General features: G+C 70.4%; 68 protein-coding genes and 1 other annotated feature (1 of these 69 running past the window's edge). Of the genes, 50 read left to right on the top strand and 18 right to left on the bottom strand.

Going from position 1 to position 115343, the window contains the following annotated elements; all coding sequences use genetic code 11:
- The 14 genes from BN948_RS07645 to BN948_RS07580 all read left to right on the top strand — a co-directional run.
- Nucleotides 1–2312 carry the final stretch of a type I polyketide synthase gene (locus BN948_RS07645; RefSeq protein WP_009517179.1) on the top strand. It extends 4114 nt beyond the left edge of the window, so only the last 2312 of its 6426 coding nucleotides appear in the window; its start codon lies off the left edge, out of view; its stop codon occupies nt 2310–2312.
- Nucleotides 2309–6736, top strand: a complete 4428-nt coding sequence (locus BN948_RS25545) for a type I polyketide synthase (protein ID WP_009517178.1) — start codon at nt 2309–2311, stop codon at nt 6734–6736. Before BN948_RS07645 ends, BN948_RS25545 begins: the two co-directional genes overlap by 4 nt.
- Before the next feature lie 3 nt (nt 6737–6739).
- Complete coding sequence (locus BN948_RS07635; protein ID WP_009517177.1) at nt 6740–14464, top strand: type I polyketide synthase; 7725 nt, start codon at nt 6740–6742, stop codon at nt 14462–14464.
- A gap of 625 nt (nt 14465–15089) precedes the next feature.
- Nucleotides 15090–21755 carry a type I polyketide synthase gene (locus BN948_RS25540; protein WP_009517176.1) on the top strand — a complete coding sequence of 2222 codons (6666 nt, stop codon included), beginning with the start codon at nt 15090–15092 and terminating at the stop codon, nt 21753–21755.
- Entirely contained in the window at nt 21752–22657 is a 906-nt protein-coding gene (locus BN948_RS07625) for a DMT family transporter (protein ID WP_009517175.1), read from the top strand. The genes BN948_RS25540 and BN948_RS07625 overlap by 4 nt, the downstream gene beginning before the upstream one ends.
- 10 nt (nt 22658–22667) lie before the next feature.
- Nucleotides 22668–23564, top strand: coding sequence for a DMT family transporter (locus tag BN948_RS07620; RefSeq protein ID WP_009517174.1), 897 nt, complete (start codon nt 22668–22670; stop codon nt 23562–23564).
- A gap of 20 nt (nt 23565–23584) precedes the next feature.
- Nucleotides 23585–30079, top strand: a complete 6495-nt coding sequence (locus BN948_RS07615; RefSeq protein WP_009517173.1) for a type I polyketide synthase — start codon at nt 23585–23587, stop codon at nt 30077–30079.
- Entirely contained in the window at nt 30076–33492 is a 3417-nt protein-coding gene (locus BN948_RS07610; protein ID WP_009517172.1) for a non-ribosomal peptide synthetase, read from the top strand. Before BN948_RS07615 ends, BN948_RS07610 begins: the two co-directional genes overlap by 4 nt.
- Nucleotides 33493–33495: 3 nt before the next feature.
- Nucleotides 33496–38061 carry a type I polyketide synthase gene (locus BN948_RS07605; RefSeq protein WP_009517171.1) on the top strand — a complete coding sequence of 1522 codons (4566 nt, stop codon included), beginning with the start codon at nt 33496–33498 and terminating at the stop codon, nt 38059–38061.
- The gene (locus tag BN948_RS07600; protein ID WP_009517170.1) at nt 38058–41411 is read left to right on the top strand and encodes a non-ribosomal peptide synthetase; all 3354 of its coding nucleotides are present in this window, start codon (nt 38058–38060) and stop codon (nt 41409–41411) included. The genes BN948_RS07605 and BN948_RS07600 overlap by 4 nt, the downstream gene beginning before the upstream one ends.
- Nucleotides 41408–42175: a serine aminopeptidase domain-containing protein gene (locus BN948_RS25535; RefSeq protein ID WP_009517169.1), complete on the top strand. Its 768-nt coding sequence runs from the start codon at nt 41408–41410 to the stop codon at nt 42173–42175. Before BN948_RS07600 ends, BN948_RS25535 begins: the two co-directional genes overlap by 4 nt.
- The gene (locus BN948_RS25530) at nt 42172–43071 is read left to right on the top strand and encodes an alpha/beta fold hydrolase (protein WP_009517168.1); all 900 of its coding nucleotides are present in this window, start codon (nt 42172–42174) and stop codon (nt 43069–43071) included. Before BN948_RS25535 ends, BN948_RS25530 begins: the two co-directional genes overlap by 4 nt.
- 131 nt (nt 43072–43202) lie before the next feature.
- On the top strand, nt 43203–43445 hold the full coding sequence (locus tag BN948_RS07585; protein WP_009517167.1) for a type II toxin-antitoxin system Phd/YefM family antitoxin: 243 nt from the start codon (nt 43203–43205) through the stop codon (nt 43443–43445).
- Nucleotides 43439–43705, top strand: coding sequence for a Txe/YoeB family addiction module toxin (locus BN948_RS07580; RefSeq protein ID WP_009517166.1), 267 nt, complete (start codon nt 43439–43441; stop codon nt 43703–43705). The genes BN948_RS07585 and BN948_RS07580 overlap by 7 nt, the downstream gene beginning before the upstream one ends.
- On the opposite strand, the gene BN948_RS07575 is transcribed toward BN948_RS07580, so the two are convergent.
- The 3 genes from BN948_RS07575 to BN948_RS25520 are packed head-to-tail and all read right to left on the bottom strand — an operon-like array spanning nt 43696 to nt 58014.
- Nucleotides 43696–44556 (bottom strand): serine aminopeptidase domain-containing protein, encoded by an 861-nt coding sequence (locus tag BN948_RS07575; protein ID WP_009517164.1) that lies wholly within the window; start codon nt 44554–44556, stop codon nt 43696–43698. The genes BN948_RS07580 and BN948_RS07575 overlap by 10 nt on opposite strands.
- Nucleotides 44557–44561: 5 nt before the next feature.
- Nucleotides 44562–45368: a serine aminopeptidase domain-containing protein gene (locus BN948_RS25525; protein ID WP_009517163.1), complete on the bottom strand. Its 807-nt coding sequence runs from the start codon at nt 45366–45368 to the stop codon at nt 44562–44564.
- Nucleotides 45369–45405: 37 nt separating this feature from the next.
- Nucleotides 45406–58014 (bottom strand): non-ribosomal peptide synthetase/type I polyketide synthase, encoded by a 12609-nt coding sequence (locus tag BN948_RS25520; RefSeq protein WP_162182741.1) that lies wholly within the window; start codon nt 58012–58014, stop codon nt 45406–45408.
- A gap of 405 nt (nt 58015–58419) precedes the next feature.
- Here BN948_RS25520 and BN948_RS07560 point away from each other — a divergent pair, with 405 nt between their 5' ends.
- Both BN948_RS07560 and BN948_RS07555 read left to right on the top strand, forming a co-directional pair.
- Nucleotides 58420–59199, top strand: a complete 780-nt coding sequence (locus BN948_RS07560; protein ID WP_009517159.1) for a class I SAM-dependent methyltransferase — start codon at nt 58420–58422, stop codon at nt 59197–59199.
- A 26-nt stretch (nt 59200–59225) separates the two neighbouring features.
- Nucleotides 59226–60314: a polysaccharide deacetylase family protein gene (locus tag BN948_RS07555; protein ID WP_009517158.1), complete on the top strand. Its 1089-nt coding sequence runs from the start codon at nt 59226–59228 to the stop codon at nt 60312–60314.
- Here the strand turns inward: BN948_RS07555 and BN948_RS07550 are convergent.
- Nucleotides 60293–62392, bottom strand: coding sequence for an RIFT barrel domain-containing protein (locus BN948_RS07550; RefSeq protein WP_009517156.1), 2100 nt, complete (start codon nt 62390–62392; stop codon nt 60293–60295). The two genes, BN948_RS07555 and BN948_RS07550, sit on opposite strands and share 22 nt — an antisense overlap.
- 291 nt (nt 62393–62683) lie before the next feature.
- On the opposite strand from BN948_RS07550, the gene BN948_RS07545 reads away from it, so the two are divergent.
- The 8 genes from BN948_RS07545 to BN948_RS07510 all read left to right on the top strand — a co-directional run bounded on the left by BN948_RS07545 (nt 62684) and on the right by BN948_RS07510 (nt 71062).
- The gene (locus BN948_RS07545; protein WP_009517155.1) at nt 62684–64627 is read left to right on the top strand and encodes a hypothetical protein; all 1944 of its coding nucleotides are present in this window, start codon (nt 62684–62686) and stop codon (nt 64625–64627) included.
- Nucleotides 64628–64731: 104 nt separating this feature from the next.
- Complete coding sequence (locus tag BN948_RS07540; RefSeq protein ID WP_009517153.1) at nt 64732–66126, top strand: TIGR03013 family XrtA/PEP-CTERM system glycosyltransferase; 1395 nt, start codon at nt 64732–64734, stop codon at nt 66124–66126.
- A gap of 132 nt (nt 66127–66258) precedes the next feature.
- Nucleotides 66259–66861, top strand: coding sequence for a hypothetical protein (locus BN948_RS07535; RefSeq protein ID WP_035620994.1), 603 nt, complete (start codon nt 66259–66261; stop codon nt 66859–66861).
- A gap of 116 nt (nt 66862–66977) precedes the next feature.
- The gene (locus BN948_RS27010; RefSeq protein WP_202901757.1) at nt 66978–67154 is read left to right on the top strand and encodes a hypothetical protein; all 177 of its coding nucleotides are present in this window, start codon (nt 66978–66980) and stop codon (nt 67152–67154) included.
- Nucleotides 67151–68071 carry an HprK-related kinase A gene (locus BN948_RS07525; protein WP_009517147.1) on the top strand — a complete coding sequence of 307 codons (921 nt, stop codon included), beginning with the start codon at nt 67151–67153 and terminating at the stop codon, nt 68069–68071. Before BN948_RS27010 ends, BN948_RS07525 begins: the two co-directional genes overlap by 4 nt.
- Nucleotides 68068–69174, top strand: coding sequence for a nucleotidyltransferase domain-containing protein (locus tag BN948_RS07520; protein WP_009517146.1), 1107 nt, complete (start codon nt 68068–68070; stop codon nt 69172–69174). Before BN948_RS07525 ends, BN948_RS07520 begins: the two co-directional genes overlap by 4 nt.
- A 2-nt stretch (nt 69175–69176) precedes the next feature.
- Nucleotides 69177–69947: a S1C family serine protease gene (locus BN948_RS07515; RefSeq protein ID WP_009517145.1), complete on the top strand. Its 771-nt coding sequence runs from the start codon at nt 69177–69179 to the stop codon at nt 69945–69947.
- Nucleotides 69947–71062 carry an NAD(P)/FAD-dependent oxidoreductase gene (locus BN948_RS07510; protein WP_009517143.1) on the top strand — a complete coding sequence of 372 codons (1116 nt, stop codon included), beginning with the start codon at nt 69947–69949 and terminating at the stop codon, nt 71060–71062. The genes BN948_RS07515 and BN948_RS07510 overlap by 1 nt, the downstream gene beginning before the upstream one ends.
- On the opposite strand, the gene BN948_RS07505 is transcribed toward BN948_RS07510, so the two are convergent.
- Nucleotides 71052–72134, bottom strand: coding sequence for a quinone-dependent dihydroorotate dehydrogenase (locus tag BN948_RS07505; RefSeq protein WP_009517142.1), 1083 nt, complete (start codon nt 72132–72134; stop codon nt 71052–71054). The genes BN948_RS07510 and BN948_RS07505 overlap by 11 nt on opposite strands.
- Nucleotides 72135–72176: 42 nt before the next feature.
- Between BN948_RS07505 and rpiA the strand changes: the two genes are divergently transcribed.
- Nucleotides 72177–72848, top strand: coding sequence for a ribose-5-phosphate isomerase RpiA (gene rpiA, locus BN948_RS07500; RefSeq protein WP_009517141.1), 672 nt, complete (start codon nt 72177–72179; stop codon nt 72846–72848).
- A 20-nt stretch (nt 72849–72868) separates the two neighbouring features.
- Here the strand turns inward: rpiA and BN948_RS07495 are convergent, their stop codons facing one another.
- From BN948_RS07495 to BN948_RS07485, 3 genes are all read right to left on the bottom strand, one after another.
- Entirely contained in the window at nt 72869–73516 is a 648-nt protein-coding gene (locus BN948_RS07495; protein WP_009517139.1) for a DUF4124 domain-containing protein, read from the bottom strand.
- A 44-nt stretch (nt 73517–73560) separates the two neighbouring features.
- Nucleotides 73561–75630: a M3 family metallopeptidase gene (locus BN948_RS07490; RefSeq protein ID WP_009517137.1), complete on the bottom strand. Its 2070-nt coding sequence runs from the start codon at nt 75628–75630 to the stop codon at nt 73561–73563.
- 68 nt (nt 75631–75698) lie between these two features.
- Complete coding sequence (locus tag BN948_RS07485) at nt 75699–76169, bottom strand: YhbY family RNA-binding protein (RefSeq protein ID WP_009517135.1); 471 nt, start codon at nt 76167–76169, stop codon at nt 75699–75701.
- A gap of 40 nt (nt 76170–76209) precedes the next feature.
- On the opposite strand from BN948_RS07485, the gene BN948_RS07480 reads away from it, so the two are divergent.
- The 5 genes from BN948_RS07480 (at nt 76210) to BN948_RS07460 (ending at nt 81762) form a co-directional block, all read left to right on the top strand.
- Nucleotides 76210–76875 (top strand): RlmE family RNA methyltransferase, encoded by a 666-nt coding sequence (locus tag BN948_RS07480; protein ID WP_035621026.1) that lies wholly within the window; start codon nt 76210–76212, stop codon nt 76873–76875.
- 160 nt (nt 76876–77035) lie between these two features.
- The gene (ftsH, locus tag BN948_RS07475) at nt 77036–78952 is read left to right on the top strand and encodes an ATP-dependent zinc metalloprotease FtsH (RefSeq protein WP_035621024.1); all 1917 of its coding nucleotides are present in this window, start codon (nt 77036–77038) and stop codon (nt 78950–78952) included.
- Nucleotides 78953–79034: 82 nt separating this feature from the next.
- Nucleotides 79035–79859, top strand: coding sequence for a dihydropteroate synthase (folP, locus tag BN948_RS07470; RefSeq protein ID WP_009517132.1), 825 nt, complete (start codon nt 79035–79037; stop codon nt 79857–79859).
- A gap of 77 nt (nt 79860–79936) precedes the next feature.
- Nucleotides 79937–81271: a phosphoglucosamine mutase gene (gene glmM / locus BN948_RS07465; protein ID WP_009517130.1), complete on the top strand. Its 1335-nt coding sequence runs from the start codon at nt 79937–79939 to the stop codon at nt 81269–81271.
- Complete coding sequence (locus BN948_RS07460; RefSeq protein ID WP_009517129.1) at nt 81271–81762, top strand: GNAT family N-acetyltransferase; 492 nt, start codon at nt 81271–81273, stop codon at nt 81760–81762. Before glmM ends, BN948_RS07460 begins: the two co-directional genes overlap by 1 nt.
- A 4-nt stretch (nt 81763–81766) precedes the next feature.
- Here BN948_RS07460 and BN948_RS07455 read toward each other — a convergent pair whose 3' ends face one another.
- Together BN948_RS07455 and BN948_RS07450 are read right to left on the bottom strand one after the other, a co-directional pair.
- Nucleotides 81767–82972, bottom strand: a complete 1206-nt coding sequence (locus BN948_RS07455) for an exo-beta-N-acetylmuramidase NamZ family protein (RefSeq protein ID WP_009517127.1) — start codon at nt 82970–82972, stop codon at nt 81767–81769.
- Between the two features lie 20 nt (nt 82973–82992).
- The gene (locus BN948_RS07450) at nt 82993–83526 is read right to left on the bottom strand and encodes a DOMON-like domain-containing protein (protein ID WP_138820182.1); all 534 of its coding nucleotides are present in this window, start codon (nt 83524–83526) and stop codon (nt 82993–82995) included.
- 135 nt (nt 83527–83661) lie between these two features.
- Between BN948_RS07450 and BN948_RS07445 the strand changes: the two genes are divergently transcribed.
- The 4 genes from BN948_RS07445 to BN948_RS07430 are packed head-to-tail and all read left to right on the top strand — an operon-like array spanning nt 83662 to nt 87896.
- Entirely contained in the window at nt 83662–84408 is a 747-nt protein-coding gene (locus tag BN948_RS07445) for a GNAT family N-acetyltransferase (RefSeq protein ID WP_035621022.1), read from the top strand.
- Nucleotides 84408–85328, top strand: a complete 921-nt coding sequence (locus BN948_RS07440) for a UDP-2,3-diacylglucosamine diphosphatase (RefSeq protein ID WP_009517123.1) — start codon at nt 84408–84410, stop codon at nt 85326–85328. The genes BN948_RS07445 and BN948_RS07440 overlap by 1 nt, the downstream gene beginning before the upstream one ends.
- Entirely contained in the window at nt 85325–87394 is a 2070-nt protein-coding gene (gene ppk1, locus BN948_RS07435; RefSeq protein ID WP_009517122.1) for a polyphosphate kinase 1, read from the top strand. The genes BN948_RS07440 and ppk1 overlap by 4 nt, the downstream gene beginning before the upstream one ends.
- Before the next feature lie 19 nt (nt 87395–87413).
- A complete protein-coding gene (locus tag BN948_RS07430) occupies nt 87414–87896 on the top strand; it encodes a SixA phosphatase family protein (RefSeq protein WP_035621021.1) in 483 nt (160 codons plus the stop codon).
- A 7-nt stretch (nt 87897–87903) separates the two neighbouring features.
- On the opposite strand, the gene BN948_RS27005 is transcribed toward BN948_RS07430, so the two are convergent.
- Both BN948_RS27005 and BN948_RS07420 read right to left on the bottom strand, forming a co-directional pair.
- The gene (locus BN948_RS27005; protein WP_009517120.1) at nt 87904–88347 is read right to left on the bottom strand and encodes a hypothetical protein; all 444 of its coding nucleotides are present in this window, start codon (nt 88345–88347) and stop codon (nt 87904–87906) included.
- 74 nt (nt 88348–88421) lie between these two features.
- The gene (locus BN948_RS07420; protein WP_009517118.1) at nt 88422–89909 is read right to left on the bottom strand and encodes a Ppx/GppA phosphatase family protein; all 1488 of its coding nucleotides are present in this window, start codon (nt 89907–89909) and stop codon (nt 88422–88424) included.
- A 193-nt stretch (nt 89910–90102) separates the two neighbouring features.
- Here BN948_RS07420 and pstS point away from each other — a divergent pair, with 193 nt between their 5' ends.
- From pstS to phoR, 7 genes are all read left to right on the top strand, one after another.
- Entirely contained in the window at nt 90103–91134 is a 1032-nt protein-coding gene (gene pstS / locus BN948_RS07415) for a phosphate ABC transporter substrate-binding protein PstS (protein WP_009517117.1), read from the top strand.
- A 109-nt stretch (nt 91135–91243) separates the two neighbouring features.
- Complete coding sequence (gene pstC / locus BN948_RS07410) at nt 91244–92272, top strand: phosphate ABC transporter permease subunit PstC (protein WP_009517116.1); 1029 nt, start codon at nt 91244–91246, stop codon at nt 92270–92272.
- 19 nt (nt 92273–92291) lie between these two features.
- Nucleotides 92292–93146: a phosphate ABC transporter permease PstA gene (gene pstA, locus BN948_RS07405; RefSeq protein ID WP_009517115.1), complete on the top strand. Its 855-nt coding sequence runs from the start codon at nt 92292–92294 to the stop codon at nt 93144–93146.
- 150 nt (nt 93147–93296) lie between these two features.
- On the top strand, nt 93297–94088 hold the full coding sequence (gene pstB, locus BN948_RS07400; protein ID WP_050980622.1) for a phosphate ABC transporter ATP-binding protein PstB: 792 nt from the start codon (nt 93297–93299) through the stop codon (nt 94086–94088).
- Between the two features lie 28 nt (nt 94089–94116).
- Nucleotides 94117–94818, top strand: a complete 702-nt coding sequence (phoU, locus tag BN948_RS07395; RefSeq protein ID WP_009517112.1) for a phosphate signaling complex protein PhoU — start codon at nt 94117–94119, stop codon at nt 94816–94818.
- Nucleotides 94815–95546 (top strand): phosphate regulon transcriptional regulator PhoB, encoded by a 732-nt coding sequence (gene phoB / locus BN948_RS07390; protein ID WP_009517111.1) that lies wholly within the window; start codon nt 94815–94817, stop codon nt 95544–95546. Before phoU ends, phoB begins: the two co-directional genes overlap by 4 nt.
- 58 nt (nt 95547–95604) lie before the next feature.
- Nucleotides 95605–96927: a phosphate regulon sensor histidine kinase PhoR gene (phoR, locus tag BN948_RS07385; protein WP_009517109.1), complete on the top strand. Its 1323-nt coding sequence runs from the start codon at nt 95605–95607 to the stop codon at nt 96925–96927.
- Between the two features lie 10 nt (nt 96928–96937).
- On the opposite strand, the gene BN948_RS07380 is transcribed toward phoR, so the two are convergent.
- From BN948_RS07380 to trxA, 4 genes are all read right to left on the bottom strand, one after another.
- Nucleotides 96938–98644, bottom strand: a complete 1707-nt coding sequence (locus tag BN948_RS07380) for a hypothetical protein (protein WP_009517108.1) — start codon at nt 98642–98644, stop codon at nt 96938–96940.
- A gap of 108 nt (nt 98645–98752) precedes the next feature.
- Complete coding sequence (locus BN948_RS07375) at nt 98753–99007, bottom strand: type B 50S ribosomal protein L31 (protein ID WP_009517107.1); 255 nt, start codon at nt 99005–99007, stop codon at nt 98753–98755.
- A 94-nt stretch (nt 99008–99101) separates the two neighbouring features.
- On the bottom strand, nt 99102–100364 hold the full coding sequence (rho, locus tag BN948_RS07370; protein WP_009517105.1) for a transcription termination factor Rho: 1263 nt from the start codon (nt 100362–100364) through the stop codon (nt 99102–99104).
- A 197-nt stretch (nt 100365–100561) separates the two neighbouring features.
- Nucleotides 100562–100894, bottom strand: a complete 333-nt coding sequence (trxA, locus tag BN948_RS07365) for a thioredoxin TrxA (protein ID WP_009517103.1) — start codon at nt 100892–100894, stop codon at nt 100562–100564.
- 123 nt (nt 100895–101017) lie between these two features.
- Between trxA and BN948_RS07360 the strand changes: the two genes are divergently transcribed.
- Genes BN948_RS07360 through BN948_RS07350 form a run of 3 tightly spaced genes read left to right on the top strand, consistent with a single transcriptional unit; the run spans nt 101018 to nt 108311 of the window.
- Nucleotides 101018–103666: a PD-(D/E)XK nuclease family protein gene (locus BN948_RS07360; RefSeq protein ID WP_081921895.1), complete on the top strand. Its 2649-nt coding sequence runs from the start codon at nt 101018–101020 to the stop codon at nt 103664–103666.
- Nucleotides 103663–106950 (top strand): UvrD-helicase domain-containing protein, encoded by a 3288-nt coding sequence (locus BN948_RS07355; RefSeq protein ID WP_009517100.1) that lies wholly within the window; start codon nt 103663–103665, stop codon nt 106948–106950. Before BN948_RS07360 ends, BN948_RS07355 begins: the two co-directional genes overlap by 4 nt.
- On the top strand, nt 106938–108311 hold the full coding sequence (locus tag BN948_RS07350; protein WP_009517099.1) for a BaiN/RdsA family NAD(P)/FAD-dependent oxidoreductase: 1374 nt from the start codon (nt 106938–106940) through the stop codon (nt 108309–108311). The genes BN948_RS07355 and BN948_RS07350 overlap by 13 nt, the downstream gene beginning before the upstream one ends.
- On the opposite strand, the gene BN948_RS07345 is transcribed toward BN948_RS07350, so the two are convergent.
- Nucleotides 108308–108661, bottom strand: a complete 354-nt coding sequence (locus BN948_RS07345) for a DOPA 4,5-dioxygenase family protein (protein WP_009517098.1) — start codon at nt 108659–108661, stop codon at nt 108308–108310. The two genes, BN948_RS07350 and BN948_RS07345, sit on opposite strands and share 4 nt — an antisense overlap.
- Before the next feature lie 1344 nt (nt 108662–110005).
- Here BN948_RS07345 and BN948_RS07330 point away from each other — a divergent pair.
- The 6 genes from BN948_RS07330 to BN948_RS07305 all read left to right on the top strand — a co-directional run bounded on the left by BN948_RS07330 (nt 110006) and on the right by BN948_RS07305 (nt 114057).
- Nucleotides 110006–110602, top strand: coding sequence for a TIR domain-containing protein (locus tag BN948_RS07330; protein ID WP_051755970.1), 597 nt, complete (start codon nt 110006–110008; stop codon nt 110600–110602).
- Nucleotides 110603–110838: 236 nt separating this feature from the next.
- The gene (locus BN948_RS07325; protein WP_035620987.1) at nt 110839–111210 is read left to right on the top strand and encodes a hypothetical protein; all 372 of its coding nucleotides are present in this window, start codon (nt 110839–110841) and stop codon (nt 111208–111210) included.
- A gap of 160 nt (nt 111211–111370) precedes the next feature.
- A complete protein-coding gene (locus tag BN948_RS07320) occupies nt 111371–112009 on the top strand; it encodes a recombinase family protein (protein WP_035620985.1) in 639 nt (212 codons plus the stop codon).
- Nucleotides 112010–112116: 107 nt separating this feature from the next.
- Nucleotides 112117–112374: a hypothetical protein gene (locus BN948_RS07315; protein WP_035620984.1), complete on the top strand. Its 258-nt coding sequence runs from the start codon at nt 112117–112119 to the stop codon at nt 112372–112374.
- A 72-nt stretch (nt 112375–112446) separates the two neighbouring features.
- Complete coding sequence (locus BN948_RS25515) at nt 112447–113259, top strand: KilA-N domain-containing protein (protein WP_051755967.1); 813 nt, start codon at nt 112447–112449, stop codon at nt 113257–113259.
- Between the two features lie 594 nt (nt 113260–113853).
- Nucleotides 113854–114057, top strand: coding sequence for a hypothetical protein (locus tag BN948_RS07305; protein ID WP_035620982.1), 204 nt, complete (start codon nt 113854–113856; stop codon nt 114055–114057).
- Nucleotide 114058: 1 nt separating this feature from the next.
- Here the strand turns inward: BN948_RS07305 and BN948_RS07300 are convergent.
- A protein-coding gene (locus BN948_RS07300) for an IS3 family transposase (RefSeq protein WP_420319431.1) occupies nt 114059–115293 on the bottom strand; the annotation gives its coding sequence in 2 pieces (ribosomal slippage) (nt 114059–114999 and nt 114999–115293; 1236 coding nt in all).
- Nucleotides 114896–115012: a sequence feature (AL1L pseudoknot), on the bottom strand. (Overlaps the previous gene by 117 nt.)
- Nucleotides 115294–115343: the final 50 nt, after the last annotated feature.

Genomic DNA, 115343 nt, shown 5'->3' with positions numbered 1-115343 from the left:
GCCTGCTCGCCGAACTGCTCGCGGGCGAGGGCGTGCCCTCGCGCCTGGCCCTGCGTGGCGCGCGGCGCTTCGCTCCGCAACTGCGTCGCCCCACCGCCGACGCGGCACGCCCCGGCGGCCCGCAAGGCTGGGCCGTGGCCCAGGCCGGCACGCTGGATGGTCTTCGCCTGCAGCCCGTGACCGCCGCGCCCCTGGGCGCCGGCAGCGTGCGCCTGCGTGTGCTCGCCGCCGGCCTCAACTTCCGCGACGTGCTGCTGAGCCTGGGCATGTACCAGGCCGAGGGCGTCCCGCTGGGTGCCGAGTGCGCAGGCGTGGTGATCGAGCGCGGCGACGGCGTGACGGACCTGAACGTGGGCGACGCCGTTTTCGGCTTCGCACCCGGCAGCCTGGGCGACGAGGTGGTGGTGCCCGCCGCTTTTCTGGCGCGTGTGCCCGCCGGCATGGACGCGGCCACGGCCGCCGGCCTGCCCGTGGCTTACCTCACCGCCATGTACGGCCTGCACCGCCTGGCGAACCTGCGCGCGGGCCAGCGCGTGCTCATCCATGCCGCGGCCGGTGGCGTGGGCCTGGCGGCGGTGCAACTGGCGCTGCGCGCGGGCGCCGAGGTGTTTGCCACCGCCGGCTCGCCTGACAAGCGCGCCTTGCTGCGCGGCCTGGGCGTGCAGCACGTGATGGACTCGCGCTCGCTGGCCTTCGCCGACGAGGTGCGCGCGCTCACGAACGGCGAGGGCGTGCACGTGGTGCTCAACTCCCTGGCCGGTGATTTCATCCCCGCCACGCTGGGCGTGCTGGGGCAGGGCGGCGTGTTCCTCGAACTCGGCAAGCGCGACATCATGAGCGCGGCCTCGGCCGCCGCCGCGCGCCCCGATGTGAAGTACCACGCCTACGACCTTGGCACCGAGGCCCTGGCCGACCACGGCCTGCTGCGCCCCTTCTACGACGAACTGCTCGCGGCCCTGGCCGACGGCAGCCTCAAACCCCTGCCCGTGCGCGAGTACCCCCTGCGCGCCGCGCCCGAGGCCATGCGCTTCATGGCGCAAGCGAAGCACGTGGGCAAGCTCGTGCTGCGCGCCGACACGGCGGCCACGGTGCGGGCCGACGCGAGCTACTGGATCACCGGCGGCCTTGGCGGACTGGGCCTGGAGACCGCGCGCTGGCTGGTGGCCGGTGGCGCGCGCCACCTGGTGCTAAGCGGGCGCCGCGCGCCCGACGAACACGCGCAATCGGTCATCGCCGAACTGCGCGCGCAAGGTGCGACGGTGCGGGCCGTGGAAGCCGACGCCGCCGATGGCGCGCGCATGCAGGCCGTGCTCGAGGAGATCACGCGTGACATGCCACCGTTGCGCGGCGTGGTGCACGCCGCCGGCGCGCTGGACGACGCCGTGCTGCAACGCCAGACCTGGCCGCGCGCGCAGGCCGTGCTGCGTGGCAAGGCGCAGGGTGCCTGGGTGCTGCACCACATCACGCGCGATCGGCCGCTGGACTTCTTCGTTCTCTACTCGGCCGCCGGCCTGTGGCTGGGCGCGGCGGGGCAGGGCCTGTACCCGGCCGCCAACGCCCGGCTCGACGCGCTGGCGCAGGCGCGCCGCCGCGCGGGCCTGCCCGCACTCAGCGTGGCCTGGGGTGCCTGGGGCGGCGTCGGCATGGCCGCGCGCGGCGCCGAACAAGGCCACGACGCCTGGGGCGCGCGCGGCCTGCGCCCGATCACCCCGGCCACCGGCTTCGCCGCGCTGGCGCGCGCCATGCGCGAGGACGCGGCGCACGCGCTGGTGCTGGCCATCGACTGGCCGCGCTTCCTGGCGCAGCGCCCGGGCGCGGCCGACAGCGAGCTGTTCCGCGCCGTCGCTGGCGGCGCAGGGCCGACGGCCACCGCCGCGAGCGCGCCCACGCCGGCCGCGCCCGGTGTGCGCCAGCGCCTGCAGGGCCTGCCCTCCGGCCAGCGCCGCGCGGCCCTGGTGGCCTACCTGGGCGAACGAACCCTTCAGGTGTTGGGCCTCGACGCCGATACGGCCCTCGACCCGCGCGCCGCGCTGAAAGACACCGGGCTCGATTCCCTCATGGCCGTGGAGCTGCGCAACGCGCTGGCCAAGGCCTTCGCGCAGCCGCTGCCCGCCACGCTGCTGTTCGACTACCCCACGCTGGACGCGCTGGCCGCGCACCTGCTGCGCGTGCTGGGCCTGGAGGAGCGCGCGGCGGCGCCCGCCCCTGCCACCCCGGCGCCCGCGATCGACGACATGGCCGACCTCAGCGATGAGGAAGCCGAAGCCCTGCTGTTGAGAGAGCTCGACGGCGGCACCCCGGAGACTTCATGACCGACCCCCGCGCCAACGAAGCGCTCACCCCCGTGAAGCGCGCCCTGCTGGAGATCCGCGATCTCAAGGCCCAGCTCGCGCGTGCGCAGGCGGAACAATCGGCTTTGCACGAGCCCATCGCCATCGTGGGCATGGGCCTGCGCCTGCCCGGCGGTGTGCGCGACGCCCAGGGCTTCGCCGAGTTGCTGTGGTCGGGCACCGACGCGATCAGCACCATTCCGGCCGACCGCTGGGACCTGGACAGCCTGCTGAGCGACGACCCCGACGCCCCCGGCAAGATGACCACGCGCCACGGCGGCTTCATCGACGGCGTGGACCGCTTCGACGCCGAGTTCTTCGGCATCTCGCCGCGCGAAGCGGCCAGCATGGACCCGCAGCAGCGCCTGATGCTGCAAGTGGCCTGGGAGGCCCTGGAAGACGCCGGCCACGCGGGCGCGGGCCTGGCGGGATCGAACACCGGCGTCTACCTCGGCGTCAGCAACAACGACTACGGCCGCGCGCTGTTCGCGCACCGCGATGAGATCGACGCGTACTTCGCCACCGGCAACGCCTACAGCGTGGTGGCGGGGCGCCTGTCCTACGTGCTGGGCTTGCAGGGCCCGGCGGTGGTGGTGGACACGGCCTGCTCGTCCTCGCTGGTGGCGCTGCACCAGGCCTGCCAGGGCCTGCGCCTGGGTGAGTGCGACATGGCCTTGGCGGGCGCGGTGAACCTGATCCTCACGCCCGAGATGAACATCAACTTCTCGCGCGCGCGCATGATGGCCGCCGACGGCCGTTGCAAGACCTTCGACGCCGCCGCCGACGGCTACGTGCGCGGCGAAGGCTGCGCCGTGCTGGTGCTCAAGCGGCTGAGCGACGCGCGCGCCGACGGCGACCGCGTGCTCGCGCTCATCCGCGGCAGCGCCATCAACCAGGACGGCCGCAGCGGCGGCCTGACCGCGCCCAACGGCCCCGCGCAGGAGGCGGTGATCCGCGCCGCGCTGGCCGCCGCGCGCGTGAGCGGCGCGGCCATCGGCTACGTGGAGGCGCACGGCACCGGCACGCCGCTGGGCGACCCGATCGAGGTGCAGGCCCTGGGCGCGGTGCTCGGCGAGGGGCGCGATGCGGCGCACCCGCTGCCCATCGGCTCCGTCAAGACCAACATCGGCCACCTCGAAGCCGCCGCCGGCCTGGCCGGTGTCATCAAGACCGTGCTGGCCCTGCAGCGCGGCGAGATCCCGCCGCACCTGCATTTCTCGCAGGGCAACCCGCACATCGACTGGGCCGCGCTGCCCGTGACCGTGCCCACGCGCACCACGCCATGGCCCGCGGTGGAAGGGCGCCGCCTCGCGGGCGTCAGTTCCTTCGGCTTCAGCGGCACCAACGCGCACGTGGTGCTGGAAGGTGCGGCCGAGGTGGCCACAGCGGCCGATGCTCCACCGACCGAGCGCCCGCTGCACCTGCTCGCGCTCTCGGCGCGCGACGGCGCGGCGCTGCAGGCACTCGCGCACAGCGCCGACGAAGCGCTCGCCGTCGCCCAGGCGCCGCTGGCCGACCTGTGCTTCACCGCCAACGCCGGCCGCGCGCACTTCAGTCACCGCCTGGTGGCCCTTGGCGCGAGCGCCGACGAACTGCGCCGCTCGCTCGCCGGGGCACAGACCGCCGTGGTGGAGGGCGCCCGGCGTCCGAAGATTGCCTTCCTGTTCACCGGCCAGGGCGCGCAGCACGCCGGCATGGGGCGCGCGCTGTACGACAGCGCGCCCGTGTTCCGCCAGGCGCTGGACGCCTGCGCCGACGCCGCCACGCGCGTGGCGCCGCACCTGGACCGCGGCCTGCTGGAGATGATGTTCAGCGAGCCCTCGGATGACTCGCCCGTCAATCACACCCTGTGGGCGCAGCCGCTGACCTTCTCCATCGAAGTCGCGCTGGCCGCGCTGTGGCGTTCCTGGGGCGTGGAGCCCGAGGCCGTGATGGGCCACAGCCTGGGCGAGTACGCCGCGGCCTGCGTGGCCGGCGTGCTGAGCCTGGACGACGCGCTGCGTCTCGTCGCGGAACGCGGCCGACTCACGCACGCGCTGCCGGCCAACGGTGGCATGGCGGCGGTGTTCGCGCCCGAATCGGTGGTGAAAGAAGCCTTTGCGCGCGGCGGCCCGTCACTCTCCATCGCGGCCCACAACGGCCCCGAGCACCTGGTGCTCAGCGGCCTGCGCAGCGAACTCGAGGCCGCGCTCGCGCCATTGGAAGCGCGGGGCGTGCGCATCAAGTGGCTGCGCGTGCCGCACGCCGCGCACTCGCCCTGCATCGAGCCCGTGCTGCCCGAGTTCGCGCGCGCTCTGCAGGGCGTGGCGCACGCGGCGCCGCGGATCGCGCTGGTCTCCAACCTCACCGGGCAGTTCGAGGGTGTGGAAGAACTCGGTCGCCCCGGGTACTGGCCCGAGCACATGCGCCAGCCGGTGCGCTTCGCCCAATCGCTGCGCCTGCTGCTGGAGCAGGGCTTCACGCACTTCATCGAGATCGGCCCACACCCCGTGTTGCTGGGCATGGGCGCCGAATGCGCCGCCGCACTGCCTGAAGCGGCGGGGGTGGAATGGCTGCCCTCGCTGCACCGCGAGCGCGCCGACTGGACGGATCTGCTGGAGAGCCTGCGAAGCCTCTACCTGGCCGGTGCCGAGATCGATTGGGCCGGGCTGGACGCGGGCCCGGACAAGGGCGTGAAACGCCAGCGCCAGGCCTGGCCGACCTACCCCTTCCGCGAGCGCCGCCACTGGATGGACGTGGTGGGCCAGCCCCCTGCCGCACCCGCCAACGCCGCGCAGCGCTGGGCCGGGCTGCAAGCCGCCATGGACCGCCAGGCCGAGCGCGGCCCGCTGGACCTGAACGCCCCGTCGTACCCCGCCAAGTGGGCCTGCCTGGAAGAACTCACCGTGGCGCACGCCGCGCTCACGCTGCGCGACGCGGGCCTCTTCCACGTGGCGGGTGAACGCCACACGCTCGCGCAGGTGCTGAAGGCGGGCGGCATCGCGCCCACCTACGGCCACCTGGTGCAGCGCTGGCTGGAGCGCCTGGCGCAGCGCGGCGCGCTGGCGCAGGACGGCGAAGCCTTCACCGCCCCCGCGCCGCTGCCCGCGCCCGACATGGCCGCGCTGTGGTCGCGCGCCGAGGCGCTGTTCACCGACAACCAGCCCCTGCTGGCCTACGTGCGCCACTGCGGCCAACTGGTGAGCGCCGTGCTGCGCGGCACCGAGAGCCCGCTGGAGACGCTGTTCCCCGGGGGCTCCTTCGACCTCGCCGAGGGCCTGTACGAGCGCTCGGCCACCATGCGCTACGTCAACGGTCTGGCGGCCTCGGCCATGGCCGAACTCGCGCGCCACGCCACGCCCGCTCGGCCGCTGCGCGTGCTGGAGCTCGGCGCGGGCACCGGCGGCACCACCAGCTCGCTGCTGCCCGTTCTGCCGGCACAAGCCACGCGCTACCACTTCACCGACGTGTCCGACGTGTTCCTCGACCGCGCGCGTGAACACTTCGCGGCCTGGCCGCACATGAGCTTCGGCCTGCTCGACATGGACCGCGACCCGGCCGGGCAGGGCGTGGCGCCGGGCGGCTTTGACGTGATCGTCTCCGCCAACGCCGTGCACGCCAGCAAAGACCTGCGCCTGACCCTGCAGCGCCTGCGCGAACTGCTCGCGCCCGGCGGCGCGCTGGTGCTGGTGGAGTCCACCGTGCACATGGCCTGGTTCGACATGACCACCGGCCTCATCGAGGGCTGGCAGCACTTCGCCGACGACCTGCGCACCGACAACCCCTTGCTCGCTCCGCCGGTGTGGCTGCAGGCCTTGCGCGAGGCCGGCTTCGAAGCGGCCGACGCCTGGCCACGCGCCGGCTCGACCGCGTCGGAACTCGGCCAGCACGTGATCGTGGCGCGGGTGGCCGGCGAGGCCTCGGGCGCGATCGAAGCCGACACGCCGCGCGATGCCCCGGCCGTCGCCGCCGCCCCCGGGAAAACCGCCGCGCGCGAGCAGACCGAGGCCCTGCTGCGCCGCGTGCGCGAGGCCCTGCCCGGCGAGCGCGTGGACGTCCTGCGTGAATTCGTGCGCGATCGGGTCGTCCGTGTGCTGCGCCTGGACGCGAATACCCCTCCGGGCAGGCACGATCGGCTGATGGACCTCGGTTTCGATTCCCTCATGGCCGTGCAGCTGCGCAACCAGCTCGGCACCGGCCTGGGGCTGGACAAGCCGCTGCCCGCGACGCTGATGTTCGACCACCCCACCATCGACGCGCTGGCCACGCACCTGCTGGGCCGCGTGATGCCGGCCGAGGCGAGCGCGCCCGTGGCCGCGTCGGTGGCCACGAGCGCCGCACCCGCCGCATTGGGCGAGGCCGCCGTGGCCGCCATGAGCGACGAAGAGATCGAAGCGCTGCTGCTCGCGCGCCTGGACAAGCCATAAGCCATGAGTGAACAGAATCTGCCGCCCGCTGGCGAGCCCGCCCTGTCCCCCCTCAAGCGCGCCTTCCTCGCGCTGGAGGCGGCGCAGTCGCGCGTGGCCGCGCTGGAGACTGCCGCTCGCGAGCCCATCGCCATCGTCGGCCTGGGTTGCCGCGTGCCCGGCGGCGCGAACGACAGCGACAGCTTCTGGCAACTGATGCGCGACGGCGTGGACGCCATCGGCCCGCTGCCCGCCGACCGCTGGGACACCGAGTCGCTCTACGACCCCGACCCCGAAACACCCGGCCGCATCGCCACGCGCGCGGGCGGCTTCCTGGGCCCGGTGAATGGTTTCGACGCCGGCTTCTTCGGCATCGCCCCGCGCGAGGCCCAGGGCATGGACCCGCAGCAGCGCCTGCTGCTCGAAGTGGCCTGGGAGGCCCTGGAACACGCGGGCCAGGCGCCCGATCGCCTGGAGGGTTCGCGCACCGGCGTCTACGTGGGCGTGACGGCCAGCGACTACGCCTACCTGCAGCTCATGAGCGGCGACCGCGCGCTGCTGGACGCGCACTTCACCTCGGGCATGGCGCACAGCATCGTGTCCGGGCGGCTGTCCTACCTGCTGGGCCTGCAGGGCCCCAGCCTCACGCTCGACACCGCCTGCTCGTCGTCCCTGGTGGCCGTGCACCTGGCCTGCCAGGCCCTGCGCGCGGGCGACTGCCGCATGGCCCTGGCCGGTGGCGTCAACCTCATCCTCTCGCCCGACCTGTACATCGCGCTGTCGCACGCGCGCATGCTCGCGCCCGACGGCCGCTGCAAGACCTTCGACGCCAGCGCCGACGGCTTCGCGCGCGGCGAGGGCTGCGGCATGGTGGTGCTCAAGCGCCTGAGCGACGCGCAGGCCGATGGCGACCGCGTGCTCGCCGTGATTCGCGGCAGCGCCGTCAACCAGGACGGCCCGAGCAGCGGCCTGACCGCGCCCAATGGGCCCGCGCAGGAAGCGGTGATCCGCGAGGCGCTGCAGCGCGCGGGCGTGTCGCCTGACGAGGTCGGCTACATCGAAGCCCACGGCACCGGCACGCAGCTCGGCGACCCGCTGGAGGTGCAGGCCCTGGGCCACGTCTTCGGCTCGAACCGCGAGCAGCCGCTGTGGCTGGGCTCGGTCAAGACCAACATCGGCCACCTGGAAGCGGCGGCCGGCGTCACCGGCCTCATCAAGCTGGTGCTGGCGCTGCAGCAGAAGCAGATCCCCAGGCACCTGCACTTCAGCACGCCCAGCCCGCACATCCCCTGGGGCGACTTCTCGCTGCGCGTGCCCACCGCGCTCACGCCCTGGGAGCCCATCCAGGGTCGGCGCCTGGCGGGCGTCAGCTCCTTCGGCTTCAGCGGCACCAACGCGCACGTGGTGGTGGAAGAAGCACCGGCCGAGGCCGCGCCCGCGCCGGCCCTGCCCGCCAAGCGCACGCACCTGCTGGCCCTGTCGGCGCGCGACGAGACCGCGCTCGCGCAACTGGCCGCGCGTTACGCCGATGCCTTGCAAAGCCAGGGCGACGACGCGCTCGCCGACATCTGCTTCACCGCCAACACCGGCCGCGCGCACTTCGCGCAGCGCGCCACCGTGCTGGCCGACAGCGTGCAGAGCCTGCGAGAGCGCCTGCTGGCCCTGTCGCGCGGCGAGGCCGTGGACGGTGTCGACACCGCGCGTGTCACGCGCCGCGACCCACCGCGCGTGGCCTTCCTCTTCACCGGCCAGGGCGCGCAGTACGCGGGCATGGGCCGGCGCCTGTACGAGACCGAGCCCGTCTTCCGCGACGCGCTGGACCGCTGCGCCGCGCTGCTCGCGCCGCACCTGGCGCGCCCGCTGCTGGAGGTGCTCTTCCCCGCCGAGGGCGCCGCGACGCCGCTCGACGACACCGGCTACACGCAACCCGCGCTCTTCGCACTCGAATATGCGCTGGCCGAGTGGTGGCGCGCCTGGGGCGTGGTGCCGCAGGCCGCCATCGGCCACTCCGTGGGCGAACTCGCCGCCGCCTGCGTGGCCGGCGTGTTCACGCTGGAAGACGGATTGCGGCTCATCGCCGTGCGCGGCCGCCTGATGCAGGCCCTGCCGGCGGGCGGCGGCATGCTGGCCGTGTTCGCCGACGAGGCGCACGCGAAGCAGGCCATCGCGCCGCACGCGGGCCGCGTCTCGCTCGCCGCCGTGAACGGCGCCGACCAGACCGTGGTCTCGGGCGCCAGGGAATCGCTGGACGCCATCGCCAGTGAACTGAAGGCGCAAGGCATTCGCACGCAAGCGCTCACCGTCTCGCACGCCTTCCACTCGCCGCTGCTCGACCCGATGCTCGACGCTTTCGAGCGCGAGGCCGCTGGCGTGCGCTTCGCTCCTGCGCGCCTTCGCCTGGTGTCCAACCTGAACGGCGACGTGGCCGGTGAAGAACTCACCACGCCGGCTTACTGGCGCCGCCACGCGCGCGAGGCCGTGCGCTTCGGCGACGGCCTGCGTTCGCTGGCCGCGTTGCGGCCCGACGTGTGTGTCGAGATCGGCCCGCACCCCACACTCACCACCATGGCGGGCAAGGTCTGGGGTGATCAGGGGCCCACGCTCGTCGCCTCGCTGCGCAAAGGCCGCGCCGACGAGGAGCAGGCGCTGCAGGCGGTGTCCGCGCTCTACCTCGCGGGCGCCGGGATCGATTGGCGCGGCAACATGAAGGGCCGCCTGATCACGCTGCCGAGCTACCCCTTCCAGCGCGAACGCAGCTGGTTCGTGGCCAAGCCGCAAGCCCCCGCGCGAGCGGCCCGCGCGCGCGACACCGGCCACCCGCTGCTCGGTGCGCGCCTGCGCGGCGCGGGCAGCGAAACCGTGTTCGAGTCGCGCATCGGCGCCGACGAACCCGCGTGGATGCGCCAGCACCAGGTGCAGGGCCATGCCGTGGTGCCGGCCACGGCCTACCTCGACACCCTGCTCGCCGCCGGCCAGGCCCTGCTGGGCCACGAGGCGGTGAGCGTGGAGGACATCACCGTGCAGGAGGCGATGCTGCTGGACGACGACGGCACCGCGCGCACCCTGCAGGTGGTGGGCGGTGCGGTGCAGGCGAATGGCTCGGCCAGTGCGTCGATCAGCAGCCTGGCCGACGACGCCGGTGACGAGCAGCCCTGGACCACGCACGTCTCGGCCACCCTGCGCCGCACGACGGCGGCACCCGGCGCTGCCGCGCTGGCCGACGCGCAGGCCGCATGCGCGCAGCCGCTGTCCACCGCCGAGTTCTACGCCGGCTTCGAACGCCGCGGCCTGGACTTCGGCCCCGACTTCCGCTCCATCCGCCTGCTCTGGCGGGGCGACTCGCAAGCGCTCGGTGAGGTCGCGCTGGGCGATGAACTGGCCGCGCAGGCCGGTACCCACCGCATCCACCCCGTGCTGCTCGACGGTTGCCTGCAGGTGCTGGCCGCCGCCTTGCCGGACGACGACGAGGCCCTGTTCCTGCCCATCGCCGTGGCCCGCTTCACCCTGCACCAGGCGCCTGGCGCGCGGTGCTGGAGTCACGTGCGCGTCAGCGCCAGCGGCGGCGAATCGGCCCGCGCCAGCGTGAGCGTGTGGCGCGCCGACGGCGCCCTGGTGGCCGAGCTGGTCGACGTGCAGCTCAAGCGCGTCTCGCGCGACGCGCTGCAGCGACTGGGCGAGCGCTGGCTCGACGACGCCCTGTACGAGACCGCGTGGCGCCCCGCGCCGCTGCCCCTGCCCGAGGCCACCCACGCCGTGCCCACGCCGGCCCTGGCCGAGCAGGCCATGCGCGCGCTCGGCGGCCTGCGCCAGTCCGCGCGGCTCGATGGCTACGACGCCTTCATCCCGCAACTGGAAGCGCTGTGCGCGCAGTACGTGGTGCAGACCATGGCGCGCCTGGGCTGGGCGCCCGCGCCCGGTGAGCGCGTGCAGGCCGAGGCCCTGGCCGCGCGCCTGCGCGTGCAGCCGCGCCACGGCCGCCTGTTCGCACGCCTGCTCGCCATCCTCGCGGAAGAAGGGCTGCTGGCCCACGAAGGCGATCACTGGGTGGCGCGCGCCGCCTGGCCCGCCGTGCAACCCGAGGCCGAACTCGCCCGCCTGCACGCCGCGCACCCCGACGCCATGGCCGAACTGGAGATGACGGGCCGCGTGGCCGCGTCCATGGCCGAGGCCCTGCGCGGCGAGCGCGAGCCCATGGAGCTGCTGTTCCCTGGCGGCTCGCTCGCCAACGCCGAGCGCATGTACCGCGACGCGCCCACCGCCCAGGTCTTCAACGGCCTGCTCGGTGAGGTGATGCACGCCTTGCTCGCCCATCAAGCCGCGAACCCCGGCCGCCCGCTGCGCGTTCTGGAGATCGGCGGTGGCACCGGCGGCACCACGGCGCGCATCGCGCCGCTGTTGCCCGCCCAGGGCGTGGAATACACCTTCACCGACATCGGCCCGCTGTTCGTGGCGCGCGCGCAGGAACGCTTCGGCCAGCACGGCTTCATGCGCTTCCAGGTGCTGGACCTGGAGAAGGACGCCGCCGCCCAAGGCTTCGCGCCGCAGTCCTTCGATCTGGTGATCGCCGCCAACGTGGTGCACGCCACCGCCGACCTGCGCCGCACCCTGGGTCGCGTGCGCGGCCTGCTCGCGCCCGCCGGCCTGCTGGCCATGATCGAGGTGACCCAGCCGCAGCGCTGGTTCGACCTGACCGTGGGCCTCACCGAGGGCTGGTGGGCCTTCGACGACACCGATTTGCGCACCGACTACGCCACGCTGCCGCGCGCGCGCTGGCTCTCGCTGCTGGCGGAATGCGGCTTCGCCGACAGCGCCGCGCTGCCCGTGGGCGAGTCGCACACCGGCACGCTCGCGCTGCAGTCGCTGCTGCTGGCGCGCCGCACCGAAAACGTTCAAGGCACCTGGCTGCTGATGGCCGACCACCACGGCGTGGCCGACGCGCTGGCCGCGCGCCTGCGCGAACGTGGTGAGGACTGCCAGCTGGTGCGGCCCGGTACCGCATACACCAGTGGCGAGGACGCGATCACGATCGACCCGGCGTCGCCGGCCGACCACCAGCGCCTGCTCGCCGATCTGCGCGCCAGCGGCCGTGCGCCGCACGGTGTGCTGCACGCCTGGTCGCTCGACGCCGCGCCCTGGGACGGCCTGTCGCACGACGGCCTGGCGCGCGCCCAGACGCTGGGCGCGGTGAGCGCGCTGCACCTCGCGCAGGCCCTGATGGGCGCGGGCTCGCCGCCGCCGCTGTGGGTCGCCACGCGCGGCGCGCAAGCCTCCGATCCGCTCGACGCCACGCTCAACCCCGCGCAGGCACCGGTGTGGGGACTGCTCAAGGCCGCGTCGCTCGAATACCCCGAGTTGCGCTGCACCGGCGTGGACCTGGAAGAGGGCGGCGAACTCGAGGCCCTGCTGGCCGAACTGCAGGCCGGCGGCGAAGCTCGCCCCGTGCCATCGCCCACGCTGGTGGCCTGGCGCGGTGGCGAACGCCACGTGGCTCAGCTCGCGCGCGCGCGCCGTGCCGCGCCGACGGTCGCGCCGCGCCCCGCCAGCTACCGCCTGGTGCCCGCCACGCGTGGCTCGCTCGACCAGTTGGCCCTGCAGCCGATGACACGCCGCCTGCCCGGCCCCGGCGAGGTGGAGGTGGCCGTGCAGGCCACGGGCCTGAACTTCAAGGACGTGCTCAACGTGCTGGGCATGTACCCCGGCGACCCCGGCCCCCTGGGCGGCGAATTCGCCGGCCGCATCAGCGCGCTCGGCCCCGGCGTCACGCAACTGCGCGTGGGCGACGAGGTGCTGGGCGTGGCCGGTGGCAGCTTCGCCTCGCACGTCATCGCGCGCGCCGAATTCGTGCAGCGCCGCCCCGAGGCCATGCGCGCGGAAGAGGGCGCGGCTTTCCCCATCGCCTTCCTCACCGCCGCCTTCTGCCTGGACCACCTGGCCGGCCTGCGCGCGGGCCAGCGCGTGCTCATCCACGCGGCGGCCGGTGGCGTGGGCATGGCGGCCGTGCGTCTGGCGCAGCGCGCGGGCGCCGAGGTGTTTGCCACGGCCGGTGCCGAGTGGAAGCGCGAGCTGCTGCGCTCCATGGGCGTGGCCCACGTGATGGACTCGCGCCACGCCGGCTTCGCCGACGAGGTCCTTGCGCTCACGCAAGGCCAAGGCGTGGACGTGGTGCTCAATTCGCTCTCGGGCGAGGCCATCGAGGCCAGCTTCAAGGCCATCGCCAATGGCGGCTGCTTCGTCGAGATCGGCAAGCGCGACATCAAGACGCCTGAGTGGGTGCAGGGCCTGCAACGCGGCCTGCGTTACCACGTGGTGGACTGGGGCGAGACCGGCGAGCGCGAGCCCGCCTTGATCGGCGGCCTGCTCGAGGGCCTGATGAAGGACCTGCGCGAAGGCCGCCTGGCGCCGCTGCCGCGCCATGCCTTTGCGCTCGACGAGGCCGAGCGCGCTTTCCGTTTCATGGCGCAAGCGCGCCACGCGGGCAAGGTGGTGGTGCGGCACGACGCCGCCGCGATGCCGCCGGTCCGTCGCGACGGCACTTACCTCATCACCGGCGGCCTGGCCGGCCTGGGCCCCGTGGTGGCGCGCTGGTTTGCGCAGCAGGGTGCGGGGCGGCTGGTGCTGCTCAGCCGGCGCGGCGTGACGCCCGAAGTGGCGCCCGTGCTCGACGAGATCCGCGCGCTCGGCGCCGAGGTGCTGGCCGAGGCCCTGGACGTGTCCGACGAGGCCGCGCTGCGCGGCCTGCTCGCGCGCCTGCGCGCTGGCGGCCCGCCGCTGCGTGGCGTGGTGCATGGCGCGGGCGTGCTCGACGACGCGGGCCTGTTGCAGCAGGACGCCTCGCGCTTCGCGCGCGTGTTCGCACCCAAGGTGCAGGGCGGCTGGCTGCTGGACCGCCTCACGCGCAGCGACCCGCTGGACCTGTTCGTGCTGTTCTCGTCCGTGGCCGCCGTGCTGGGCTCGCGCGGCCAGGCCAACCACTCGGCCGCCAACGCGCTGCTCGACGTGCTGGCGCACGCGCGCCGCGCGCAGGGCCTGCCGGGCCTGAGCATCAACTGGGGTGCCTGGTCCGAAGTGGGCGCCGCCGCGGACCGCCGCGTGGCCGATCGTCTCGCGGGGCAGGGCATCGCGGCGCTCACGCCCGATCAGGGCCTGCTGGCCATGTCGCGCCTGATGGAGCGCCAGACCGCGCAGGCGGCTGTGCTGCCGATCGACTGGTCGCGTTACCTATCGGCCATCGGCGCCGAGTCGCCGCCGCCGTTCCTGGCCGGTGTGGCCACAGGCGCTGTCGAGAACGCCGTGGCCGTGAAGGCTGAGCGCGCCGCCGCCACGGTGGACCTGAAGCAGCAACTGGAAGAAGCGCCGCCCGGCCGCCGCCGCGCGCTGGTCGCGGCCTTCGTGCGCGAACGCGCGCTGCGTGCGCTCGGTGTCGATCCGGCCCGCGCCATCGACCCGCGCACGCCGCTGGGCGAACTGGGCCTGGACTCGCTGCTCGCCGTCGAGCTGCGCAACAAGCTCGGCGCGGCCTTGGGCGTCACGCTGTCGGCCACGCTGCTGTTCGATTACCCGACCATCGACGCGCTGACCGATCACCTGATGAGCGAGGTGCTGGCACCGGCCGAGGTCGAGCCCGCGCCTGAGCCCGAGCTTGAGGTGGCACCCCAGCAGGGATCCGCCAGCGTGGTGGATGCGATCGAAGACCTGTCCGACGAAGAAGTCGATCGTTTGCTCGCACTGCGGGCGCAGGGGAAGCGATGACTACCGTTGTGGCGTTGTTTCTTTCGTTGCCCTTCACTCGCTGCTTGGTTGGCAGGCCAAGGGCTTGGGGCACGGCGTCGGAGCTTCACTGCGCAGCCCCTCGCTTCGCGAGGGGTTCCCTGCGGTGCTCAGGCAGCCAGCCCGGCGGCATAACTCACTGCGCGCGCTTCGCGCGCTCCGTTCAGACAGATGCCGCCAGTCAGTTCACGAAGCGCGCTGCGCGCGCGGGCCGGCTGCCCTGCGCTCCTCGGCTGCGCACAGGCGCCCCGACGCCGTGCCCCAAGCCCTTGGCCACCGAGGTGCGGGCATGCCAACGTTGGCACGCACAGGTATGTGTTGTCAGGCCTGGGCCTCTGGCTGCGCAGGCGCCTATGCGGTGCCGAGAAGCGCAAGGTGGGCGGCCGCGCGCGCAGCGCGCTTCGTCATCTGATTGGCGGCATCTGTTTGAGCGGAGCGCGCAAAGCGCGCGCAGCGAGTTATGCCGCCGGCCGTCCGCCCGAGCATCGCAGGGGACCCTTCGCGCAGCGAAGGGCGCCGCATTTGAAGCCGGAGCAGCCAGGGGCCCAGGCCTGACACCGCCAACCAAGGTGGAGCGCAACCCAGCCCTCCAAACCAAGCTAGCAAGATGAGCGATTTCCTGGACCGCATCAGCCAACTCTCGCCCAAGCGCCTGGCGCTGCTGGCGCTGGAGCTGCACGAAAAAGTCGAGGCCCTCGAAGCCGCCGGCGGCACGGCAACGCGCGGTCAACACCACAACGAGCCCATCGCCATCGTCGGCATGGGCTGCCGCTTCCCCGGCGGCGCCAACAGCCCCGAAGCCTTCTGGCAATTGCTGGAAGAAGGCCGCGACGCCATCCGCGACATCCCCGCCGACCGCTGGGACAAGGACGCCTGGTTCGATGCCGATCCCGACGCCCCCGCCCGCATGTCCGTGCGCAACGGCGGCTTCCTCGACGACGTCGCCGGCTTCGACCCCGCCTTCTTCGGCATCTCCCCGCGCGAAGCCCTCACCATGGACCCGCAGCAGCGCCTGCTGATGGAGGTGAGCTGGGAAGCGCTGGAGCATGCCGGCCTCTCGCCCGAGCGCCTGGCCGGCTCGCCCACCGGCGTGTTCTTCGGTCTGTGCAACAGCGACCACTTCCACCGCGTGCTCGAGCGTGGCACCGAGAACATCGACGCCTACATCGCCTCCGGCAACGCCCACAGCGTGGCCTCGGGCCGCGTCTCGTACTTCATGGGCCTGCAGGGCCCGGCCCTGTCCATCGACACCGCCTGCTCGTCCTCGCTCGTGGCCCTGCACGTGGCCTGCCTCAGCCTGCGCAGCGGCGAGTCGCGCACCGCGCTGGCTGGCGGCGTGAACCTGATGTGCTCGCCCGAGACGACCGTCGCGCTCACCAAGGCCCACATGCTCGCGCCGGACGGCCGTTGCAAGACCTTCGATGCCGCGGCCGACGGCTTCGCGCGCGGCGAAGGCTGCGGTGTGCTGGTGCTCAAACGCCTGAGCGACGCGCAGGCCGACGGTGACCGCGTGCTCGCCGTCATTCGCGGCAGCGCCGCCAACCAGGACGGCCGCAGCGGCGGTCTCACCGTGCCCAACGGCCCGGCGCAGGAAGCGGTGATCCGCGCCGCGCTGGCCGACGCCGGCCTGTCGCCGGCCGACATCGACTACGTGGAAGCGCATGGCACGGGCACCACGCTCGGCGACCCGATCGAGGTGCGCGCGCTGGCGGGTGCGCTGGGCCCGGGTCGGGCGGCGGATGCGCCGCTGCGCATCGGCTCCGTCAAGACCAACCTGGGGCATCTGGAATCGGCGGCGGGCGTGGCCGGTGTCATGAAGGTGGTGCTCTCGCTCATGCACGGTCGCATCCCGCGCCACCTGCACTTCAAGACGCCCAGCCCGCACATCGCCTGGGCGCAGTACCCCGTGCGCGTCACGGCCGATGGCGAGGCCTGGGCGCGCGGCGATCGCGTGCGCCGCGCGGGCGTCAGTTCTTTTGGTTTCAGCGGCACCAACGCGCACCTGGTGATCGAGGAAGCGCCCCTGGCGCCAGCCACCGCGGCGCAGGCGAGCGAGCGCCCCGTGCACTGCCTGCCGCTGTCGGCGCGTTCCGACGTGGCGCTGCGCGAGCTGGCCGGCGCGTTCGCGCGCGAGCTCGCGACGCCGGGTGTGTCGCTCGCCGACGTGGCCCACACCGCCGGCGTGGGCCGCTCGCATTTCGCCGAACGCCTGGCCGTCGCGGCGGCCGACGCCGGTGAGGCGCGTGCCGCGCTGGAGGCCTTCGCACAGGGCAGCCAGCCCGAAGGCTTGTCGCGCGCCACCGCCACGCCCGGCCAGCCGGCCGAGGTGGTGTTCCTCTTCACCGGCGCGGGCGCGCAGTACCCCGGCATGGCCGCCAGCCTCATCGAGGCCTCGCCGATCTTTCGCGACGTCATCGACCGCTGCGACGCCATCCTTGGCGCCGACGCGCAGGGCCGCACCTTGAAGAGCGTGCTGCAAGCGGGCGTCAGTGAAGGCGCGCCCATTCACGAGATGGGCTGGACCCAGCCCGCGATGTTCGCCGTGCAGGTCGGCCTGGCGCAGCTCTGGCGCGCCTGGGGCGTGGAGCCGGCCGCCGTCATCGGCCATTCCGTGGGCGAGTACGCGGCCGCGTGCGTGGCCGGCGTGTTCACGCTGGAAGAAGGCATTCGCCTCATCGCGGAGCGCGGGCGCCTGATGCAGGCCCTGCCACCCGGTGGCGCCATGGCCGCCGTGTACGCGCCGGCCGACGAGGTGCAGCGCGCCCTGGCGCCCTGGAGCGGCAAGCTGTCCATCGCCGCCTACAACGCGCCCGACAGCGTGGTCGTGGCCGGCGAGGCGCAGGCGCTCGACGCCTTGCTGGCCGAACTGGCCACGCGCGACGTGCAAGGCAAGAAGGTCCTGGTCTCGCTCGCCGCGCATTCGCCGCTGATGGAGCCCGCGCTCGATGCCATGGAGGCCTGCGCCGGCCGCGTGAACATGCGCGCCCCGCGCATCCCCGTGGCCTGGAACCTCACCGGCGGCGCAGCGCTGCCCGGTGGCGCGCCCGACGCGCGCTACTGGCGCCGCCACCTGCGCGAGCCCGTGCGCTTCGCCGACGGCCTGCAGTCGCTGCACCAGCAGGGCTACCGCGTGTTCCTGGAAATCGGCCCGCACCCGGTGCTGACGGCCTACGCGCAAAGCGGCCTGCCCGACGAGGGCACGGTGCTGCTGGGCTCGCTGCGACGCGGCAAGGACGACTGGCGCGAGCTGATGCACAGCCTGGGCGCGCTGTACACGCACGGCGCGCCGATCGACTGGTCCAAGGTGGACAGCGGCCTGCCGCGCCAGCGCCTCGCGCTGCCCACCTATCCCTTCGAGCGCCGCCCGTTCTGGATCGCGCCGCAAGCGCCGGGCGTACGTGTGGCCGCACCGGTGGCAGGCACGGCCTGGCCTGGCACGCGCCTGGCCACGGCACTGCCCACCTTCGAACTCGCACTCACCCCATCGAGCCCCACCTGGCTGGCCGAGCACGTGGTGCAGGGCGCCTGCCTGGTGCCCGGCCCGCTGTACCTGGAACTCGCGCAGTCGGCCGCGCGGCAGGCGCTGGGCGAAGGCCACCGCGCCGTCGAATCCTTCGAGATCCACGAACCCCTGGTCGTGCCGGACGAGGGCACGGTGCTGCAGACGCACCTGGCCGCGCCGCAGGGCGGGGTGGTGGCCTTCACCGTGCACAGCCGCGCGGTGGACGGCAGCGACTGGCGCCTGCACGCCAGCGGGCGCTTGCTGCCCGTCACGGCCGAACAGGCCATCGCGGGCGCCGACACCACCAACTTCACCGCCACGCGCGACGCGCTGGGCGCGGCCACACCCGGCGCGGGCTTCTACGAACAACTCCAGGGCCTGGGCATCGAACTCGGCCCGGCCCTGCGCAGCCTGCGCGAGGCGCACCGCCGCGACGGCGAAGCGCTGGCGCGCCTGGAACTGCCCGAGGCCGCGCGGGGCATGCCACTGAGTTGGGCGCACCCCGTGCTCATCGACGGCGCGCTGCAGGCCGTGGGCCTGTCGCTGCCGGTCAGCGACGACGACCAGCACGTGTACCTCTTCTCCAGCGTGGACCGCATCGCGCTGGCCGGCCCGCTGCCCGACAGCTTCTGGTGCCACGTGCGCGTGTTGAACGCGCGCGATGTGCAGCCCGCCGAATGGCAGGCCGACGTGACCCTGCGTTCGCTGGAGGGTGGCGTGCTGGGCCAGTTGCGCGGTGTGCGACTGCGCAAGGCCTCGCGCGAGGCCCTGCGACATGCGCTCGGCGGCGCAGAAGCCGACCTGCTCTACGAAGTGGGCTGGGAGGACGCGCCCGCGCCGGTGCCGGCCACCACCGCGATGCCGGACCCCGCCGCGCTGGCGCCCGCCTTGCGCCGGGGCTTTGCCGCACTCGCCGAGCGCCACGGCCTCTCGGTCTACGAGCGCCTGCTGCCCGAACTCGATCGCCTGAGCCTGGCCCACGTGGCGAACGCGCTGCGCGAACTCGGCTTCGACGACACCCCCACCCGCGCCTTCTCTACCGCCGAGGAGGCCGATCGCCTGGGTGTGCAGCCGCGCCATCGGCGCCTGTTCGCGCGCCTGCTGCAGATGCTGGGCGAAGACGGCGTGCTGCGCGACAGCGCCGACGGCCACACGGTGGTGGCGCCGTTGCCGCGCGAGGACACGGCGGTGCGCTACGCCGACGGCCTGGACGCCTTCGCCGGCGTCACCGGCGAGCTGAGCACCCTGGCCCGCTGCGGCCCCGCGCTGGCGCGCGTGCTGCGCGGCGAGCAGGACCCGCTGCAACTGCTGTTCCCCGGCGGCTCCTTCGACGAGGCGCGCCAGCTCTACGTCGACTCGCCCTATGCGCAGACCTACAACCGCGCGCTCGGCGAAGCGCTGAGCGCGGCCGTCGCCAAGCTGCCCAAGGGCGCGCGCCTGCGCGTGCTGGAGATCGGTGCCGGCACCGGCGGCACCACCAGCTACGCGCTGCCCTTGCTCCCCGCCGACCGCACCGAGTACACCTTCACCGACCTCTCGCCGCTGTTCCTGGAGCGCGCGGCCGAGCAGTTCGCGCCTTTCCCCTTCGTGCGCCACGCGCTGCTCGACATCGAGCGTGAACCGGCGGAGCAAGGTTTCGCGCCGCGCGCCTACGACATCGTGATCGCCGCCAACGTGCTGCACGCCACGGCCGACCTGCGCGCCACGCTGCGGCATGTGAAGGGCCTGATGGCCCCTGGCGCGATGCTGCTGCTGCTGGAAGGCGTGGCGCCGGAGCGCTGGGTCGATCTGACGTTCGGCCTGACCGAAGGCTGGTGGCGCTTCACCGACACCGATCTGCGCCCCGGCTACCCCCTGATGCCGCGCGAGCGTTGGCTGTCGGCGCTGACCGAGCTGGGTTTCGAGGGCGCCAGCGCCGTGCCCGAGGCCCAGGGCCTGTCGCGCGCGGCGGATCAGCAGGCGCTGATCGTGGCGCGCGCCCCGCGCGGTGGCCGGCACTGGACGCTGGTGGGCGAGCCCCAGGGGCTGGGCGCCGCGCTGGCCGAGCGCCTGCGTGCGCGCGGCGATCACGTCACCTGCGTCGACGCGGACGCAGCGCCCGAGCAGGCGGACGTGTCAGGCGATCGGGTCTACCTCGGCGCCTTGCCGCTGGCGGCACGGGCCGTCAACGACGCGGGCGCCATCGCCGATGCGGCCGCGCTCGCGGGCGAGCTGCCGCGCCGCTGGCTCGTCGAGGCCACGAAGCGCGATGGCCGCGTCTGGCTCGTCACGCAAGGCGTGCACAGCGACGCCGGTGGCGCCATGGCGCCCGGTGCCGCCTGGCAGGCGCCGCTGTGGGGCTGGGGCCGGGGTTTCGCGCTGGAGCACCCGGCGCGCTGGGGCGGCCTCATCGACCTGCCCGCGAGCGGTGATCTCGCCGGCACCTTGCTCGCCGCGCTGGACGCCGACGACGGCGAGGACCAGGCCGCCTGGCGCGACGGCCAACGCCGTGTGCCGCGCCTGCGCCGCCTGACACTGCCCGTGGCGGCACCTGTTGTCTTCCAGGCCGACGCCAGCTACCTCATCACCGGCGGCTTCGGCGGCCTGGGCCTGCGCGTGGCGCGCTGGATGGCGGACAACGGCGCGCGCCACATCGCCTTGATGGGCCGCCGCCCCGACACGAACGCCGCCGGGCTGCGCGAGATCGAAGCCCTCGGCGCCACCATCCACGCGCTGCAGGCCGACGTGGCCGACGAGGCCTCGCTGAGCGCCGCGCTCGCGCAACTTGCCCGCGAGGCGCCGCCGCTGCGCGGCGTGATGCACGCCGCCGCCGCGCTCAACGCCGCGCCGTTCGCGCAGCTCGGCGCCGACCAGGTGGCCGCCATGCTCGCGCCCAAGCTCGCCGGCACCGCGTGGCTGGAGCGGCTGACCCGCGGCCTGCCGCTGGACTTCGTGGTGCTGTTCTCCTCCACCACCGCGCTGCTCGGCGCCTCGGGCCTGGCGCACTACGCGGCGGCCAACACCTTCCTCGATGCGCTCGCGCAGCAACTGCCGCCGGCGCGCCGCTGGCTGTCGGTGAACTGGGGCACCTGGGAGGTGATGCGCCTGGCCACCGCCGAACACCAGCGCGGTTACGCCGAGGCCGGCCTGCTGCCCATGCCCGCCGGGGACGCGCTCGACGCGCTGGGCCGCCTGCTGGGCGGTGCGCGCGCCCAAGCTGCGGTGGCCGCCATCGACTGGGCCGCGCTCAAGCCCCTGCACGAGGCGCGCCGCCCACGCCCCTTCCTGCGCCACATGGGCGTGGCGCCGGTGGTGTCCGCGGCGCCCGCGCACGACAAGGCAACGCGTGCCGCGGCCGGCCCCACGCTGGCCGAGCGCCTGGCCGCCGTGCCGCAGGCCATGCGGCACGACCTGCTGATCGAGTTCGTGCAGGGCGAGGTCGCCAGCGTGCTCTCGCTCGACGGTGCCGCTGCGGTGCCGGTCGCCACCGGCCTGTTCGACCTCGGCATGGACTCGCTGATGGCGGTGGAGCTCAAGCGCCGGCTGGAGCGCGGCGCGGGCAAGCCCATGCCGTCCACGCTGACCTTCAACTACCCCAACGTGGGCGCGCTCGCGCGCTTCCTGGAAACGCAACTCGTGGTGAAGCCGGTGGCGCCCGCGCCGGTGGCCGCCCCCGCCGCCTCCACCGCGCCCGTCGAGCTGCCGGTCGACGTGCCGGGGGGCGACCTCGACGACCTGAGCGACGATGAAATCGAAGCGCGCCTGCTGGCGCGACTGGAGCAGATGAAATGACCTGGAACCAGGACCGCCACGGCCTGATGCTGACCACCGCCTTCGTGGTCCTGTGGGCCGCCGAGGAGGCGCTCACCGGTCTGCTCATGGCCCGCTACGGGCTCGACCAGATCGTGTGGATGCGCTTCGTGTGGCACATCGTGCTGCTCTATGTGCTGTTCGGCCGGCGCGAGCCCTCGCTGCTGTGGCGCACGCGCCGCCCGCTGTTCCAGCTGGCGCGTGCCGCCATGATGGTGGGCATGCCCGCCTGCTGGGTCATGGGCGTGCACCGCGGCCTGTCGCCGGCCACGCTCATGTCGGTGTTCTGGCTCTCGCCGCTGATGATCCTGGCGCTGGCGCGGCTCTTCCTCGGCGAACGCGCCTCGCTGCAGGTGTGGCTGGCCGCGCTGGTGGCCTGCGGCGGCGTGTTCGCGCTCACCGGGCCGCACAGCGTGCCGCGCCCGCTGCTGCTGGTGTTTCCGCTGGGCATGGCGCTGTGCTTCAGCGCCTACGTGGTGATGACGCGCTCGCTGCGCCGCGAGCGCACGCGCACCAACCTGTTCTACACCGGCCTGGGCGTGTGCCTGCTGCTGGCGCCCATGGTGCCCTCGGGCTGGGTCACGCCCACGCCGCTGGACCTCGGCATCCTCGCCGCCGTCGCGCTGCTGGGCCTGGGTGGCCTGTTCGCCCTGGAGCGCCTCACGGCCGCCGCGCCGGTCTCGCGCACCGCGCCGCTGGTGTACCTGCAGATTCCCTTCGCCCTGGGCTTCGCCTGGAGCCTGGAGCAGCACGACCCGAGCCTGCGCACCCTGGCCGGCGTGCTCGTCACGGTGGCGGTGGTGCTCTACGTGTGGACGCGCTTGCGCCCGTTCCGCCGCGACCCGTCGGCGCTGGCCACCGACACCGGTTTCGGTGGCCTCTGAGGCGCACACCATGTCGTCCAACCGCCGCTCCATCCTGCTGATGCTGGTCTTCGTGGGCCTGTGGGCGGCCATCGAGATCATTGCCTGGCAGGTGTTGCAGCGCTACTCGCCCTACCAGGTGGTGTGGACGCGCTACGCCGTGCACCTGCTGCTGATGCTGCTGGTGTTCGGCTGGCGCGAGCCGGCGGCGCTGGTGCGCACCCGCCGACCGGTGTTCCACCTGGCACGCTCGATGCTCATGCTGGGCATGCCGGCCTCCTGGGTCATCGGCATGCAGGCCGGCCTGCCGGGTGAGGTGGTGATGACGGTGTTCTGGATCAGCCCGCTGCTCATCGTGGTGCTGGGCCGTCTGTTTCTGCGCGACGAGGCACCGCTGTCGATCTGGGCGGCCACCCTGGTCGCGCTCGCGGGCTCGCTGCTGGTGCACACGGTGGGCCCCTTGCCCGCACCCATGATGCTGGCCTACCCGCTGGCCATGGCGCTGTGCTTCAGCGCCTACGTGGTCATGACGCGCGCACTGCGCGGCGAGGACATGCGGGCCAACCTGTTCTACACGGCGCTGGGCGTGTTCCTGGCGCTCACGCCGGCCCTGCCGGGGCTGTGGGTCACGCCCAATGCGCACGACCTGGTGGTGATGGTCGCCGTGGGCGTGCTGGGCTACTTCGCCTTGTGGGCGCTGGACCGTTCCACCGCCGCCGCGCCCGTGAGCCTGGCGGCACCGGTGGCCTACATGCAGATCGCCTTCACCTTCGCGCTGTTCATCGGCCTGGGGATGATGGGCCACGGAATGTCCGTCCGGCGCCTGGCGCTGGGCCTGTTGTTGATCGTTGGCGCGGCGCTGTACGTGTGGATTTCCGAATCCCGCCTGCGCCTGCGCGACGCGCTGGCCACGCCGGCGCCGCATTGAAGAGTTTCAAGGAGTACGAGATGTCCACGGATCGGAACGACGCCCCCGCGCAGCCCACAGCCGCGCCCGCCGACCGCCGCAATGTCCTGCAGAACGCGCTGGCTGCCATCGAGCGGCTGCAGGCGCGGCTGGACGCTGCCGAGCGCGCGCGCCACGAGCCGATCGCCATCGTCGGCATGGCCTGCCGCCTGCCCGGCGGCGCCAACGACGCCGACGCCTTCTGGGACCTGCTCGCCGAAGGCCGCGACGTGGTGGGCGAGGTGCCCGCCGACCGCTGGAACGTGGACGAGTACTACGACCCGGACCCGAACAAGCTCGGCAAGGCGCGCACCAAGGCCGGCGGTTTCCTGCACAGCATCGACGAGTTCGAGCCCAGCTTCTTCGGCATGTCGCCGCGCGAGGCGGCCGGCGTGGACCCGCAGCAGCGCCTGCTGCTGGAGGTGACCTGGGAGGCCCTGGAGAACGCCGGTGTGCCGGTGGACCAGCTCGACGGCAGCCTCACCGGCGTGTTCGTGGGCATCACGTCCATGGACTACGCGCAGCGCATCGACGTGAACGACCCGGCGCGCAGCGACATCTACCTGGCCACCGGCACCGCGCTCAACGCGGCGGCGGGCCGCGTGTCCTTCACCTTCGGCTTCCGCGGCCCCTGCATGGCCATCGACACCGCCTGCTCGTCCTCGCTGGTGGCCATCCACACCGCCTGCCAGAGCCTGCGCGACGGCGAGAGCAACCTCATGGTGGCCGGTGGCGTGAACGCCATCCTCTCGCCCGACCCCTTCGTGCTCATCTCCAAGTGGGGCATGTTGTCGCCCGACGGCCGCTGCAAGACCTTCGACGCCAGCGCCAACGGCTTCGTGCGCGGCGAGGGCTGCGGCCTGATCGTGCTGGAGCGCCTGTCCGACGCCATCGCCAACGGCCGCCGCATCCTCGGCGTCATCCAGGGCTCCGCCATCAACCAGGACGGCAAGTCCAGCGGCCTGACCGTGCCCAACGGCCTGGCGCAGCAGGAGGTGGTGGCCCAGGCCCTGGCGGCCGCGCGCCTGAAACCCAGCGACGTGAGCTACGTGGAAGCGCACGGCACCGGCACCTCGCTGGGTGACCCGATCGAGGTGGAGGCCCTGGCCACCGCGTACGGCGAAGGCCGGCGTGCCGAGGAGCCGCTGCAACTCGGTTCGGTCAAGTCCAACATCGGCCACCTGGAAGCCGCTTCGGGCGTGGCCAGCGTGATCAAGCTGTCCCTGGCGCTGCAGCACCGCCAGCTGCCCGCCAGCCTGCACGTGAAGCAGCTCACCCCCGCCATCGCGTGGGACAGCCTGCCCGTGCGCGTGAGCACCGCGCTGCACGAATGGACGCCGCCGTCCAACGGCCGGCGCATCGCGGGCGTCAGTGCGTTTGGCTTCAGCGGCATGAATGCGCACGTGCTGATCGAGGAAGCGCCCGCGCCCCAGGCCCTGGCCCCGGCCGCGCAACGCCCCTTGTTCTGCCTGCCGCTGTCGGCGCGCAACGACGCGGCCCTGTCCGCGCTGGCCACGCTCTACGCGGACCACCTCGAACGCAACCCCGGGGACTCGCTTGCCGACGTCTGTGCCACGGTGGCCATCGGCCGCTCGCACCTGCCGATGCGCCAGGCCCTGGTGGCGCCAGACCGCGCGGCCATGGTCGAGAAGCTGCGCGCCCTGGCCGCCAGCGGCGAGGCACCGGCCGGTGCGGGCGCCGGTTCGCGCCAGCGCGTGGCTTTCCTGTTCACCGGCCAGGGCTCGCAGTACGTGGGCATGGGCCGCGAGCTGTACGAGAGCGAGCCCGTCTTCAAGGCCACCATCGACCGCTGCGCCGCCGTGCTCGACCCGCTGCTCACGCGCCCGCTGCGCGAGCTGATGTTCGATGACACCGGCGGCTTGCTCGACCAGACCGGCAACACGCAGCCCGCGCTCTTCGCCATCGAGGTCGCGCTGGCGGCCACCTGGCGCGCCTGGGGCATCGAGCCCACCGTGGTCACCGGCCACAGCGTGGGCGAGTTCGCCGCCGCCGTGGTGGCGGGCGTGTTCAGCCTGGAAGACGGCGCGCGCCTGATTGCCGCACGCGGGCGCCTGATGCAGGCCCTGCCAGCCGGCGGGGCCATGGTCTCGGTGCAGGGCGATGCCGAGCGCGTGAAGGCCGCCATCGCGCCGCACGCGGACAAGGTGTCCATCGCGGCCTTCAATGCGCCGGGCAACACCGTCATCGCGGGCGCGGGCCCCGAGGTCAAGGCCATCGCCGAGCAGCTGGCCGCGCAAGGCCTGCGCACGCAGGCGCTCACCGTCTCGCACGCTTTCCATTCGCCGCTGATGGAGCCGATGGTGGCCGAGTTCCGCGCCATTGCCGCGCAGGTGGCGCACGCCGAGCCCACGCTCACCTGGATCTCCAACCTGGACGGCCAGCCGATGGACTGGGCGCAGTGGGGCACGCGCATGGCCGACTACTGGGCCCGCCACGCCCGCGAGGCCGTGGCCTTCGAGGCCGGCATGCAGGCCCTGGCCAGCACCAACTGCGACGTGCACCTGGAGGTAGGGCCGAACCCCACGCTGATCGGGCTGGGCACGCAGTGTGTCGTGGGTGGCCGCAGCATCGATTGGCTGCCCTCGCTCAAGCGCAACAAGCCGGGCTGGGAAAGCATGTTCGACAGCGTGGCTCGCCTGTACGCGCGCGGCGCGAAGCTGAACTGGGCCGCCGTGCAAGGCCCCGGCGTGCGCCACAGCCTGGCGCTGCCCACCTACCCGTTCCAGCGCCAGCGCTTCCTCATCCCCTTCAAGACGGCCTCGCGCCGCGCGGCCGGCCCCTCGGTGCACGAGCTGTTGGGCACGCGCCTGGGCGTGGCCGGTGTGGCCGCGCAGTTCGAGCGCGTGGTGAGCGCCACCGATCCGGCCTGGGTGGGTGACCACCGCATCGCTGGCGAGGTGGTGATGCCGCTGACCGCCTACCTGGAGGCCGCGCTGTCGGCCGCGCGCCAGGTGGACGCCACCGTGACCGGGCTGGACGCGGTGGAGGTGGGCGAGCCCATGCCGCTGCGCGAGGGCGAGTCGCGCGTGCTGCAGGTGTCGGTGGACCGCGCCGCCCCGGGTGCCCCGGCGCGTGTGCGCGTGTTCAGCCGCGACGCGGCGCGCGAGGACGCCGAGTGGGCCTTGCACGCCAGCGCGCTGGCCTCGCACGCGGTGGCTTCCGTGTCGAACCAGCCGCTGAGCCAGGTGGCCGGCGCGCTCACGCGCGAGATCGAGGTCACACCGTTCTACGACCAGTTGCAGCGCCTCGGTGTCGACTTCGGCACCGGTTTTCGTGGCATGCGCCGCGTGTGGTGCGGCACCGGCGAGGCCTTGGGCGAGATCGAACTCGCGCCCGAAGGCGCCAGCGGCCACCTGATGCACCCGGCCTTGCTGGACGCCTGTTTCCATGTCTCCGCCGTGGCCATGGACACCTTGCCCGGCGCCGACGATGGCCGCATGTACCTGCCCATCGGCGTGGAGCGCTACCACTGGTACGCCGCGCCCACCGGTGCGCTGCGCAGCCACGCCAAGGTGCGCCCGCCCGCCGTGCGCGGCGACATGCTGCTGCTCGACATCCGCATCGAAACCCCCGACGGCCAACCCGTGGCCACGCTGGAGGGCCTGCGCTGCCGCCGCGCCAGCCGCGACATGTTCCGCCAGCGCGTGGACACGCAGGTGGCCGAGTGGCTGTACGAACTGGCCTGGGATGAGCAGGCGCTGGTGCCCGCCGCCGAGGCGCCGGCCGGCCGCTGGCTGGTGTTCGACGAAGGCGCGGGCCGAGGCGAGCGCCTGGCCATCGAACTGGCCCAGCGTGGCGCCGAGGTAAGCCGCGTGGTGCCGAAGGCCGCGCCGGCCGAGGGCGCCATCGCCATCGACCCCGCCGACCCCCAGGCCTACGCCCAACTGCTGGCCCAGGGCCCGTTCAAGGGCGTGGTCTCGCTGTGGCCGCTGCGCGTGCCCAAGCTGGGCGACGACGATCTGCCCGGCGCCATCCAGGCCTTCGGCACCGACGCGGCCCTGCTCACGCTGCAGGCCATGGCCGGCGCCGAGGCCAGCGAAGCGAATGAAGGAGGCGCCCAGCCGCGCCTGTGGATCGCCACGCGCGGCAGCCAGAGCGTGGACGGCACCGAAACCCTGCGCATCGAGCAGGCCCCCGTGGCCGGCCTGGCGCGCGTGGCCGCGGCCGAACACCCCGAGTGGCGCGTGTCGCTGATCGATCTGGACCCCGAAGCCACGCCCAGCGACGCGCGCGCCCTGGCCGACGAGCTGCTGGCCGATGGCGCCGAGCAACAGGTGGCGCTGCGCAAGGGCCAGCGCTTCGTGGCGCGCCTGGCGCGCCGCCAGCGCAGCAACGCCGCGCACGTGGACGAGGCGCCGCTGCGCCTGAACATCACCGAGCGCGGCACGCTGGAGAACCTGGCCATCGGCCCCACCGAACGCCGCGTCCCCGGCCCCGGCCAGGTGGAGATCCGTGTGCGCGCCAGCGGCCTGAACTTCCGCGACGTGTTGAGCGCGCTGGGCATGTACCCCGGCGAGATCAAGCACCTGGGCAGTGACTGCGCGGGCGAGGTGGTGGCCGTGGGCGAGGGCGTCACGCAATTCGCCGTGGGCCAGCGCGTGGTCGCCATGGTGGAGGGCGCCTTCGCCAGCCACGCCACCACGCGCTGGGAATTCGTGGCCCCGCTGCCCGACGGCGTGAGCTTCGAGCAGGGCGCGGCCATTCCCACCGCCTACCTCACCGCCGACATCACGCTCAACGTGGTGGCCGGTGGTATGCGCCCGGGCCAGCGCGTGCTCATCCATTCCGGCGCGGGCGGCGTGGGCATGGCGGCCATCGCGCTGGCGCGCCGCGCGGGGGCCGAGATCTTCGCCACCGCCGGCAGCCCCGAGAAGCGAGAGGTGCTGCGCCAGCTCGGCGTGCACCACGTGCTCGATTCGCGCAGCGCCTCTTTCGCCGATGAGATCGCCCGCATCACGAACGGCGAGGGCGTGGAGATCGTGCTCAACTCGCTCGCGGGCGAGCTGATGGACCGCAGCTTCGAGTCCCTGGCCGACGGCGGCTGCTTCCTGGAGATCGGCAAGCGCGGCCTGTGGACGCACGAGCGCGTGGCCGCGCTCAACCGCGGCCTGCGCTATTTCATCGTCGACTGCAACGACAACGCGCGCGAAACACCGCAACTGGTGGGCCAGATCTTCACGCGCGTGCTGCAGGAGATCGACAGCGGCGTGCTGCCCTGGTTGCCCCTCACCACCTTCCCGTTCGAGCGCGCGCCCGACGCCTTCCGCTTCATGGCGCAGGCGCGGCACATCGGCCGCGTGGTGTTCCACCACACCGTGGCGCCGCGCAAGCGCGACCAGGCCGTGCGCGAAGACGCGAGCTACCTCGTCACCGGCGGCCTCAAGGGCCTGGGCCTGGTGGCCGCGCGCTGGCTGGCTGGCGAGGGCGCGCGCCACCTGGTGCTGGCCGGCCGCGGCGAGCCCGACGCCACCGCGCGCGAGGCCCTGGCCGCGCTGGCCGAACAGGGGGTGGCCGTGCGCACCGTGGCGGCCGACGTGTCCACCGCCGAAGGCGTGGCGCGCCTGGTGGACTCGCTCAAGGACCTGCCGGCCCTGGGCGGCGTCATCCACTGCGCGGCCGTCCTCGACGACGGCGTGCTGATCAAGCAGAGCCCCGAGCGCTTCGCCAAGGTGATGGGACCCAAGGCCGACGGCGCCTGGCGCCTGAGCGTGGCGCTCAAGCGCGCGGGCCAGCGGCCGGACTTCTTCGTCCTCTACTCCTCGCTGTCGGCCGTGTTCGGCTCGGCGGGGCAGGGCAACTACGTGGCGGCCAACGCCTTCCTCGACGCGCTGGCGCGCAGCCGCCGCGACGCCGACCTGGCGGGCCTGAGCGTGAACTGGGGCGCCTGGGGCGAGGTGGGCATGGCCGTGCGCGGCGACACGGCCGCGCGCGCGGGCGCTCAGGGCCTGGCGGCCCTCTCGCCCACGGAAGGCATGCAAGCCCTGGACGTGCTGCTGCGCGAAGGCGCGTCGCGCGCATCGGTGGCGCCCATCGACTGGGCGCTGCTGGCGAAGCAGATGGCCGGCGCCACGCCGCCGCTGCTGAGCCAGTTGCTGGCCGCCGCCGCGCAGGCGCAAGGTGGCGCCGCCAAGGGTGGCGCCGCGCGCGTGGACTACGCCAGTCTGCCGCCGGCCGAGCGCGCGCCGCAACTGCTGGCGCTGGTGCGCCGCGAACTGGCCACGGTGCTGGGCCTGGCGGGTTCGCCGCAGTCCATTCCCCTGGACCAGAGCTTTCCCACGCTGGGGTTGGACTCGCTCACTGCGGTGGAACTGCGTAACCGCCTGCAGCAGGCGCTGGGCCGCACCGTGTCCGCCACCGCCGCGTTTGAACACCCCACGGTGCAGGCCATGGCCACGCACCTGGACAGCCTGTATGGTCCGGCCCCGGGTGCGTCACCGAGCGCGCAGGACACCGATCGAGAGGAAATGACGCTGTGAGCGATACGGCCGAGTTGATGAAGCGGCTTGCCGCGCTGGACATCCAGTTGAAGCTGGATGGCGAGCGCCTGAGCGTGAACGCGCCCAAGGGCGCCATCACGCCCGCGCTGCGCGAGGAACTGGCGGGTCGCAAGGAAGAGGTGCTGGCCTGGCTGCGCGCGCAGGGCGCCGCCGAAGCGGGCCGCGCCACGCGCGCGCCGCTGCCCTTGAGGCCGGTGCCGCGCGGTGCCGACATGCCGGTGTCGCACACCCAGCAGCGGCTGTGGTTCATGCGCCGCATGGACCCGAACAGCCACGCCTACAACATCTCCAACGTGATGCGCCTGACCGGCCCGCTGGACGAGGCGGTGCTGGAGCGTTCGCTCAACGACATCGTGGCGCGCCACGAAAGCCTGCGCACCCGCTTCACCGAGCGGGATGGCGAGCCGCGCTGCGTCGTCGAGCCGCGCGCGCGGGTCGAGCTGGAACGCATCGACCTCACACACCTGCAAGACGCCGACCGTGAAGCCGCCGCCATCGAGGCCGCGCAGGCCGTGGGCATGCGTCCCTTCGATCTGTCGCGCGCGCCGCTGCTGCACACCGCGGTCATCCGCAGCGCGCCCGACGTGCACCTGTTCGTCTTCGTGCTCGACCACATCGTCTCGGACGGCCTGTCCGTGGGCATCTTCATGCACGAGCTGCAGTCGCTCTACAACCGCCACGCCACCGGCAGCAGCGACGGCCTGGGCGACTTGCCCATCCAGTACATCGACTACGTGGAATGGGAGCGCGCCGGCTTCGAGCAGGGTGCGCTGGACGAGCACGTGGCCTTCTGGAAGCGCCAGCTCGCGGGCCTGCCGTCCATGCTGCAGTTGCCCACCGACCGGCCGCGCCCGCCGGTGCAGACCACGCGCGGTACGCGCCGCGCGCTGCAGATGCCGCTGGACCTGTCCGATCGCATCAAGGCCTTCGGCCGGGGCGAGGGCACCACGCTGTTCATGGTGCTGCTGTCGGCCTTCCAGGCTTTGCTGCACCGCTACAGCGGCGAGTCGGACTTCGCCGTCGGCTCGGCCATCGCCAACCGCAACCGCTCCGAGATCGAACCCGTCATCGGCTTCTTCGCCAACAACATCGTGCTGCGCGCCAATCTGGAGGGCAACCCCACCGTGCGCGAGCTGATGGCGCGCGTGCGCGAGACCGCGCTCAAGTCGTACGCGCACCAGGAGATGCCCTTCGACATGCTGGTCGACGTGATCGGCGCGCGCCGCGAGCTGGACCACTCGCCGCTGTTCCAGGTGCTGTTCGTGCTGCAGCACTTCAGCCTCACCGGCCTCACGCTGGACAAGCTGCAGTGCCAGGTGCTGGAGATGCCGCTGACCACGGCGCGCTTCGACCTCGCGGTGGACGTGTTCGACGTGCCGAACCTTGGCCTGCGCGTCTACTTCGAATACAACAGCGACCTCTTCGACGAGGCCACCATCGTGCGCCTGCAGGGCCACTTCGAGCAGTTGCTGCGCGGCTTCATCGAGCGGCCCGACACGCGCATCGCCGATCTGCCCCTGCTCACCCCCGCCGAAGAGCGCCAGTTGCTGATCGACTGGAACGCCACCACCGTGGACTACCCGCGCGAGCAGACCGTGCATGGCCTGTTCGAGGCGCAGGTGGCGCGCACGCCGCAGGCCGTGGCCGTGCGTTTCGAAGAGCAGTCGCTGAGCTACGCCGAGCTGAACGCGCGCGCCAACCGCCTGGCCCACCACCTGCGCACGCTCGGCGCGGGCGCGGGCTCGCTGGTGGGCGTGTGGATGGAGCGTGGCCTGGACATGGTGGTCGCCATCCTGGGCATCCTGAAAGCCGGCGCGGCCTACGTGCCGCTGGACCCGGCTTTCCCCAAGGACCGCATCGACTACATGATGGAAGACGCGGAGCTGGCCATCGTGGTCACGCAGGCCGCGCTGGCCGACGGCCTGCCCGATGGCGTGCACGGCGTGCGCCTGGACGCCAGTGAGGCCGAGCTGGTGGCGCAGTCGCCGCTGAACCTGCCGGCCAGCGCGGGCCCCACCGACCTGGCCTACGTGATCTACACCTCCGGCTCCACCGGCCGCCCCAAGGGCGTGATGCTGGAGCACCGCGCGGTGGTGAACTTCCTGCTGTCCATGCAGCGCGAGCCGGGCATCACCGCGCAGGACCGCTTCGTGGCCGTGACCACGCTGTCCTTCGACATCGCGGGCCTGGAGATCCATGGCCCGTTGACGGTGGGCGGCACCGTGGTGCTGGCCGCGCGCGCCACCGCGCTGGATGGTTTGCGCCTGGCGCAACTGCTGGAGCGCCACGAGGCCACGCTGCTGCAGGCCACGCCCGCCACCTGGCGCCTGCTGCTGGACAGCGGCTGGCGCGGGCGCCCCGGCATGAAGATGCTGTGCGGCGGCGAGGGCCTGCCGCGCGAACTGGCCGACAAGCTCATCGCCACCGGCGGCGAGCTGTGGAACATGTACGGCCCCACCGAGACGACCATCTGGTCCACCGTGCAGCGCATCACCGACACGGCGCGCGGCATCTCCATCGGCCGGCCCATCGCCAACACGGAGGTGTATGTGCTGGAGCCCTCGGGCCTGCCGGCGCCCATCGGCGTGGGCGGTGAGCTGTGCATCGGCGGCGACGGCCTGGCGCGTGGTTACCGCCAGCGCGACGAGCTCACCGCCGAGAAGTTCGTGACGCTGGACCTGCCCGGCGTGGGCCCCACGCGCGTGTACCGCACGGGCGACGTGGTGCGCTACCTGGCCGACGGCCGCCTGGAGTTCGTGGGCCGGCGCGACCACCAGGTGAAGGTGCGCGGTTTTCGCATCGAGCTCGGCGAGATCGAGACCGTGCTCTCGCGCCACCCCGGCATCAAGAGCAACGTGGTGCACGTGCGCGAGGACACGCCCGGCGACCAGCGCCTGGTGGCCTATGTGGTGCCCACCCCCGGCGCCACGCCCGAGGCCGAGGCCATGCGCGCCACGCTGCGCGCGCAACTGCCCGAGTACATGGTGCCCGGGCAGTTCGTGGTGCTCGACGCTTTCCCGCTCACGCCCAACGGCAAGGTGGACCGCAAGGCGCTGCCCGTGCCGGAGGCGAGCGCACCGAGCGAGGCCGACGAGGTGGCCGAGGCGCTGATGTCCCCCGTGCAGCGGCAGGTGGCCGCGCTGTGGCGCGGCATCCTCAAGCTCGACCGCGTGGGCCTGCACGCCAACTTCTTCGACATCGGCGGGCACTCGCTGCTGCTGGTGCGCCTGCAGGCCGCGCTCAAGCGCGAGTTCGGCCAGGAGATTCCGCTGGTCGAGCTGTTCCAGCGCACCACGGTGGCGGCGCAGGCCGACCGCCTGGGCGCGCCGGTGGGCGCGAACACGGCGCTGGAGCGCGCGCGGGCGCGCGCCGCGAAACAGATTCAGGGTTGACGGATGGACCACACGGACAACAAGGACCTCAGGGACAAGTACCCCGCGCACGCCATCGCCATCGTCGGCCTGGCGGGCCGTTTCCCGGGCGCGAGCGACCTCGACGCCTTCTGGCGCAACATCCGCGAGGGCGTGGAGTCGCTGGAGGACTTCAGCGACGAGGACCTGCGCGAGGCCGGCGTTGACCCGGCGCTGAGCGCCCAGCCCGGCTACGTGAAGCGCGGCACCGTGCTGCAGGAATCGGAGCACTTCGACGCCGCCTTCTTCGGCCTGTCGCCGCGCGAGGCGCAGGTGATCGACCCGCAGCAGCGCATCTTCCTGGAGTGCGCCTGGGAGGCGTTGGAGCACGCCGGTTACGCGCCGGGCGCCATCGAGGCGCCCGTGGGCGTGTACGCGGGCGCGAGCATGAACAGCTACCTGTTCTCGCAGATCCTGCGCAACCCGGCGCTGGCGGCCGCGGTGGGCGGCTATCAGCTCATGCTCGGCAACGACAAGGACTTCCTCTGCACGCGCGTGTCCTACAAGCTGGACCTGCGCGGCCCCAGCATGACGCTGCAGACCGCCTGCTCCACCTCGCTGGTGGCGGTGCAGGCCGCCTGTCGCGCGCTGGAACGGCACGAGTGCGACATGGCCCTGGCCGGCGGTGTGTCGCTGAGCTTCCCGCAGCGCGGCGGCTACCTCTATCAGGAGGGCATGATCCTCTCGCCCGACGGCCACTGCCGGCCCTTCGACGCCGACGCCAAGGGCACGCGGCCCGGCGCGGGCGCGGGCCTCGTGGTGCTCAAGCGCTTGGGCGATGCGCTGGCCGATGGCGACACCATCCACGCCGTCATCCGCGGCGCGGCCATCAACAACGACGGCGCGGGCAAGGCCGGCTACACCGCGCCCAGCGTGGACGGCCAGGTCGAGGCCATCGCCACCGCGCAGATCCTGGCCGGCGTGGAGCCGCGCAGCATCGGCTACATCGAAGCGCACGGCACGGCCACGCCGCTGGGAGACCCGATCGAGATCATGGCGCTGCGCCAGGTGTTCGAGGGCGGCACCGACGAGCGCGGCTTCTGCCGGCTCGGCTCGCTCAAAGCCAACCTGGGCCACCTGGATGCGGCGGCCGGCGTGGCCGGGCTCATCAAGGCCGTGCTGGTGTTGAAAAACCGCGAGCTGCCGCCGCTGGTGAATTTCCAGCGGCCCAACCCGCAACTGAACCTGGAGACCTCGCCCTTCACCGCCAGCGCGCAAGCCGCGCCCTGGCCGGCCGGCGCCACGCCGCGCCGCGCGGGCGTCAGCTCCTTCGGCATCGGCGGCACCAACGCGCACGTGGTGCTGGAAGAAGCGCCCGAGCCCGCGCGCGACACGGGTGAAGCCGGCCCGCAACTGATCGTGCTGTCCGCGCGCACCGAGGCCGCGCTGGACGCCGCCACCGCGCGCCTGAAGCAACATCTGCAGAACCACCCTGATGCCAGCCTGCGCGATGTCGCCTGGACCCTGCAGGCCGGCCGGCGCGCCTTCGCGCAGCGTCGCGTGGTGGCCGCGTCGTCGGCGGTCGAGCTCATCGCCGCGCTGGACGCGCCGCAACGGCTGCACAGCGCGCGCCACGAAGGCGGTGATCGCCCCGTGGCCTTCCTGTTCAGCGGGCAGGGCAGCCAGTTCGCCGGCATGGGCGCGGGCCTCTACGCGCAGTACGACGTCTACCGCGACGCGGTGGACCGCTGTGCCGAGTTGCTGCGCGAGCCCCTGGGCCGCGACCTGCGGGAGCTGCTGTTCGCGCCGGCCGGCGACAAGACCATCAATCAAACGCGCTACGCGCAACCCGCGCTGTTCGTCTGCGAATACGCGCTGGCCCTGCTGTGGCAAAGCTGGGGCGTGCGCCCGGCCGCCATGCTGGGCCACAGCATCGGCGAGTACGTGGCCGCGCACCTGGCGGGCGTGCTGTCGCTGGCCGACGCGCTCACGCTGGTGGCCGCGCGCGGCCGGCTGATGCAGGGCATGGCGCCGGGTGGCATGGCCGCGGTGCACATGGCCGAAGGCCCGCTGCGCGCCTGGCTGGCGGCGAACGCGCCCACGCTGGAGATCGCGGCGGTGAACGCGCCGGGGCTGTGCGCCATCGCCGGCCCACGCGAGGCCCTGGACGCCGGCCTGGCCGCACTGGCCGCGCAGGGCACCGAGGCGCAGGCGCTGCACACCTCGCACGCCTTCCACTCCTCGATGATGGACGGCGTGCTGGAACCCTTCACCGCGCTGGTGAGCGGGCTCAGGCTCAACGCGCCCACGCTGCCCTACGTCTCCAACGTCACGGGCCTGTGGATCACGCCCGAGCAGGCGACCTCGCCCGCGTACTACGCCGAGCACCTGCGCCGCGCGGTGCTGTTCGAGGCCGGCGTGCGCACGCTGGCGGCCGATGCCTCGCTGCACCTGCTGGAGGTGGGCCCGGGTCGCGCGCTGGCCACGCTGGCCGGCATGGCGCTGGGGCCGCAGGGCGCGCGCCGTGTGGCCGCGTCGTTGGGTGGTGCGCGCGAAGCGAAGCAGGAAGCGCCTGCCGCGCTGGAAGCAGCGGGCCGCCTGTGGCTGGCGGGTGTGTCGCTGAACTGGGCCGGTCTGCACGGTGGGCGGCCCGCGCGCCGCGTGCCGCTGCCCACGTATCCGTTCGAGCGGCAGCGCCACACGATCGAGGCGTCCGCGCCGTCGGCCACCGCCACCGCTGCGGCGCCGGCCGCCGACGCGGGGGATGCCAACAGCGTGGCCTTCAGCCGCGACGTGGCCGACTGGCTGTTCGCACCCACCTGGGCGCGCGCACCGCTGAACCGCGCGGCCACGTTGCCCGGCACCTGGCTCATCGCAGGCGGCGCGGACGCGTTGGCCGAGGCGCTTGCGCGCCGGGTGCGCGAGGCCGGTGCCTCGGCCCTTCGAATCAAGGAAGCGGGTGAGGCCGAATCGGCCGTGGCCCAGGCCCGCGCGGGCGGCCAGCCCGTGGTGGGCGCCTTCGCGCTGTGGGGACTCGGGGCCGGCGCGGCCACGCCCGCCAAGCAGCGCGACTGGCTGCACCACGCGCCCGTGGCCCTGGCCGCCGCGCTGGCGCCCACCGCCAGCGAGCCCGTGCGTGTCATCGTGGCCACGGCCGGCGCGCACAGCGTGCTCGGCGAGCCCGTGGCGCAATCGGCCGCCGCCTTGGCCGTCGGCCCTGTGCTGGCCCTGCCGCTGGAGATGCCGGGCCTGCGCGGGCGCCAGATCGACCTGGAGGCTGGCGTGGCGGACGACCTGGCCGCGCAACACCTGTGCGACGAAGCCGTGGCGCGCGACGAGGAAGACATGGTGGCGCGCCGCCAGGGCCAGCGCTGGCTGCGCCGCCACGAGCACACCGCGCTGCCCGCTGCGAACGCCGATGCCCTGCCGCTGAGCGAAGGCGCCGTGGTGCTGATGACGGGTGGCCTGGGCGGCATGGGCCTGGCCATCGCGCAGCGCCTGGCCGAGCGCCGACGTGCGCGCTTGCTGCTCACCGCGCGCACGGCCCTGCCGCCGCGCGCCGAGTGGGACGCCTGGCTCGCGGCTAAAGGCGCCGACGACCGACATTCGCTCACCATCACCGCGTTGCGCGCCATCGAAGCGGCGGGCGGCGAGGTGGAACTGGCCCAGGCCGACGCCGCCGATGCGAGCGCCATGGCCGCTGCCGTGCAGGCAGCGCGCGCGCGCTGGGGCCGCATCGACGCGGTGATCCACGCCGCCGGCGTGGCTGGCGAGGGCTCGCTCTCGGCACTGAAGACGCCCGAGTCGATCGAGGCCGTGCTCGCGCCCAAGCTCGACGGCCTGCGCGTGCTGCGCGAGCTGCTGGCCGACACGCCGCTGGAGCTGGTGGTACTGATGAGCTCCATCAACGCCGTGCTGGGCGCGCCCGGCGTGGCCGACTACGCCTCGGCCAACGCCGTGCTCGACGCCTTTGCCGAATCGGCCGAGGTGCCGCCGGCCTGGCGCCGCGTGGTGGCCTTCGACTGGGGCGCCTGGCGCGAGGTGGGCATGGCCGCCAAGCTGGAGGTGCCCGCCTGGCGCCGCGCCGCCTGGGACGCCTACCTCGCCAAGGCGATCGGCACGCAAGACGGGCTGGACGCCTTCGAGCGCGTGCTCGCCAGCGAACTGCGCCGCGTGGTGGTGGTGCCCTACGACCTGCCCAAGGCCTTGTCGCTGACGCGCGCGGCCGCGCTGAAGCCGCCGGCCGAGGCGCCGCGCACCGAGTCCGCGCCGCGTGAGGCCACGCCCGCGAAGGACGCGGCGCCCGCCGGCGCGCGCGCCCTGAACGCGGACGAGCTGCCGCAGGGCGAGGTGCAGACCCGCCTGGCCGCCATCTGGGTGGAGTTGCTGGGCGTCGACAGCGTCGCCGCGCACGACGACTTCTTCCATTTGGGTGGACACTCGCTGCTGGCTACGCGGGTGCTCGCGCGCATCCGCGAATCCATGGGCGTGCAACTGGCGCTGCGCGACATGTTCGACGCGTCCACGCTGCAAGCCCTGGCACAACGGGTGCAAGAGGGCATGGCCACCACAGAATCCAACGACGACGATCGGGAGGAGATCGAGTTTTGAACGCGCGTGAACTGCTGCACCGGCTGGAGGGGCTGGGTGTGGACCTGGAGGTGGCCGAAGGCCGGCTGCGCGTGAGCGCCAGCCGCGGCCGGCTCGACGACGAGCTGAAAACCGCCATCGCCGGGCACAAGACCGAACTGATGGCGCTGCTGGCCGAGCGCGGCGCGGTGGCGCACGCGCCGCATCCAGCGCCGAAAGCCGAGGCCGCGCCGCGCCCCACCGTGGCGCACGACGGCCTGTTGCCGCTCTCGCTGTTCCAGGAACGCCTGTGGATCCTGCAGCAACTGGAGCCGGAGAGCACCACCTACCTGCTGGCCCTGGCCTGGCCGGTGAATGGCGAGGTGCCGCGCGAGCAACTGCTGGCCGCCGTGCAGCGCGTGCACGCGCGCCACCTGGGCCTGCGCGTGCACTTCGTGCAAGAGGGCGAGGTGCCCGGCGCGCGCCGCGTGGACGTGCCGCCCGTGACCGTGCACGACCTGCGCCACCTGCCCGCCAACGAACGCCTGGCCGCCGTGCAGGCCGCGCGGGAGCGCGCGGTGCACACGCCCATCGACCTGTCGCGCCAGACGCCGCTGCGCTTCGAGTTGCTGGACTTCGCGCCCGAGGGCTACGCGCTCATCGTGGCGGCGCACCACATCGCGGTGGACGCGTGGTCGCTGCAGATCCTGTTGCGCGAGCTGGCGCAGGAGCTGAAAGCGCCCGCGCCCGAATCACCCGAACCGTCCGAACCTTCCGCACGCCTGCAGTACGCCGACTACGCCGCCTGGCAGCGCGAGCACCAGCACCCCGATGCCATCCGCGCCGAACTCGACTGGTGGGACGACGCGCTCAAGGGCGCGCCGCAGACCTCGATGTTCCCGCCCGACCTGCCGGCCAGCGACGCGCCCGCGCGCGGCGCCACGGTGGACTTCGAGTTCGACGCCGCCTTCAGCGCCGCGCTCAAGCGCTGGGTGCACGAGCGCCACGCCACCGTCTACATGGCCTTCCTGGCCGCCGCCGCCGCGCTGCTGCGCGCGCACACGGGGCAGGGCGACGTGCTGCTCGGCAGCCCCATGGGCGTGCGCGAAAGGGCCGAGTTCGAAGACCTCATCGGCCCCTTCGTCAACCTGCTGGTGCTGCGCGTGCGCACGGCCGACGACCCGGCCTTCTCCGAGTTGCTGGCCCGCGCGCGCGGCGCCTTGCTGGACGCGCACGCGCACCGCGAGACGCCCTTCGAGGCCGTGGTGGAGCGCGTGCGCCCGGTGCGCAGCTTCCAGCACTCGCCGCTGTTCCAGTTCGCGGTGGTCTACCACCAGGCCGGCGGTGCCGCAGGTGGGCAAGGCGACGTGGCTGTGCACAGCGGCGGCGCGCTCAACGAGATCACCTGGTTCGCGCGCGAGCATGAGGGGCGCATCCTGTGCAGCCTGGAGTACCGCAGCGACCTGTATTCCGCCGCGCACATGCAACGCCTGGGCTCGCAACTGCAGACGCTGCTGCGCGCCGTGGTGGAGCAGGGCGACGCGCCGATCAGCCGCCTGCCGCTGCTCACCGCGGATGAGCGCCACCAGATCCTGGTGGACTTCAATGCCAGCGCACGGTCGCTCGACACGGCCCCATTCGTGCGCCAGTTCGAGCGCCAGGCCGCGAGCGCGCCGGACCGCGAGGCCGCGCGCTTCGAAGGCGCGTCGTTGAACTACGGCGAACTCAACCGCCGCGCCAACCAGTGGGCGCGCCACCTGCGCGCGCTGGGCGTGGCGCCGGGCGTGCGCGTGGGCGTGTGCATCGAACGCTCGCTGGACATGCTGGTGGCGCTGCTCGCGGTGCAGAAGGCCGGCGGCGCCTACGTGCCGCTGGACCCGGGCTTCCCCGCCGAGCGCCTGGCCTACATGCTGGAGGACAGCGGCGCCACGGTGCTGCTCACTACCGGTGAAGCGGCCGACGCGGTGGATGCGCCCGCCGGTGGGCGCGTGTTCGACCCGGCGCGCGAGGCCGCGGCGCTGGCAGCGCTGGACAGCGCAGACCTCGATGGCAACACCGCGCCGAGCGACCCGGTCTACGTGATCTACACCTCCGGCTCCACCGGACGCCCCAAGGGCGTGGTGGTGGCGCACGGTGGGCTGAGCAACTTCCTCGGCACCATGCGCGAGGCGCCGGGCCTGACGGCGGACGACGTGCTGGCCGCTGTCACCACCATCTCTTTCGACATCGCCGGCCTGGAGTTGTACCTGCCGCTGCTGGTGGGCGCGCGCGTAGAACTGATTTCGCGCGACACCGCGAGCGACGGACAGGACCTCGCCAAGGCCTTGCAGGCCGGCGGCGCCACGGTGCTGCAGGCCACGCCCGCCACCTGGCGGCTGCTCATCGAATCGGGCTGGACCGGTTCGCCGAACCTGCGCGCCTTCTGCGGCGGCGAAGGCCTGCCGCGCGAACTGGCCGATGCGCTGCTCGCGCGCGTGGGCCAGCTCTGGAACCTCTACGGCCCCACCGAGACGACCATCTGGTCGACGGCCGAGCGCGTGGCGCCATCGCCCGCGCCGGTCACCATCGGCCGGCCCATCGCCAACACCCAGGTCTACGTGCTCGACGCACAGCAGCAGCCCCTGCCCGTGGGCGTGCCCGGTGAGCTGTGGATCGGCGGCGCGGGCGTGGCCCTGGGGTACCACCAGCGGCCCGAGCTCACGGCCGAGCGCTTCGTGGCCGATCCGTTCGCGTCGTCATCGGGCGCTCGCCTCTACCGCACCGGCGACCTCGCGCGCTGGGACGCCGACGGGCGCCTGCACCACCTGGGCCGGCTCGACCACCAGGTCAAGATCCGCGGCTTCCGGATCGAGCTCGGCGAGATCGAAACCCGCCTGGCCACGCACGAGGCCGTGCAGCAAACCGTGGTGATGGGCCGCGAGGCCGCGCCCGGCGACCTGCGCCTGGTGGCCTACATCGTCTTCGCGCCGGGCGCCGACCTGACCGCCAGCGACGTGCGCCGCCACCTGCGCCGCGACCTGCCCGATTACATGATCCCGTCCGTGGTGGCGGCGGTGGACACGATCCCGCTCACGCCCAACGGCAAGGTCGACCGCGCCGCGCTGCCCGACCCCTTCAAGAACGCGGTGCAGGCCGCGCGCCACTTCGTGCCGCCCGAGGGCGGGGCCGAGCAGACCATGGCCGAGATCTGGCGCGACATCCTGAAGGTGGAGCGCGTGGGCGCGGAGGACAACTTCTTCGAACTCGGCGGGCACTCGCTGCTCTCCTTGCGCGTGGTGCTGGCGGTGGAGCAGAAGCTGGGCTGGCGCATGGACGCGCGCACCCTGTTCTTCCAGAACCTGCGCCAGGTGGTCGCTTCGGCGGCGGCTGGCAAGGGGGTGGTCAAGGCATGACGCCCCTCTACTTCGGCGAGCGCTCGCGCCGCCTGTTCGGGCTCTACACGCCCGCGCACGCCACCGGTGGCCGGGCGCGCGGTGCGGTGCTGTGCGCGCCCTGGGGCGCGGAGTACCTGCGCGCCCACCGCAGCATGGCCCAGTTGGGTAAGTGGCTCGGTGAAGCGGGCGTGCACGTGCTGCGCTTCGACTACCACGGCACTGGCGACTCGGCCGGCGACATGGGCGAGGCGCGCCTCGACGGCTGGATCGAGGACGTGCAGACCGCCATCGACGAACTGAAGGACACCGCCGGCCTGCAGCGCGTGACGCTGGTGGGCCTGCGCCTGGGCGCCACGCTTGCCGCGCGCGCGGCCGCGAAGCGCCGGCGCGACGTGGACGGTCTGGTGCTGTGGGATCCGGTGGTCAGCGGGCGTGAGCATCTGGCGGAGTTGCGCGATTTGCACGCGCAGACCCTGCGCACGCGCGGCCTGAGCGATGGGGCTTCGGAGCTGCTCGGTTTTCCCATGAACGAGGCGCTGGTGCAGGACATCGAAGGCATCGACCTGGTGAACCCCGCGCCTACCTGGCCCGCGCGCACGCTGGCCGTGGTGAGCGAAGCGCGCGATGCCTGGCGCGCACTGGGCGCCGCGCTGCCGCCGGGCGATGGCTCGGCCATCGAGTCCATCGAGGTACAACCCGCGTGGCTGGAAGACCGGCACACCGGTGCGGGCGCCGTGCCGGTGAAGCTGCTTCGGCGCATCGTGGACTGGACGGTGCAATGAGCCACGCCGCCGAACAGACATTGCTGCTGGGTCAGGGCAAGGGCCTGGTGGGCGTCGTCACGCCGCCCCTGCCGCCGGCCGATGGACAGGTGCCGCGCGAGGACCCGCCCTTCGTCATCATTCTCAACGCCGGCATCATCCACCGCGTCGGTCCCAACCGGCTGCACGTGTCGCTGGCGCGGGCCTTGTCGGCCGATGGTTTCCCCGTGCTGCGCGTGGACCTCTCCGGTCTGGGCGACAGCGCCGCGCGCGAGGACGGCTCGGCCCCGCTGGACGCGACCGTGGCCGACATACGGGAGATCATCGACACCCTGCAGGCCACGCGGCAGGTGAAGCGCGTGGTGCTGATGGGCCTGTGCTCGGGCGCCGATCACTCGGTGATCTATGCGTCGACCGACCCGCGCGTGGCTGGCGTGGCCCTGCTCGACCCTTCGATCCCGCGCACCACGGGCTACTACGTCAAGCACTACTCCGGCCGCCTGCTGAGCCTGCGCACCTGGAAGAACGTGGCCATGGGGCGGCACCCGCTGTGGAAGCTGCTGAAGAAGCGCCCCGCGCACGAGGTGCCTGCCGAGGAGGACGGGGCGGCGAGTGATATGGCCGCTGCGCGGCCCGCCGTGACGCTGGAACACCCCGAGGTGCGCGCCTTCCTCGAAAACGCCTACGGCCGCGCGCTGGGCAACGGCGCGCAGTTCCTCGCCGTGCTCACCTCCGATCGCGAGCGCCAGCACAACTACCGCCGGCAATTGCAGGACGCGTTTCCCTCGCTGGACTTCAAGGGGAAACTGCTGATCGAGTACTTCGACCGCTGCGACCACACGTTCACGACGCTGGCGAGTCAGCAGCGGTTGGTGGGGTTGGTGAGGCGGTGGATGGGGGAATCGGCGTTTCGATGATGCCGCAACGCCAGAAGGAGCAAGAGTGCTCCTCGCTTGGCGCTGTGTGGGAGCGGCGGCGGCAGCGGTGAATGCATGTCTTGACATGGCGTGCGTAAAAACGTACGCTTTCGCTCCTTCCGGAGTACCCCATGAACGTGTTGACCGCATCCGCCGCGCGCGCCAATCTCTATCGCCTGATCGATCAGGCGACCGAGTCGCATCAGCCCGTCATCATTGCCGGCAAGAATGCTTCGGCCGTGTTGGTGTCGGCCGAGGACTGGGCCGCCATGCAGGAGACGATGCACCTGCTGTCCGTGCCGGGCATGCGCGAGTCCATTCGCAAAGGTATGGCTGAGCCTTTGGCCAAGAGCGCCCGCGAACTGAAATGGTGAAGTGGGAGCTGGCCTACGCGAAGCAGGCGCTCAAGGACGCGAAGAAGGTCAAGGCGGCAGGACTGAAGCCTAAAGTCGAAGAGCTGTTGGCGATCCTCGAAAGGGACCCGTTTCAGAATCCACCAGCCTTCGAGAAGCTGCTGGGAGATCTCGCCGGCGCCTACTCGCGGCGGATCAACATCCACAACCGTCTGGTCTACGAGGTGTTTGCGAAGGAGCGGGTGGTCCGCATCCTGCGCATGTGGACGCACTACGAGTGACGCCCCACCCCCGGTAACACGCGTGCCCTCACCCACCCCGTCGTCATGTCGATGAAGGCCCGCTTGGCCGGCCCGCTCGTGATCAGGTGGTCGGTGGTCTCCAGCAGTTCGAACGCCACCTTCGGCAGCCACGGCTGCCCCGCGAACATCGCCGCGAACTGACCGCGGTGGTTGAACCACTCGGGTTGCCCGCCGCAGTAGGCAAACAGCAGTTCCACACCCTGGTTGGTGAGCCGGTCCACGCGGCCCATGAACTCGGCTTTGGGCGGTGACACCGACATTTCCCCTTTGGGCTTTTCCGGTGCGTCGTCGGGCGGCATGAGGTGCAGTTTGCGCATCAGCATCACGCCGGCCTTTTGCGTCGAACCGAGGAGCCCCGCGCGCCCGATCTTGAAGGCCAGCTTGCGCAGGCGCGATTGCAGCGTGGGGTAGGCGTACATGTCCCACAGCAGCACGCCGCGCATGCGCTGGTCCTCCAGTGCGACGAGGTGGCCGATGATGGCGCCGGAGCACAGGCCCACCATGAAGAAGCGCCCGCAGCCGAACTGGGCCTGCGCCGCGTCCATCACCTCACGCGTGTCGGCCACCCATTGTTCGGTGACGGAGCGGGTGCTGTTGCTGCGCTGGCTGTCGCCCAGGCCGCTCATGTCGAAACGCACCGAGGGGATGCCCATGGCCGCGAGCTCGCGCGCCAGCAGCACGTTGATGCGGTGCGGCCCGCTGCGCGGGATGACGCCGGAGTTGCTGAGCACGGCGACGACGGGCGCCTCTGCGCCGGGCGCGCCCTGGGCCGGGGTGAAGGTGGCGACGAGGTGGCCTTCGGCGCCGACGATGCGGGTCTGCTCCTGCATGCGGTTCAGTCAAGGGACGCGAGCAGCACCCGCGGGATGTCGGGCGGCGCGATGGCGGTGCCCATGGCCTGACTGGACATCCAGTCGGTGGGGTGTTCGACGGTGTGCAGCTTGAGCGTGGGCAGGCCCGCGTGGCCGTTGAAGGGGTGGGGCTGGTCGCCACGCACGGCGCAGGTGATGCGCAGGCCGCGCCGCAGCGCGGGCAGTACGTTGAAGTCGGGCAGGGCGCGCAGGTCGGCGACCAGGCGCTCGCCGAGCTCGAAGCCCAGGACGTCGCCGGGCAGCGTGGGCTCGGTCACCTTGCCGCTGCTGGCGATCTGTTCCCAGGGCTGGGCGTACATCATGGCCAGCTCGGCCTTGTGGCCGGCAATGAGCGCGTCGAGGTAGTGGCTGCCCTTGAACACCGGCTCCCACAGGACGAGGTGGCGCGGCGGGTGTTTGGCCAGCAGGGCGGCGCGCAGGGCGACGACCGCACCCAGGCCCATGCCGAACCAGTGCACGGGCAGTTCACCATCGGCCGCCAGCAGTTCGTGCGCGGCCAGGGTGTCCTGCACCCAGTCGTCCAGCGACTGGGTGGACTCGGCGCCGGGGGAGTCGCCGGTGCCGTGGTAGTCGAAGCGCAGGGATTCGATGCCTTCGCGCGAGAGCCGCTCGCCGGCCACGCGGAAGACGGCCGCGCTGCGCACGGCTTCCTGGCCGAGGGGGCGGCAGAGGAGGAAGCGGGCGCGCGGACTCGCGCCGCCGTCGGCCGCCACATGAACCCCCACCATCGGCCGGTCCCAGCGGCCGAAGTGCCTGATCGAGATCGTCATGGGGTCCGACGGTAACAGGCTCTGAAGCGCATGGCTGTCACGCGCCCTGCACCAGACGGCGCAGCCGGGACATCAGGCCGCCGCCGTTCTTCGGGGCACTGGTGGCGGCCTCGGTGCGGGTGTCGCTGGCGGGCGCACCGGCCTGGCCGTCGCAGGCAGCGGCCAGTTGGGCCAGGGTTTCAGACACCAGACGGCGCGGACTCACTTGCTGGCCGATGCGCTTCTCCAGCTTCTGCACGGCCTGCATGGCACTCAGCGAGGTGCCGCCGAGGTCGAAGAAGTTGTCGTTGCGGCGGATGGACGTGGTGCCCAGCAGTTCGCTCCAGACGAGGAAGATCTCGCGCTCGGTGGGGGTGCCCTGGAAGTGGTCGGCTGCCGGGGCGGCGTTGTCGCGGCGGCGAAGGCGTGAGAAGGCAGGCGCCAGGCGGCCTTCGGCGGTGGTGGCCAGGCGGTCGTAGCAGATCACTTCCACATGGGCGCGCGCGGCGGCAGGCACGAGCTGGGCCAGGCGCTGGTTCACGCGCTGCAGCAGCGCGTCCAGGCCGCTGTCCTGCAGGTTCGCATCGGGCTCCAGGCCGAGCAGGAGGTGGCGTTCGCCCTGAGGGCCCACGCGCAGCGCGGCGGCGGCGCGCGCCACCAGGGGCAGTTGGCCGATGTCGCGCTCCAGCGCGTCGAGCGCGAGGCGCTGGCCACCGAGCACGGCGTGCGCACCGTCTTCGCCGATGGCTTGCAGCACGCCGTCGGAGCGCCAGCGCGCGAGCGTGCCGGTGGCGCGCCAGGTGCCGTCGGCACCACGCGCCCACAGCGGCGCGGCCACGCCGATGGCGGCGGGGCGATCGGCCGAGTCGCCGATGCGCAGGGTGTCGCGCAGCAGGGGTTTGCCGAAGGTGTCGTGGTCGGCGGGGCCGTGCGCCCAGCCCATGGCCAGGGGCTGGCCGGTGGCGGGGTCGAGGGCCAGGTTGAGGGCGCTGGCCTGGGCGTCGGCCAGGGCCTGCATCAGCTCGGGGCTGGCCTCGCGCACGTCCAGCGCGGCGATGAGCGAGAGCGCGCGGCCGGCGTTGGCCCGCAGCAGGGTGGCCCAGCCGTTGGCGTCGGCGAAGACGAGGGCGGTGTTGTCGGCGTGCAAGGCCTCCAGGGCCTGGGGTGCGGTCGTGTCGTCGGCCAGCACCAGTTCCACCCCGTGGCGCAGCGCCAGGCCCAGCAGGGCCAGGCGCAGGCCGGGCGCGCCGCCGTGGACGACGAGGCGATCACCCGGCAGCAATTGCACCTGCGCGGCCAGGGCTTCGGCGGTGTCGCTCCATCGGCGGGCGTCGGTGTCGGCGCCGCCGGCCCAGCGCACGGCGCGGTTCGCGCCGAAGGCGGCGAGGGCGCCGGCCAATGCGTCGATCGGGTCGTCGGCCGTGATCTCCACGGCACCGCTGCCCGCGCCCAGCTTCTCGCGTGCGGCGGCCACGCGGGCTTGCAGCGCGGCACCGTCCAGGGTCGTGCCGGCATGGTTCAGCACGGCACCATCGGCGCGGGCCAGGGCCTTGAGCAGGTCGTGGCCGCTGATGGGCGCGGCATCGAGGGCACGCAGTTGCTCGAGTTCGGCGGCACTGGGCGTGAGCGTCTCGGCAACGCGCCGGGTCGGGTCGGCGGCCAGGCCCATCAGTGCGGCGACGAAGCGCTTGTGCAGCAACTGTGCGGTGCTGGGCAGGAAGAGCTGGGTGTCGTACTGGATGCCGCCTTCGATGCCGCTGGGAATTTCCACCAGCCAGAAGTTCAGGTCTTCGGTGGCGCCGCGGTGTTTGAAGCGCGTGCGCTGGTGCGTGAGCGGGCCCCAGTTGGCGGGGCGTGCGCGGGCGTCCTGGAAGGTGAAGAGCGCCTGGTAGAGGCGGCCATGCAGGCCGGGCTGCGCGGTCTCCAGCGCGGCGGAAAGGCGTTCGAAGGGCACGTCCTGGTTGGCGAAGGCGTCCACCATGGTGGCGCGCACGTGCTTGATCCACTCCAGCCAGCTCATCTCGGGCCGCACGGCCAGGCGCACCGGCAGCATGTTGTTGAAGAAGCCCATGATGGGCTCCAGGTCCGGGTGCGGACGACCGCGCACGGGCACGCCGATGGTGGGTTCCGGGTCGTGCAACAACTGCGAGGCCAGCACGGCGTACACCGACAGCGCGACGATGCTCAGCGTGGAGCCGGTCTGCTTGGCCACTTCGCGCACGCGCTCGGCGTCCGCGGGCTCGAAGTGCATGTACTCGGTGGCGCCCACGCGCTGCGCGCCGGGCAGGCGCGGCAGGTCGGTCAGCGCGGCCGGCACGGGGCGCTTGAGGAAGGGGCGTTGCCAGTGGTCGAGCTGGCCTGCGATCTCCTCGCTTTCCATCCACTCGTTGTGCCAGGCGGCGAAGTCCAGGTACTGCAGCGGCATGGCGGGCAGCACGGGCTCGCGCTGTTCCAGCAGGGCCGTGTAGAACGCGCTCATGTTCTCGTACAGCAGGTCGAAGGACCAACCGTCCCACACCACGTGGTGGGTCATGAAGAAGAAGATGTGGTGCTGCTCGTCCAGGCGGATGAGGCGCGCGCGAAACAGCGGGGCCTGGTCCAGCGTGAAGGGCTGGGCCACCCAGGTGGTCACGAGCTCGGTCATGGCCTCCTCGCGCCGGGCCTCGGGCACGTGGCTCAGGTCTTCCACCGGCAGGAGCGAGCAGGGCACGTGGTCCAGCGTGCGCTGCACCCAGGTGTCGCCGTCGCGCACGACGATGGTCCGCAGCGAGGCCTGGCGTCGCACCATGGCCTGGAAGGCCTGGTCAAACAGGACCTCGTCCATGGGCCCGCGCAGGCGGTGGGCCGAGGGCACGTTGTAGACCACGCGGCCCGGGTGCATCTCCTCGATGAAGCGGATGCGCTCCTGCATGAGCGTGAGCGGGGCCTGGCGGCGCTCGGGCTGGTGCACCAGCGGCGGGCGTTGCGGGGCCTTGCCGCCGCGTTGCTCGTCGATGGCGCGCGCGAGTTTCTGCACCGTGGGCGATTCGAACAGCACGCGCAGGTTCAACTGCAGACCGAGGCCCTTGTTGAGCTGGCCCATGAGCTTGGCCGCGAGCAGCGAGTGGCCACCGAGGGCGAAGAAGTCCTCGTCGGCGCCGATGGCGGGCAGCTTGAGCACGGCCTGCATGGCCTCCAGCACAGCGCGCTCGGTGTCGGTGGCGGCGGCGGTGAGCGGGCCGCTGGACACCGGCGCGGTGGCGACGGGCGCGGGCAGGGCCTTGCGGTCGATCTTGCCGTTGGGCAGCAGCGGCATGGCATCGAGCAGCACCACCTGCTGGGGCAGCATGTAGTCGGGCAGGCCGCCGCGCAGGGCGTCGCGCAGGGCGGCGGGCTCGGGCGTGGCGCCAGCCGCAGGCACGGCATAGGCGATCAGGCGCACGTCGCCGGGCGTGTCCTCGCGCGCCATCACCACGGTGCGCGCAATGCCGGGCAGCGCGGCCAGGCGGGCCTCGATCTCGCCGAGTTCGATGCGGTAGCCGCGGATCTTGACCTGGAAGTCCAGCCGGCCCAGGTGTTCGAGGCCACCGTTGTCGAGCCAGCGGGCGAGGTCGCCGGTGCGGTAGAGGCGGGCGCCGGGCACGGTGCTGAACGGGTCGGGCACGAAACGATCGGCCGTGAGTTCGGGGCGCTTGAAGTAGCCATTGGCCACGCCGGTGCCGCCGATGCAGAGCTCACCTTCCTGGCCGATGCCGCAGGGCTTGCCCTGCTCGTCGAGCACCCAGACCTGGGTGTTGGCGATGGGGTGGCCGATGCTGATCTTCTGTGTGGCGTCGGTGATGCGGCTGAGCGTGGACCACACGGTGGTCTCGGTCGGGCCGTACATGTTCCACAGCTCGATGTCCTGGTCCAGCAGCTTCGCGGCCAGCGAGGGCGGCAGCGGCTCGCCACCGCACAGGGCGCGGAAGTTCGCGGGCGCGCGCCAGTCGGCGTCCAGCAGCATGTGCCAGGTGGTGGGGGTGGCCTGCATCACGTTGATGCGCTGATCGGCGATGAGGCGGCCCAGCACCTCGCCGTCCATGATCTCCTCGCGCTGGGCCAGCACGGTGCAGGCACCGGTGACCAGGGGCAGGTAGAGCTCCAGCACCGCGATGTCGAACGACAGCGTGGTGACCGCGAGCAGGCGGTCGCTGGCGGTGAGGCCCGGCTCGCGCTGCATGGTCATCAGGAAGTTGCTGACGGCGCGCTGCGGCACGGCCACGCCCTTGGGCTTGCCGGTGGAGCCGGAGGTGTAGATCACGTACACCGGCGCGTCGCCGCTGGGGTTGTGCGGCGCGGGCAGGGCGGTGGCGGGCGCGGCGTCGATGAGGGCGCGGTCGTCGTCGACGCGCAGTTGCCGTTCGCGCGGCAGGCCGGCCAGCGCGGCGTGCGCGGATTCGGTGATGACCAGGCGCAGCTCGGCGTCCTCGGCCATGTAGCTCAGGCGGTCCTTGGGGAAGTTCGGGTCCAGCGGCACGTAGGCGGCGCCGGTTTTCAGGATGCCCAGCAGCGCGGGCACGAGCTCGGGGCCGCGCGAGAGGCACACGCCGACCAGCGAGCCGGGGCCGATGCCGCGCTGGGCCAGCAGTTGGCCGAAGCGGTTGGCGCGTTGGTCGAGTTGTGCGTAGGTGAGCGACTCGCCGCGCGCGATGACGGCGACGGCGTCGGGCGTGGCCTGGGCCTGGCGCGTGATGGAGGCTTCGACGCGTGTGGTGACGTCGAAGGGCACGTCGGTGGCGCGGTTCCAGGCGGCGATGCGCGGGTCGATGGCGGGGGCTGCGGACTTGGCTGGCGCGCTCGCGACCTTCGTCGTTGCAACAGGCGAGCCATTGAGCCGATCGATCTGCGCCAGCAGGCCGTCCACCAGCGCCTGCGCGCGTTCGAGGCTGAAGAACTCGGCGCTGTGGTGCAGGTCCAGCGTCAGCGCCGCGTCCTGCTCGTAGAAGTTGAAGAACAGCTCGGCCAGCAGGCCTTGCTTGCGGCCTTCGTGCATGGCGGCGCGCAGCGGCAGGTAGCCCGAGAGATCGACCTTGGGGTTGAGGTTGAAGTAGATGCCGGTGAGCGGCGGGCGGTCGCCGCGGCTGGGCAGGCCCAGGGCGCGGGCCAGGGTGCCCTGCGTCATGACCGGGTACTCCAAGGCATCCATGAGGTGCGAGCGCACGCGCGTGAGCAGCGCCTCATCGGTGTCCTGCGGTGAGCACGACAGTCGCAGCGGCAGGTCGAGCACGCCGTCGGCCATGAGCGGGCCGTGGCGCTGCAGCGACTGGCTGGCGTAGGGAATGCTGACGACGAATTCGCCCTGGCCACTGCGCTCGTGGATGAGGCGCGTGACGGCGGCGAGCAGCCACTGGAACAGCGTGGCGCCGCGCGCCTTGGCGCGGGCGCGCAGTTGCTCCAGGCGCGCGCCGTCGATGCGCACGCGCACGGTGTCGGCGCTGAACTGGCGCGGGCCCGGCGGACTTCGGTCGCCCAGGTTCACGGGCGGCGGCGGCTGGCGCATCACATCGGTCCAGAACGCCAGCGCTTCTTTCGCCTGCGGGCCGTCCTGACGCGCCTGCTCGGCGATGGCGAAGGCCAGCGGCGATTCGGCGGGCTTGGCGAAGCTGGGTGCCGTGCCCTGGCGGCGCGCCTGATAGGCCTCGGCGAGTTCGGCGTTGAAGACGCTGGAGGCCCAGCCGTCGAAGATCAAATGGCTGGCGACCACGTGCACGACGACACGGCCATCGGACAGGTCGAGCAGGCTGAAGGCGGCGAGTGGGGCCTGGTCGAAGGGGAAGTCGCGCTGGCTGGCCTGGGTGCAGAAGGCGTCGAGCGCGGCGTCGGCATCGGCCTCACCGCGCAGGTCCACCTCGGCGATGGCCACGGGCTGCGCGGGTCGCAGGCTCTGGCGCGGCTCGGTGGTGTCGAAGCTCAGGTGGAAGGCGGCGTGGCGCGTGGCCACGTCCTGCAGGGCCTGGCGCAGCGCGGCCTTGTCCACAGTGCCCTGCAGGCTCACGCAGAAGGATTCGTTGAGCGCGCGGCGCGCGTTGTCGTCGAAGGCGCCGACCAGCCAGCGCTCGGTCTGGCCGGGGGCGAGAGCGGCCTCGGTGGGGGCGGACGTGGCCGGGGTGTTCGACGCGGCGTCCAGGGGCAGGCCGCCGCCGGGCGAGCCGCCGTCGCGGCGGGTGATGAAGCCCAGGGCCATCAGCTCGTCAAGCGCCTTGAGGATGGTGTCGGCGATGCGGGTGGTGATCTCCTCCGTCATGGCCTCGGTCACGAAGTGGCCGAACTGTTCGTAGACGTGCAGGCCGAGGTGGCGGATGAGGTAGTAGAAGAGGCTGACGTTCTTCTGTCCGTCGTCCCAGTGCAGGCGCCAGATGGAGGCGCAGTTGACCGCGTTGCAGGGTGCGCCGCGTTGGGCGAAGCCGGCATTGAGGCGGTCGATCATGCGCTGGGTGCGGCTGTTGATCTCGCTGTAGAAGGCCGGGCCCGCGCGGTCGATGTGCTCGAGCGAGGCCTTGGCCGCGGCCAGGGCCAGCGGGTGGCGCACGAAGGTGCCGGCGAAGTAGGTGACGCCGGCTTCGGGGTAGGAGTTGTCGCCGTACTGCCAGTGGCCGCCGTCCAGCGCGTCCAGCCAGTTGGCGTTGCCGGCGATGGCCGCGAAGGGCAGGCCACCGCCGATGACCTTGCCGAAGGTGGAGATGTCGGCGCGCACGCCGTAGAACTCTTGCGCGCCGCCGCGTGCCACGCGAAAACCGGTGACGACCTCGTCGAAGATCAGCGCGCAGCCGCTGGCGTCGGCGATTTCGCGCAGCGAGCGCACGAACTCGCGCGGGCGGATGTTGGGGTACTTGTTCTGGATCGGCTCGGTCATGATGGCCGCGAGCTGCGGCCCCTGCTCGCGCAGCACCTTCAGCGATTCTTCGCTGTTCCAGTCCAGCACCAGGATGTTCTCGACCGCGTTGGCCAGGATGCCCGGCGCGGCTGACAGCGAGCGCAGCTGCTTGGTGCCGCGCACGATGACCTCGTCGAAGATGCCGTGGTACGAGTTGCTGAAGATCGCGATCTTCTTTCGGCCGGTGACGGTGCGCGCGATGCGCATGGCACCCATCACGGCCTCGGAGCCGGTGTTGCAAAAGCCCACGCGTTCCATGCCGGTGAACTTGGAAATCAGGTGCGCCACGTCGGCCGACAGCGGGTGCTGCGGGCCGACCTCCAGGCCGCGGTCGAGCTGCTCGTGCATGGCCTGCAACAGGTAATCGGGCTGGTAGCCGAGCATGTTGGCGCCGAAGCAGGAGAGCAGGTCGATGTACTCGTTGCCGTCCAGGTCCCAGAGGCTGGCGCCCTTGGAGCGGTCCACGACGATGGGGTAGACCAGGTCCTTCCACATCGGGTTGAAGCCGGTGACCACGCGCGGGTCGGCCATGACCTTGCGGTTGTCCTGGCTGAAGGACTTGGACTTCGCGGTGCGCGCGTTGTACTTCGCGATGAAGTCGTCGATCCAGCGGTGTTGCGCGGGCGTGAAGTCCTGGCCGGCTTGCAGCGTGAGACGGGGCGAGGCGCCGAAGGGCTTCTCGACCAGGGACTTGATGGAGGGCTGTTCGCTGGTGTCGGCGCTGGCAGCGGGCGCGGGGGCCGGGGCAGGGGCGTTGGCGCGGGCCACGGGGGCGGCCACGCTGGCCGCAGCGGCGGAGGCCACGACCGGCGCGGTGGTGGCGGGCGCTGCGGCCACCGGAGTGCCCGCGAGCAGCGCGAGCTGCTGCGCCATGAGCTGCATCTGTTGCTGGATGAGTGTGTGCAGCGCGCCGCCCTGGCCGGCGGCCAACGGGGCGGCGTTGAAGGCGGGCAGGGCCATGGCTTGCGGCGCGACCATGGTCAGCGGCTGGGCGGTGGCCTCGGCTGCGACTGGTGCGGCGGCCACCGCGACAGGCGCGGGTGGCGCGAAGCGCTCGGGCGGCATCTCGGCGTCGAGCAGCGTCGCCAGCTTGCGCGTGTTGTCCAGGTCTTCCAGCAGGCGGCGAAAGCGCAGCTTGACGCCGAACACGCGCTCGATCTCCAGCGTGGCCTGCGTCAGCGAGAGCGAGTCCAGCCCCTGGTCCACGAAGGTGGCCTCGGGGGTGATCTCGTCGGCGGGGATGCCGGAGACATCGCTGAGGATGCGTTGCAGTTCGGCTTCGACGGCGGGTAGACGGCTCATGGCGATGGGGGCCTGCTGAGGTGCGGAAGCACCGGTCGGTGAAAGGGGTGTGGCGGGGGCGCGGCGTGTGAACCAGTGGCGCTCGCCGCCGAAGGGGTAGGTGGGCAGGGCCGCGCGCGGGGCGCTGGCGGCCACGGGCCAGGAAATGTCCACGCCCGCGCTCCACAGCGCGCCGATGGCGGCGAGCGCGTGCGCGGCCGGCTCGCCAGGCTGGTTGGCGGGGCCGAGCAGGGCCAGGTTGCGTGGCGCGGCGTTCTGCGCGCCGCGGTGCTGGCGCACCAGGGCCGACAAGGCCTGGCCGGGGCCGACTTCGAGGAATACGCAATCGCCCTGTGCGAGTTCGGCGTTCACCGCCTGGCTGAAGCGCACCGGCGCCCGCACCTGGCGCGCCCAGTAGGCGGGGTCGGTGGCTTCGGCCGCGGTGAGCGGTGCGCCGCTGACGCAGGAGTAGACGGGCAGGCGCGGCGCGCTGAGGCGGGCCTTGGAGAGCGCGGCCTGCACGCGCGGCAGCGCGCCGTCCATGCTGGCGCTGTGGAAGGCGTGCGAGACGCGCAGGCGCGTGCAGTGCACGTCGGCCGCTTCGAGGGTTTTCGCGAGCGATTCGACGGCGTCGAAGGGGCCGGCGACCACGGTGAGCGTGGGCGCGTTGATGCCGGCAATGTCGATGGTGGCGGGCAGGCGCGCGCGCAGTTCGTCGGCGCCCAGGCGCACGGCGAGCATGGCGCCGGGCGGCTGGTCGGCCATGGCCTGGCCGCGCGCGACCACGGCGGCCAGCGCGTCGTCGAGCGAGAGCACGCCGGCGTGGCAGGCGGCGGCGTATTCGCCGATGCTGTGGCCGATGAGGGCGGCGGGCTTCACGCCCAGGCTGTCGAGCCAGCTCGCCAGCGCATAAGACATGGCGAACAGCGCGGGCTGCGCGTGGCGCGTGTCGGCGAGTTGGCGCGCGATGGCTTCGTCGGCCGGGTCGGCTTGCACGAGCCAGGGCAGCAGGTCGGTGCCGCCGAGCAGGGGCTTGAGCGCCTCGGTGCAGCGCTGCAGGGCCTCGGCGAAGGCGGGGACCTCGTCGAACAACTGGCGCGCCATGCCGGGGTGCTGCGAGCCCTGGCCGGGGAACAGGAAGACCAGACGCGGCGCGGCGAGCGCGGCCGTGGGGGACTTCGCCGCGCGCAGCGCCTCGATGGCCTGCGCGGTGGAGGTGGCGACCACGCTCAGGCGATGCGCCATCGCGCGGCGCCCGCGCATGAGCGTGGCGGCCACGGTGGGCAGCGGCAGTTCGGGGTGGGCCTGCAGGTGCTCGGCCAGAGCGCGGGCGCGGGCCAGGGCCTCGTCGGCGGTGCGGGCGGAGAGCGGCAGCACCCAGCGCTGACCGCCGCTGGCGCTTTCCGTCGAGGCGGGAGCAGAGGCAGGGGCGGCTTCGATCACCACGTGCGCGTTGGTGCCGCCCACGCCGAAAGAACTGACGGCCGCGCGGCGCGGCGCCTCGCCATGGCCTTCGGTCCAGGGCGTATTGCGCGCCACCACCTGGAAGGGCGTGCGCTCGAAGTGAATCTGCGGGTTGGGCTGCGTGTAGTGCAGCGTGGCCGGGATGACACCACGCTGCAGTGCGAGTGCGGCCTTGGCCAGGCCCACCACGCCGGCGCCGGCGGCCAGGTGGCCGATGTTGCTCTTGACCGAGCCGATGGCGCAGAACTGCGTGTCAGCCGTGTCCTCGGCCCAGGCCTTGCTGAGCGCGCTGATCTCGATCGGGTCGCCGAGCGCGGTGGCGGTGCCGTGCGCCTCGACGTAGCCGATGCTGCGCGGATCGATGTCGGCGTGCTCCAGCGCCATGCGGATGGCCTCGAGCTGCCCCGTGACACTGGGCGCGGTGAAGCTGGCCTTGTCGCCGCCGTCGTTGTTGATGCCCACGCCGCGCACCACCGCGTAGATGGTGTCGCCGGCAGCGATGGCGTCGTCCAGCCGCTTGAGCACCACCATGCCCCCGCCACTGGCGAACACGGTGCCGCTGGCTTGCGCGTCGAAGGGACGGCAGTGGCCATCGGCCGATTCCATGCCGCCTTCCACGTGCAGGTAGCCCGTGGCCTGCGGCGCGTGCACGTTGGCGCCACCGGCCAGCGCGATGTCGCATTGCCCGCTGGCCAGCGCGTGCCAGGCCTGCGCCACGGCCACCAGGCTGGTGGAGCAGGCGGTGTGGATGCTGAGCGCGGGGCCCTTGAGGTTGAGGCGGTTGGCGATGCGCGTGGCGACGTAGTCCTTCTCGCTCGCCAGCATGGTGGCGAACTCGCCTACCTGGCGGATGAGTTCGGGGTTCTCCTGGCGCAGCGCGAGCGCGTAGGCGTTGTTGCCGGTTCCCGCGTACACCCCCACGCGGTCGTGGGTGCGCGTGTGATCGATGCCCGCGTGCTCCAGCGCGGTGATGCTGAGCTCCAGCATCAGGCGCTGCTGCGGGTCGAGCATCACGGCCTCGCGCGCGGAGACGCCGAAGTGCGCGGCGTCGAAGCGCTCGACGTCGTCGAGCGCGCCGTGCGCGGCCACGAAGTTCGGGCGCGCGCGCAGCTCATCGGGCAACGAGGGGTCGAGTTCGTCGGGGCGGAAGTGGCGTATGCCCTCGCGGCCGTCGAGCAGGTTCTGCCAGAAGGATTCGAGGTCGGGCGAGCCCGGCACGCGCACGGCCATGCCCACGATGGCGATGCCGCCGGTGGCGTTGGCAGGTGCCGCGCGACGCTGGCGGCGCGGCGCGTTGTCCGTGCCGGCCATGGCCTGCGCAATGCCGGCCAGGGTGGGGCGGTCGTACACGTCGGCCACACCGAGGGTGTGCACGCCGGCCTCGCGCACGCGGGCCACGAAGCGCATCACGAGCAGCGACTTGGCGCCCAGGTCGAAGAGGTTCTGGTCGTCGGCGATGCGCTCGACGCCCAGCAGTTCGCACCACAGGCGACGCGCGAGTTCGAGCGGGTTGCCAGTGTCCAGCGGACTCGCGTCCACCGCGGGCAGCGGCAGGTTGCGCCGGTCGATCTTGCCGCTGGGCGTGACGGGCAGGCGATCGAGCACCACGTAGCGCACCGGCACCATGTACTCGGGCATGCGCGCGCGCAGGTACTGGCGCCACTGGGGCGCCAGGCTGGCCGCATCGCCGGCCACACCGGGGTTGAGCACCACGTGCGCCACGAGCTGGCGGCCCGCGCCGGGCAGTTCGGGCGCGGTCACCACGGCTTCCTTCACGCTCTCGTGCGCCATCAGTGCGAGTTCGATCTCACCGGGCTCGATGCGAAAGCCATCGACCTTGACCTGCTGGTCGGCGCGGCCCAGGTAGGTGAGCGCGCCGTGCTCGTCGCGGCGCACCAGGTCGCCGGTGACGTACCAGGTCTGGCCGGGAGCGACGTCGGTGCGGAAGCGCTCGGCGCTCAGGTCGGCGCGGCCCAGGTAGCCGTTGGCCAATGTCTCGCCACCCAGCAGCAGCTCGCCCACGGTGAAGCCTTCGCCATCGTCGTGCGCCTCGCGCAGCATCACCTGCACATGGGGCAGGGCCTTGCCGATGGGCGGGATCTCGGGCCACTGCGCCGGGTCGCCCGTGAGGTCGTGCGCGGTGACGACGTGGCTTTCGGTGGGGCCATAGTGGTTGTGCAACTCGGCGCCGGGCAGCCGCAGGAACATGGAGCGGATGGCGGGGCTCACCTGCAACTGCTCACCGGCGCTGACCACCTCGCGCAGGTGGGGCGGGGCCTCGTCGCGCGAGGCGTCGGCGATCATTTGAAGCGCCACGTAGGGCACGAAGATGCGCTCGATGCGCCGCTCGATCAGCGCGCGGTGCAGCAGGCCTGGGTCGCGGCGCTGGATGTCTGGCACCAACACCAGCGTGCCGCCGGTGGCCACGGTGGAGAAGATCTCCTGGAAGTGCACGTCGAAAGACAGCGGCGCGAACTGCAGGGTGCGCGCGGCCTGGCCCAGGCGTGCGTGCGCGACGTGCCAGTCGATCAGGTGGCGCAGCGGGCGCTCGCCCATGGCCACGCCCTTGGGGCGGCCGGTGGAGCCGGAGGTGAAGAGCACGTAGGCCAGGTCGGGCTCGGCCGCGTGCAGGTCCGTCGTGGCGGGGGCAGGGTGCTCGAGCGTGGGCAGTTCACCCACGCTCTCGCTCAGTTGGGCCAGGGCCTGGTCTTCGCCCACCACGGCGCGCGGGCGGGCGTCCTCCAACATGGCGACCAGGCGCTCGGCGGGGTAGGCCAGGTCCAGTGGCACGTAGCCCACGTCCAGGTGGGCGGCGGTGAGGATGTGGACGATGGAATCGGGCGAGCGCGTGGCGGCGATGGCGATGCGCTCGCCACGGCGCACGCCCGCGCCGCTCCAGCGGCGCGCGCCGTCCTCGACGCGCGCGAGCAGTTCGCGGTACGTCAGGGTCTGACCGTCGGCGGTTTCCAGGGCGGGCCGCTCGGGCCAGGCCTGCGCCGCAAGGACGAGCCAATCACCCAAACGGGACACGCGCCGTGCCGATGGTTCCGTTCGAGCTTTCGTGTCCATCCTCACCTCGTAGAACCAGAGCCGGTGAATCTAATACAAAATAACGCCAGTCGAAACCGACTGTAACCACGGCGTTCCCGCCAGCCAATTCCCGTTGCCGCTCGGTTGTGAACTTTTTGACGGTACCGGTGGCGGTATGGGGTGTCAGGCGCCAAGCGGTTCGTAGCGCCCCGTTGGCGGCTGGATGCGAGTACCGGTAAGGCAATTGTGTTGATGATTGACATCTGATGCATCGCCATTTCGTGGAGATATTGCACGTTTTGGTGTGCATCGAAGGTACGCAAATGTCAAACGCTGTGCTAGTTTCACCGGGTTACGCTGGCCAATGAACGCCGGCCCCTGCGCAATTCAATTGGAGGCGTCCGCATGACGAGCCCGACTTCACACGACGCCCAGCGCGTCAGCCGCGAGGCCGAGATATACGACAACGACGAGCTGGAGCGGGACCGCCTGGAAGCGGTCATGGCGTACACGCAGATGGGGCCCGCGCGGCGCCGCCGCGACGAGCTGATCCGCGCCGTGCACACGCGCCACACCAACACCCGCGTGCTCGAGGTGGGCAGCCAGGCCTGGGAGGCCCACTACCTCAAGTGGAACCTCAAGCCCACCCAGCTCACCTGCATCAACATCTCCGACCGTGAGCTCGACAAAGGGCGTCAGGTGGCCGAGGCCAAGGGCCTGCCGGTGGAGTTCAAGCTGATGGATGCGCACGAGTTGCAGTTCCCCGACGCCACCTTTGACCTGGTGTTCGGCACGGCCATCCTGCACCACCTGGAGTTCGAGCGCGCGGTGAAGGAAATCGCGCGCGTGACCAAGCCCGGCGGCGAGATCCTGTTCGTCGAACCGCTGCTGCTCAACCCGGTGGCGCGCCTGGTGCGCGCGCTCACGCCGAAAGCGCGCACGCCCGACGAGAAGCCACTGGCGCGCGAGGAGCTTGACATCCTGGACCGCTACTTCGCGCCCAAGCACCTGTACACCGACCTCTTCGCCTTCCCGGCAGCGGTGGTGTCCAAGGCCGTGCGCGCGCGGCCCAGCAACTGGATGGTGAACGCGGCGGATCGCTTCGATGCGGCGATCGCCTCGTCCATGCCCTCGCTCGGCGCCTACTACCGCACGGTCACCGTGCACGGCACGCGCCGGGTCTGATACCACCGCGCCCAGCCGCCCTCACGATGGTCGCCGGCTACCGCCCGATCACGCACCCGGACTGGCGCCCGGTGCCTGCACAACGCTCGTCTGGGCGGCCCATCCTGCTCGTGGTGGTGGACACCGAGGAGGAGTTCGATTGGTCCAGACCCTTCGACCGCGACGCAGTGGGCACGGCGTCGATTCCGGCGCAGGACCACGCGCACGCGGTGTTCGACAAGTACGGCATCGTGCCGACCTACGTGCTCGATCACGCCGTGGCGCGTTCGGCGCCAGCGGCGGCCTACCTGCGCCGCCTGGTCGATGCGGGCCGAGCGCACTTCGGTACGCACTGCCACCCCTGGGTGACGCCACCGTTCGAGGACGAGGTCAACGACTACAACTCATTCCACGGCAACCTGCGGCCAGAACTGGAGGCCGCGAAGCTGGAGGCGAGCACGGACGCCGTGGCTCAGGCCTTCGGGCAGCGGCCCCTCATCTTCAAGGCCGGGCGCTATGGCGTCGGGGCCGGCACGCTGGGCGTGATCCAGCGCCTGGGCTACCGCATCGACTGCAGCTTCGTGCCCGCCACCAGTTTCGAGCGCGTGCACGGCCCCAACTTCCTCGGTACGTCCATGCACCCGTTCTTCATGAACGAGTCGCGCGAGCTGCTGGAGGTACCGCTGACGGTGGGTTACGGCGGACGTGCCTGGTGGGCCGGGCAGCGCTTCGCGGGGCTGTGGGACAACCCGCTGCTGCAGCGCGTTCGCGTGCAGTCGGTGCTGAGCCGGCTGGGCGTGCTGTGGCGTGCGCGCCTGAGTCCTGAAGGCTTCGATGCGGACACGCAGATCCGTCTGATGGAGGCGTTGTACGCGCAGGGGGTGCGGGTCTTCAGCCTGACCTATCACTCGCCTTCGTTGGCTCCGGGACACACGCCCTACGTGCGCAACGACCAGGACCTTCAGGAGTTCCTGCGTCGCATTGATCGGGTCTGCGCGCACTTTCGCGATCGGCTGGGCGGCGAGTTCTCGACCCTGACGGATCTGTGGCGCGATGCGCTCGCCGCCACGCCGGTGAGCCCGGCCGCGCCGCTCCAGCCTGAAGCCCTCTCGCCTCAGCGCGGCACGATCGCGTAGGACGGGTCGCTGGAGAAACCGCGAGCGCCGGAGTCCAGCAGCGGCGTGAAGCCCTTCCAGCGCGCGTAGGCGCTGGCGGCGTTGTTGGCGTTGGCGTTGCTGGCCGCGGCCAGCATGCCGCGTGCGACGGCCGCGTAGCCACCGGCCCAGTCGGGGTAGGCCGGGTCGCCCGCGAGGGCCGTGCTGCCGCAGCTGGCCGAGCCGTAGTTGAGGCGGAAGAACTCGCTCCAGCTGTTCACGTAACTGCCGCCGCTCATGGTCTGCAGCCAGTAGCCCGCGGCGTGGCTGGTGCAGAAACCGGCCGATTGCGTGCTGGCCAGGAAGCGGTCGATCTGCATGCGGCCCACGCTGTTGAGCACGGTGGCGGCGTTGGTCACGTTGTTCTCGGCCAGCCAGGCCATCACCGTGGCGAAGAAGTCCGATTCGTACGAGGGCGTCTGGTTGTTGTTGTATTGCGAGATCAGCGCGCCCATGGGCGAGAACAGGCTGCCCGAGCGGCCGGGGCCGTAGGTATTGAGGAACCAGGCCATGTTGTTCGACAGCATGGTGTCGAAGTAGCTGTTCATGGCGTGCGAGTCCGGCGCCGCGAAGGCGGCTTCAGCGATGGAGCGAAGCCCCCACGCCTGGCCACGCACCTGCTCGGGCATGAGAAGGCCCTTGTCGCGTTCGCGGTAGATGGGGTCGTTGGCGGCGATGTTCCAGGCAGCCCAGAACATCATCTCGTCGAGGTAGAAGGCGTCGCCGGTGACCAGGTACGGGATGTAGGCGTAGGAGCCCTGGTGGGCGATGTCGGGCGTCCAGTTGCTGGAGCCTCCGTTGGGGACGGCGGGGCTGGAGTTGCCGTAGCGCAAGGCGATGCCGGGGTGGCGGACGACACTGATCGGCTGGTCCGTGGCCTCGTCGCGGTAGTGCACGGGGGCGCTGGCGGCGGCGTCGGCATTGGCCAGCATGGAGGCGCGGGCGCGGTCGTCCTGGGTGATGAGGTACAGGGCGGTCCAGCGCGGCAGCGGGGCGATCTCGTCGCGTCCGCCGGTGCCGGGCATGTCGGTCGTCAGCTTGGCCGTGCCCATGGGATTGGTGTTGGAGTTCGCCAGCGAACGGGCCTCTTCGGACAGCACGCTGTCGGGAATGCTTAGGCCCAGGTTGTAGTTCCAGGTGGCGCGGCTGGCCAGGAAGTAGGGCATGTGGTGGCGCACACGCACGTTCGGGTTGCCGCCGCTCCACACCACGCGGTGCCAGCGCGCCTTGCTCGAATGAGTGAAGGACGGCTGCGACAGCAGGGTCTGGCCGTTGGCGGTGACGGTGAGCGAGTAGGTGACGTTGGCGGGGCTGGACTTGAGGGCCCAGTTGTTCTCCATCACCACGTCGGTGCGGATCTGGCCGGTTTTGTAGAGGCGAACGTGCAGCCGGGCCGTGAGGCGGTCGTTCAGCGGCGACACCACGTTGAATTCACTGGCGACGGGGCCGTGCAGGCGGCGGCCACTGCCATTGGCGATCTGCTGCTGCAACTGCGCCTGCGGATTGGCCGTCAGGGTGGTGCCGTCGGACAGGCGGGCCGTGATCTGCAGGTTCCACGCGGGCGCGGCGGGCAGCGACACGTTGGGCGTGGTCTTGGCGGCGGGGTAGATGTTGATGATGCGTGCGCTGTTGGCCGGCAGGCTGGGCACGGAGGCACTGAGCACGGCAAAGCGCACCGAGCCGTTGGGTTGGGTGGACACCTCGTCCATCTGCAACGGTACGGTGTTGCCGGCGCTGTCCTGCGCGCGCAGGCCCTGGCTGGTGGAGAGGTCACCGACACGAAACGGTTGGCCGAAGGTGATGGGCACGTTGCTCTGGGCACTGCCGGATGTCACCTCCACGCAGGTAATGGCCCCCGAGGCGCAAGCCAGGCCGCCGGGACCAACGGGGGCCGCGGGCAGCGGCGTCGGCGCCGAGTCGCTCGACACCTGGGATGGCGTGTCGCTCACCAGTCCACCGCCGCCCCCACCACCGCCACAAGCGGCCACAAGGCAGGTGGCGGCGAGAAGTGTCGTGAGCATGGTCCTGCGCTGCTGAACCTCGAGAAAGTAGGTGTTCATGGATGACGGGTCAAACAATCTCTGCGTCGGGCCACACGACACCGACAGAAGGCCACTGAGGTTCTGGAAAAAGCGGGACGGGGAGGGCGGTTCCGCCGTTGAACACCGAGTAGGGTATTTTGGCGGCGCGTGAATCATTTCACGAATTGATGACGCCATCGATTCAGAATGTGAGTTCCAGCGAAATCGAAACCGTGTGAAAACGCCCGGGTTTCTCCTCGACAGACCGTGGGACGGCCAGCCCTCGGCTTGAGAAAAACGGTTGTTTCAAATTGATACATTTTGGTCTTCATGACCGTTAGAGCCTTGAAGACGCCGGCCGCTGCTGCCCTTGCCCTGAGCGCTGCCGTCGCGGCCCTGGCCGGTGCCTGGGCGCACCCGATCCTGCCCCTGGGGCTGGGCGCGGCGGTGCTGGCGCTCATCGCCCTCACGGCCTGGCGGCCGCTCTGGGGCGCGTATGTGCTGCCGGCTGTGCTGCCCTGGGCCAGCCAGGCCGTGCACACGGGTTGGCTGATGCTCGACGAGTTCGACCTTCTGGTGCTGGCGGTGGCCGCCGGCAGTTGGGGTGTGTGGGTCGCTGGCGCCCTGCGAGAAGGCGATCGGGACGCAGCCGATCGGGTGCTCGACCGCCGTGTGCTGGCCCTGTCGGCCGCGCTGTTGGGGGTGGCCGCTGTGGGCGGTGCCAGGGCCTGGGTCGATGGCGGCGCCTGGCCGTCCTGGGCCGCGTTCCCCTTCGCTGACTACCAGTCGCCTGCGAACACCTGGCGATCGAGTAAAGCGCTGATCTGGGCGGCGCTGCTGCTGCCGCTGTGGTCAAGTGGCGCCGGTGCGGCGTCCCGGCGGCGCTGGGTGGTCGCCTGGTGGCGCGGCAGCCTGGCGGGGCTGGCCACGGTCTGTACGCTGGTGGTGGCCGAGCGGCTGCTGTACGCGGGCCTGCTGGACGTGTGGTCGGGCTATCGCACCACGGCCTGGTTCTGGGAAATGCATGTGGGAGGCGGCGCGATCGACGCCTACCTGAGTCTGACCGTGCCCTTGGCTGCCTGGTGGTGGCTGCGCGCGCGCACCGCGCGGGCATGGTGGGCCGCGGCGGCGCTGTTCGTGCTGGCCTGCCACGTGGTGCTGACGACCCAGTCGCGTGGGCTGTATGGCGCGGTGTTGATCGGTTCGGTGCTGGCGTACGTCCTGCACCGCCGCTCGCCGCTCGCGGCGACCGGCGAAAGCGCGGGCGCGCCGCGCCTGGGCAACGCGTTGGTGGTGCTGGTGGTGCTGGCTCAACTGGCCTGGGTGGTGCTGGGTGCCACGGCCATCGCGAACCGGCTGGCGCGCTCAGGCCAGGACTTCACGCACCGCTTCGACCACTGGCGCTCGGTGGCCTCGACGCTCGGCGGTGGGGCGGACCTGATGCTGGGCATCGGCGCTGGCCGGCTGCCCGCGCGCATGGGCGAACGGCCGGACTCGGGAACCCCGGGTCGTTTGACATGGGCCGACGGGGAAGGCGGCCCCCGCATGCGGCTGCACGGCCCCAGCCACGCCGGCCTGGACGGCCTGCGTTTCGGCGCGGTGCAGCGCTTGTCCGACTTCGAAGCCGGCACCTGGCGCGTGCGCCTGTCCTACGAAGCGCAGCCCGGTTTGCGGCTGTTGGTCAGCGTTTGCGAGCGCCACCTCCTTTACGACCGCCGCTGCCAGTGGCGCTTCATCCGCCACGCCACGGACACCGCGCGCGGGCCCGTCGTGCGCGAGATCGATCTCTTCGGCGACTCGCTCGCGCCCGATGCGGCGCTGGCCCGCTGGCGCGAAGGCTTCTTTTCCGTGTCCGTGCTGACGCCGGGCGCGGTGGTCGAGATCGAGCGCCTGGAACTCCTCGACCCGCATGGCCGGCAGCGCTTGCTCAACCCCGATTTCCGGCAGGGGCCGGCCCACTGGCTGCCCGCCGCGCAGGGCCATTTCGAGCCCTGGCATGCGGACAACCTCTACCTTGAAGTGCTGGTCGAGCGCGGCGCCTTCGCACTGGCGGCCTTGCTGGGTTGGCTCGCCTGGACAACGCACTCGGTCTGGCGGGGCCTGCTGGCCCGAGAGCCTTTGGCGGGCGCCTGGCTGTGCGCCGTGGTCGCCATCGCGGCCCTGGGCATGCTCATCAGCGTGACCGAAGTGCCCCGCGTGGCCTGGTGCTGGTGGATCACGCTGGGCCTTGGTCTGGCGTTCGAGCGAAATACTTCACACAAAAGCAGGATGTAAGCGATTGTGTTGACATGGCCAGCCCACTATCCTCGGATGAATGGGCAGGATGCACTAGGGGGTACCCGTAGGACACCGACCTGGCCGCGTCCGGAGAACCTCGCGTGATCAGACTCTTCAACCACTACTTCGACCGACACACACTCATACAGCTCCTGCTCGACGTGACGCTGGTGGCCGGCGTGTTCGTGGGCGCGCTGATCGCGTTGTCCAAGCCCGAAGACCTTACCTCGGCGCAGATCGCGCGCGGCGCGACCCGCGGCCTGTTGATGGGATTCGGCTTCCTGGCCATCAACGCCGCCCTCGGCTTCTACGACCGCCGCACCATCCTGTCGACCCGGCAGGCGTTGGCGCGCTCGCTGGTGTCGTTCAGCATGACCACGGCGCTCGTTGTTGCCGTGCTGCTGCTGATGCCGCTGGAAGCGTTCTACGGCCGCACCTGGTCGGTGGTGCTGATCATGATGGTCACGGCCGTGCTGCTGCTCTACCAGGTGCTGGTGGGCGAGTACCTGCCCAAGGCCATTCCCAAGCGCCGGGTGCTGGTGTTCGGCACGGGCGCGCGCGCGCTGGCCGTGGGGCGCGCCCTGGAGATGCCGGGCGCCAACGCCGAGCTCTGCGGTTACCTGGCCGGCCCCAACGAGCAGGAACAGCAGGTGCCGGCGGGCAAGGTGGTGACCACCGACCTGGCCTTGACCGACCTGGTGCAGAACAAGCGCATCGATGAAATCGTGGTGGCCATCACCGAGCGCCGCGGCGGCAGCATGCCCATGCGCGCGCTGCTCGATTGCAAGCTGGGCGGCGTGCGCGTCACCGACATCGCCACCTTCTACGAACAGAACCTCGGCCAGATCCGCCTGGACGCCGTGTCGGCGGGCTGGCTGATCTTCGGCGACGGCTTCAACCAGGGCATCGTGCGCACCACCATCAAGCGGGTGTTCGACATCCTCGGCGCCTCGGTGCTGATCCTCATCTCGCTGCCCATCATGGCGGTGGCCGCCCTGGCCATCAAGCTCGAGAGCGCCGGCCCGATGCTGTACCGGCAGGAACGCATCGGCCTGGGCAACCGGCCATTCCACGTGGTCAAGTTCCGCAGCATGCGGACCGACGCCGAAAAGGACGGCGTACCCCGCTGGGCCACCGCCGGCGACAGCCGCGTGACACGCGTGGGCAAAGTCATTCGCAAGCTGCGGGTGGACGAGTTGCCGCAGTTGTTCTCGGTGCTCAAGGGCGACATGAGCCTCGTTGGCCCGCGCCCCGAACGCGGCTTCTTCGTCGACCAACTGACCCAGCAAATCCAGTTCTACGCTGTGCGCCACAGCGTCAAGCCGGGCGTGACGGGTTGGGCTCAGGTGCGGTACCAGTACGGCTCCACGGTGGAAGACACCGCCGAGAAGCTGCAGTACGACCTGTACTACGTGAAAAACCACTCCCTGTTCCTGGACCTGGTGGTCCTGTTCGAGACGGTCGGAGTGGTGCTGACCGGCAAGGGCGCGCAGTGAGCCCGAAAACCTGCCCGCCGGCCGTCCAGACGATTACTTTTTGCTACAGACCGATCTACAATACCCCGTATGTGTGCGGCCAAGCTCGCGGGGTTGGCAGTCAGGCCGAAGGAGGTTGTTCCCATGTCCGATATGAACCATTCTGAAGATGTCGTCGTGCAGGAAGCCGAGGCGCCGGCGTCCGGTCTCTCGCGCCGGCACCTGGTTCGCGCGGGCCTGAGCGCCGCGCCCGTGTTGGCCGCGCTCAAGAGCAACACCGTGCTCGCCGGCGACCACACCTGCATCAAACCCTCCACCTTCTCGTCGCTGCGCGCCGCGCAGATGAAGGTGAGCGCGCGTCGCGAACTCAAGACCGACTACGAGTGCCAGTCGCACGGTTACTGGAAGAACCGCGACGGCGGCTTGCCGAACAAGTACAAAACCACCACCAAGTTCCTGTCGACGGAAACGGGCTTCACCCAGAATCCGGGCGGTGTTTACACCAACAAGACCCTGCAGCAGGTGCTCGAGAACGGTGGCAACCAGGGCAATGCCGCGCTGGCCCGCCACGTCGTTGCCGCGTTTCTCACGGCCAAGGCCTATCAGAACGATCCGTCGCGCGTGATGCTCACGCAGTCGCAGTGCCGCGCCATCTGGAACGGCCAGGGTGTCTGGCAGCCCTTCGCGGGCACCACCTGGACGCTGAGCCAGACCATGGCCTACTTCGACATGGTCTACGGTCCCGCGTTTCTGTGACCTTGGAGCCAGGCGGCCGGCTCGCCTGGGTCTGTCGGCGCGCACAGGCGCTGCTTTTGCGGCGATGGCCCGAGGGGGGCGTTGTTTACGACGCCGCAGACGGCAGCCTCAGCGCTGTGTCCCCGGTAGCGGCGGAACTCATCGAACGTTTGCTGGACGGGCAACCCGCCGACGCCGAGGCGCTCGCGCAGCATCTGCTTCAGGCCGCTCCAGAACCCGAGGACATCGACGGCGTGAATCAGCACCTCGCGCAGTTCGAGCACATGGGCTTCATCGAACGGATACCTTCGTGAGCGCGCTTCGCGGGCGCATCGCCGATCTTTCTCCTGCCGAGTTGTCTGCCCGGCTCAACAGCGACGGCCTGGCCCTGTCGGTGCCGCCCTTCACCGTGCGCGTGCGCAGCCCCATTCCCGTGGTGCGCGAAGGCATCGAGCGGATGTACGCGCTGCATGAGCACTTTGGCGATGACGAGGTGTTCTGCGATTTCCACCTGAGCATCCTGCCGCGCCTGGGCTGGACGGGCCTGCGCTGCGAGCTCGACGTCGATGGCCAGCGACCGTTCACGCCGCTGGCGCGTGGCGAGGCCTTCGCCTTCTTCGAGTGGGGCCTGAACTGGTGCGTCACCAGCCATTGCCACCACTGGCTCACGCTGCACGCGGCCGTGCTGGAGCGTGACGGCCGTGCCGTACTCTTGCCCGCACCGCCGGGCTCGGGCAAGAGCACGCTGTGCGCCTGGCTCATGCAGCAGGGCTGGCGCCTGATGTCGGACGAGCTCGCGCTGATCGACCCGGCGAGCGGGCAACTGAGCGCCTCTCCGCGGCCCGTCAGCCTCAAGAACGAGTCGATCGCGCTGATGCGCCAGCGCCTGCCGGACGCGGTGTTCGGCCCCGTGGCCCACGACACACTAAAGGGCATGGTGGCGCACCTGCGGGTGAACGAGTCCAGCCTGCGCCAGGCGGCGCTGCCGGCCACGCCACGCTGGATCGTCTTTCCGCGTTTCGAGAGAGGCGCGGCCTTGCGCGCTGTGCCACGCCCGAAGCCGCAGACGCTGGTGGAGCTGGCCTCCAACAGCTTCAACCACCATGTGCATGGCCCGCGCGGCTTCGAGTGCCTGGCCGACCTCGTCGACGGCTGCGAGGCCTTCGACCTGAGCTATAGCCAGCTCGACGACGCAACCACCTGGTTCGATTCGCTGACGAGGTCGTCGTGACGCTGCCCGCGCTCGATCTGCTGCTGCTGCCGCTGCGCGAACCCGAGCGCCTGGGCACGCTCACGCCGGGACAGTGGGACCTGCTGGTGCGCCAGGGCCGACGTGCCGATGTGCTCGCGCGTGCGGCGGAACGCATCGAGGCGGCGGGCCGCTGGGCCGACGTGCCGCCCGAGGTGGCACGGCACCTGCAATCGATGCGCCTGCTCGCGCAGCGCCAGCACGAGGAACTGCGCCACGAGACCGGGCAACTGCTGCGCGTGTTCGAGTCGGCCGGGTTGCCGCTCGTGCTGCTCAAGGGCGCGGCCTACGTGCTGCAGGACCTGCGCGTGGGCGAAGGGCGCATGGTGTCGGACATCGACATCCTCGTGCCGCGCGAGCGGCTGGCCCACGTGGAATCAGCCCTCATGCTCAGCGGCTGGGTAAGCACCAACAACAACCCCTACGACCAGCGTTACTACCGCACCTGGATGCACGAGCTGCCGCCCATGCGCCACCTGCGCCGCGGCACGGTGCTGGACGTGCACCACGCGCTGGTGCCGCTGTCGGGTCGCCTGCGGGCCGATCCTTCGGCCATGCTGGCGGACATTCGCCCGATTCCGGGCAACCCAGGGGTGTACGCGCTCAGCCCCACGGACATGGTGCTGCACAGCGCCGCGCACCTCTATGCGGAAGGTGAGCTGGAACTCGGTTGCCGCGGCCTGCTGGATATCGAATTGCTGGTGCTCGAGTTCGCGCAGGACGCGGACTTCTGGCCGACGCTGACGCAGCGCGCCGCGGCGTTGCGCTGGGAGCGCCCGCTCGCGCAGGCGCTGGTGTACCTGGATGAGCTGTTGAGCACGCCCCTGCCGCCCGAGGTGCGCGACTGGGCCCTGAAGGTGCATCAGCACTCGGCGCCAGCCTGGCGCGGGCGCTTGCTCGACGCGATGTACCTCCGCGCGCTGCGCCCCGATCACGCGTCGCTGTCGGACCGCTGGACCGCGCTGGCGCGCGCCGGACTGTATGTGCGCGGGCACTGGCTGCGCATGCCTCCCTGGCTGCTGGCGGGCCACCTGGCACGCAAGGCGCTGATGGCGGCGCGTGCGCCAAAGCCGACGGAGGCCTGAGCATGCAGCGTCGCCTTTGGCTGGGGATGATCGGCTCACTGCCCCTGTGGGGCGCCGTGAGCGCGGCCCGTGCCGCGCTGGCCGACACCGTCTCGCGCATGAAGCCGTCTGTGGTGTTGGTGGGCACCTGGCGCGACACCGACAGCCCGCGCTTCCAGTTGCGCGGCACCGGCTTCCTGGCGGGGCGAGCGTCTCAGGTGGTGACTTGCGCGCACGTATTGCCCGCGCCGGAAGAAGGCGCGCCGCCCGCGCAACTGGTTGTGCAGGTGTGGCAGCGCGACGGCACGTGGTCGATGCGCCAGGCCCGCGTGCTGGGCACCGAGCGCCACGGCGACATCGCGTTGCTGGGCATCGATGGCCCACCCGGGCCGCTGGCGCCGCTGGGCGATTCCTCGGCCGTGCGCGAGGGCGATGACCTCGCCTTCATGGGCTTTCCCATCGGCAATGTGCTGGGCTACGCGCACGTGGTCCACCGAGCCATGGTGTCCAGCATCGCGACCTCGGTGCCCCCGAGCCCGGATGCGGACCGACTGCGAGGTCCGGCGATCCGCGGCGCGCGCGACGGCACCTTCGACATCTTCCAGCTCGACGCGGTGGCCTACCCGGGCAACAGCGGCGGGCCCCTGTTCAAGCCGGAGACCGGTGAGGTGGTCGGCATGATGAACATGGTGCTGATCAAGGGCACGCGCGAGTCGGCCCTGAGCCAGCCCTCGGGCATTGCCTATGCGATTCCGTCGGCACGGGTGCGCGAGTTGATGACGGGCTCGCGGTGATGGCCGAGCGCGTCGATGCCGTGGTGGTGGGCGCGGGCGTGGTGGGACTGGCCGTGGCCCGTGCGCTGGCGCAGGCCGGGCGTGAGGTCCTCGTGCTGGAGCGTGAGACAGGCATCGGCACCGGCACCAGCTCGCGCAACAGCGAGGTCATTCACGCTGGCATTTACTACCCGCCCGGCTCCTTGAAGGCGCGGCTGTGCGTGCAGGGCAAAAATGCGCTCTACGCCTACGCGGCCGAGCGCGGTATCGCGCATCAGCGCTGCGGCAAGCTGATCGTGGCCAGTACGTCCTCGCAACTCGCGGCGCTGCCGGGCACCGTGGCGCGCGCGGCGGCCAATGGCGTGCACGACCTGGTCGTGCTGTCGCGCGACGAGGCGAAGGCGCGGGAGCCCGCGCTGGAGTGCCTGGGGGCGGTGCTGTCACCGTCCACCGGCATCATCGACAGCCACGCGCTCATGCTGTCGCTGCAGGGCGATCTGGAGGCGGCTGGTGGCATGGTGGTGTGCCACAGCGCGGTGCGTGGGATCGAGCGCCAGGGCGAGGACTGGCTGATCGTCTGCGGGGACGGCACGCGGCTGCTGGCCCGCACGCTGGTCAATAGCGCCGGCTTGCACGCTTGCGAACTGGCCGGCCGCATCGCCGCGCTGCCCCCGGGCAGCGTGCCCACACCGCGCTTCGCCAAGGGCAGCTACTTCACGCTCACTGGCCGCTCCCCTTTCCAGCGGCTGATCTACCCTGCGCCCGAGCCCGACCAGCACCTGGCCGGCCTGGGGGTGCACCTCACCATCGATCTGGGCGGGCAGGCCAAGTTCGGCCCAGACGTGCAATGGGTGGACCGGGCCGACGACCTGCTGGTCGATCCCGCGCGCGGCGAGGGCTTCTACGCGGCCGTGCGCCGCTACTGGCCCGCGCTGCCCGACGGCGCGCTGCAGCCCGGTTACGCGGGGATGCGGCCCAAGATCAGCGGCCCCGGCGAGCCGGCGGCCGATTTCCTGATCCAGGGCCCGGCGCAGCATGGTCTGCCTGGGCTGGTCAACCTGTTCGGCATCGAGTCGCCCGGGCTCACGAGTTGCCTGGCGATCGGCGAACAGGTGCGCGAGACGCTCACTTCCTGAGCGCGGCGATGGCCCTGGCCGATTCGTACACCAGCGCCGGTCCTTGGTAGATCAGGCCGGTGTAGATCTGCACCAGGTCCGCGCCCGCCTCGATCTTGCTCAGTGCATCGCGCGAGCTCAACACACCACCCACGCCAATGATGGGAAACGAGCTGCCCAGCGCTGTGCGCAGCGCGCGGATCACACGGTTGCTGGCCTCCAGCACCGGCGCGCCAGACAGGCCACCGGCTTCGTCCGCATGGCGCAGCCCCTTCACGGCGTCGCGCGAGAGCGTGGTGTTGGTCGCGATCACGCCCAGTTCGCCGCTGGCCTGGCCGTCGGCGCGGCAGCCGTGGCGGCGCAGGGTCTCGGCGATCACGCCGATCTGCGATTCGTCCAGGTCGGGCGCGATCTTCACGAACACCGGGATGCGGCGCTGGTGGCGCTGGGCAAGTTGCTCGCGCCGTTCCATCACCGCGCCCAGCAGCGCGTCCAGCGCGGCGTCGCTCTGCAGGCTGCGCAGGTTCTGCGTGTTGGGGCTGGAGATGTTGACGGTGACGTAGTCGGCGTGCGGATACACGCCATCCAGACAGGTCAGGTAGTCCTCGGTGGCGCGCTCGATCGGCGTGCTGGCGTTCTTGCCGATGTTCAGGCCCAGGCGCATGGGCGTGGCGCCGCCGTCGTGGCGGAAGCGCGCGCGCTGCACGTTGGCCAGGAAGGCGTCCAGGCCCTCGTTGTTGAAGCCCAGGCGGTTGATGAGGGCCTTGCGCTCGGGAATGCGGAACATGCGCGGCTTGGGGTTGCCGGGCTGGCCCTTGGGCGTGACCGTGCCCACCTCCACGAAGCCGAAGCCCATGGCCGCCAGGCCGTCGATGCAGCGGGCGTTCTTGTCCAGGCCGGCGGCAAGACCCACGCGGTTGGGAAATTGCAGGCCCGCGAGCGTGAAAGGGTCGCTCACGCGCGGCTGGCTGTACAGGCAGGTGAGCGGGGAGCGCTGCAAGCGGGCGATGGCGCCCAGGGTCAGCTCATGCGCGGCCTCCGGGTCCAGGCCGAAGAGAAAGGGGCGCGCCGCGCCGTAGGGAAGGAATGACATCGGATAATCCGCCGTTTTTCGACCAACCCCGGATTCTCGCAAATGACCCAGGACGAACTCAAAACGCTGGTGGGCCAGGCCGCCCTTCAATACGTGACGCCTGGCGAGGTGGTCGGCGTGGGCACGGGCTCCACGGTGAACAAGTTCATCGAGGCCCTGGCCACGGTGAAGGACCGCGTGCCCGGCGCCGTGTCCAGTTCCGAAGCCTCCACCGCGCGGCTCGAGGCCATCGGTATCCCCGTGCTCGAGGCCAACGAGGTGGGCGAGCTCTCGGTCTACATCGACGGCGCCGACGAGATCGACCCGCGCGGACACATGGTGAAGGGTGGCGGCGCCGCACTCACGCGCGAGAAGATCGTGGCGGCCCAGTCGCGCCGCTTCGTCTGCATCGCCGACGAATCGAAGCTGGTGCAAACGCTGGGCGCGTTCCCGCTGCCGGTGGAGGTGATCCCCATGGCCACGGCGCGGCTGGTGCGCCAGTTCGCGGCCCTGGGCGGCCAGGCGCGTGTGCGCCTGAAGGATGGTCGGCCGCTGGTGACGGACAACGGCCAGCACATCCTGGACGTGACCGGCCTGAGCATTGCCGACCCGCTCGCCTTCGAGAGCGAGGTCAACCAGTGGCCCGGGGTGGTGACGGTGGGCGTATTCGCCCACCAGAAGGCCGCCGTGTGCCTGCTGGGCACGTCGGGCGGGGTGAAGACGCTGAACTTCTGAGCGCGCGACTCAGACAGGCCTCAGAAACGGATGCCGGCCGGGTTGTCGGCCGGCGGCTGCACCGGGATCTCGGCCGGCGGTGCGGCGGTGGCGGGCGTGCCGGCCGCAGGGGCACCTGTGGCCGAGGGCATGCCCGGCACCGGCTTGACGGCCACCAGCGGCGTGGGCGCTGGCTGGCGGTAGCCCGGCGGCAGCGCCGATTGTTTTGGGTAGCCCGCCGCGTCGAGGTACTGCGTCCACTCGGTTTCCAGGTAGCCGCGCAACTTCTGCCCGCCGATGGTGAGCAGGGGCAGGGTGGCGTCGCTGTTCAGCCGGCGAAGGGCTTCGGCGTCTTCCGTGGTGTTGATGGTTTTCTCGGTGTACGGAATGCCGCGCGAGCCGAGCAGGTTGCGTCCGCTGTTGCAGGGCGCGCAGTTCTCGCCGGTGTACAGCACCACCGGGTACCGCGACGCGATCTGGCGCAACTCGAACGGCAACTGGGCGCCGCCGGAGGCCGACCCGGAGCTGCTGGCACCGGTCTGCGGGCGCGCGTTCGCGGCGGGCGGGGGCTGGTCGGAGAAGGTGACGCGGCCGTCGGGGCCGACGATGCGGTAGACGCCCTGGGCCGCGGCGGGCAGTGCGGCCAGCAGGCCGGCGGTGGCGAGGGTGGCGGCAATGATCCTCTTCATGTGGCTCACTCGTTGTTGTCTTGGTCGGCGGGGTCGGCGGTGGTTCAGGCCATGCCCTGGTGCCGCAGCAGGGCGTCGATCGACGGTTCGCGACCGCGGAAGGCCTTGAACGATTCCATCGCAGGGCGGCTGCCGCCGGCCTCCAGAATCGACTGACGGTAGCGCCGGCCCGTCGCAACGTCGAGCGTGTTGTGGCCATCGCGCGCCGCGGCCTCCTCGAAGGCGGCGTAGGCGTCGGCGCTGAGCACCTCGGCCCATTTGTAGCTGTAGTAGCCGGCCGCATAGCCGCCCGCGAAGATGTGGCTGAAGGTGTGCGGCGTGCGGTTGTAGGCCGGCGGCATCAGCACCGCCACCTCGGCGCGCACGCGGTTGAGCAGGGTGAGGATGGCCGCGCCGTCGGCTGGCGGGGTGGGCTCGCCGTGCAGCAACATGTCGAACAGGGCGAACTCCACCTGTCGCAGGGTCTGCAGGCCGCTCTGGAAGTTCTTGGCGGCGAGCATCTTGTCGAACAGCGCGCGCGGCAGCGGCTGGCCGGTGTCCACGTGGGCCGTCATGTGCTTGAGCACGTCCCACTCCCAGCAGAAGTTCTCCATGAACTGGCTGGGCAGTTCCACGGCGTCCCACTCCACACCGCTGATGCCCGAGACGTCGCGCTCGTTCACCTGCGTGAGCATGTGGTGCAGGCCGTGCCCGAACTCGTGGAACAGGGTGGTCACGTCGTCGTGCGTGAGCAGGGCGGGCTTGCCACCCACGCCGTCGGCGAAGTTGCACACCAGGTGGGCCACGGGGGTCTGCAGGGTGCGCGAGTCGGGGCGCAGCCAGCGGGCGCGCACGTCGTCCATCCAGGCACCGCCGCGCTTGCCGGTGCGCGCGCCGGGGTCCAGGTAGAACTGGCCCACGAGCTGGCCACCGCGTTCGATCCGGTAGAACTCCACGCCCGGGTGCCACACCGGCGCGTTGTCGCGGCGGATCGCCACCTCGAACAGCGTCTCCACGATCTGGAACAGGCCGGCCAGCACCTTCGGCGCCGTGAAATAGGTTTTGACTTCCTGCTCGCTGAAGGCGTAGCGCGCCTCCTTCAGTTTTTCGCCGATGTAGGGCCAGTCCCAGGCCTGCGGGTCGGCGATGCCCAGGTGATCGGCGGCGAAGGCGCGCAGGTCGGCCAGGTCCTGCTCGGCGAAGGGGCGGGCCTTCTTCGCCAGATCGCGCAGGAAGGCTGTCACCTGCTCGGGCGACTCGGCCATTTTGGGCACCAGCGAGACGTCGGCGAAGTGCCGGTAGCCCAGCAGGCGCGCCTCTTCGTGGCGCAGGGCCAGCAGCTCCACCATCAGGGCCGTGTTGTCGAAGCGGGCCAGCTCGGCCGGCGCCTGGTCGCTGGCGCGGGTGACGTAGGCGCGGTAGAGCTTTTCGCGCAGCGCGCCCGAGCGGGCGAACTGCATCACCGGCAGGTAGACCGGCATCTTCAGGCTGAGCTTGTGGTCGGTGCGGCCTTCGGCGCGCGCGGCAGCGGCGGTGGCCTGCACCACGTCATCCGGCACACCGGCCAGTTCCTCGGTTTCCACGTACAGCGCAAAGGCGTCGGTGGAATCGAGGGCGTTCTCGCTGAACTTCTGCGCCAGCTCGGCGGCGCGCTCCTGAATGGCGGCAAAACGCTCCTTGGCCGTGCCCTGCAGCTCGGCACCGCCCAGCACGAAGCCACGCAGTGCGTTGTGGTGCGCGCGGGCCTGCTCGGCGTTGAGCGAGGCCGGGTCCATGGCCTTGTACTTGGCGTAGAGCCGTTCATCGGCGCCCAGTCGGGTCCAGAACTCGGTGACCTTGGGGAGGGCCGCGTTGTAGGCCGCGCGCAGCGCGGGCGTGTCGGCCACGCTGTTGAGGTGGCTCACGGCGCCCCAAGCGCGCGAGAGGCGCTCGGTGGACACGTCCAGCGTGCTGGCCATGGCCGCCCACTCGGTGGGAAAGCCCGGGGCCGTCACGGCGTCGAGCGCGGCATTGGCCTGGGCCAGCAATTCATCGATGGCGGGCCCGACGGACTCCGGCGTGATCGCGTCAAAGCGCGGCAGGCCACTGAAGTCGAGCAGGGGATTGAGCTGGGCAGGGTCTTGGCGAACGTTCATGGCGACTCAGATGGGTGGCGAGGGGCGGGAGTTCAAGCCGGTGAGGCGCGCAAGCGTTCGGCGGGGCCTCAGCCGGCGTTCTTTTTGATACTTGTTTTGCGGACCTTGGCGCGTTTGAGCTTGCCGCCGGGCGTGATGCGCTGGTTGCCCAGCACCTTCACCACCTTGACCTCCGGCTTCTGGCCCGGGCGCTTGCCGAACTTGAGCACCTTCACCTCGCGCGGGCCGGGCTTGCGGTCTTCGTCGGCGGTACGCGCCTTCTCGGGCAGGGGGCGCCAGAGCACCAGCAGCTTGCCGATGTGCTGGATCGGCGCGGCGTCGAGCGCATCAGCCAACTCGGCCAGCATGGTCTCGCGCGCGGCGCGGTCGTCGTTGAGCACGCGGATCTTGATGAGGCCGTGCGCCTTGAGCGCGGCATCGGCTTCCTTGCGCACGGCGGGGGTGAGGCCGTCGTTGCCGATGTGGACCACGGGGTCGAGGTGGTGGGCCTCGGCGCGGTGGACCTTGCGTTGGGCGGGCGTGAGCGAAATGTAGGGCATGGGAGAATTATCGTTTACCACCCCCGAACAGCGCATGGGCATCAAGGTCCGCACCCAGAGCAAGAAGGTCAACAAGGCCTGGCTCAACGAGCACGTGAACGACCCCTACGTGCGCCTGGCCCAGAAGGACGGCTACCGCGCCCGGGCCGCCTACAAGCTCAAGGAAATCGACGAAACCCTGGGCCTGATCAAGCCGGGCATGGCCGTGGTCGACCTGGGCAGCGCCCCGGGCGCCTGGAGCCAGTACCTGCGCCGCCGCCTCAGTCCCCAGGGCGCGGCCGTCGGCCAGCTCAACGGCACCATCGTGGCGCTCGACCTGCTGCCCATGGAGCCGGTGGAGGGCGTGCAATTCATCCAGGGCGATTTCCGCGAGGCCGAGGTGCTGGCCGCCCTGGAGGCCGCGTTGGCCGAACGCGGGGTGGCCCAGCTCGACCTGGTGGTGTCGGACATGGCGCCCAACCTCTCGGGTGTGGCCGACGCCGATGCCGCGCGCATCGAGCTCCTGATCGAGCTGGCGGTGGAATTCTCCCGCGCACACCTCAAGCGCGACGGCGCGCTGGTGGTCAAGCTTTTCCACGGCGGCGCCTACGATCCCATGCTGGCGCTGTTCCGCCAGACCTTCCGGGTGGTCAAGCCCGTCAAGCCCAAGGCCAGCCGGGACAAATCGTCCGAAACCTTCCTGGTCGGCATGGGTCTGAAGACCTGAACCGTCCGTCTTCCCTTACGTGAACCGGCGGCCCGGATGGGAAAAACCTAAGCTTTCCATTGACATTTCCACGTCACCGACAAACGGCAGGGGGACTTGAAAGTCCTAGAATGCCTTGCATATGCGTGCACTTGCGCGCATGCGCACCCAGGAGCAGCAGTTGAACAACCAGTGGTTCTCGAAAATCGCCGTGTGGATGGTCATCGCCATGGTGCTCTTCACGGTCTTCAAGCAGTTCGACGGCCGCGCGAGTGCAGGCGCGGGGTACATCGGGTACTCCGAGTTCCTTGACCAGGTCAAGGCTCGCCAGATCAAGAGCGCCACCATTCAGGAAGGCCAGGGCGGCACCGAGATCGTGGCCGTCACCCAGGACGACCGGCGTGTGCGCACCACCGCCACCTACCTCGACCGGGGCCTGGTCGGCGACCTGATCAATTACGACGTCAAGTTCGACGTGCGCCCGCGCGAAGAGGGCTCGCTGCTGATGACCCTGCTCGTGAGCTGGGGCCCCATGTTGCTGCTGATCGGCGTGTGGATCTACTTCATGCGGCAGATGCAGGGGGGTGGCAAGGGCGGTGCCTTCAGCTTCGGCAAGAGCAAGGCGCGCATGCTGGACGAGAACAACAACACCGTCACCTTTGCTGACGTCGCCGGTTGCGACGAGGCCAAGGAAGAGGTGAAGGAGGTCGTCGACTTCCTGAAGGACCCGCAGAAATTCCAGAAGCTGGGCGGGCGGATCCCGCGCGGCCTGCTGCTGGTCGGCCCGCCGGGTACCGGCAAGACGCTGCTGGCCAAGTCCATCGCCGGTGAAGCCAAGGTGCCGTTCTTCAGTATCTCGGGTTCCGACTTCGTGGAAATGTTCGTCGGCGTGGGCGCGGCCCGCGTGCGCGACATGTTCGAGAACGCCAAGAAGAACGCGCCCTGCATCATCTTCATCGACGAGATCGACGCCGTCGGCCGCCAGCGTGGCGCCGGCCTGGGTGGCGGCAACGACGAGCGCGAGCAGACCCTCAACCAGATGCTGGTCGAGATGGACGGCTTCGAGACCAACCTGGGTGTGATCGTGGTGGCCGCCACCAACCGCCCCGACATCCTGGACGCCGCCCTGCTGCGCCCGGGCCGTTTCGACCGCCAGGTCTACGTGACGCTGCCCGACATCCGCGGCCGCGAGCAGATCCTCAACGTGCACATGCGCAAGATCCCGCTGGGCACCGACGTGAACGCCGCCATCATCGCGCGCGGCACGCCGGGCATGAGCGGCGCCGACCTGGCCAACCTGTGCAACGAGGCCGCGCTGATGGCCGCGCGCCGCAACGCGCGCACCGTGGAGATGCAGGACTTCGAGAAGGCCAAGGACAAGATCCTCATGGGCCCCGAGCGCAAGAGCATGGTCATGCCCGAGGAAGAGCGCCGCAACACGGCCTACCACGAGTCCGGCCACGCGCTCATCGGCAAGCTGCTGCCCAAGTGCGACCCGGTGCACAAGGTCACCATCATCCCGCGCGGCCGCGCGCTGGGCGTGACCATGAGCCTGCCCGAGAAGGACCGCTACAGCTACGACCGCGAGTACATGCTCAACCAGATCAGCATGCTGTTCGGTGGCCGCATCGCGGAAGAGGTGTTCATGAATCAGATGACCACCGGCGCCAGCAACGACTTCGAGCGCGCCACGCACATCGCTCGCGACATGGTCATGCGCTACGGCATGACCGACGCCCTGGGCCCCATGGTCTACGCGGAGAACGAGGGCGAGGTCTTCCTGGGCCGCTCGGTCACCAAGACCACCAACATCTCCGAGCAGACCATGCAGAAGGTGGATGGCGAGGTGCGCCGCATCATCGACGAGCAGTACGCCGAGGCGCGCCGCCTGATCGAAGAGCACGCCGACAAGATGCACGCCATGGCCAAGGCCCTGCTCGAGTGGGAAACCATCGACGGCGAGCAGCTTGACGACATCATGGCCGGCAAGCCGCCGCGCCCGCCCAAGGACTGGACGCCGCGCAACCCGGTGGGTGGCGGTGGTGGCAGCGGTGGTTCGCCGGCGGTGACGCCGGATCCCGCGCCCAACGCGGCCTGATCGCGCAAGCATCACCACCCGAACGGGGCCATGATTGGCCCCGTTTTCTTTTTCCTTTTCCAAAGTGCTTAACGTGCTCGCCATGCGCTGGACCACCACCCGCTTCGACATCGACCTGAGCGAGCCCCGCGTGATGGGCATCGTGAACGTCACGCCCGACTCGTTCTCCGACGGCGGCCAGCACGCCACCACGCGCGCCGCCATTACCCACGCCGAACAACTGGTGGCCGAGGGTGCGCACATTCTGGACATCGGCGGTGAATCCACGCGCCCGGGCAGCCAACCCGTGCCGCTGGACGAAGAACTGGCGCGCGTGCTGCCGGTGCTGCGCGAGACCCTGCACCTGGGTGTGCCGCTGTCGGTGGATACGAACAAGCCCGAGGTGATGCGCGCCGTGCTGGACCTGGGCGCCGACATCGTCAACGACATCTGGGCACTGCGCCAGGGTGACGCGCTCGGCGCGGTGGCCGCCCACCCGCGCGCCGGCGTGTGCCTGATGCACATGCACCGCGACCCGTTGACCATGCAGGTGGCGCCGCTGGAAGGTGATGTGCTGCCGGTGGTGCGCGGCTTCCTGCGCGAACGCGCCCAGGCTCTGCGCGACCTCGGCGTGGCGCGCGAGCGCATCGTGCTGGACCCCGGCAACGGCTTTGGCAAGACGGTGCCGCAGAACTTCAGCCTGCTCGCGCGCCAGGCCGAGCTGCTGGAGGAGGGCTATCCGCTGCTCGCGGGCTGGTCGCGCAAGTCCTCGCTCGGCGCGGTCACGGGCCTGCAGAACCCAGCCGATCGCGTGGTCGCCAGCGTGGCCGCCGCCTTGCTGGCGGCCGAGCGCGGCGCCCGCGTGCTGCGCGTGCACGATGTGCGCGCCACGGTCGAGGCCCTCAAGGTGTGGCAGGCCGCACGCTGACGCTGGCCGCGCGAGCCCGCCGGGCCGTGATAATCCAAAGGTCACACAAAACAAGCCAGACCCGAGGAGAACAAGACATGGCTCGCCAGTACTTTGGCACCGACGGCATTCGCGGCACCGTCGGTCAAGCCCCGATCACCCCCGACTTCGTGCTGCGCCTGGCGCACGCGGTGGGCCGCGTGCTCAAGCGCACCGAAGCCCATCCCACGGTGCTGATCGGCAAAGACACGCGCATTTCCGGCTACATGCTCGAGGCCGCGCTCGAATCCGGCTTCAACTCGGCGGGTGTGGACGTGGTGCTGCTGGGCCCCGTGCCCACGCCGGCCGTGGCCTACCTCACCCGCGCGCAGCGCGCCAGCCTGGGCGTGGTGATCTCGGCCAGCCACAACCCTTTCGCCGACAACGGCATCAAGTTCTTCAGTGCGCAGGGCACCAAGCTGAGCGACCAATGGGAGCTGGACGTGGAGGCCGCGCTGGACGAGCCCCCGGTCTGGGTGCCGGCGGCGGCGCTGGGCAAATCGCGCCGGCTGGACGACGCGGCGGGCCGCTACATCGAGTTCTGCAAGAGCACTTGCCCGCAGAATCTGAGTCTCAAGGGCCTGAAGATCGTGGTGGACGGGGCGCACGGCGCGGCGTACCACATCGCGCCCGCCGTGTTCCACGAACTCGGTGCCGAGGTCATCAAGATCGGCTGCGCACCCGACGGCCTGAACATCAACGCCGGCGTGGGCGCCACCCACCCGGAGGCCCTGCTGGCGGCGGTGCGCGAGCACGGCGCAGACTACGGCATCGCGCTCGACGGCGACGCCGACCGCCTGCAGATGGCTGACCGCCACGGCCGCCTCTACAACGGTGACGAACTGCTCTACCTGATGGTGGCCGACCGCCTGGCGCGCGACGAGGACGTGCCCGGTGTGGTGGGCACGCTCATGACCAACATGGCGGTGGAGGTGGCGCTGAAGGCGCGCGGCGTGCGTTTCGTGCGCGCCAAGGTGGGCGACCGCTACGTGCTCGAGGAACTGGAGCGCCACGGCTGGATTCTTGGTGGTGAGGGCTCGGGCCACCTGCTGGTGCTTGACCGCCACACCACCGGCGACGGCCTGGTGTCGGCGCTGCAGGTGCTCTACGCCTGCGTGGGCAGCGGCAAGACGCTCGCGCAGTTGCTGGCCGACGTGACGCTGTTCCCGCAGACGCTCATCAACGTGCGCCTGCAGCCCGGGCAGGACTGGAAGACCAACGTCCGCCTGGCCGACACCACCAAGGCGGTGGAGAGTGAGCTGGGCGAGGCCGGCCGCGTGCTGATCCGCGCCAGCGGCACCGAGCCGCTGCTGCGCGTGATGGTGGAGGCGCGCGACGCCGCCGTGGCCCAGGCCAGCGCCGAGCGCCTGGCCGACGCCGCGAGGGCCGCCTGATGGCCGCCGTGTACTCGGTGCGGCGCGCCGACTACGCCCGCCCCGCTGATGCGCGAGCCATTGTGGCCTTGCTGGATGCTTACGCGAGCGATCCGGCCGGCGGCGGAGAACCCCTGAGCGAATTCGCCCGCCAGCGGCTGGTGCCCGAGTTGGCGAGCCGACCGCACGCTTTCAGCGTGCTGGCCTTCGATGGCGAGGCCGCCGTCGGCCTGGTCAACTGCATCGAGGGTTTTTCCACCTTCAAATGCCTGCCGCTGGTGAACGTGCACGATGTGGCGGTGCTCGACAGCCACAGGGGGCGCGGCATCGCAGAGGCCATGCTGGGCGAGGTGGAGCGCATCGCGCGAGAGCGCGGGGCCTGCAAGCTCACGCTGGAGGTGCTGTCGGGCAATGCCCCGGCCATGCGGCTGTATGAACGCGTGGGCTTCGCCGGGTACCAGTTGGACCCGGCGATGGGCAGCGCCCAGTTTTTGCAGAAGTGGCTGGACTGAGCGCTCAGTACAGCAGGTAAGGCCGGCGCGCCTCGGTCCAGGCGGCCTCATCGGCCCGCGCGGCGCCGTCCAGTGCCTCGGGCGGCGCATTCACGTCGTCCACCCATTCGCGCAGCAGCGGCCCGCCGTTGATGAGCTCGATGGCGAGCCGGTCGCGCTCGTACTCATAGGGGAAGTCGCGCCACAGCGGGTAGTCTGGCCGTTGCACGCGAATGGCCCGGAACGCCAGGGCCTGCAGGCGCCAGGGCTGGAAATCCGCGTGGCCGTAGTGCGCGGGGTCTTCCACGTGGATCTGTACGCCGGCGCACAGTTGGCCCACGTGCTTGTGAAATGTCGGCTCGAACCAGCATTCGCGCAGCATGCAACCGCGCAACCACTGCGGTGCAATGCGGCGCATGTCGGCCAGCAGCCGCGCCGTGTCGATGTCGGGCGCGCCGAACAGCTCCAGTGGCCGCGTGGTGCCCCGACCCTCGCTGAGCGTGGTGCCTTCCAGCATGACGGTGCCCGCGTAGGCGCGCGCCATCGACAGGTTGGGTGCGTTCGGGCTCGGGTTTACCCAGCTGCGCTCGCCGATCGGCCAGCCGAAGCCCGGCGCCTCGTCGGGTCGCCAGCCGGCCATGGTGATCACGCGGTATTCCAGCGACAGGCCCAGCGTGGCGATGAACCACTGGCCCAGCTCGCCCATGGTGAGCCCGTGCCGCATGGGCATGGGGCCCGCGCCCACGAAGCTCTCCCAACCCTCGCGCAGCGTGGTGCCTTCCACCGGGCGCCCAGCGGGGTTGGGGCGGTCCAGCACCCACACGGCCTTGCCCAGGCGCGCGGCGGCTTCCAGCACGTAGCGCAGCGTCGTGATGAAGGTGTAGATGCGGCAGCCCAGGTCCTGCAGGTCGACGAGCAGCACGTCGAAGCTGTCCATCATGGCGTCGGTGGGGCGGCGCACCTCGCCGTACAGGCTGAACACCGGAATGCCGAGGCGCGGGTCGGTGTAGTCGGGCGACTCGACCATGTTGTCCTGCTTGTCGCCGCGCAGGCCGTGCTGCGGGCCGAAGGCCGCGCTGAGCTTCACATCGGGCAGGGTGGCCAGGGCGTCCAGGCTGTGCGTCAGATCGCGCGTGACCGAGGCCGGGTGTGCCAGCACGGCCACGCGCCGCCCGGCCAGGGGCGCACGCAGCGCAGGGTCGTTCAGGAAGCGTTCGATGCCGAATTGCATGGGCGTGGGCAGGGAGAAGGTCAATCGGCGGGCAGGCGCAGTGTCCAGCCCGCGGGGTCGTGGAAGTCGGGGGCCGGCCGGGGATGGTGCAGCGCCCAGTGCGACACCTGGCCGCGGACGTCTTCGACCACCGCGCTCAGGCCCAGTTGCCAGGCCCCGGGCGGCAGGTGCCGGCGCTCCAGCACCGCCACCAGATCCACACCGTCGGCGGTGTCGCGCCGCTCGATCAGGGGAGCGTAGGGCGCGCTGGTCTGCGCGTCGCGCACGCGCGTGCGGCTGAAGGCGTAGTCGGCCCACTGGCCCGAGGGGGAGAAATTGAACTCGCGATAGGCGCCCTGGCCAGCCTGGGCGATGAAGGCCTCCAGGCAGGTGTGGCGCCACAGGCCATCGGCCATGCCGCCGCCCTGGGGTTCGGGCCAGCGCACCGCGTCGATGTCGCCGTACACGCGGTAGTGAAGCACCAGTTCGCGCGGCTCGGCGCTCACGCTCACGGCGATGCTGAGCGCGATCGGCGGCGAAGCGGGGTGAGGAATGAGGGGCAGCGGGGTGGGCACGGGCGCCATTGTGTCAGCCCGGGCGCCGTGTCGTTTCACGCAACCGTCACCTGCTTGCCATGTGCGTGCCACGGGTGCGTCGCAGCATGAAGGGCCATGGACAAGACCCAGATCATTGCAGCGACGTCGCTGCCCATGGCCCTCCCGGCGTTCGAGCGCACGGGTGGTTTGCAGGTGCGCTGGGCGCGCCACCTGGACGACGTGCGCGCCGCGCAGCGACTGCGTTTCGACGTGTTCGCGGGCGAAATGGGTGCCCGCCTGTCTACGCCGCTGCCCGGCCACGACATCGATCTCTTCGACGACTATTGCGAGCACCTGCTGGTGTGCGACGCCAACACAGACGCGGTGATTGGCACTTACCGCGTGCTCACGCCCGCGCAGGCCCGCCGCGTGGGCAGCACCTACAGCGACACCGAGTTCGACCTCACCCGCCTGCGCCAGGTGCGCGAGCGCATGGTGGAACTGGGGCGCAGCTGTGTGCACCCCGAGCACCGCCAGGGCGGCGTGATCCTCGCCCTGTGGGGCGCGCTCGGTGCCTTCATGCAGCGCAACGGGCTGGACGTGATGATCGGCTGCGCCAGCATCCCCATGCACCAAGACGGCCGCCTGGCCGCCAGCCTCTGGCGCCAGGTGCGGGAACACCACCTCGCGCCCATCGACTGGCACGTGCGCCCGCGCCTGCCGCTGCCGGTGGACCGGCTGGACGACTCGCTGGACGTGGAGCCGCCCGCGCTCATCAAGGGCTACCTGCGCCTGGGCGCCAAGGTGCTCGGCCCGCCGGCCTGGGATCCGGACTTCAACACCGCCGATCTGCCCATGCTGATGCGGCTGGGCGACCTGCCGCCGCGTTACCGAAAACACCTGTTGGGAGGGGCTGCCTGATGCGAACCGCTTTTGATGCACTGGGTGGCTGGGCCGCAAGATCTCGCCTGCAGGCGGGCGGGGGAGGAGCCTTGCCCATCGACGTCGATCACGGCGACGCCGATGACGCCCCCGACGGCCCGGAGCGCGCCCGCTACCGGGCCGTTTTCATCTCCGACCTGCACCTGGGCACCGCCGGCTGCAAGGCGCGTCCGCTGCTGGAGTTTCTGAAGCAGCACCCCAGCGAGACCCTGTACCTGGTCGGCGACATCATCGACGGCTGGCAACTGCGCCGCAAATGGTTCTGGCCGCAGTCGCACAACGACGTGGTGCAAAAGCTCCTGCGCCGCGCGCGCAAGGGCTGCCGCGTGGTCTTCGTGCCCGGCAACCACGACGAATTCGCCCGCCAGTTCGACGGCAACCAGTTCGGCGGCATCGAGGTGCACAACGAGGCGGTGCACACCACGGCCGACGGCCGCCGCCTGTGGGTGGTGCACGGCGACCACTTCGACGGCGTGATCCAGTGCGCCAAGTGGCTGGCCTACCTGGGCGACAACGCCTACGAATTGTTGCTGCGCCTGAACAACCACCTCAACTCGCTGCGCGCGCGCATGGGCCTGCCGTACTGGTCGCTCTCGCAGTACCTCAAGCACAAAGTCAAGAAGGCCCTGAACTACGTGATGGACTTCGAGCGCGCCGTGGCGGCCGAGGCCCGCTCGCGCGGCTACCACGGGGTGGTCTGTGGCCACATCCACCGGCCCGAGATGCGCCACATCGACGGCACGCTCTACTGCAACGACGGTGACTGGGTGGAAAGCCTGTCGGCCCTGGTGGAGCACCTGGACGGCCGCCTGGAGCTGGTGCACTGGGCGCCGGGCGCCTTGCCCGAAGGCGTCGCGCAGGGTGAAAAAGCGCGCGGCCAAACCATAATCGGCGCATGACCGGCCAACCCACCGCCCCGCGTTTTTCCCTTCTCGACCGCGACCACAGCATCCTCGCGTTCAACGAGCGCGTGATGGACTGGGCGCGTCGCCAGGACGTGCCCGAACTGGAGCGTCTGCGCTACCTCAGCATCGTCTCCAGCAACCTCGACGAGTTCTTCGAGGTGCGCATGGCGCCGCAACTGGCGGCGGCCAAGGCCCACGAAACGCGTGGCCTCTACACCGCCCAGACCTTCGAGGCCTTGTCCGCCGAAGTGCACAAACTGGTGGCCCAGCAGTACGCCATCTACAACGACGAGCTGCTGCCCGCGCTGGAGAAGAAGGGCATCAAGATCGTGGCGCACAGCGAACGCAACGCCCGCCAGCGGCGCCACGTGCGCGAGATCTTCCACAACGAGGTGCAGCCCCTGCTGATGCCTGTGGGGCTGGACCCGGCCCACCCTTTCCCGCAGGTGGCCAACAAGTCGCTCAACTTCATCGTGCGCCTCACCGGCAAGGACGCCTTTGGCCGCGAGAACGAGATCGCCATCGTCAAGGTGCCGCGCATCCTGCCGCGCTTCTTCCGCCTGCCGTCGGTGAAGGGGTCGAAGCAGATCCACTTCGTCTCCATCTCCAGCCTCATCCGCACCCACCTGGGCGAGCTGTTTCCTGGGCGCCAGGTGACCGAGTTCTCGCAGTTCCGAGTCACGCGCCACTCCGACCTGGCGGTGGACGAGGAAGAGGTGAAGAACCTGCGCACCGCCCTGCGCAAGGGACTGCAGCAGCGCCACTACGGGCAGGCGTTGCGCCTGGAGGTCTCCGCCGGCGCCTCCACCTTCCTGTCCGATTTCCTGCTCGAGCAGTTCGCGCTGCCCGAGGCCTGCCTGTACCGCGTGCCCGGCCCGGTGAACCTGGTGCGCCTGAACCAGCTCATCGACAAGGTCGACGCACCCGAGCTGCGCTTCGAGCCTTACCTGCCCGGTTGGCCGCAGCAGCTCACGCCGGGGCAGTCCTTCTTCGAGCGGCTGCAGCAGGGTGACGTGCTGATCCACCAGCCCTACGAGAGCTTCGACGCCGTGCTGTCCTTCCTGCGCGAAGCGGTGGAGGACCCCGACGTGCTGGCCATCAAGCAGACCATCTACCGCACCGGCGCCAAGAGCGAGCTGATGGACCTGCTGCGTGAGGCCGTGCGCCGCGGCAAGGAAGTGACGGCCGTGGTTGAACTGAAGGCGCGCTTCGACGAGGAGGCCAACATCAACTACGCCGAGCGCCTCGAATCCGTCGGGGCGCAGGTGGTGTACGGCGTGGTCGGGCTCAAGACGCACGCCAAGATGCTGCTCATCACGCGCCGCGAGCCCCAGGGCCTGCGCCGCTACGCGCACCTGTCCACCGGCAACTACAACCCGGGCACCGCGCGCGTCTACACCGACCTGAGCTACCTGACGGCCGATGAATCGCTCACGGCCGACGTCGACCAGGTCTTCCTGCACCTGGCCAGCCAGAACCGGCTGGCGAAGCTGAACAAGGCCCTCATCGCGCCCTTCCTGCTGCACAAGGCCATGCTCGACAAGGTGGCCGCCGCCGGCGAGGCCGCCGCGCGCGGGCAGGACGCGCGCATCACGCTCAAGATGAACGCGCTCACCGACGAGTCGCTGGCGCGCGCGCTGGCCGCGGCGTCGCAGCAGGGCGTGAAGGTCGACCTCATCGTGCGCGGCGCCTGCGTGCTGCCGGCCGGCGTGCCGGGCTTCACCGACAACGTGCGCGTGCGCTCGGTCATCGGTCGGCTGCTGGAGCATTCGCGCGTGTATCACTTCCGTGTCGATGGCGACGAGGAGGTCTGGCTGTCCAGCGCCGACTGGATGAACCGCAACATGCTGCGCCGCGTGGAGCTGGCCTGGCCGGTGACCGACCCGGCCCTGCGCCAGCGCATCGTGGACGAATGCCTCAACGCCTACCTGCACGACACGCGCGACGCCTGGCTGCTGCAGCCCGATGGCCGCTATGTGCCGGCCGCTTCCGGGCGCCATCGCAACCACCTGCAGTCGGCCCAGGCCAGCTTGATGGCGCGACACGGTGGGAAGGGGTAGGGCGATGACGGTGCGTGGCATGGACCTGATCCTGTGGCGCCACGCCGAAGCGCAGGACCACCCCGACCCGGCCGAGGGCGTGCCGGGCGATCGGGAGGATCTGGCGCGCCGGCTCACCCCGCGCGGCGAGAAGCAGGCCGCGCGCGTGGCGGCCTGGCTGGACCGGCAATTGCCCGAAGGCGCGCGGGTGTGGAGCAGCCCGGCCGTGCGCTGCGAACAGACGGTGATGGCGCTGGGCCGGCGCTACAAGATCAGCGAGGCGATCGCCCCCGAGGCCCCGGTTGACGCGCTGCTGGAGCTCGTGCAGTGGCCTGCGGGCAAGGGGCCGGTGGTGGTGGTGGGGCACCAGCCCACGCTGGGGCAGGTAATCGCTCGCCTGATGGGCTTCACCGAGGACGATTGCTCGGTGAAGAAGGGCGCCCTGTGGTGGCTGCGCCACCGCGAGCGCAACGGCTCGAACGAGACCGTGGTCGTCACGGTGCAGACGCCCGAGATGCTCTGAGGCCGGCTCAGGCGGTCTTGGTGGCGGGCGCCTTGCGGGGCGCGGCCTTCTTCGCGGGGGCCTTGCGGGCGGGCTTCGCGGCGGGCTTGGCCGGTGCCTTCGGTGCGGCTTTGGCCGTGGGTTTCGCAGCCTTCGTCGTCGCCGCTTTCTTCGCTGTCGGCTTCTTGGCCGCGGCCTTCTTCTCGACCGGCGCCGCCACGGGCTTCGCGGCCGGGCGACCGGTCTTGAGCGTGGGCACGGCGGCCACGGCGGCCTTGTAGGCCGCGTCGCTCAGGCCCTGCAGCGCCATCAGGCCGGCGCGCAGCAGTTCGCTCTTCTTGACGCTGGTGCCCAGGGCGATCGCACGGGCTTTGAGTGTCTCGATCGCGGCGAATTCGTTCTTCGGAATGGTGAAGCTGTCGCGAACGAGCTTGGGCTTCTTGCTGGCGGATTTGTCGTTGGCCGGGGCCATGGATCGCTCCTGGGGGTATGAGGGGCGATGAGTATAAACCGTATAAACAGTTTATATGAAAGCCGTATGACGGCTCAGCGCACGTCCGCCGTGAACTTCCAGGACGACACCTTCTGCCAGGCCTGGATCTCCTCCCCCAGCAACCAGGCCGACTGTGGGAAGCGCCGCGCCCAGCCCGAGGGCGTCGCCAGCTTGAACGCGCCTGTCTTGTAGCCCAGGCGCATGGACTGGTACTCCGGCAACTGCCTCGCGTGGCACAGCAGCACGGCCAGGCGCAGGCAGATGAGCTGCTTGGCGAACAGCTCGTCCTGCAGGGCTTCTTCCAGCTTGCGCAGCTTGCCTCGCTGGCCCAGCACCAGCAGACTCATGCGGTGCAATTCCCGCAGCGAGAAGCCCGGCGCGTCCACGTTGTCCAGGATGTAGGCGCCGTGGTGGTGGTTGCGCTCGTGCGAGATGTGCGAGCCGATCTCGTGCAGTTGTGCGGCCCAGGCCAGCTTCTGTGAGTAGCGGGTGTCCTGCTCATCGGGCGCCGCCACCTGCGAGAACAGCGCGTTGGCCACCTCCCCCACACGGCGCGCCTGTGCCTCGTCGGCCGAAAAACGCTGCGCCAGCCAGCGCACCGTGCGCTCGCGCACGTCGCCGCCGTCGCTCTCGCGGTCGATCAGGTCGTACAGCGCACCGTGGCGCAGCGCGCCCTGCGCGGGCAGCATCTGGTCCAGGCCATAGAGGTCGAAGATCGCGCGCAGCACCGACAGGCCGCCCGCCAGCACCGGTCGCCGGTCGTCCTTCAGGCCATCGAGGCGCAGGTTGTCCACGTGGCCTGCACGCAGCAAGCGCTCGGTGAGCCAGTCCAGCCCGGAGCGCGTGATCAACCCCATGGCCCAGCCGTTGGCGCCCAGCATGTCGGCGATCGAGCCCACCGTGCCCGAGGAGCCGTAGGCCACGTGCCATTGCGTGGGCGGAAACTTGTCCATCGCCTCGTCGAGCACGGCCTTGGCCGCCACCTCGGCCGTCTTGAGCGTGGCCGCAGTGAATTGCCCGCGCGGGAAATAGCGCGAGGACCAGGCCACGCTGCCCAGGCGGTACGACTCGAGCACCTCGGCCGTGTAGCCCTGGCCCATGATCATCTCGGTCGAGCGTCCGCCGATGTCCACCACCAGGCGACGCTCGTCGGAATGCGGCAGCAGGCGCGAGACACCCTGGTAGATCAGCCGCGCCTCTTCGTGTCCGGACACGACCTCGATCGGAAAGCCCAGCACCTGCTGCGCGCGGTTGAGGAATTGTTCGCGGTTGCGGGCCTCGCGCAGGGTCTGCGTGGCCACGGCACGCACCTGCTGCTTCTTGAAACCCTGCAGCCGTTCGCCGAAGCGGGCCAGGCATTCCCAACCGCGCTCCATGGCGGCGGGGTTGAGGTTCTTCTCCTCGTCCAGCCCGTTGCCCTGGCGAACCGTCTCCTTCAGGTACTCCACCCGCTCGATGTGGCCGGCGTGGTAGCGGCCGATCTCCAGGCGAAAGCTGTTCGAGCCGAGGTCCACGGCGGCGAGGAGGGTTCCGTTTTGCATGGAGAAATGGGGGCGTGCGGGCGACGTGCCGCTGGGCGGGAGGCGCCGATTGTGACGCATGCCTACGGAGCGGGCGGCAGGAGCCGTGGCATGGAAGGCCAATTTTGTGACGCGCATTTGATGTCACGCAGTTGTCACACAGCCTCCATAAAGTCCGCTCGTCCCTTCTCTGCAACCCCTGAGGACTCTCTGCATGAACAGCAAACGCACCCTTCTGAAAGCCCTGGCCGCTGCCGCGATGGCCACCGTCGCGCTCGGCACCGCACACGCTGCCGACATCACCGGCGCTGGCGCCACGTTCCCGTTCCCCATTTATGCCAAGTGGGCGGAGATGTACAAGGCTCAGACGGGCACCGGCCTGAACTACCAGTCGATCGGCTCGTCGGGCGGCCTGCGCCAGATCCGCGCCAAGACGGTGGCCTTCGGTGCCTCCGACGCCCCCGTGAAAGGTGAAGACCTCGACAAGGACGGCATGGTGCAGTTCCCCGCCATCATCGGCGGCACGGTGCCCGTGTTCAACCTGGAAGGCTTCGCCCCCGGCGCCATCCGCATCACCGGCCCGGTGCTGGCCGAAATGTTCCTGGGCAAGATCACCACCTGGAACGACGCCAAGATCACGGCGCTGAACCCCGGCAAGACCCTGCCCAACACCCCCATCACCGTGGTGCACCGCGCGGACGGTTCGGGCACGACCTTCAACTTCACCGACTACCTGGCTTCCGTGAGCAAGGACTGGGCTGACTCGGTGGGCAAGGGCGCTGCCGTGAAATGGCCGGCCTCCACTTCGGTGGGTGGCAAGGGCAACGAAGGCGTGGCCGCCAACGTGAGCCGCACCCGCGGCTCCATCGGCTACGTCGAGTACGCCTACGCCAAGAAGAACAACATTCCGCACATGTCGCTGCAGAACGCCGACGGCCAGTACGTGCAGCCGGACGACAAGAGCTTCGCCGCTGCCGCCGCTGGCGTGGACTGGATGAGCGTGCCCGGCATGGGCGTGTCCATGGTGAACGCCAAGGGCAAGGAGAGCTGGCCCATCAGCACCGCCTCGTTCATCCTCATGTACAAGCAGCCCACCGACAAGGCGCAGTCGGCCGAGGTGCTGAAGTTCTTCGACTGGGCTTTCAAGAACGGCAAGCAGGCCGCCGTGGAGCTGGACTACGTGCCGCTGCCCGACGCGGTGACCAGCCAGATCCGCGACAAGGTCTGGTCGCAGATCGCCCGCTGATCGGCGCCTGAGCGCCCGACGAACCCACCGGTGGGCCGGGCCGGCCGGTGGGTTTCTTCAGTCCGATGTCTGTCATACAGTCTGTCACACCAGGCCCGAAGGGGGTCCGATGAACACCACCACCAGCAGCGCAGACCCGAGCATGGCCTCCACGAGCACTTCACACAGTGGCCAGCGCGATCAGCGCAGCGACAGCGCCATGATGGCCGTCGCGCGCCGCCAGCAATGGCAGGACTTCGTCTTCCACCGCCTCACGCAGGCCTTCTCGCTGCTGGTGCTCGTCGCCCTGGCGGGCATCATCGTTTCGCTGTTCATCAACGCCTGGCCCACGTTCAAGACCTTCGGCCTGAGTTTCCTCTGGACGGTGGAGTGGGACATCGTCAACGAGCAGTACGGCGCGGCCATCGCCATCGTCGGCACCTTGCTCAGCGCGGGCATCGCCATGCTCTTCGGTGTGCCGTTGGCCTTCGGCATCGCGCTCTTCCTGACCGAGACCTGCCCCGTGTGGCTGCGCCGCCCGCTGGGCACCGCCATCGAACTGCTGGCGGCCGTGCCATCCATCATCTACGGCATGTTCGGCCTGTTCGTGTTCGCGCCCGTGTTCGCCGACCACTTCCAGATGCCCGTGCGCGAACTCATGATGGGCATGCCCCTCATCGGTTGGCTGTTTGGCGGCGCGCCCAACGGTCTGGGCATCCTGGCCGCCGGCATCATCCTCGCGTTCATGGTGCTGCCCTTCATCGCCGCCGTGATGCGCGACGTCTTCGAGATCACGCCGCCCATCCTGCGCGAATCCGCTTACGGCCTGGGCTGCACCACCTGGGAGGTGGTCGCCAAGGTGGTGCTGCCCTACACGCAGAAGGGCGTCATCGGCGGCATCATGCTCGGCCTGGGCCGCGCACTCGGCGAAACCATGGCCGTCACCTTCGTGATCGGCAACGCCAACCGGCTGCCCACCTCGCTGTTCTCGCCCGGCACCTCCATTGCTTCGGTGCTGGCCAACGAATTCGGCGAAGCCGAGGGCCTGCACTTCAACACCCTGTTCGCCCTGGGCTTCCTGCTGTTCTGCATCACCTTCGTGGTGCTGGCGCTGGCCAAGTGGATGATCATCCGCGCCGAAAAAGCCAAAGGCGTCTGAGCAAGAGCGGGCCCATACCATGCAAATGAATCAAGCGCTCTACAAACGCCGCCAGACCACCAACCTCATCGGCCTGACCCTGTCCATGGGCGCCATGGTCCTCGGTCTGGTCGTGCTGCTCTGGATCCTGTGGGTCCTGTTTTCCAATGGCGTCGCCGGCCTGGACCTGAACGTCTTCACCGCCGACACGCCCGCCCCGGGCTCCGAAGGCGGTGGCCTGCGCAACGCCCTGCTGGGCAGCCTGATGATCGTCGGCCTGTCGGTGCTGGTGTCCACGCCGGTGGGCATCCTGGCCGGCATCTACCTCACCGAGTACGGCGACAACAGCAAGGTGGCCGAGTTCACCCGCTTCGTTACCGACATCATGCTGTCAGCCCCGTCCATCGTGCTGGGCCTGTTCGTGTACTCCATCGCCGTGGCCACGGTGGGCAACTTCTCGGGTTACGCCGGCAGCCTGGCGCTGGCGCTGATCGCCATTCCCGTGGTGGTGCGCACCACCGAGAACATGCTGCGCCTGGTGCCGGGCAGCCTGCGCGAAGCGGCCTTCGCGCTCGGTGCGCCCCGCTGGAAGGTCTCGCTCATGGTCACGCTGCGCGCGGCCAAGAGCGGTGTGATGACCGGCCTGCTGCTGGCGGTGGCGCGCATCAGCGGCGAAACGGCGCCGCTGCTGTTCACCGCGCTGAGCAACCAGTTCTACAGCACCGACATGGGTGGCCCCATGGCCAACCTGCCGGTGGTGATCTTCCAGTTCGCGATGAGCCCCTACGACAACTGGGTCCGCCTGGCCTGGGCTGGTGCGCTGATCATCACGCTGACCGTGCTCGCACTCAATATCCTGGCGCGCGTCTTCTTCCGCGACAAAGTGAAGACCTGACATGAAACACCCCCGCCGCGCTTCGCGCGACCCCCTCAAGGGGGCGGTGCCTGCGGCCCAGCACAGCCGGTTCCGCGGCACCTCTTGATCACAGCTTCATTCAAGGAACTCATCGTGTCCGACACCGCCTTCGCCATCCGCCCCGACAACATGGCCGCGAGCAAGTCACCGGCCACCCAGGGCGAGGTGCGCAACGCCCTCGAGGTGCGCAACCTGAACTTCTTCTACGGCAAGTTCCAGGGCCTCAAGAACGTCACGCTGGACATCCAGGAAAAGCGCGTCACGGCCTTCATCGGCCCCTCGGGCTGCGGCAAATCCACGCTGCTGCGCACGCTCAACCGCATGTACAGCCTGTATCCCGGCCAGCGCGCCGAGGGAGAGATCAAGCTGTACGGCCAGAACATCCTCGACGCCAAGCAGGACCTGAACCTGCTGCGCGCGCGCATCGGCATGGTGTTCCAGAAGCCCACGCCGTTTCCCATGTCGATCTACGACAACATCGCCTTCGGTGTGCGCCTCTACGAGAACCTGCCGCGCAGCGAGATGGACGACCGCGTGGAATGGGCGCTGACCAAGGCCGCGCTGTGGAAGGAAGTGAAGGACAAGCTCAACCAGAGCGGCCTGTCGCTGTCCGGCGGTCAGCAGCAGCGCCTGTGCATCGCGCGCAGCGTGGCGGTCAAGCCTTCGGTGCTGCTGCTCGACGAGCCCACCTCCGCGCTCGACCCTATCTCCACCGGCAAGGTGGAAGAACTGGTGCATGAACTCAAGTCCGACTACACCATCGCCATCGTCACGCACAACATGCAGCAGGCCGCGCGCTGCAGCGACTACACCGCCTACATGTACCTGGGTGAGCTGATCGAGTTCGGTGCCACCGAGCAGATCTTCTTCAAGCCGACCAAGACGGCGACCGAGGACTACATCACCGGCCGCTTCGGCTGATCCGCGCCACACCCCGGGAGACACACGCATGAGCGACAAGCACCTGTCCAGCCAGTTCGACGCCGAACTCAATTCCATCTCCACCAATGTGCTGGAGATGGGCGGTCTCGTCGAATCGCAACTGCACCAGGCGATCTACGCGCTGGTCAACATGAGCCTCGAATCCGCCCTTCAGGTGGAAGAGAACGAGAACCGCATCAACCAGATGGAGGTGTCGATCGACCACGAGATCATCTCGACGATCGGCCGTCGCCAACCCACGGCGCGCGACCTGCGCTTCCTCATGGCCATCTCGCGCACCACGCAGAACCTGGAGCGCGCGGGCGACGAAGTGGCCCGCATGGCGCGCATGGTCAAGTCCATCATCGAGACCGGCTCGCCGCGCAACCTGCCGATCTCCGAGTTGCGCCTGGCCGCCGACCTGGCCGCCTCGCTGCTGAGAAAATCGCTCGACTCCTTTGCGCGCCTGGACACGCAGATGGCGGTCACCATCATCAAGGCGGACGACGAGATCGACGAGGAGTACAACGGCTTCCTGCGCAAGCTGATCACCTACATGATGGAAGATGCGCGCAAGATCTCGCCGAGTCTGGACCTGCTGTTCCTGGCCAAGTCCATCGAACGCATCGGCGACCATGCGAAGAACATCGCCGAACAGATCATTTTCATCGTCAAGGGCGAAGACGTCCGTCACACGCCCGTCGACAAAGTGGAGTCCGTTGCCGGATGAGAAAACTGCCCCGGATCCTGGTCGTCGAGGACGAACCCTCGATCGCCGAACTGATCGCCGTCAACCTGCGGCACAACGGCTTCGCGCCCACCATCGTGTTCGATGGCGCCGCCGCGCAGCGCGAAGTGGACGCCGTGTTGCCCGACGTGATCCTGCTTGACTGGATGCTGCCCGGCGAGAGTGGTGCCGTGCTCGCGCGCCAGTGGCGCAAGAGCGAGCGCACGAAAAGCGTGCCCATCCTCATGCTCACCGCGCGCAGCGACGAGAGCGACAAGGTGCAGGGGCTGGACGCCGGTGCCGACGACTACATCACCAAGCCGTTCTCCACACAGGAACTGCTCGCGCGCATCCGCGCGGTGTTGCGTCGCCGTGCGCCCGAGATCGTGAACGACTCGGTGCAGGTGGGCGAACTCACGCTCGACGCGGCCACCTACCGCGTAAGCTTTCGCGGACGCGAACTCAAGGTGGGCCCCACAGAGTTCAAACTGCTGCACTACCTCATGAAGCACGCGGAGCGCGTGCACTCCCGTGGTACGCTGCTCGACAAGGTCTGGGGAGACCATGTCTTCATCGAGGAGCGCACCGTGGACGTTCACGTCAAACGATTGAGAGAGTCTCTGGGTGAGGCATCGACCATGGTCGAGACGGTGCGTGGCGCCGGCTACCGCCTCACCGCCATGAACAGCCCCGCTCGCACCACGCAAGGGTCGACGCTTTCGGCCACATGAGTCCCGCACGGCCGCCCGAAGGGGCTCGCACCGCAGCGCGCCGCGCGCAGGTTATCCAGTGAGCCGGAGGTTCCTCGAACTGCTGCTCCTGGTGGCTGCGGGAGCAGCGATCGGTTGGGCCGCCGACAAGGCGGCCTTGTCATTCGTGGGCGCACTCGTCGGGTGTGGCATCTGGGCGGTGCGCGACGGCCTGCGTGCGCAGCGCGTGCTGCGCTGGCTCAACAAGGCCGACGTCTCGCGCATGCCCGAGCTGGAAGGCTTCTGGGGCGAACTGCTCGACCGCTGCCGCAAGCTCATCAAGAAGCTGGAGAAGAAGGCCGCCAACAGCGATGCGCGGCTGGAAGACTTTCTTGCGGCGATCCAGGCCTCGCCCAACGGCGTGGTGCTGCTGGACGCAGCGGGCCGCATCGAATGGGCCAACCTCACGGCGTCCAACCAGCTCGGCTTCGACCCTCAGCGCGACCTGGGCCAGTACGTGCGCAACCTGGTGCGCCATCCTGCCTTCAACGCCTATCTGTCGGCCGGCGATTTCGGACACGAGATCACCATCGACGGCGTCGGCCCGCGCCCCTCGCAGCCGGCCAAGATCTCACTGCAGATCCACCCCTACGGCAAAAAGCGCAAGCTCATGATCACGCGCGACATCACCGCGGTGCAACTCGCCGAGGCCATGCGGCGAGACTTTGTGGCCAACGTATCGCACGAAATCCGCACGCCGCTCACTGTCCTCAGCGGCTTCGTCGAGACCATGCAGAGCCTGGAGCTCAGCAACGAGGAGCGCCAGCAGTATCTGGGACTTATGAGCCAGCAGGCGCACCGTATGCAGACACTGGTGAACGACCTGTTGACGCTCTCGCGCCTGGAGGGCAGCCCCGCGCCGGGGCAGGGCGAATGGTGTGGAACGCAGGAGTTGCTGGAGCACGCGGTGCAGGAAGCGCGCGGCCTGAGTCAGGCGATCGCGAGCACGCCGCACCGCATCGAACCGTCAGCGGGCAGCGCCTCGTTCTGGGTGTCCGGGGCCAAGACCGAGCTCATCAGTGCCATGTCCAACCTCATGAGCAACGCCGTGCGCTACACCCCCGGCGGCGGCCTCATCGAGCCGGGCTGGCGCATCAACGATGAGGGCGTGGCCGAGTTTTACGTAACCGACGCCGGTCCCGGCATCGCCGCCGAGCACCTGCCGCGCCTGACCGAGCGCTTCTATCGGGTGGACCGCAGCCGTTCGCGCGAAACCGGCGGCACCGGCCTGGGCCTGGCCATTGTCAAGCACGTGGCGCAGCGCCACGGCGGGCGCATCGACGTGCAGAGCACCGTGGGGCAGGGCTCGACCTTCACCATCGCGCTGCCGCCAACGCGGGTGCGCACGACACCGCCGGGTTGAGCCGGCGGGGTCAGCCGCTCACGCGCAGGTACAGCACCAGGCTTTCCTTGCTGTCGTTCAAGCGCCAGACATTGGCCTTGAACGCCCATTGCGTGAGGTTCACGCGCTGGTGCAGGCTGGCCTGGCTCTGGGGCGTGGCGATCAGGCTGCGGCAGTCGGCGCCCCCGCCGTCGCCCGTGCGCACCAGTTGCAGACCGCCGTGGTGGCGCAGCGCGGCGATCTGCGCCTGCGACAGGCCGTCGGCCAGCACGCAGCTGTTGGCGGGCACCAGCTCGGCAATGCGCCGCGAGATCGGCCCGTAGCTGCGACCGAAGTCGAGCAGCGGCAACCACAGGGTCATCAGCAACAGCCAGCACAGCGTGCTGCCCGCGGCCGGCAGCACCAGGCTCTTCCAGATGGCCTCGCGGTGACGGCCCACTCGCCAGGACACCAGCCACAGCCAGGCCAGTGTGGCCGCCGCGCCGAGCGCGAACAGCAAGAAGGAGAACTCGGGCACGAAGCCCGGGGCCAGCCGCGCCACGTTGGCCGCCGGCTTGGCCGGCACCCCCGTCATCATGGCCACCCAGATGACCCAGATGACCAGGGCGCAGAACGAGAAGAACAGCAGGGTGAACCAGTCAATCAGCGAGGACACGCTGCGCCGCAGCGTGGGCAGGGCAAAGGCGGCGAGCACGGCCAGCGCCGGCAGGGCGAGCAGCAGGGCGCGGTCGCGCTCGGCCGCCAACGCCGAATGCGCCACCACCACCAGGGCAGCCCACAGCGGCAGCGCGACATGGGCCTGGCGCCACTGGCGGCGCCACCGCCACAACGTCCACAACGCCAGTGGCCACGCGGGCCAGGTGAACCACAGCAGCAGACGCCCCCAACTGTCCAGCGGCAGGCGGGCCAGGGCCTGCGGCGCGTCGGCTGGGCCCAGGGCGCCGGTCCAGCCGCTGCCCAGCGCGATGAGCGCGCCCACGGCCGTGGCGATGCCCAGCAGGGCGCGCCCGCTGTCGCCAGGGGCTTCGGTGGGCGTCGGCTGGGGTGCCAGCCACAGCAGGCCCAGCCAGCCGGTGCCCAGCACCAGCCCCAGGCCGGCCGACCCGCTGAGGGCCAGGGCCAGCCAGCCGGCCGTCCACCACGCCAGGCCGCGCCAGGGATGCGGCAGGCCGGGGTAGGACAGGCGGGCGGCGCCCAGCAGCATGGCCGCCGTGGCGGTCAGGCGCAGTACGTCGGGGGTGGTCTCGTGCGAGAGCTGGGCGAGTCCCAGGCAGGCGACCAGGGCCAGCAGGCCTGCATCGGCCAGGGCGCGCGCGTAGTCGGCGGGGTGGGCCTCGCCGCCGAAGGCGAAGGCCACCGGTTGCGCTGCGGGCTGACGGGCCAGGTGGTACACCGCGTACCAGGTGCACGCCAGCGTGAGGGCCAGCAGCCCGGCGAAGGGAAGTCGGGCCGCGAAATCGGGTGGCAGAAAGGGCAGGGCGCGGATGAACAGCGCGCCCAGCCAGTAGGGCAGCAGCGCGGCGTCTTCCACCGGCAGGCCCAGCACGCCGGGGTGCCACCAGTCCCCCCCCCGGGCCAGCTCCGCCATCGCACCGAAGGCGCCCACGTCGGCGTTCTTCCAGGGCGCGCGGCCCAGAAAGCCGGGCAGCACATAGGCCACGCAGAACAGGATGAGGGCCAGGCGCGGCAATCGGCGCACGGCCGACTGGCTCACGATGGCGGGCGTCGGGCGATTCACGGCTGGGGACTATACAAGCGGCGCACGGGGGGCAAACGGCGTGCGCGGGAAGATTCGGGCAAAAAAAAGCAGCCGGCTTGCGGCTGCTTTCTTGGGCCAGCGCCAGGATTACTTGGCGGTCTTGGCGTAGCGGTTGCGGAATTTTTCGACGCGGCCGCCCATGTTGTCCACGCTCTTCTGCGTGCCGGTGTAGAACGGGTGCGATTCGCTGGAGGTATCGAGCTTGAACAGCGGCAGTTCGCGGCCATCGTCCATCTTGATCGTTTCTTTGGTGCTCGCGCAGGAACGGGTGACGAACTTGAAGTTGTTCGACAGGTCCAGGAAGCAGACCTCGCGGTAGTTCGGGTGAATGCCTTCTTTCATGGCGATTCCTTCAGGTCGGTTGCGACAGCCGCGCCGGAACCCTTCCAACGTACTTGCCGCCAATAAAACCAGAGATTATAGCGTGAAGGCCGGATCAGCCCCCGCGCCGCATCATGTCGAAGAACTCGGAGTTGTTCTTCGTGGCCTTCATGCTCTTCAAGACCATCTCCATGGCCTCGATCTCGTCCATGTTGTACATGAACTGGCGCAGGATGCGGGTCTTCTGCAGGATCTCGGGTTGCAGCAGCAGCTCTTCGCGGCGGGTGCCGCTGCGGTTGAGCTGGATGGAGGGGAAGACGCGCTTTTCGTACAGGCGGCGGTCGAGGTGGATCTCGCAGTTGCCGGTGCCTTTGAATTCCTCAAAGATCACCTCGTCCATGCGTGAGCCGGTGTCGACCAGGGCGGTGGCGATGATGGTGAGCGAGCCGCCTTCTTCCACCTTGCGCGCCGCGCCGAAGAAGCGCTTGGGCCGCTGCAGGGCGTTGGCGTCCACGCCGCCCGTGAGCACCTTGCCGGAGGAGGGCAACACGTTGTTGTAGGCACGGGCCAGGCGGGTGATCGAGTCGAGCATGATCACCACGTCCTTCTTGAGCTCGACCAGGCGCTTGGCGCGCTCGATCACCATTTCGGCCACGTGCACGTGGCGCGCGGCGGGCTCGTCGAAGGTGGAGGCAATGACCTCGCCGCGCACGGTGCGCTGCATCTCGGTCACTTCCTCGGGGCGCTCGTCCACCAGCAGCACCATGAGTTCCACGTCGGGGTGGTTGGCAGTGATGGCGTGACAGATGTGCTGCATCATCACCGTCTTGCCGCTTTTGGGCGGCGCCACGATCAGCGCGCGCTGGCCGCGGCCGATGGGCGCAATGATGTCGATCACGCGGCCGGTGATGTTCTCTTCGCTCTTGATGTCGCGTTCCAGGCGCATCTGTTCCTTGGGGAACAGCGGCGTCAGGTTCTCGAACATGATCTTGTGCTTGTTCTCCTCGGGAGCCAGGCCATTGATCTTGTCGAGCTTGTTGAGCGCGAAGTAGCGTTCGCCGTCCTTGGGGATGCGAACCTCGCCCTCGATCATGTCGCCGGTGTGCAGGTTGAAGCGGCGGATCTGACTGGGCGAGATGTAGATGTCGTCGGTGCTGGCCGTGTAGCTGGTGTCCGGCGCGCGCAGGAAACCGAAGCCGTCGGGCAGGACCTCGAGCACGCCGTCGGCGTAGATCTGCTCGCCGGTTTTTGCGCGTTTCTTGATGATGGCGAACATCAGCTCCTGCTTGCGCATGCGGCCGGTGTTCTCGATTTCGAGCGCTTCGGCCTGCTTGAACACTTCGGAAACGTGCAGGGCCTTGAGTTCGTTCAGGTGCATCGACGTCACTCCAGGGTGGAGGCGATTGGGGAAGAGCGGGGAGGTGGGCGCTGTGGTCCGGATGACGGACGTCGCGCGGGGGAGAGGCGGGCTTGCTGCCCGCATTGCGGCGGATTATGACAGGAATCGCTGCGAGTGCATCCTGTCGTCGAGCCCGCGCGCGGCTCGGGGCCCGGGCTCGCGCCCGGGCCGGGGGATCAGGCCAGTTGCTGGTCGATGAAGGCGGTGAGCTGTGCCTTGCTGAGCGCGCCCACTTTGGTGGCGGCGAGCTGGCCGTCCTTGAACAGCATCAGCGTGGGAATGCCGCGGATGCCGAACTTGGCGGGCACGTCACGGTTGTCGTCAACGTTGAGCTTGGCGATCTGCAGCTTGCCGTCGTAGGTGCCGGCGACTTCGTCCAGGATGGGGGCGATCATCTTGCAGGGACCGCACCACTCGGCCCAGAAGTCCACCAGCACCGGGGCCTTGTTGTCCAGCACATCGGCCTTGAAGCTGGCATCGGAAACGTGTTTGATCAGGTCGCTGGCCATGGGGTTCGTCCTTGGGTTTTCAGTGAGCGGGGGGAGGTTACAGTGCGGCGCATGCGGCAGGCCGGGCGACGACGTCGGCTCCCTTTTTGCAGGCCGCCGCATTGTGACAGAAACCCCCTTTTCATGACGCCAGCCCCCGCGAGACCTCACGCCGAGTCAGCCCTTGTGGGCGGCGCCGTGCAGGCGGACGCGTTGTCGTGTGTGTGGCAGGCCCCGTTCGACGGTCTCGCCCGGGCGGCGCGCGAGGCCGGCGTGCCAATGTCGCGCGTGGTGGTGCTGCTGCCCTACGCTGCGCTGGCGATCGAGGCGCGCCGCGCCTGGGCCGCGCGGCAGCGGCAGGCCGCGGGCCTGGCGCCGCGTTTCACCACGCCGCGCGATTGGGCCGCGGCCCTGGCGCCCTGGCAACCAGGCTCCGACGACATCAGCCACGACATGGCGCGCGACGCGCTGGTGGCCGCCGCGTGGATCGAGCGCGTGGTGCCCGCGCGGCAGGACACGGGCCTGCGGCGCGAGCTGGTGGCCCGCCTGGTCGACGCCGCGCGCCAACTGGCGCCGCTGGCCGCCGCGCAGGCGCCCGAGCGTCGCGCGGCCTGGGCCGAGGAACGCCGTGCCGCGCTGGCGGCGGCGGGTGGCTCGGCCAGCGCGCAGTGGGAGTCGCTGGTGGCCAACCTGGCCGTCACCTGGGCGGGCAGTTCCGCCTACATCACCGACGCGCTGTGGTCGCCCTTTGCCGCGCCGGGGGCCGACGCCGATCTGCTGCTCAGCCTGCCGGGCCACCACACTGACCCGCTGGGCGAAGCCTTGCTCGCCCATTGGGGCCCGCGGGCCGGGCGGCTGGCCTGGTCCGCGCCGGCCGAGGCCGCGCCACGCGTGTGGGCCTGCGAGGACTTCGAGGCCGAGGCGCGGGCCGCCGCCGCCTGCGCCATCGCGCACCTCAACGCCGGGCGCGCGCCGGTGGCGCTGATCGCCAACGACCGCCTGCTCACGCGCCGCGCCAGCGCCCTGCTCGTGGGCGCGGGCGTGCGGCTGCGCGACGAGACGGGCTGGAAGTTGTCCACCACGCGCGCCGCCGCCAGCCTGATGGCGCTGCTGCGAGCGGCCGACGCCCGCGCGAGCACCGACGAGGTGCTCGACTGGCTCAAGCTTGCGCCGGCCTTCCCACCGCAGGCGGTGGAGGCGCTGGAGCGCCGGCTTCGGCAGAAGGGCGTGGCGCGCTGGGCCGCTGTGTCCATGGACTGGCGCGAGGCCGACATCGACGCGCAACGCGCGGAACTGCAGGCCGCGCGGCCCTTGCTGCATTGGCTCAAGGACACCGCTCAGGCGCTGGAGCGCAGCGGCCAGTGGGCGCCACTGCAGGCGGACGAAGCCGGCCGCCAGTTGATCGGCGTGCTGCGCCTGGGCGAGGGCGCGCACGAGCTCGACGGCCTGGGCGAAGCCGCCGCCGGGCCACGTGGGGCTGCGCGCTGGTCGCTCGCGGCCTTTGGCGCCTGGGTGCGCGACGTGCTGGAGGGCGCGGTGTTCCAGCCCACCGTGGCCGGCGCGCCGCAGGTCATCGTGCTGCCCTTGCAGCAGCGCCTGGGGCGCCGCGTGGCGGCCGTGGTGGCGCCGGGTTGCGACGAGCGCCACCTGAGCGCCAGCCCCGAGCCCGACAGCGCCTGGACCGCCGTGCAGCGCGAGCTGCTGGGCCTGCCCGATCGCGAGGCCCTGGCGCGCGCGGCGGCCTCGGCCTGGGCGCACCTGTTCGCGGGTGCGCCGGTGGACGCGCTGTGGCGCCGCCACGATGCCGGCGAAGCGCTGCTGCCCAGCCCCTTCATCGACGGTTGCCATGAGAGCGCCGCCGAGTCCCTGCTCGACCCGCGGCTGGTGGCGGCGGGCGGCACGCCCCGACCGCGCGCCAGCGCGCCAGCGCTGCTGCCCGAGCGCCTGTCGGCCAGCGCCTACGACGACCTGCGCACCTGCCCCTACCGCTTCTTCGCGCGCCGCCAGTTGCGCCTGGACGAGGTGGACGAACTCGACGCCGAGCCCGATCAGGGCGACCTGGGCAACTGGCTGCACGAGGTGCTCAAGCGCTTCCACGAGGCGCGCGGTGATGAGCGCCCCGGCGAAGACGCCGACCGCGCCGCGATGGATGCGCTGGCCGGCGTGGTGGCCATGGAGATGGGCCTGGGCGATGACGTGCAGGCCGGCGGGTTCCTGCCCTACCGCGCGCAGTGGCCCGCGCTGCGCGAGGCCTACCTGCACTGGCTGTGGCCGCACGAGGCCGAGGGCTGGCGCTTCGTGGCGGCCGAGGCCGAGCGCGAGCAGCGCGCGGGCCGCTGGACCCTGCACGGCCGCCTCGACCGCATCGACGCGCGACGCGACCTGGATGAGAACGCCGAAGGCGACGAGAGCTTCGTCATCGACCACAAGACCGAGAGCCGCGCCCGCACCGAGGCGCGCGTGAAGGAGCCGCTGGAGGACACGCAGTTGGGTTTCTACGCCGCGCTGCTGCCCGCGCGGCGCCTGCGCGCGGCCTACCTCAGCATCGTCGACGCGCGCGGCGAGCGCGACGAACCGGCCAAGCTGATCGAGCAGACCGAGGTGCTGATGGCGCGCGACGCGATCGTGCAGGGCCTGGTGAACGACCTCGAGCGCGTGGCCGGCGGTGCTGCCATGCTGGCCTTGGGCGAGGGTGCGGCCTGCGACTTCTGCGCGGCGCGCGGCCTGTGCCGCAAGGACTTCTGGCAGCCGGTGGCGGGCGATGTGGCAGGCGATGGGGAGGGCGAACCATGACCGGGCTCGCCTACCGCGTCGATGGCCAATCCGTGGGGCCTCAAGCCTTCTACGCGCGCGCCTGCGATCCGTCGCGCAGCGTGGCCGTGGAAGCCTGCGCGGGCGCGGGCAAGACCTGGATGCTGGTCTCGCGCGTCCTGCGCGCGCTGCTCGACGGCGCGCAACCGCAGGACATCCTGGCCATCACCTTCACCAAGAAGGCCGCCGGCGAAATGCGCGAGCGGCTGCAGCAGGTGGTGGCCGAGTGGGCCACGCAAAGCGATGACGAACTGTGCGCCGGGCTGGTGATGCGCGGCCTGCCCGACGCCGCCGCGCGTGAGCTGGTGCCCGCCGCACGCGGCCTGCGCGAGCGGCTGCGCCGGCATGGCCGACCGGTGCAACTGCGCACCTTCCACAGCTGGTTCGCGGCGCTGCTGCGCGGCGCGCCGCTGTCGGTGCTGGAGGAACTGGGCCTGCCGCCGCAGTACGAGCTGCAAGAGGACGACAGCGCCATCCTGCAACGCCTGTGGCCGCGCTTCTACGCCGAACTCGCGCAGGACGACGCGACGCGCGAGGACTTTTTCGCCAGCGTGGCCGACATCGGCCGCCACCAGACCCTGACCGCCTTGCGCAACGCCGCTTCCAAGCGCGTGGAGTTCCTGTGGGCCGACGCCGTGGGCGCGGTGGATGGCGCGGTGCAGTCGCTGGCCGAGCAGATGCCCGACTGGGCCGGCGCGGGCGATGACCCCGTCGCCTGGCTGGTGCGCGGCGAACGCTTCCGAGCCGAGCTGCTGGCCGCTGCCCAGGCGCTGGGCGGTTTCGCCAAACTCAAGAAGGCCGAGACCGCCGCACGCGCGCTGGAAACCGCTGTCACCGAGGGCAATGGCCGCGCCGCGATCGATGCGCTCACCACCGCCAAGGGCACGCCGCGCAAACTCGGCGAACAGCCCGACGCGCTGCCCGCCGTGCAGGCCGCGCACGCGCGCATCGAAGAGGCCTTGCTCGCCGAGCGCCAGCACCGCGCCTGGGTGCACCACCAGCGCCTGTCGCGTCTCACCCGCGTGCTGCTGCGCACGCTGGCCGAGCTCAAGCGCGAGCGCGGCTGGGTCGACATGAACGACGTCGAAGGCGCCGCGCGCCGCCTGCTGGGCGACGCCGAACTCTCCGGCTGGCTGCAGCAGCGCCTGGACGCGCGCGTGCGCCACCTGCTCATCGACGAATTCCAGGACACCAACCCGCTGCAGTGGCAGGCCCTGTATGGCTGGCTCTCCGCCTACGCGGGCGCGGGGCCCGGGGAGGCGCCCAGCGTCTTCATCGTGGGCGACCCCAAGCAATCCATCTACCGCTTCCGCCGCGCCGAGCCGCAGGTGTTTCGCGCAGCCCAGGCCTTCGTGGTGCAGGGCCTGGGTGGCTCGCTGCTGGCCTGCGACCACACCCGCCGCTGCGCCATCGCCGTGGTGGACGCGGTGAACGCCGCCATGCAGCAGGCCGTGGGCGCGGGCGAATACGGCGAGACGGTGGGTGCGGCCTTCCGCCCGCACACCACCGCCAGCACCGAGGCCGGCGCCGTGCTGGCCCTGCCTGTGGTGCCGCGCAGCGCCCGCGAACGCCTCAACGAACGCGCCGGGGCCGCCGACGCCGACCCCGAGGCCTGGCGCGACAGCCTGACCACGCCGCGCCACCTGGCCGACGACGCCATGAGCGAACTCGAGGCGCGCCAGGCGGCCGACTGGATCGCCAATGAGGTGGCCGCAGGCCGCGTGCAAGCCGACGACGTGATGGTGCTCGCGCGCAAGCGCGAACGCCTGGGCTGGATGCACGAGGCCCTGCGCGAGCGCGGCATCGCCAGCGAACAGCCCGAGAAGCTCGATCTGGCCGACGCGCCCGCCGTGCAGGACGTGATCGCGCTGATCGACGCCCTGGTCTCGCCGGGCCACGACCTGAGCCTGGCGCGCGCCTTGCGCTCGCCCATCGGCGGTTGGGGGGACGACGATCTGGCCGCGCTGGCCAGCGCCGTGCGCGCCGCAGGCCCCGGTGCGCGCTGGTGGCCCGTGCTGCAGCAGGCCGCGCAGGCGAGCGACGCCGCGCCACTGTGGCGCGACACCGCTACCCGATGGCAAGGCTGGCGCGACGCGCTGCTGAACCTGCCCCCGCACGACGCGCTCTCCCTCGTCTTCCGCGAGGCCGATCTGCTCGCGCGCTTCGCGCAGGCCGTGCCACCCGCGCAGCGCGCCGCCACGCAGGCCCAGTTGCAGGCCCTGCTGGCGCACGCGCTCGACCACGAGGGCGGGCGGTTCCTCACCGCCTACCGCTTCGTGCGCGCGCTCAAGGCCGGCGGCACGCCCATGCCGCCCGTGGCCACGCCCGGCGCCGTGCGCCTGCTCACCATCCACGGCGCCAAGGGCCTGGAGGCGCACACCGTGCTGCTGCTCGACACCGACGCTGCGCCCGCGCGCGCCGAGTCCATGGGCGTGCTGGTGGACTGGCCAGGCGAGGCGCCGCAGCCGCGCCGCTTCGTCTTCCTGGCCAGCGAGAAGCGCGCGCCGCTGTGCGCCCAGGAACTGCTCGACGCCGAGCGCCGCGCGCGCTCGCTCGAAGAACTCAACGCGCTCTACGTCGCCATGACGCGCGCCGGCAACCGACTGGTGGCGTCCAGCTTCGAACCCGGGCGCGCGAGCGCCGGCACCTCGTGGTGGCAGCGGCTCTCGCCGCTCGCGCAGCCGCTCGACCAACCCGATGCCTGCCGGCCCGCCGTGCACACCGCGGCCGAGCCCTTCGAACTGCACGCGCTGCCCACCCTGCACGCCCTGCCAGAGCCCGTGCCTGAAGTGGTGGTGATCGAAGCCGACGCCCAGACCCGCTTCGGCCGCGCCGTGCACCAGTTGCTGCAGTGGTGCCCCACACCCGCGCGCGGGTTCGACTGGGGCGCCACGCACCAGCGCGCCGTCGCTGACCTGCACGAACTCGACCCCGCCACCGCCGCCCAGGCCCTCGACGCGGCACGGCGCATCGTGCGCGGCGAGGCCGCCTGGGCCTGGGACGACGCCCGTGTCGAGCAGTGGGGCAACGAAGTGGAACTGCTGCACGAAGGCCAGGTGCGCCGCCTCGACCGCCTGCTGCGCGACCGCGCCAGCGGCACCTGGTGGGTGCTCGACTTCAAGACCCACGAGGCTCCGCACACCGTGCTGGCCCACCGCGAGCAGATGGCCGCCTACCGTGCGGCGGTGTCGGCCATCCACCCCGGCGAGCCGCTGCGGCTGGCGTTCATCAATTCGCAGGGGCGTGTTTTCGAATGGAAAGTGTGAACCCCCAAGCTCCGCCGCTGCGCGGGTCGCTGCCCCCCGAGGGGGCGGATCCGGCTTGGGGCGGCCCGGCGCCGGATCGGATCCGCGCCGGCGCACGCGTGGCCATCGTCGGTGGTGGCCCGGCCGGCCTGATGGCGGCCGAGGTGCTGTCGCGCGCGGGCGTGCCCGTGGACCTGTACGACGCCATGCCCTCGGTGGGCCGCAAGCTGCTGTTGGCGGGCAAGGGCGGGCTCAACCTCACGCATGCCGAGCCCTTCGAGGCCTTCGTCTCGCGCTTCGGCGACCGCGCAGGCGTGCTGCGGCCGATGCTCGAACGCTTCGGGCCGCAGCAGTTGCGCGACTGGGCCGAGGGCCTGGGCATTGCCACCTTCGTCGGCAGCTCGCGGCGCGTCTTTCCCACCGACATGAAAGCCGCGCCGCTGCTGCGCGCCTGGCTGCACCGGCTGCGCCATCCCGAGCCGGGCGGTGAACCGGTGCGCTTCCACATGCGCCACCGCTGGCTGGGTTTTGGTGATGGCGGCGCCTTGCGCTTCGCCACGCCCGATGGCGAACGCGTGGTGCAGGCCAGCGTCGTGTTGCTGGCCCTGGGCGGCGCCAGTTGGCCCCGCCTGGGCTCCGACGGCGCCTGGGTGCCGTGCTTGCGCGACGCGGGCCTCGACGTGGCCGAACTGCAAGCCGCCAACTGCGGCTTCGATGTCGCGGGCTCGTCCGTGCACGGCGTGGCGGAGGGCTGGAGTGCCGTGTTCACCGAACGTTGGGCTGGCCAACCCTTCAAGACCGTCGCGCTCGCGCTCGACGGGCCGCCCGACGCGCGGCACTGGCAGCGCGGCGAGTTCGTCGCCACCGCCACCGGCATCGAAGGCAGCCTGGTCTACGCGCTGTCGGCCGCGCTGCGCGACCGCATCGCGCGCGACGGTTCAACCACGCTGTGGATCGACCTGCTGCCCGACCGCACGCCCGAACGCGTGCAGGCCGACGTGTCGCACCCGCGCGGTTCGCGCAGCCTCTCCAGCCACCTCAAAGGCCGGCTCGGGCTCGACGGCATCAAGCCCGCGCTGCTGCACGAATGCCTGGACCGCGAGGCCATGCACGACACCGCGCGGCTCGCAGCGGCCATCAAGGCCCTGCCGCTCAAGCTCATCCGCCCCCGCCCCGTGGCCGAGGCCATCAGCAGCGCGGGCGGCGTGCGCCTGGAAGCGCTTGACGACGGCCTGATGGCGCGCGAACGCCCCGGGCTGTTCGTGGCCGGCGAGATGCTCGACTGGGAAGCCCCCACCGGTGGCTACCTGCTCACGGCCTCGATGGCCAGTGGCGTGTGGGCGGGGGAGGCGGCGCTGCGCCACCTGCGCGCGGCGGCTTAAGCCTGCAGCGCGTTCAGGTCCAGCGTGTGGGACTTGCCCAGCCACAGCGCGCTGTCGCGGTGGTCGCGCAACTCGTCGCCGGTGTTGGGGTGGATGAACACGTCCAGCGCGCCGTGGTTCAGCGTGAGCCAGCCCACCACCTGCGCGAATTCGCCGGCACCAAAAGCCAGTTGGTAGGACCACATCGGGTGCGGGCCCACGGGCTTTTCGTGGAAGCGGCCGATCTGCACGCGCTCGGCCAGGTCGACGCCGATCAACTCACGCAGGGCCCATGCGGTGTCGCGCGTGGCGGCATCGAAGTAGACATGGGCGTGCCAGTCTGCGATGGAAGAGGGATCGCGCGAGGGCATGAGGAAAGAAAAAGGTGACGAGCCTTGACATCGCCAAGTCGTCAGAAAAAACCAATTAAATCAACAACTTACGATGGTCGTTTGCGTCGCAAGTGATACAAGGAAGTGCCACAGCGAACCCCATGCTAACGGAGATCGTTGCGATACCGTGAGTGTCAAGTCGGGGTAGGGCGGTGAGGGGGCATTCACGGAAGCCCGCGAGGTGCTCCTGATGATCCGCCTCGTGCGATCTGCACGGACTTCAAGACCGACTGACCATCATGACCATGACCACTTCGACGCTGACCATCGAAATCTCCCGTGGCTCCTTCTACGCAGCTCGCGGTACCTGGGGGGCGCACCTCCACCGCGACCCCACGCTTTCGTTTTGGGAGTTCGACATGCGCCGCTCCGACGGGACCATTTACCTCTGGGGGTTTGGACGCGAATGCGTTCTGAGCTGGCGCCATGCGCGAAAGGAGGCGTGAGCGCGTCAGGCGCGGGGATGCCCGACGGGTGCACCGCGCCGGCCTCCCCAAATGGCTCCCGGGCGAGGCGGCCAAGAACGACGGCCTCTTGAGGCGGCAGCTCGGAAAGTGCAAGTGCGTTCTGTACGGCATTTTGGAGGTAGGCCAGCTTGGTGTCGTTGGTGGACCCCATGGCCGCCAGGACGATTTCATTGATGAGCGCGTATTGCTCATCGGACAGGCGCTCCAACTTGTCGTCATGCTGGATCAGCACTTGTTCTATAGCCGCGAGGTTCCGAGCGATGCGCCGCTCTTGCCTTCCCGCAGCGAGTGACTTGGCAAGGATGGGCAGCAGAGGCAGTAGGGTGGTCGCCGCCATGGTGGCTACAGCGGCTCCCGCCGCAGCGGTAGCGGCCGTCAGACCGACCTCGACGAGCGGACCGCCTGCGACCCGCTCAAGCCTGGAGGGGCCTTCGAGGCGTGCGCGTGTAGGCGCTGCGGCCTTCTGGTGTTGGTCCGACATTGGTTAGTCCCTGCGCTTATGACCCCAAGGGTGCCAGAGAGAACATCGTAAGGGACTCCACTCCTGAACTCCCTAGAATGCATCGGAGCGTATCGGGCAGACGCGCAATTCAGTCTCACGGGAGCCAAGGTGGCGAGCCAAAGTAAGAGTACCCCCTCAAAGCTATTTGGCCCAGAGGTTGCCCCCTCGGTGGGGCTTCAACTGCTTTCAAAGCTTCGCGGTAGCGGCGCGGAGATGCTGGTGAAAAGGCCAATCTCCGAAGACGTCTATTCACGATGGACGCTCCTGGCTCGAAACTACCTGGAGAAGGCGTTCGGCACAACCTCTCCGAACGTGACCTCTGTCACCAACGTGGGGCGGTTCGGATCATTTCCTATGAACGCTGACGAAAGCTGGTGGGAAGGGCATCGCGCGACTTCCCTTCAAAGTCAGCTTGCAAAAGTCGATGCTCTGATTGAATTGCTTGAAACCGAAGTCACACTCACGGAGGGGCATGCGGTCGCGCCCCAACGTGAATCGGGAGGACACCGAATCTTCCTGGTTCACGGGCACGACGAGGGGGCACTACACGAGACCGCACGGTTCCTTGAACGGCTTCACCAAGAGGTCATCGTGCTCAGAGAGCAGGCCAACGAGGGGCGAACGATTGTTGAAAAGTTCGAGGCTTACAGCGATGTTGGCTTTGCAGTTGTCTTACTGACTGATGATGACCTCGGCGGAGCGAAGACGGTGGCTCCGAGCAACTATTCTGCTCGGGCCCGGCAAAACGTCATCTTTGAACTTGGCTTCTTCAATGGACGCCTTGGCCGCAAGCGTGTGTGTGCGCTGTATCGTCCGGGTGTTGAGATTCCTTCTGACTACGCCGGGGTGCTCTACATCGCCCTTGATGACGCCGGGGCATGGAAGCTGCAATTGGCGAAGGAACTCCGAGCGGCCGGCTTCTCGGTTGACATGAACGACGCATTGGCTTGATGCGAGGGCGTGGGGCGGCCACGGTCCCTCTGCGACGGTCTGAAAATGGACCAAAAATTTGAGAGCCTCCTCGATCCAGACGCGCGGCGATTCCCCCCCCTGGGGGGTCTGTCACCCAGCCGCGCACGTCGGATCGTGTCTATTGCCCGGGTGGGGCAACCTGGATCCGTTCGGAGACCAAGCGGGATGGATGGCGTTCACTGAATCGCAATGAGCGAGCCTCATGCTCGCCGCGCATGGAGCGAATCGCAAAATTTACGAACTGGGTACTGTTCACGGTACTTGCGCTCATCAACCTCAGTTCGGCGTTCCTGGGCATTCGGGTACCAATCATCACCATCATGCACATGGTGGTGTTCAATCTTGCGCTCTGGGGCTTTTTGGAGAACGCGGATCGTGTTGTAGTCCGGAGCGTGCTCGTGCTGAATGCCACTTGGGGTCTCCTCACCGCAGCGCTTGGCATCGTCAATTTCCTTCAGCAAGCACATGCCCGCCCGGCTATCTCTGCGGGTGTTGCCGTATTGTTCGTTGCGGCCTGCCTGTTGAACTGTGCAGCTCTGTGGCGTCGGTTGACCAAACTGACTCGCCGTCCGCGTTCGTCTCAATGAAGTGCGACCTGCTGACTTTCGGTGCCCATCGGTTCTCTTTGGGTATGCCTCTGCGAGACCGCGTAGGAGTCGCCCGCATCAGTCTCGTATAAATCTCTTGACAATCTAAAGCAGACTGGCATTATGAGGACCATCTAAACGAGACTGATGGGACTCTGACATGCCATTCATCCGTGCCTACCTCCGCGCCAGCACCGAGGAGCAAGACGCCACCCGTGCCCGCGCTGACCTGGAGGCGTTCGCCGCCGAGCGCGGACTGGAGGTGGCCGCTTGGTACACCGAGAACGAGTCCGGGGCCAAGCTCGATCGGCCTGAGCTGTTCCGCCTTATCAACGATGCCCGCCCCGGCGATGTCCTGCTGGTGGAACAGGTGGACCGTCTGAGTCGCCTCACGCAGGCTGATTGGGAAGCCTTGAAGGCGCATCTCGCGGCCAAGCGCATTCGCGTGGTCGCCCTCGACCTCCCGACCTCCTGGGATGCCGCTCGGGCCAGCACGGACGACACCACGCAAGCCCTGCTGGATGCCGTGAACCGGATGCTGTTGGATGTCCTGGCGGTGGTCGCCCGCAAGGACTACGAGGACCGCCGCCGCAGGCAGGCCCAAGGGATCGCCAAGGCCACCGCTGAGCGGCGGTTTAAGGGCAAGCAGCCGGACCTAGAGCGGTACTCGCGTATTGCCACGTTGCTCGACATGGGGATGTCGTGGGCCGATGTGATTGCAACCACGGGCGCGAGTCGCTCAACGGTTGCCAGGGTGGTGGCGGCGAGGAGGGCGGAGACAGCGCCCTCGGTCGGGTGACGAAATCAAGTCCGTCACGAATCTGTCGTGAAATGCGGCACTGACGTAGGTCAACATGGCGGAGTTGTTGCGACTTCATCATCCCCATCATCGTTGTGGAGCCCACCATGAATGCCATCAAGAACGCACGCAAGCTGATCGCCGCTGATCCCACCAGCAATGCCGCCGTCACGCTCGCAAGCCTTGTGCTTGCCTTGGAGTCCGAGGGCGACTTCAACATCCACCGCATCTACGACCTCGATCATGAGGTGTTCGAGCTGGCGCTTGAAATCCTGAAGGAGTGGCGCATCGACCGCTACTACGCCGGCAAGGCCAAGCTGTTCGACATGTCGCATCAGGTGCGCCAACTGAACACCGCCGCCTGAGTCAGCCCGGATTCCCCGAGGCCCCCGGTGCCCATGAAGGGTTCCCGGGGGTTTTTCTTTTTGGAATCCCCAATGAACTCCTCGACCGCTCTCATCACCCGCGACTACAACGGCGTGGCCTTTCAGTTCCGCGCTGACGGCTGGTTCAACATGACCAAGGCCGCGCAGCACTTCGGCAAGGACGTGCGGAAGTTCTTCGCCAACCAGGAGACCCAGGAATACCTCCTGGCCCTCGCGGCAAATGCGCCGAAATCGGCTCAATTCATCGAAGCCCGCCGTGGCAACGGTGGAGGCACCTGGGGACACCCCAAGGTCGCCGTGCCGTTCTCCCGCTGGCTGGACGTGCGATTCTCCGTGTGGTGTGACGCGATGATCGAGGACATCATCAAGGGCGCCGCTGAGCTGGTCATCACGAGGCCCGCTGAGTCGGCCGTGGTGAAGCTGCCGGAGGTCCAGACACCCCTCATTCCCAAGACCTTCCGCGAGGCGCTCCTCCTGGCCGCCGAGCAAGAAGCAAAGATCGAGGCCCAACAGAAGGCCATCGAGGAGATGAAGCCTGTGGCCCGTGCCGGCGAACTGATGTGCGCCGATGAGGAGGGCTTGCATAACTTCATCCGGTCCCTGCCCGGCATCCACATGGCCCGCTACCGAGCCGACCTGGAAAGTCTCGGGTACCTCTACCGTCCCCATGCCCTCGCGGCGTACCGGGCCTATCGCGGCAAGAACGAACTCCGCGAGGGTTGGGTGACCGGGAAGCGGGACTTCGTGGTGACCACGGTGGGCAAGCTGAAGCTCATCCACCACTACCTCAACGGTGATTTCACGATGGTCGCCGGGATGCGTCCCTGCAAGGCCACGGCCCGCGAAGTCCAGGCCCGCCTGTGAAGTCCGAATCGGAGTTCATGCACCACGAGCCGTGCCCCGCGTGCGGCTCCTCTGACGCACTGGGCCGCTACACGGACGGCCACGGCTACTGCCACAAGTGCGAGCACTGGGAGCCCGGTGACGGCTCCGAATCAACCCCCTCACGATCCATGAGAGGTTCCCGCATGGACACCCTCCTCACGGGCATGTTCCAGGCGCTTGCCGTGGATAAAAGGTGCACATTAGGAGACCCCCACCCGGACCGCTTTGCAGGCCCGTGGCGCCATCGTCGCGTGAGCAGGCAGGGGAGGGTGCGGCGATTCGTCGTGGTGGCTCCTGTGACCCGATGAGGGCCTCAGCGCGGAACTGGGTTTAACCCCCACATTAGGAGACCGCAGCCGTCGCAGGGCACCAAGAATAAAAGTTCCCCATCAGGAGGGGACGCAGCCAGACTGCCTGTGACAGCACAACTCCGATGCGCCAAGAATCGCGCTGAATAAAGAGTACCCATTAGGAGACCCAGCCGACCAGCCGCGCTCCACCACCCCACCCGAGCCCCCGCAGGCGTCCAACCCGGATGCCCGGGGGCTTCGTCATTTCCATCCACCTGAACCAATGCAAGCACTGAACCCATCCCCAACGCCCAACGTCTCGCAAGAGCCCCTCATCACCCGCGAGCTGACCTTCCGCAACTCCACCTTCGGCGCCCTCAAGACCTTCATGCGCCAGCACAAGCGCCGCACCGGAGAGACCCTGAGCAACGCCGCAGCGGTGGACATGATGAACCGCCCCGGCTTTCGTGGAGGCCGGTTGGTTTAAGTCAGGCCTCCGCCATGGAGTCCTGATTGGCGAGATGCCGCCAGTAGTTTGCCTCAGCCTCGGCCGGTGGGATGTAGCCGATGGGCTCCAGCAATCTTTGATGGTTGAACCAGGACACCCATTGCAGGGTGGCCAGCTCCACCGATTCCCTGGTCTTCCAGGGTGCCCGGCGGTGAATCAGCTCGGCCTTGTACAGCCCGTTGATGGTCTCGGCCAGCGCGTTGTCGTAGCTGTCGCCCTTACTGCCCACTGAGGGTTCGATGCCCGCTTGGGCCAGTCGCTCCGTGTAGCGGATGCTGACGTATTGCGACCCCCTGTCGGAGTGACACACCAGGCTGCCGTCGCGCTCGGGTTGGCGGTCGTAGAGCGCTTGTTCCAAGGCATCCAGAACAAAGTCCGTGCGCATCGTGTTGCTCACGCGCCAGCCCACGATGCGCCGCGCGTACACGTCGATCACAAAGGCTACGTACAGCCAGCCCTGCCAGGTGCTGACGTAGGTGAAGTCCGAGACCCAGAGCTGGTTGGGCCGATCGGCCTTGAAGACGCGATTGACCCGGTCCAGCGGGCACGGCGCCTTGGCATCGCTGATGGTGGTGCGCACCACCTTGCCACGGCGCACGCCCTGCAGGCCCAGGCGGCGCATGAGCCGTTCGACCGTGCAGCGCGCCACCACGATACCTTCGCGGTTCATCTGCTTCCAGACCTTGTCGGCGCCGTAGACCTGCATGTTGGCGTGCCACACGCGCTCAATGTGTGGCGTCAAGGTGCTGTCGCGCTGGGCGCGCTGACATCGCAGGGCAGGGTTGCGTTGCGCAGCGGCGTGGCGCCAGTAGCCAGACGGGGCGATCTGCAGCACCTTGCAGATCGACTCGACCCCGTAGGCCTGTCGATGCTGATCGATGAAGCCCTTCAGGACTTCAGACGGCGGTCGAGCTCCGCCTGGGCGAAAAACGCGCTGGCCAGCTTGAGGATCTCGTTGGCCTTGCGCAGCTCCTTGTTCTCGCGCTCGAGCTCCTTCAGCCGCTGCAATTCGTTGGTGGTGATGCCCTCGCGCGCACCCGAGTCGATCTCGGCGCGCTTGACCCACTCGTTGAGGGTCTGCGGCACGCAGCCGATCTTGGCTGCAATCGATTCAATGGCCGCCCACAGCGAGGGGTACTCGCCCCGATGCTCCTGCACCATGCGCACCGCGCGCTCGCGCACTTCGGGTGAGAACTTGTTCGACTTCTTGTTCATGGCTCAATCCTCTCAGAGAAAAGAGCCTCCTCAAATCCCGGGGCGGTTCA

It is taken from the genome of Hydrogenophaga intermedia, from assembly GCF_000723405.1.
GTDB classification, from domain to species: domain Bacteria; phylum Pseudomonadota; class Gammaproteobacteria; order Burkholderiales; family Burkholderiaceae_C; genus Hydrogenophaga; species Hydrogenophaga intermedia.
This window is presented reverse-complemented; position numbering and strand designations above follow the sequence as displayed.

What these genes read in the sequence shown, in the direction of transcription:
- rho (WP_009517105.1), bottom strand. Translation starts at nt 100,364, where the DNA reads ATGCACCTGAACGAACTCAAGGCCCTGCACGTTTCCGAAGTGTTCAAG.
- pstS (WP_009517117.1), top strand. Translation starts at nt 90,103, where the DNA reads ATGAACAGCAAACGCACCCTTCTGAAAGCCCTGGCCGCTGCCGCGATG.
- BN948_RS07355 (WP_009517100.1), top strand. Translation starts at nt 103,663, where the DNA reads ATGACCGGGCTCGCCTACCGCGTCGATGGCCAATCCGTGGGGCCTCAA.
- BN948_RS07585 (WP_009517167.1), top strand. Translation starts at nt 43,203, where the DNA reads ATGAACGTGTTGACCGCATCCGCCGCGCGCGCCAATCTCTATCGCCTG.
- rpiA (WP_009517141.1), top strand. Translation starts at nt 72,177, where the DNA reads ATGACCCAGGACGAACTCAAAACGCTGGTGGGCCAGGCCGCCCTTCAA.
- BN948_RS07345 (WP_009517098.1), bottom strand. Translation starts at nt 108,661, where the DNA reads ATGCCCTCGCGCGATCCCTCTTCCATCGCAGACTGGCACGCCCATGTC.
- BN948_RS07455 (WP_009517127.1), bottom strand. Translation starts at nt 82,972, where the DNA reads ATGCAATTCGGCATCGAACGCTTCCTGAACGACCCTGCGCTGCGTGCG.
- BN948_RS25515 (WP_051755967.1), top strand. Translation starts at nt 112,447, where the DNA reads ATGAACTCCTCGACCGCTCTCATCACCCGCGACTACAACGGCGTGGCC.
- BN948_RS25540 (WP_009517176.1), top strand. Translation starts at nt 15,090, where the DNA reads ATGAGCGATTTCCTGGACCGCATCAGCCAACTCTCGCCCAAGCGCCTG.
- BN948_RS07330 (WP_051755970.1), top strand. Translation starts at nt 110,006, where the DNA reads ATGAACGCTGACGAAAGCTGGTGGGAAGGGCATCGCGCGACTTCCCTT.
- BN948_RS07560 (WP_009517159.1), top strand. Translation starts at nt 58,420, where the DNA reads ATGACGAGCCCGACTTCACACGACGCCCAGCGCGTCAGCCGCGAGGCC.
- phoU (WP_009517112.1), top strand. Translation starts at nt 94,117, where the DNA reads ATGAGCGACAAGCACCTGTCCAGCCAGTTCGACGCCGAACTCAATTCC.
- BN948_RS25530 (WP_009517168.1), top strand. Translation starts at nt 42,172, where the DNA reads ATGAGCCACGCCGCCGAACAGACATTGCTGCTGGGTCAGGGCAAGGGC.
- BN948_RS07505 (WP_009517142.1), bottom strand. Translation starts at nt 72,134, where the DNA reads ATGTCATTCCTTCCCTACGGCGCGGCGCGCCCCTTTCTCTTCGGCCTG.
- BN948_RS07375 (WP_009517107.1), bottom strand. Translation starts at nt 99,007, where the DNA reads ATGAAAGAAGGCATTCACCCGAACTACCGCGAGGTCTGCTTCCTGGAC.
- BN948_RS27005 (WP_009517120.1), bottom strand. Translation starts at nt 88,347, where the DNA reads ATGGCCCCGGCCAACGACAAATCCGCCAGCAAGAAGCCCAAGCTCGTT.
- BN948_RS07305 (WP_035620982.1), top strand. Translation starts at nt 113,854, where the DNA reads ATGCAAGCACTGAACCCATCCCCAACGCCCAACGTCTCGCAAGAGCCC.
- BN948_RS07485 (WP_009517135.1), bottom strand. Translation starts at nt 76,169, where the DNA reads ATGCCCTACATTTCGCTCACGCCCGCCCAACGCAAGGTCCACCGCGCC.
- BN948_RS25525 (WP_009517163.1), bottom strand. Translation starts at nt 45,368, where the DNA reads ATGACGATCTCGATCAGGCACTTCGGCCGCTGGGACCGGCCGATGGTG.
- BN948_RS25535 (WP_009517169.1), top strand. Translation starts at nt 41,408, where the DNA reads ATGACGCCCCTCTACTTCGGCGAGCGCTCGCGCCGCCTGTTCGGGCTC.
- pstB (WP_050980622.1), top strand. Translation starts at nt 93,297, where the DNA reads ATGGCCGCGAGCAAGTCACCGGCCACCCAGGGCGAGGTGCGCAACGCC.
- BN948_RS07575 (WP_009517164.1), bottom strand. Translation starts at nt 44,556, where the DNA reads ATGCAGGAGCAGACCCGCATCGTCGGCGCCGAAGGCCACCTCGTCGCC.
- folP (WP_009517132.1), top strand. Translation starts at nt 79,035, where the DNA reads ATGCGCTGGACCACCACCCGCTTCGACATCGACCTGAGCGAGCCCCGC.
- BN948_RS07550 (WP_009517156.1), bottom strand. Translation starts at nt 62,392, where the DNA reads ATGAACACCTACTTTCTCGAGGTTCAGCAGCGCAGGACCATGCTCACG.
- BN948_RS07495 (WP_009517139.1), bottom strand. Translation starts at nt 73,516, where the DNA reads ATGAAGAGGATCATTGCCGCCACCCTCGCCACCGCCGGCCTGCTGGCC.
- BN948_RS07605 (WP_009517171.1), top strand. Translation starts at nt 33,496, where the DNA reads ATGGACCACACGGACAACAAGGACCTCAGGGACAAGTACCCCGCGCAC.
- BN948_RS07555 (WP_009517158.1), top strand. Translation starts at nt 59,226, where the DNA reads ATGGTCGCCGGCTACCGCCCGATCACGCACCCGGACTGGCGCCCGGTG.
- BN948_RS07515 (WP_009517145.1), top strand. Translation starts at nt 69,177, where the DNA reads ATGCAGCGTCGCCTTTGGCTGGGGATGATCGGCTCACTGCCCCTGTGG.
- BN948_RS07580 (WP_009517166.1), top strand. Translation starts at nt 43,439, where the DNA reads ATGGTGAAGTGGGAGCTGGCCTACGCGAAGCAGGCGCTCAAGGACGCG.
- BN948_RS07440 (WP_009517123.1), top strand. Translation starts at nt 84,408, where the DNA reads ATGCGAACCGCTTTTGATGCACTGGGTGGCTGGGCCGCAAGATCTCGC.
- glmM (WP_009517130.1), top strand. Translation starts at nt 79,937, where the DNA reads ATGGCTCGCCAGTACTTTGGCACCGACGGCATTCGCGGCACCGTCGGT.
- BN948_RS07360 (WP_081921895.1), top strand. Translation starts at nt 101,018, where the DNA reads ATGACGCCAGCCCCCGCGAGACCTCACGCCGAGTCAGCCCTTGTGGGC.
- trxA (WP_009517103.1), bottom strand. Translation starts at nt 100,894, where the DNA reads ATGGCCAGCGACCTGATCAAACACGTTTCCGATGCCAGCTTCAAGGCC.
- BN948_RS07510 (WP_009517143.1), top strand. Translation starts at nt 69,947, where the DNA reads ATGGCCGAGCGCGTCGATGCCGTGGTGGTGGGCGCGGGCGTGGTGGGA.
- BN948_RS25545 (WP_009517178.1), top strand. Translation starts at nt 2,309, where the DNA reads ATGACCGACCCCCGCGCCAACGAAGCGCTCACCCCCGTGAAGCGCGCC.
- pstC (WP_009517116.1), top strand. Translation starts at nt 91,244, where the DNA reads ATGAACACCACCACCAGCAGCGCAGACCCGAGCATGGCCTCCACGAGC.
- BN948_RS07615 (WP_009517173.1), top strand. Translation starts at nt 23,585, where the DNA reads ATGTCCACGGATCGGAACGACGCCCCCGCGCAGCCCACAGCCGCGCCC.
- pstA (WP_009517115.1), top strand. Translation starts at nt 92,292, where the DNA reads ATGCAAATGAATCAAGCGCTCTACAAACGCCGCCAGACCACCAACCTC.
- ppk1 (WP_009517122.1), top strand. Translation starts at nt 85,325, where the DNA reads ATGACCGGCCAACCCACCGCCCCGCGTTTTTCCCTTCTCGACCGCGAC.
- BN948_RS07430 (WP_035621021.1), top strand. Translation starts at nt 87,414, where the DNA reads ATGGACCTGATCCTGTGGCGCCACGCCGAAGCGCAGGACCACCCCGAC.
- BN948_RS07420 (WP_009517118.1), bottom strand. Translation starts at nt 89,909, where the DNA reads ATGCAAAACGGAACCCTCCTCGCCGCCGTGGACCTCGGCTCGAACAGC.
- BN948_RS07545 (WP_009517155.1), top strand. Translation starts at nt 62,684, where the DNA reads ATGACCGTTAGAGCCTTGAAGACGCCGGCCGCTGCTGCCCTTGCCCTG.
- BN948_RS07490 (WP_009517137.1), bottom strand. Translation starts at nt 75,630, where the DNA reads ATGAACGTTCGCCAAGACCCTGCCCAGCTCAATCCCCTGCTCGACTTC.
- BN948_RS07315 (WP_035620984.1), top strand. Translation starts at nt 112,117, where the DNA reads ATGAATGCCATCAAGAACGCACGCAAGCTGATCGCCGCTGATCCCACC.
- BN948_RS07350 (WP_009517099.1), top strand. Translation starts at nt 106,938, where the DNA reads ATGGAAAGTGTGAACCCCCAAGCTCCGCCGCTGCGCGGGTCGCTGCCC.
- phoB (WP_009517111.1), top strand. Translation starts at nt 94,815, where the DNA reads ATGAGAAAACTGCCCCGGATCCTGGTCGTCGAGGACGAACCCTCGATC.
- BN948_RS07325 (WP_035620987.1), top strand. Translation starts at nt 110,839, where the DNA reads ATGGAGCGAATCGCAAAATTTACGAACTGGGTACTGTTCACGGTACTT.
- BN948_RS07460 (WP_009517129.1), top strand. Translation starts at nt 81,271, where the DNA reads ATGGCCGCCGTGTACTCGGTGCGGCGCGCCGACTACGCCCGCCCCGCT.
- BN948_RS07445 (WP_035621022.1), top strand. Translation starts at nt 83,662, where the DNA reads ATGGCCCTCCCGGCGTTCGAGCGCACGGGTGGTTTGCAGGTGCGCTGG.
- BN948_RS07625 (WP_009517175.1), top strand. Translation starts at nt 21,752, where the DNA reads ATGACCTGGAACCAGGACCGCCACGGCCTGATGCTGACCACCGCCTTC.
- BN948_RS07635 (WP_009517177.1), top strand. Translation starts at nt 6,740, where the DNA reads ATGAGTGAACAGAATCTGCCGCCCGCTGGCGAGCCCGCCCTGTCCCCC.
- BN948_RS07320 (WP_035620985.1), top strand. Translation starts at nt 111,371, where the DNA reads ATGCCATTCATCCGTGCCTACCTCCGCGCCAGCACCGAGGAGCAAGAC.
- BN948_RS07620 (WP_009517174.1), top strand. Translation starts at nt 22,668, where the DNA reads ATGTCGTCCAACCGCCGCTCCATCCTGCTGATGCTGGTCTTCGTGGGC.
- BN948_RS07535 (WP_035620994.1), top strand. Translation starts at nt 66,259, where the DNA reads ATGAACCATTCTGAAGATGTCGTCGTGCAGGAAGCCGAGGCGCCGGCG.